Genomic DNA, 115,343 nt, shown 5'->3' on the forward strand with positions numbered 1-115,343 from the left:
CAGCGGTTGATCAGTTTCAGTCGGGAAAGATGGGCGAAGAAATGACTCTGACTCATAAGTTACCTTAAATCTGCACAGCGACAGGTTTCATTGTGAGGGGAGGGGCGGTGAGATGCAAATCGGGCTGCCTGTGGCAGCCCGATTATCGTTTACTGATGGTATCCGGAGAGGAAGCGTCCGAACCGGCTGATGGCCATCTCCAGCTCATCTTCACGCGGCAGCGTTACGATGCGAACATGGTCCGGCCACGGCCAGTTAAATGCCGTTCCCTGTACCAACAACACTTTTTCCTGCAGCAGGAAGTCGAGCACCATCTTCTGATCGTCAAAGATGTTGAAGCGTTTGATGTCGATTTTCGGGAACATATAGAGGGCGCCGTTTGGCTTCACGCAGGAGACGCCCGGAATATCGTTGATCAGCTCCCACGCGCGCTGCCGCTGCTCATACAGTCGCCCGCCCGGCACGATAAATTCGCTGATGCTCTGATAGCCACCCAGTGCGGTCTGGATCGCATGCTGGGCCGGAACGTTGGCGCACAAACGCATGGAAGCCAGCATCTCCAGCCCTTCAATGTAACCTTTCGCATGTTTTTTCGGGCCGTTCAGGACCATCCACCCCTGACGGAAGCCCGCAACACGATAGGTCTTTGACAGGCCGTTAAAGGTGACGGTCAACAGATCCGGCGCCAGCGCGGCAATAGAGTGGTGCTGCGCGGCGTCATACAGAATTTTGTCGTAGATCTCATCCGCGAAGATGATCAGATTATGCTGGCGGGCCAGCTCGACGATCTCCAGCAGCAGCTCTTTGGAATAGACGGCGCCGGTGGGGTTGTTCGGGTTGATGATGACGATCCCGCGGGTGCGCGGCGTAATTTTGGCGCGAATATCATCCAGGTCCGGGAACCAGTCAGCCGATTCGTCACACAGGTAGTGCACCGCTTTACCGCTTGAGAGGGACACGGCCGCGGTCCAGAGCGGGTAGTCCGGAGCGGGAACCAGCATTTCGTCTCCGCTGTTCAGCAGGGCCTGCATCGCCTGGACAATCAGCTCGGAAACACCGTTACCAATGTAGATATCTTCTACAGTCACATCGCGCATACCCTGCGCCTGATAGTGCTGCATGATCGCTTTTCGCGCAGAGTAGAGACCTTTGGAGTCGCTGTAGCCTTGCGCCGTCGGCAGGTTGCGAATCACATCAACCAGAATTTCATCCGGTGCATCAAAACCAAATGGCGCCGGGTTGCCGATATTGAGCTTAAGTACTTTATTACCTTCTTCTTCGAGACGCTTTGCCTCTTTAAGAACCGGGCCACGAATGTCATAACAAACGTTATCTAACTTGCTGGATTTTTCGATGGGTGACATGAATCTTTGACCTTTTCACTGTTATTGCGACGTCCTGCCGTGGAAGTCAGCACGAAACAATGTACTCCTCGAACGCCCGATTTTGAAGCGTTGGCAGAAGAAGATTTTGTGCATTGCTGCCGCTTTGCCCTGAATCTTTTAACTCTTTTTTAATGGGTTAATCACTTTAACGTATGTATTTTTGGTTTTTGTTGGTGTTTTGTCCTGTTATGGATGTTGTAATATGGATTTTACACTGTAAAAAAGGGGTGATTTGAGCGGCTTGCGCTGGTGGTGCTACAGTTTCCTGTAGTGATTTTTCGTAAAAGCTGAATGAAACTCACTGGTATTCGCTTTCCTGCCTTTTTATATTAACGTTGCTCATGTGAAATTAATGTTAAGTATTATTAATCATTAAGTCCGGTTTCAATTATTGTTTATTTCTAAATAAAGACGAAATCGCAACTTTCGTTAATATTAATAAAATTAGTTTAGCTAGTTACCATTCAGGTTAAATCAAAGGATTTGCAATAAGGCTTATAAAGAAAAAGGTTTTAGGGTAAGATGTATGCCGGGTTTAGCGATGAAAGATAACAGGTCACAGCAGGCCTTGATGCCTGGACCTTTAATAGTTTATTGTAATTGCTGGAATTATCTCTGCCTTGAGAAGTTAAGCGATACCATTGCCGCTCAACCTGTACTGCGATAAAGTTAACGTTGGATATGCATCTTCTTTAATCGAATTTACATCATCCGGCAAATACCTATATATCTCGAACGATTTTGAGAATAAAAATAACGTCAGATAAGTTGTTTCTGACCACTGATATAACCAGCACAATTACATTATGCAGGCCCCTGCCAGACCAGGACGTCAGCGGATTTCGTTCAGAAGGAACTGTATTACTTTTACGCACACAGCTTAAACCCGGGGCAGCTCCGTACGAGCAACCTGTAAGTGAAAAGATATGATTAATGCAAATCGTCCGATACTGAATCTCGACCTCGATCTGCTGAGAACCTTTGTGGCGGTCGCCGATCTGAACACCTTTGCTGCGGCGGCGGCGGCAGTTTGCCGTACCCAGTCTGCAGTAAGCCAACAAATGCAACGACTGGAACAACTGGTCGGTAAAGAGCTTTTTGCCCGTCATGGCCGCAATAAGCTGTTAACGGAGCATGGTATTCAGCTCCTGGGTTACGCCAGAAAAATCCTGCGCTTCAATGATGAAGCATGTTCATCATTAATGTTTAGCAACCTGCAGGGTGTCTTAACATTAGGCGCCTCTGACGAGTCGGCCGACACCATTCTGCCGTTCCTGCTCAATCGCATCAGTTCGGTTTACCCGAAACTTGCTCTTGATGTCAGAGTGAAACGCAACGCCTTTATGGTTGATATGTTGCAGGAGCAGGAGGTCGATCTGGTGGTGACCACCCATCGTACCAGCCAGTTCGAATGTCTGACGCTGCGCACCTCGCCGACACACTGGTACTGCGCCGCCGAGTTCACGCTGCAGCGCGGCGAGCCGGTGCCGTTAGTCCTGCTGGACGATCCCAGCCCGTTTCGCGACGTTGTGCTGGCTACGCTCAATGCCGCCAATGTCCCATGGCGAATGGCCTATGTCGCCTCCACGCTGCCTGCGATCCGCGCCGCGGTAAAAGCGGGGCTCGGCGTAACGGCACGCCCGGTGGAGATGATGAGCCCCGATTTGCGTGTGTTAGGTAAAGCGGACGGATTGCCCGCGCTGCCGGATACGGAATATCTGTTGTGCCATAATCCGGCCAGTAACAACGAGCTTGCGCAGACCATCTTTAGCGCCATGGATGATTACCATAACCCCTGGCAGTACAATACAGTGACTCAACAAGGAGGGGATGACTCGGTAATCATTGAAAGTGATTTCGAGTAAAAGGGGCCCTAATAATCTGATAACAATTCGTCCAGACGATAACGAACCACTGCTGCTGCCTCTGCGCACAGTGGTTCTTTTTTTGCATGGGATTCCAGAGATTTGATTTAAGTCATTGCTAATTTTGTGTTTTATCAATCTGATAGATATCCTGCCTTTCTCCAAAACCCCGCTATACTTGTTCTTTCTAATGTCAATGGGCATGTTAAAAAAGCAGCAAAGATGTTGCTGTTTTTTTGATTGAATTAACAAAAGCGTGTCACAGATCAAGAAAATACTCCTCTTTGGGGGGAGGAATCGACGGCAAATCCTGTCAAAATAGGCGGGTAATCTTTGTATTAGTTCATTACGGACACGATTCAACACCCCCACGCAGGTACGCGCCTCACACTTAATGAGGGTAAAGGGCATTAAATGTTAATGAAGTTCGATCAATGTAATTTAATGTGAAGAAACTTTTGTTAAAGTTGACAAAAGGTTATAGAAAGGAGTAAAAAACCACATCATTTTGCTGTCTATGTCTCATTTTCGACAGTTAGTGTACGGTTATTTGTTCCTCCCCATGAATCGATGTGATGCCCATCTGCCAGAAAGAGCAGTGTTTCAGGTATCACTTTTGATGAGTAAGCAATGAGTATGTCAACATCCACAGAAGTCATCGCTCATCACTGGGCATTCGCAATCTTTCTTATCGTTGCCATTGGCCTGTGCTGCCTGATGCTAGTCGGCGGCTGGTTCCTGGGCGGTCGCGCCCGCGCAAGGCACAAAAACACGCCATTCGAATCGGGTATCGATTCGGTAGGTACCGCGCGTTTACGCCTGTCTGCCAAGTTCTATCTGGTAGCCATGTTCTTCGTCATTTTCGACGTGGAAGCGCTTTACCTGTTCGCATGGTCGACCTCCATTCGTGAGAGTGGCTGGGTAGGCTTTGTCGAGGCCGCAATTTTCATTTTAGTGTTACTGGCCGGTCTGGTTTATCTGGTGCGTATTGGCGCGCTGGACTGGACACCTGCACGTTCACGCCGTGAACGTATCAACCCGGAAAACAGTATCCCTAATCGTCAGCAGTAACAGCGAGGCAATAAGATGGATTATACGCTCACCCGCATAGATCCTAACGGTGAGAATGACCGTTACCCCCTGCAAAAGCAGGAGATCGTAACCGACCCCCTGGAGCAAGAAGTCAACAAAAGCGTGTACATGGGCAAGCTCGAGCATGCCATGCACGATATGGTCAACTGGGGTCGTAAGAACTCCATCTGGCCATACAACTTTGGCCTTTCTTGCTGCTACGTTGAAATGGTGACGTCATTCACTGCGGTGCATGACGTTGCGCGTTTTGGTGCGGAAGTACTGCGTGCATCTCCGCGTCAGGCTGACCTGATGGTGGTAGCGGGCACCTGCTTTACCAAAATGGCACCGGTCATTCAGCGTCTGTACGACCAGATGCTCGAGCCAAAATGGGTTATCTCCATGGGCGCTTGTGCCAACTCTGGCGGCATGTACGACATCTATTCCGTCGTACAAGGTGTAGATAAGTTTATCCCGGTTGACGTTTATATCCCGGGCTGCCCACCGCGTCCGGAAGCCTACATGCAGGCGCTGATGCTGTTGCAGGAGTCGATTGGCAAAGAACGCCGCCCGCTCTCCTGGGTTGTGGGTGACCAGGGCGTGTACCGCGCTAACATGCAGTCTGAGCGCGAGCGTAAACGCGGTGAACGTATCGCAGTGACCAATCTGCGGACACCAGACGAAATTTAATTTGCGCCTGTGGGCATGGAGATAACCTTCGCATATCACTATTCAAATAGCGCGAAGCCACGCCCAACAGTCACCACGGACCTTTTGCAATGGTGAACACTATGACCGACTTAACCGCGCAAGACGCCGCCTGGCAAACACGGGATCATCTGGATGACCCGGTCATCGGCGAACTGCGCAACCGTTTTGGGCCGGATGCCTTTACTGTTCAGGCCACCCGCACCGGGGTACCCGTTGTTTGGGTGAAGCGTGAGCAGTTACTGGAAGTGGTTGATTTCCTCAAGAAACTGCCTAAACCTTACGTCATGCTGTTTGACTTACACGGCATGGACGAACGTCTGCGTACTCACCGCCAGGGTTTACCCGCGGCGGATTTTTCCGTTTTCTACCACCTGATCTCAATAGACCGCAACACGGATATCATGCTCAAGGTGGCATTGTCTGAAAACGACATGCATCTGCCGACGATCACCAAACTCTTCCCGAACGCTAACTGGTATGAGCGTGAAACCTGGGAAATGTTTGGCATGACCTTCGATGGCCACCCGCATCTGACGCGCATTATGATGCCGCAGACCTGGACCGGTCACCCGCTGCGTAAAGACTACCCGGCGCGCGCCACCGAATTCGACCCGTTTGAGCTGACCAAAGCCAAGCAGGATCTGGAGATGGAAGCGCTGACCTTCAAGCCGGAAGACTGGGGCATGAAGCGCAGCACCGACAACGAGGACTTCATGTTCCTCAACCTCGGTCCAAACCACCCCTCCGCGCACGGTGCGTTCCGTATTATTCTGCAGCTTGATGGTGAAGAGATCGTCGACTGCGTGCCAGACATCGGCTACCACCACCGTGGTGCCGAGAAGATGGGTGAGCGTCAATCCTGGCACAGCTACATTCCGTACACCGACCGTATCGAGTACCTCGGCGGCTGCGTAAACGAAATGCCGTACGTGCTGGCCGTTGAGAAACTGGCAGGCATCACCGTGCCGGATCGCGTTAACGTGATTCGCGTTATGCTCTCTGAACTGTTCCGTATCAACAGCCACCTGCTCTACATCTCCACCTTCATTCAGGACGTCGGCGCGATGACCCCGGTCTTCTTCGCCTTTACCGACCGTCAAAAGATTTACGATCTGGTGGAAGCGATCACCGGTTTCCGTATGCACCCGGCCTGGTTCCGTATTGGCGGCGTCGCGCATGACCTGCCGCGCGGCTGGGATCGTCTGCTGCGTGAATTCCTCGACTGGATGCCGAAACGTCTGGCCTCGTATGAGAAAGCCGCGCTGCGTAACTCCATCCTGAAGGGCCGTTCCCAGGGCGTTGCTGCCTATGGCGCGAAAGAGGCGCTGGAGTGGGGCACCACCGGTGCTGGCCTGCGCGCCACCGGTATCGATTTCGACGTGCGTAAAGCGCGTCCTTACTCTGGCTATGAAAACTTCGACTTTGAAGTGCCGCTGGGCGGCGGTGTTTCCGACTGCTACACCCGCGTGATGCTGAAAGTGGAAGAGCTGCGCCAGAGCCTGCGCATCCTTGAGCAGTGCCTCAACAACATGCCGGAAGGCCCGTTCAAGGCGGATCACCCGCTGACCACGCCGCCACCGAAAGAGCGCACGCTGCAGCATATCGAAACCCTGATCACGCACTTCCTGCAGGTTTCCTGGGGCCCGGTCATGCCGGCGCAAGAATCCTTCCAGATGATTGAAGCGACCAAGGGTATCAACAGTTACTACCTGACCAGCGACGGCAGCACCATGAGCTACCGTACCCGTGTACGTACGCCAAGCTTCCCGCACCTGCAGCAGATCCCGTCAGCCATTCGCGGCAGTCTGGTCTCTGACCTGATTGTGTATCTGGGTAGTATCGATTTTGTTATGTCAGATGTGGACCGCTAATTATGCACGAGAATCAACAACCACAAACCGAGGCTTTTGAGCTGAGTGAAGCAGAGCGTGCCGCCATTCAGCACGAGATGCACCACTACGAAGACCCGCGTGCGGCGTCCATTGAAGCGCTGAAAATCGTACAGAAACAGCGTGGTTGGGTGCCGGATGGCGCGATCTATGAGATTGCAAAAGTGCTGGGTATTCCGGCGAGCGACGTCGAAGGCGTGGCTACGTTCTACAGCCAGATCTTCCGTCAGCCGGTAGGCCGTCACGTGATCCGCTACTGCGACAGCGTGGTATGCCATATCACTGGTTATCAGGGCATTCAGGCTGCGATTGAGAAGAAGCTCAATATCAAGCCGGGCCAGACCACCTTTGACGGTCGTTTTACCCTGCTGCCAACCTGCTGCCTGGGTAACTGCGACAAGGGGCCGACCATGATGATTGATGAGGACACTCACAGTTATCTGACGCCGGAAGCCATTCCTGACCTGCTGGAGCAGTACAAATGAAAACTGTAATTCGTACTGCTGAGACGCATCCGCTGACCTGGCGTCTGCGTGATGACAAACAGCCGGTATGGCTCGAAGAGTACCAGAGCAAAAACGGCTATGCCGGGGCGCGTAAAGCCCTCTCCGGCATGGCGCCGGATGAGATCGTTAACGCGGTTAAAGACGCTGGCCTGAAAGGGCGCGGCGGCGCAGGCTTTTCCACCGGTCTGAAGTGGAGCCTGATGCCAAAAGACGAATCCATGAACATCCGTTACCTGCTGTGTAACGCCGATGAGATGGAGCCGGGCACCTATAAAGACCGCCTGCTTATGGAGCAGCTGCCGCACCTGCTGGTGGAAGGCATGCTGATCTCCGCCTTCGCCCTGAAAGCCTATCGCGGCTACATCTTCCTGCGCGGCGAGTACATCGAAGCGGCAGAGAACCTGCGTCGCGCGATTGCCGAGGCGACCGAAGCGGGCCTGCTGGGCAAAAACATTCTCGGCACCGGTTTCGACTTCGAGCTGTTCGTGCACACCGGGGCAGGGCGTTATATCTGCGGGGAAGAGACCGCGCTGATTAACTCTCTGGAAGGGCGTCGCGCCAACCCGCGCTCCAAGCCGCCATTCCCGGCGAGCTCAGGCGTATGGGGTAAACCGACTTGCGTGAATAACGTCGAAACCCTGTGTAACGTTCCGGCTATCCTCGCCAACGGCGTGGAGTGGTATCAGGGCATCTCCTCAAGTAAAGATGCCGGTACCAAGCTGATGGGCTTCTCCGGCCGCGTGAAAAACCCTGGCGTCTGGGAACTGCCGTTCGGCACCACCGCCCGTGAAATTCTTGAAGACTACGCCGGCGGTATGCGTGATGGCCTGAAATTCAAAGCCTGGCAGCCGGGTGGGGCAGGGACAGACTTCCTGACCGAAGCGCACCTTGACCTGCCGATGGAATTCGAAAGCATTGGTAAAGCAGGCAGCCGTCTGGGTACGGCGCTGGCGATGGCCGTCGACCACGAGATTGGCATGGTGTCGCTGGTGCGTAACCTGGAAGAGTTCTTTGCCCGCGAGTCCTGCGGCTGGTGTACGCCGTGCCGCGACGGTCTGCCGTGGAGCGTGAAGATCCTGCGTGCTATTGAGCGTGGCGAAGGCCAGCCTGGCGATATCGAGACACTTGAGCAACTGTGTCGATTCCTGGGCCCAGGTAAAACCTTCTGTGCGCATGCGCCAGGTGCGGTTGAGCCGCTGCAGAGCGCGATTAAGTATTTCCGCGACGAATTCGAAGCAGGCATCAAGCAGCCGTTCAGCAATACCCATTCAATCAATGGGATTCAGCCGAACCTGCTGAAAGCGCGCTGGTAAAAACAGAATTTTGATTAACGCTCGGTTTCGACCGAGACAACTGGAAGCATGCTAATGGCTACGATTCATGTAGACGGCAAAGAATATGAGGTCAACGGGGCGGACAACCTGCTGGAAGCTTGTCTGTCTCTCGGCCTTGATATTCCGTATTTTTGCTGGCATCCGGCGCTGGGGAGCGTCGGTGCTTGCCGCCAGTGTGCGGTGAAGCAATATCAAAACGCGGAAGACACGCGTGGTCGCCTGGTAATGTCCTGTATGACGCCAGCCGCCGAAGGTACCTTTATTTCTATCGACGATGCGGAAGCCAAAGAGTTCCGCGAAAGCGTGGTGGAGTGGTTGATGACCAACCACCCGCACGACTGTCCGGTCTGTGAAGAGGGCGGTAACTGCCACCTTCAGGATATGACCGTGATGACCGGGCACAGCTTCCGTCGTTACCGTTTCACCAAGCGTACCCACCGTAACCAGGATCTGGGGCCGTTCATCTCTCACGAAATGAACCGCTGCATCGCCTGCTACCGCTGCGTGCGTTACTACAAAGACTACGCGGATGGTCAGGATCTGGGCGTCTATGGCGCGCATGACAACGTCTACTTCGGTCGTCCGGAAGACGGTACGCTTGAGAGCGAATTCTCCGGTAACCTGGTAGAGATCTGCCCGACCGGCGTCTTCACCGATAAAACTCACTCCGAGCGTTACAACCGTAAGTGGGACATGCAGTTTGCGCCAAGCATCTGCCAGCAGTGTTCGCTGGGCTGTAACACCAGCCCGGGTGAACGTTACGGCGAACTGCGTCGTATCGAAAACCGTTACAACGGTACTGTTAACCACTACTTCCTCTGCGACCGCGGTCGTTTCGGCTATGGCTATGTGAACCTGAAAGACCGTCCGCGTCGTCCGGTTCAGCGCCGTGGCGATGACTTCATCACCCTGAACGCTGAACAGGCGATGCAGGGCGCGGCGGATATTCTGCGCCAGTCGAAGAAAGTGATCGGTATCGGCTCCCCGCGCGCCAGCATCGAAAGCAACTTCGCGCTGCGCGAGCTGGTAGGTGCGGATAACTTCTACACCGGTATCGCCCAGGGCGAGCAGGAACGTCTGCAGCTGGTGCTGAAAGTGCTGCGCGAAGGCGGTATCCATACCCCGGCGCTGCGCGAAATCGAATCCTATGATGCGGTACTGGTATTGGGCGAAGATTTGACCCAGACCGGCGCTCGCGCAGCCCTGGCGGTTCGTCAGGCGGTGAAAGGGAAAGCGCGTGAAATGGCAGCGGCACAGAAAGTGGCTGACTGGCAGATCGCGGCTATCCTCAACATCGGTCAGCGCGCGAAGCATCCGCTGTTCGTGACCAACGTTGATGACACCCGTCTCGACGACATCGCCGCCTGGACCTACCGCGCGCCGGTGGAAGATCAGGCCCGTCTCGGCTTTGCTATTGCTAACGGCCTGGACAGCAGTGCCCCGGCCGTTGAGCTGGATCGCGATCTGCAGAACAAAGTTGACGTTATCGTGCAGGCGCTGGCCGGTGCGAAGAAACCCCTGATTATCTCCGGTACCAACGCCGGCAGCAGCGAGATCATTGAAGCGGCAGCGAACGTGGCCAAAGCGCTGAAAGGCCGTGGCGCCGACGTTGGCGTAACCATGATTGCCCGTGCGGTAAACAGCATTGGTCTGGGTATGATCGGCGGCGGCTCTCTGGAAGAGGCGCTGAGTGAACTGGAATCTGGCTCTGCGGATGCCGTTGTCGTACTTGAAAACGATCTTCACCGCCATGCTTCTGCCGCACGCGTAGATGCTGCGCTCTCTAAGGCGCCGCTGGTGATGGTTATCGACCATCAGCGCACCGCCATTATGGACAAAGCGCACCTGGTGCTCTCTGCGGCAAGCTTCGCGGAAAGCGACGGGACGGTGATTAACAACGAAGGCCGCGCCCAGCGCTTCTTCCAGGTTTATGACCCGGCCTACTACGACAATACCACCCTGATGCTGGAAAGCTGGCGCTGGCTGCACTCCCTGCACAGCACCGTGCTGAGCCGTGAGGTGGACTGGACGCAGCTCGACCACGTGATCGACGCCGTTATTGAAAAGCTGCCGCAGCTGGCAGGCATCAAAGATGCGGCGCCGGAAGCGAGCTTCCGTATTCGCGGCCAGAAACTGGCGCGTGAACCGCATCGCTACAGTGGCCGTACTGCAATGCGCGCCAATATCAGCGTACACGAACCGCGTCAGCCGCAGGATAAAGACACCATGTTCGCCTTCTCGATGGAAGGGAACAACCAGCCGTCTGCGCCACGTTCGCAGATCCCATTCGCATGGGCGCCAGGCTGGAACTCCCCGCAGGCATGGAACAAGTTCCAGGCTGAAGTGGGTGGTTCTCTGCGCCACGGCGATCCGGGCGTACGCCTGATTGAAGCCAGCGAAACCGGTCTGGCGTTCTTCTCCACCGTTCCGGCACGCTTCCAGGCAGAAGAGGGTAACTGGCGTATTGCGCCGTACTACCATCTGTTTGGTAGCGACGAGCTGTCACAGCGTTCCCCGGTCTTCCAGACCCGCATGCCGCAGCCTTACATCAAGCTCAACCCGGCAGACGCCGCGAAGCTTGGCGTCAACGCGGGCGCGAACATCAGCTTTAGCTATGAAGGCCAGACAATCAGCCTGCCGCTGATTATCTCTGAAGGTCTGACAGCAGGGCAGGTGGGTCTGCCGATGGGTATGCCTGGCATCGCCCCGGTGCTGGCCGGCGCGCGTCTTGATAACCTGCAGGAGGCAAAAGCATGAGTTGGTTAACGCCGGATCTTATCGATATCCTGCTGAGCATCCTGAAAGCGGTTGTTATCCTGCTGGTGGTGGTCACCTGCGGTGCGTTCATGAGCTTTGGTGAACGTCGTCTGCTCGGTCTGTTCCAGAACCGTTACGGACCGAACCGCGTGGGCTGGGGTGGTTCACTCCAGCTGGTCGCGGACATGATCAAGATGTTCTTCAAAGAGGACTGGATCCCGCGCTTCTCGGATCGCGTGATCTTTACTCTGGCACCGATGATCGCCTTTACCTCGCTGCTGCTGGCGTTTGCTATCGTTCCGGTCAGCCCGACCTGGGTGGTCGCTGATTTGAACATCGGCATTCTGTTCTTCCTGATGATGGCAGGTCTCGCGGTTTACGCGGTACTGTTTGCAGGCTGGTCCAGTAACAACAAATACTCCCTGCTGGGTGCGATGCGTGCGTCTGCGCAGACGCTCAGCTACGAAGTGTTCCTGGGTCTCTCCCTGATGGGCGTGGTGGCGCAGGCCGGTTCATTCAACATGACCGACATCGTCAACAACCAGGCCGACATCTGGAACGTCATCCCGCAGTTCTTTGGTTTTGTTACCTTTGCTATCGCCGGTGTGGCAGTGTGTCACCGCCACCCGTTTGACCAGCCAGAAGCCGAGCAGGAACTGGCTGACGGTTACCACATTGAATATTCCGGTATGAAGTTCGGTCTGTTCTTCGTGGGCGAGTACATCGGTATCGTCACCATTTCCGCATTGATGGTCACGCTGTTCTTTGGTGGCTGGCATGGCCCGTTCTTACCGCCGTTCATCTGGTTCGCGCTGAAAACCGCGTTCTTCATGATGATGTTCATTTTGATTCGCGCTGCATTACCACGTCCGCGTTATGACCAGGTAATGTCCTTCGGCTGGAAAGTGTGCCTGCCGCTGACGCTCGTCAACTTGTTGGTAACGGCGGCTGTCATTCTTTGGCAGCAGCCATAAGGGGCTTTGAGATCATGACCTTAAAAGAATTATTGGTAGGTTTCGGCACCCAGGTACGCAGTATCTGGATGATCGGCCTGCACGCGTTTTCTAAACGCGAAACCCGGATGTATCCGGAAGAACCGGTATATCTGCCGCCGCGCTACCGTGGCCGTATCGTGCTGACGCGCGATCCGGACGGTTCGGAGCGCTGCGTTGCCTGTAACCTGTGTGCGGTAGCCTGTCCGGTAGGCTGTATCTCTCTGCAGAAAGCAGAGACGGTGGACGGTCGCTGGTACCCTGAGTTCTTCCGCATTAACTTCTCACGCTGCATCTTCTGCGGCCTGTGTGAAGAAGCGTGCCCGACCACGGCGATTCAGTTGACCCCCGATTTCGAACTGGGTGAATTCAAACGTCAGGATCTGGTGTACGAGAAAGAGGATCTGCTGATTTCCGGTCCGGGCAAATACCCGGAATATAACTTCTACCGGATGGCGGGTATGGCAATCGACGGCAAAGATAAGGGCGAAGCAGAGAACGAAGCCAAGCCTATCGACGTCAAGAGCCTGTTACCGTAAGGAGAGGGGCAATGGAATTCGCTTTTTATATCTGTGGCCTGATCGCCATCCTGGCTACGCTGCGAGTGATTACGCACACCAACCCGGTGCATGCGCTGCTCTATTTAATCATTTCGCTGCTGGCTATTTCCGGGGTGTTCTTTGCGCTGGGCGCACACTTTGCCGGTGCGCTTGAAATCATCGTTTACGCCGGGGCCATCATGGTGCTGTTCGTCTTCGTGGTGATGATGCTGAACCTGGGCGGCTCTGAGATCGAGCAGGAACGTCAGTGGCTGCAACCGCAGGTGTGGATTGGTCCGGCAATTCTGTCGGCCATCATGCTGGCGGTGATCGTTTACGCCATTCTGGGTGTGAACGACCAGGGTATCGACGGTACGCCAATCAGCGCCAAAGCGGTGGGTGTCACCCTGTTTGGGCCATACGTACTGGCGGTGGAACTGGCCTCGATGCTGCTGCTGGCAGGCCTGGTCGTTGCTTTCCACGTGGGTCGCGAAGAGCGCATGGGTGAAGTGCTGAGCAACCGTAAGGACGACAGCGCGAAAAGAAAAACGGAGGATCACGCATGATCCCTTTACAACACGGACTGATCCTCGCCGCGATTTTATTCGTGCTGGGCTTAACCGGTCTGGTTATCCGCCGCAATCTGCTGTTTATGCTGATTGGCCTGGAGATCATGATCAACGCTTCCGCGCTGGCCTTTGTGGTTGCCGGTAGCTACTGGGGCCAGACCGATGGTCAGGTGATGTACATTCTCGCTATCAGCCTCGCGGCTGCGGAAGCGAGTATTGGCCTGGCGCTGTTGCTGCAGCTCCATCGTCGCCGCCAGAACCTGAACATCGATTCAGTAAGTGAGTTGCGTGGATGAACATGCTTGCCTTAACCATTATTTTTCCGCTGATTGGCTTCCTGCTGCTGTCGTTCTCACGCGGCCGCTGGTCTGAGAATCTCTCTGCGACCATCGGCATGGGCTCTGTGGGCCTGGCCGCACTGGTCACAGCGTATGCGGGGATCGACTTCTTTAACAACGGACGTCAGGCTTTCAGCGTTCCACTCTGGACCTGGATGTCGGTGGGTGATTTCAACATCGGTTTTAATCTGGTGCTGGATGGTCTCTCTCTGACCATGCTCTCCGTGGTCACCGGTGTCGGCTTCCTGATCCATATGTTCGCCTCCTGGTATATGCGCGGTGAAGAGGGTTACTCCCGCTTCTTCGCCTACACCAACCTGTTTATCGCCAGCATGGTGGTACTGGTGCTGGCGGATAACCTGCTGCTGATGTACCTCGGCTGGGAAGGGGTGGGTCTCTGCTCTTACCTGCTGATCGGGTTCTACTACACCGATCCGAAGAATGGCGCAGCGGCCATGAAAGCGTTCGTTGTGACCCGTGTGGGTGACGTCTTCCTCGCCTTCGCGCTGTTCATTCTCTACAACGAGCTGGGCACGCTGAACTTCCGCGAGATGGTGGAACTGGCACCGGCGCACTTCGAAGCCGGCAACAATATGCTGTGGTGGGCAACCCTGATGCTGCTGGGTGGCGCTGTGGGTAAATCTGCACAGCTGCCGTTGCAGACCTGGCTTGCCGACGCGATGGCGGGTCCAACCCCTGTCTCCGCGCTGATCCACGCCGCCACCATGGTGACCGCCGGTGTTTACCTGATTGCGCGTACCCATGGCCTGTTCCTGATGACTCCGGAAATTCTGCATCTGGTGGGCATCGTCGGTGCGGTGACGCTGGTGCTGGCAGGCTTTGCCGCGCTGGTCCAGACCGACATCAAACGCGTTCTCGCTTACTCCACCATGAGCCAGATCGGTTACATGTTCCTGGCGCTGGGCGTACAGGCGTGGGACGCGGCTATTTTCCACCTGATGACGCACGCGTTCTTCAAAGCGCTGCTGTTCCTCTCGTCCGGTTCGGTGATCCTGGCCTGCCACCACGAGCAGAACATCTTCAAAATGGGCGGACTGCGTAAGTCCATCCCGTTGGTTTACGTCTGCTTCCTGGTGGGCGGCGCGGCGCTGGCGGCACTGCCGCTGATCACCGCGGGCTTCTTCAGTAAGGACGAAATCCTGGCGGGGGCCATGGCGAACGGGCATATCAATCTGATGGTTGCGGGTCTGGTCGGTGCGTTTATGACCTCCCTGTATACCTTCCGTATGATTTTCATCGTCTTCCACGGTAAAGAACAAATTCACGCTCACGCAGGGAAGGGGATTACCCACCACCTGCCGCTGATTGTGCTGCTGGTACTCTCCACCTTCGTTGGCGCGATGATTGTGCCACCGCTGCAGGGCGTACTGCCAGACACCACCGAGCTTGAGCACGGTCGCGTTCTGACGCTTGAAATCACCTCCGGTGTGGTCGCTATCACGGGTATCCTGATTGCGGCATGGCTGTGGCTGGGCAAACGTACCCTGGTCACCTCGGTTGCCAACAGTGCGCCGGGCCGTCTGCTGGGCACCTGGTGGTATAACGCGTGGGGCTTCGACTGGCTGTACGACATGATCTTCGTGAAACCGTTCCTCGGCATTGCGTGGCTTATCAAACGCGATCCGCTGAACGCGGTAATGAACATCCCGGCCATCCTTTCCCGCCTGGCAGGTAAAGGCCTGCTGTTCAGCGAGAACGGGTATCTGCGCTGGTATGTAGCGTCCATGAGCATCGGCGCGGTTGTGGTGCTGGCGCTGCTGATGGTATTGCGTTGATCGTTAAGTGAATTTTATTCGAATTCGTTGAAAATCAGGCCCCTTCTGGGGGCCTTAAAAAGGAATGCAAATCGCCATGTTACTACCCTGGCTAATATTAATTCCCTTTATCGGTGGGTTCCTGTGCTGGCAGACCGAACGCTTTGGCGTGAAGATGCCGCGCTGGATTGCGCTGATCACCATGGGATTGACGCTCGCGCTCGGTCTGCAACTCTGGTTGCAGGGCGGCTATTCACTGACCCAGTCTGCGGGCATTCCGCAGTGGCAGTCTGAATTTATTCTGCCGTGGATCCCGCGTTTCGGTATCACCATCCATCTGGCGATTGATGGTCTGTCGCTGCTGATGGTGGTGCTGACCGGTCTGCTCGGCGTTCTGGCGGTGCTTTGCTCCTGGCGAGAAATCGAAAAATACCAGGGCTTCTTCCACCTGAACCTGATGTGGATCCTGGGCGGCGTGATCGGCGTGTTCCTTGCCATCGACATGTTCCTCTTCTTCTTCTTCTGGGAGATGATGCTGGTGCCGATGTACTTCCTGATCGCGCTGTGGGGCCATAAGGCATCCGACGGTAAAACGCGTATCACGGCGGCCACCAAGTTCTTCATCTATACCCAGGCGAGTGGTCTGGTGATGTTGATTGCCATCCTGGCGCTGGTCTTCGTGCACTACAACGCGACCGGCGTCTGGACCTTCAACTATCAGGACCTGCTGAAGACCCCAATGTCCCACGGCGTAGAATACCTGCTGATGCTGGGCTTCTTCATTGCGTTTGCGGTGAAGATGCCGGTGGTGCCGCTGCACGGCTGGCTGCCAGATGCGCACTCCCAGGCACCAACGGCGGGTTCCGTTGACCTGGCGGGTATCCTGCTGAAAACCGCGGCCTACGGTCTGCTGCGTTTCGCGCTGCCGCTGTTCCCGAATGCCTCCGCAGAGTTTGCGCCGATTGCCATGTGGCTCGGTGTGATCGGTATCTTCTACGGTGCCTGGATGGCCTTCACGCAGTACGACATCAAGCGTCTGATTGCCTACACCTCCGTTTCCCACATGGGCTTCGTGCTGATTGCTATCTACACCGGCAGCCAGCTGGCCTACCAGGGCGCGGTGATCCAGATGATTGCCCACGGTCTCTCCGCAGCCGGTCTCTTCATCCTGTGTGGTCAGCTGTACGAACGTCTGCACACCCGTGACATGCGTCAGATGGGTGGTCTGTGGAGCAAAATTAAGTGGCTGCCAGCGATGTCGATGTTCTTCGCGGTTGCCACGCTGGGGATGCCGGGGACCGGTAACTTCGTTGGCGAATTTATGATCCTGTTCGGCAGCTTCAAGGTGGTACCGATGATTACCGTCATCTCCACCTTCGGTCTGGTGTTCGCCTCCGTTTACTCGCTGGCGATGCTGCACCGCGCTTACTTCGGTAAAGCGAAGAGTGAGATCGCTGCCAAAGAACTGCCGGGGATGTCGCTGCGCGAGCTGTTCATCATCCTGCTGCTGGTCGTACTGCTGGTGCTGCTGGGCTTCTTCCCGCAGCCGATTCTGGATACCTCGCACTCCGCGATGGGTAATATCCAGCAGTGGTTTGTTAATTCTGCTTCTACTACAAGGCCGTAAATCGCCATGACAATAACTCCACAACAACTGATTGCGCTGCTACCGCTGCTGATCGTCGGATTGACGGTGGTGGTTGTGATGCTCTCCATTGCGTGGCGACGCAATCACTTCCTGAATGCCACGCTGGCGGTTCTGGGTCTGAACGCTGCGTTAGTCTCCCTCTGGTTTGTTGGCCAGGCGGGGGCGATGGACGTCACGCCGCTGATGCGCGTTGATGGCTTCGCCATGCTCTACACCGGGCTGGTGCTGTTAGCCAGTCTGGCGACCTGCACCTTTGCCTACCCGTGGCTGGAAGGGTACAACGACAACAGAGAAGAGTTTTACCTGCTGGTTCTGATTGCGGCCCTGGGCGGCATTCTGCTGGCGAATGCCAACCATCTGGCGGCGCTGTTCCTCGGTATTGAGCTGATCTCGCTGCCGCTGTTCGGCCTGATTGGTTATGCCTTCCGCCAGAAGCGCTCTCTGGAAGCGAGTATCAAGTATACGATCCTGTCTGCTGCTGCTTCGTCCTTCCTGCTGTTTGGTATTGCGCTGCTCTACGCTCAGTCCGGTAACCTCTCATTTGAAGCGCTCGGCAAGAGCCTCGGCGACGGCATGCTGCATGAGCCGCTGCTGCTGGCGGGTCTGGGCATGATGATTGTTGGCCTCGGCTTTAAACTCTCTCTGGTGCCGTTCCACCTGTGGACGCCAGACGTCTACCAGGGTGCGCCAGCGCCGGTATCCACCTTCCTGGCGACGGCGAGCAAGATCGCTATCTTCGGGGTGGTGATGCGTCTGTTCCTCTACGCCCCGGTGGGTGACAGCGAAGCGGTTCGCGTAGTGCTGGGCGTGATCGCCTTTGTCTCCATCATCTTCGGTAACCTGATGGCGCTGAGCCAGACCAACATCAAGCGTCTGCTCGGTTACTCCTCCATCTCCCACCTCGGCTATCTGATGGTGGCGCTGATTGCCCTGCAGAGCGGTCAGATGTCCATGGAGACCGTGGGTGTCTACCTGGCCGGTTACCTGTTCAGCAGCCTCGGCGCCTTCGGCGTGGTGAGCCTGATGTCCAGCCCGTACCGTGGCCCGGATGCCGACTCGCTCTTCTCCTACCGTGGTCTGTTCTGGCACCGTCCGATCCTCTCCGCGGTGATGACCGTGATGATGCTCTCGCTGGCAGGTATCCCGATGACGCTCGGCTTTATCGGGAAGTTCTATGTGCTGGCAGTGGGTGTGCAGGCCGGTCTGTGGTGGCTGACGGCGGGTGTCGTTATCGGCTCCGCGATTGGTCTCTACTACTACCTGCGCGTTGCCGTGAGCCTCTACCTGAGTGCGCCTCAGCAGCTCAACCGCGATGCGCCAGGCAACTGGCAGTACAGCGCCGGCGGTATTGTGGTGCTCATCTCCGCGCTGCTGGTGCTGATCTTCGGTATCTATCCGCAGCCGCTGATCACCATCGTGCAGCATGCGATGCCGCTGATGTAAAAACGGCAGAAAAAAAAACCCGCTTCGGCGGGTTTTTTTATTGCCGGGTGGCGCTGCGCTTACCCGGCCTACAAAACCGTAGGCCCGTGCAAGCGAAGCGCCGCCGGGCTTAAGCCAGCTGCTTACGGCTAATCAGCGGCCCGTCGATTTTCTTGTTGGCGCGCTCCAGCACCTCTTCAATCACCGATGACAGCTCGTTCAGCTCGAACTTCGCCACGTATCCATCGGCTTTCACCTTGCGGATATGATCTTCGTTGGCGTTACCGGACAGGGAAGAGTGGATCACCACCGGAATATCCTTCAGGATGGCGTCGGTTTTGATTTTGCGCGTCAGGGTAAAGCCATCCATCTCCGGCATCTCAAGGTCGGTCAGCACCAGCGAGATCTTATCGGTAATGGGCACCCCTTCCGCCTGGGCCTGCGCGGCCAGCACGCCGATCTTCTCCCAGGCCTCTTTGCCGGTGATATGCAGCTGCGCCGGGATCTGCATCGCCTGCAGCCCTTTTTCCAGCATTGAGCGCGCCACTTTGGAGTCTTCTGCCACAATCGCCACCGCACCCGGCTTGATATTGAATTTGGTGATTTTCAGATCGGTAGCATGCAGGTCGTGGTTAGCCGGAGTGATGTCATAGAGGATCTGCTCAACGTCCAGCACCATCGCCAGATCGTTGGTATCCGTCTTCTCATCCAGACAGGCGATACTGGTGATATAGCGTCCGCTGACCGCGGTTTCCGCCGCATGCACCTGCTTCCAGTCCAGGCGCATGATATTTTCGACCGACTCCACGGCAAACGCCTGGACGCTACGGGCATACTCGGTGATCAGCAAAATGTTCAGCCCCGTCGTTGGCTTGCAGCCTGCCACCGCGGCCAGGTCGATAACCGGGATCACCTGATCGCGAATATTAACCATACCCATCAGGGGCGACTTCATCCCCGCCGGTTTGGTGAACGAGGGCATGGGCACAATCTCGCGAAGCTTAAAGACGTTGATGCCGAACAGCTCAGATTTGTTTTCATTCATTGAGCGGCCAAGACGAAACAGCAGCAGCTCAAATCGGTTCGACAGAGTAAGATTTGCCCTGTCATCAATGTCTTTCTGGAAGTTATCCATGTTTGCCCCTCAGTGAAAAATACCGGCCTGATAGGGTTATCGGCAGTTTCGGGGAAAACCAGAGCATTAAACGCGCACGGTAGCAAAATCTTCTGCCAGCTCGCTGGCAGCAAAGATGGCGCAACACTCCGCCAGCAGCATGGCGCAGCCTTCGGCGTCGTAACGGGAGCTGACGTGGGTGACGATCAGTTTTTTTACCTGCGCGTCGCGGGCAAGCCTGGCCGCCTGATGCGTGGAGCTGTGGCCGCGGCTATTGGCTTTCTCCTCCATCGCTACCTCCAGGGTGGCCTCATGCACCAGCAGATCGACGCCCTGAGCCAGCGCAAGGGCGTTGTCGCAGGGGGCGGTATCCCCGAAGAGGGCCAGCTTCTTACCCGGACGGGGCGGGGAGAGATACGCCGCACCGTTGATGGTTCGGCCATCTTCCAGGGTGACGCTTTCGCCGCGTTTTAGCTGCTGAAACAGCGGGCCGAAGGGCACTCCCGCGGCAATCAGCGCGGCACCGTCCAGCGCGCCGGGTTTATCCCGCTCTTCAATGCGAAAACCGTAACACTCCACGGGGTGATTGAGCGCCGCGGCGGTCACCGTGTAGGCATCATCTTTGAACACCACGCCCGGTTTGATCTCAATAATCTCGAGGGGATAATCCGTCCACGAGCCGCTGATCCGCAGGCTGGTTTCAACAAACTCCCGGATACCGGGCGGGCCGTAAATGGTCAGCGGCTGGATATTGCCTGCCATCGAGCGGCTGCAGAGCAGCCCCGGCAGGCCAAAAAGGTGGTCCCCGTGCAGGTGAGTAATGAAAATTTTATCCAGCTTGCCGGGATGCGCGGCGGTGCGCAGCAGCTGGTGCTGCGTGCCTTCGCCGCAGTCAAACATCCACAGCCCGCCGCGGGTGGGGTGCTGGAGATCCAGCAAAATTGAGGTGACGTTGCGCGTACGGGTCGGTACGCCAGCGGATGTTCCTAAAAAAAACAGCTCCATAATGCACTCAGCCTCTGCACCGGGGATGAAAAGTCATTAGTATAACGGCTCCCCTCACGATAAGGAGACCCCAATGATCCAGTGGCAAGATCTGCACCATAGCGAGCTGTCCGTTCCTGTGCTTTACGCCTTACTTCAACTGCGCTGTGAGGTGTTTGTCGTTGAGCAAACCTGCCCCTATCAGGACATTGACGGCGAAGACCTGGTGGGGGAGAACCGCCATATCCTCGGCTGGAAAGATAACCGGCTGGTGGCGTATGCGAGGATTCTGAAAAGTGACGACGATTTCTCCCCCGTTGTGATTGGCCGCGTGATTATCAGCCGTGAGGTGCGGGGCGAGAAGCTGGGCTATGCCCTGATGGAGCACGCGCTGCGTTCCTGCGAAAATAACTGGCCCGACAAGGCGTTATACCTCGGGGCGCAGGCGCATCTGCACACTTTTTATGCCCGTTTTGGCTTTGTGCAGGTGACGGATATCTACGACGAAGATAGCATTCCGCACGTGGGTATGGCGAAAGAGGTACAACAAGCGTAGCAGGCGGAATCGTCAAGCATTGTCTATAGTTACGGAACTGATGCAACCACATGGAGAACACTATGTCTTATCAATCATCGGATAACCATGTAGATGACGATCTGACCCTGCTGAGTGAAACCCTGGAGGAGGTCTTACGCTCTTCCGGCGATCCGGCCGATCAGAAATACATTGAGCTAAAAGCGCGTGCTGAGCAGGCTCTGCATGATGTGAAAACGCGCGTGGGTCATGCGTCCGATCAATACTATTACAAGGCCAAAAAAGCGGTCTATCGTGCGGATGATTATGTCCGTGAAAAGCCGTGGCAGGGGATTGGCGTAGGCGCCGCCGCCGGCCTGGTGTTGGGTATTTTACTCGCCCGCCGTTAACAACACAGCACGAACGCTTCTCCCTGCCAACTCGGGGTACTGCTTTTTCTGTTTAGTACCCCTTATAATGTGAGGTTTTTGAGCTGGGAGAAGTTCGCGTGCACTCGATTTCCACCGCGCTGAAAGGCCTTTGCCAACAATTAGCTGACGATTTTCCCGATACCCCAGGCCTGCATTATCTCGATGTCTCCTTTGCCCTCAACGACGCGTTTGATCCGCTCGGCTGGCTGAATGCCCAGCACATCTACCCGCAGTTCTACTGGCAGCAGCGCAATGGCGACGAAGAGTATGCTGCTCTCGGAGCGATAACGCATTTCTCCTCGTTATCCGTTGCCCGTCAGTTTTTAAACCGTTATCCACACGCACCCGACCTGAGAGTGGTGGGCGTTAATGCCTTCGATCCAAAGCAGGGCAGCCTGTTCCTGCCGCGCCTTTTGTGGCAGCGCTTCGGCGGGACCGCAACGTTGCGCCTGGTGCTCTGGAGCGACACCTCCCTGAAAGCGGAGGCCCAGCGCGCGCGGGAGTTTATGCAGACTTTGGCGGAGAGCCAGCCTGTCGCCCCGGTCACGCAGGCGGTGGTGAGCGAAACGCATCTCCCTGACCGGGCCGGCTGGCTTCAGCTGATTACCCGGGCGACAGAGGCTATCGGCCGGGGGGCATTCGATAAAGTGGTGCTGGCCCGGGCGACAGATTTGCAGTTTAACGAGGCGGTAAACCCCGCCGCGCTGATGGCGGCCAGCCGGCAGGTCAACTTCCAGTGCTATCACTTCTTTATGCGCCCTGATGCCAGCCGGGCGTTTCTCGGCTCATCGCCGGAACGGCTGTGGCGGCGGCGCGGTTTGCTGCTGCGCACCGAAGCGCTGGCCGGTACCGTTGCCAGCCATCCGGACGATGCCCATGCCGCACGGCTGGGTAACTGGCTGATGACCGACGATAAAAACCAGCGGGAAAATATGCTGGTGGTTGAGGACATCTGCCAGCGCCTGCAGCGGGAAAACGGGGTGCTTGATGTCCTCCCGCCGCAAATCGTGCGCTTGCGGAAGGTTCAGCATTTACGCCGCTGCATCTGGACCGCGCTGCAACAGCCGGACGATGAACAGTGCCTGCTGCGCCTGCAGCCTACCGCGGCCGTTGCCGGTCTGCCGCGCCAGGCGGCGTGGGATTTCATCGCCCACAATGAACCCTTCGACCGGGAGTGGTATGCCGGTTCCGCCGGGTATCTCTCGTTAGCACAAAGCGAGTTCTGCGTGGCGCTGCGTTCGGCAAGCGTTGAGGAGAGCTGTGTTCGCCTGTATGCCGGGGCGGGGATCGTCAGCGGTTCTGACCCCGATCAGGAGTGGCAGGAGATTGAAAATAAAGTAGCCGGGCTGCGCTCTCTGCTCCTAAAGGATTAATACTGAGTCATACATTCCCGATTCATATCAAAATTACATCTTTCTCTATTATTTATACTACGTCGCAATATTGATACCGGACAATTCCATGTCAGTGAGTTCCTTTAACCGGCGCTGGGCGGCGGTGATCCTTGAAGCCCTGACCCGCCATGGCGTCAGGCATGTTTGCATTGCGCCCGGCTCGCGCTCAACGCCGTTGACCCTGGCCGCCGCCGAAAACCGCGCCTTTATTCATCACACCCATTTTGATGAGCGCGGTCTCGGCCATCTGGCGCTGGGGCTGGCAAAAGCCAGCCATGAGCCGGTGGCGGTGATTGTGACCTCCGGCACGGCGGTGGCTAACCTCTATCCCGCATTGATCGAAGCCGGTCTGACCGGTGAAAAACTGGTGCTGCTGACGGCAGATCGTCCTCCGGAGCTGATCGACTGCGGCGCCAATCAGGCCATTCGCCAGTCGGGGATTTTTGCCACCCATCCGACAGAAACCCTGTCGCTGCCGCGTCCGACCCGCGATATTCCCGCCCGCTGGCTGGTTTCGACGGTGGATAACGCCCTGGGCGGGCTGCGTGCCGGGGCGCTGCACATCAACTGTCCGTTTGCCGAGCCGCTGTATGGCGAAATGGATGATACCGATCTTGAGTGGCAGCAGGCCCTGGGCGACTGGTGGCAGAGCGATAAACCTTGGCTGCGCGCTCCGGCGGCGCTTTCAAGCCCCCAACAGCGCGACTGGTTCTTCTGGCGGCAGAAACGCGGTGTGGTCATCGCGGGCAGGATGAGCGCCGAGGAAGGCAAGCAGGTAGCGCAGTGGGCGCAACGGCTTGGCTGGCCGCTGATTGGCGACGTGCTCTCCCAGACCGGCCAGCCGCTGCCGTGCGCGGATCTCTGGCTCGGCAACGCCAGAGCCGTGACCGAACTGGAGCAGGCGCAGATTGTGGTGCAGCTTGGCGGCAGCCTGACGGGTAAACGTCTTCTGCAGTGGCAGGCCACCTGCAGGCCGGAAGAGTACTGGCTGGTCGATTCCCGCGAAGGGCGGCTGGATCCTGCGCACCATCGTGGCCGTCGGCTGGTATCCAGCGTGGCCGAGTGGCTGGAGCTGCATCCGGCGGAAAAACGTGCCCCCTGGGCAACCGACATTCCTGAACTCTCTCGCCAGGCCTGGGAACTGACGGCGCAACACAGCGACGCATTCGGTGAAGCGCAGCTGGCCCACCGCATCCATCGCTATCTGCCCGAACAGGGGCAGTTGTTTGTGGGCAACAGCCTGGTGGTGCGTCTGATTGACGCCTTCTCCCGCCTGCCGGCGGGCTACCCGGTATTCAGTAACCGTGGCGCCAGCGGTATCGACGGTCTGATTTCAACCGCAGCAGGGGTTCAGCGCGCGAATGCCCGTTCGACGCTGGCGATCGTCGGCGATCTCTCGGCGCTGTACGATCTGAACGCGCTGGCGCTGCTTCGTCAGGCTTCGGCGCCCTTTGTGCTGCTGGTGATCAACAACAATGGCGGCCAGATTTTCTCCCTGTTGCCGACGCCGCAGAGCGAACGGGAACGCTTTTATCTGATGCCGCAGAACGTGCAGTTTGAACATGCGGCGGCGATGTTCAGCCTCAAGTATCAGCGCCCGGAAAACTGGGCGGAGCTGGAGAGCGCGCTCAGCACGGCGTGGAGCAAACCCGGCACCACGCTAATCGAGGTGGTGGTAAACGACAGCGACGGGGCGCAGATGCTGCAAAACCTGCTGGCGCAGGTAAGCCATCTATGATCCTCGCGGGAACCCAGCGTAAAGGTCAGCCGGATAAACCCTGGCTGGTTTTCCTGCACGGTTTTTCCGGCGATTGCCGCGAATGGCAGGTGTCAGGGGAGCGCCTGAGCGATTATTCCCGCCTCTATCTCGATCTCCCGGGACACGGAGAGTCGGCCTCCATTGTGGTGAGTGATTTCCATCATCTCAACGGCTTGCTCAATCGCACTCTGATTAGTTACAACATACTAAATTACTGGCTGGTGGGGTACTCCCTCGGCGGCCGCATTGCGATGTATCACGCCTGCCAGCGGCCCGGGGGGCTACAGGGGCTGATTGTGGAGGGGGCGCATCCGGGGTTGAGCGATGAACACGCGCGGACGAGCCGTCGCGCCTCCGATGCGCAGTGGGCGGCACGCTTGCGCCATGAACCTCTGGCGTCGGTATTTGACGACTGGTATCAGCAGCCGGTATTTGCCTCGCTAACCCCCGCGCAGCGCGAACAGCTTGTCGCCCTGCGTAGCCAGAATAATGGTCCAGCTCTGGCCGCCATGCTCCAGGCGACGTCGCTTGCCGAACAAGCCGATTTACGCCCTGAGCTCGCCTCGTGCGCACTTCCTTTTTTCTATCTCTATGGCGAACAGGACCCTAAGTTTCGGGATATTGCCCGGCAGCTTACCGCCACCCGCCATGAAATTCATCACGCCGGACATAACGCCCATCGGGAAAACCCCGCTGCGGTGGCTGAGCGTCTGGCCCAGATACTCCCTCTTTCAATTAAGGACACTCTATGATCTACCCTGATGAAAACATGCTCTATGCACCGGTGGAATGGCTGGACTGCTCCGAAGGCTATACCGACATTCGCTACCACAAGTCCACTGACGGCATCGCCAAAATCACCATTAACCGTCCAGAGGTGCGTAACGCGTTTCGCCCGTTAACCGTCAAAGAGATGATTCAGGCCCTGGCGGATGCGCGCTATGACGACAACATCGGCGTTATCGTCCTGACCGGGGAAGGTGAAAAAGCGTTCTGCTCCGGTGGCGATCAGAAAGTACGCGGTGACTACGGCGGATACCAGGACGATGCGGGTACCCATCACCTGAACGTGCTCGACTTCCAGCGTCAGATCCGCACCTGCCCGAAACCGGTTGTCGCAATGGTGGCGGGCTACTCCATCGGCGGTGGTCACGTGCTGCATATGATGTGCGATCTGACCATTGCCGCAGAGAACGCCATCTTCGGCCAGACCGGACCGAAAGTCGGCTCCTTCGACGGCGGCTGGGGTGCCTCTTACATGGCGCGCATTGTCGGTCAGAAAAAGGCGCGTGAAATCTGGTTCCTCTGCCGCCAGTACAATGCTCAGGAGGCGCTGGATATGGGCCTGGTGAACACCGTGGTGCCGATTGCCGACCTCGAAAAAGAGACCGTGCGTTGGTGTCGCGAAATGCTGCAGAACAGTCCGATGGCGCTGCGCTGCCTGAAAGCGGCCCTGAACGCCGACTGCGACGGCCAGGCCGGTCTGCAAGAGCTGGCGGGTAACGCCACCATGCTCTTCTACATGACTGAAGAGGGTCAGGAAGGACGCAACGCGTTTAACGAGAAGCGCCAGCCGGACTTCAGCAAATACAAACGGAACCCGTAATGCGCAGCGCGCAGGTTTACCGCTGGCAGATACCGATGGACGCGGGCGTGGTGCTGCGTGAACGGCGGTTAAAAACCCGTGATGGCTTCTTCGTGCAACTGCAGCAGGGCGAAGGGCAGGGCTGGGGCGAGATTTCGCCTCTGCCGGGCTTTAGCCTGGAGTCGCTGGAGGAGGCGCAGGCTGCGCTGATGGCATGGGTAGAGGAATGGCGTACAGGCGTGAATCCGCCGCTGCCCGACGTCCCTTCCGCCGCGTTCGGCATCAGTTGTGCGCTCGCGGAGCTCGACGGCAGCCTCCCTGATGAGGCCGATTACCGTGCCGCGCCGCTCTGTACCGGCGATCCGGATGAGCTGTTTGCACTGCTCAGCGCTATGCCCGGCGAGAAAGTGGCGAAAATCAAAGTCGGTCTTTACGAAGCGGTACGCGACGGCATGGTCGCTAACCTCTTGCTGGAGGCAATCCCCGATCTGCGCCTGCGTCTGGATGCCAACCGCGCCTGGACGCCGCTTAAGGCGCAGCAGTTCGCGAAGTACGTCAATCCGGCGTACCGCAGCCGCATCGCTTTTCTGGAAGAGCCGTGCAAAACCCGTGAGGATTCACGCGGCTTTGCCCGCGAAACCGGCATAGCCATCGCCTGGGACGAAAGCCTGCGCGAGGCGGACTTTGCCTTTACCGCCGAGCCGGGCGTCAGCGCCGTGGTCATAAAACCGACGCTAACGGGCAGTCTGGCGAAGGTGCGTGCCCAGGTGGCGGCAGCGCATAGCGCAGGGCTGACGGCGGTGATCAGCTCCTCCATCGAATCCAGCCTTGGGCTGACGCAGCTGGCGCGTATTGCCGCCTGGTTAACGCCCGACACCATCCCGGGGCTGGATACGTTAAACCTGATGCAAACCCAGCTTATTCGCCCGTGGCCGGGTAGCGCCCTGCCGTGCGCGGGCGTTGAGGCGCTGGAGCCGTTGCAATGAGTTTTAGTGACTGGCCGTGGCGGCACTGGCGCGAGCAGCGTGCTGATAAACCGGCTCTGCGTCTCAACGACGAGGTGCTGAGCTGGCAACAGCTCTGCACCCGCATCGACAATCTGGCTGCAGGGTTCCATCAGCAGGGCGTGGAGGCGGGGGACGGCGTGCTGCTGCTTGCCCATAATCATCCGCAGACTCTGCTCGCATGGCTGGCGCTGCTCCAGTGCGGCGCGCGTATTCTTCCCGTTAACCCTCAGCTCCCGCGCCCGCTGCTGGAGGTATTGCTTCTGCAAATGACGCTGCGTTTTGCGCTGGTGCTGGATGGTCACTATGACGGACTCGCCGCGCTTGGCATGCATGCACAGTCTGGCGAATACAGCGTGGCATGGCAGCCTGAGCGGCTGGCCTCAATGACGCTCACCTCCGGCTCTACCGGGCTGCCGAAAGCGGCCGTTCATACCTGCGGGGCGCATCTTGCCAGCGCTGAGGGTGTCCTCGCGCTGATGCCCTACGGCGAGGATGACGACTGGCTGCTTTCGCTGCCGCTGTTTCATGTCTCCGGGCAGGGGATCTTATGGCGCTGGCTGCAGGCCGGCGCGCGCTTAACTGTACGCGAGAAGCAGCCGCTGGAGCAGGCTTTACAGGGGTGTACGCATGCCTCGCTGGTGCCAACCCAGCTCTGGCGTCTGCTCAATACCCACCAGCGGATCGCGCTGAAAGCGGTACTGCTGGGCGGGGCCGCTATCCCCGTTGAACTGACGCAACAGGCGCGTGAGCAGGGGATCTGCACATTCTGCGGCTACGGCCTGACGGAGTTTGCCTCTACCGTCTGTGCGAAAGAGGCTGACGGTGAGCCGGACGTGGGCAGTGCGCTGCCGGGCAGGGAGGTGCAGGTCGTTAACGGTGAAGTGTGGATCAGGGCGCAAAGCATGGCTTCAGGCTACTGGCGCGACGGCGCGCTGCTGCCGCTCACAAATTCTGAGGGCTGGTTTGCCACCCGCGATCGCGGGGAGCTGCATGAGGGTCGCCTGACGATCCTCGGTCGGATGGATAACCTCTTTTTCAGCGGAGGCGAGGGCATTCAGCCGGAGAGCCTTGAGCGGATTATCGCGACCCATCCGCACATCAGCCAGGTCTTTATTGTCCCGCTGAATGACGCCGAATTTGGTCAGCGTCCGGTGGCGGTAGTGGAGTGTGAACCGGGAACGGATTTCACCCGCTTCCCGGAGTGGGTACAGGGCAAAATGGCGCGATTTGAGCAGCCCGTGCACTGGCTGGTGCTGCCAGCAGAACTAAAAAATGGCGGGATTAAGATCTCCCGCCAGGCGTTAACACAGTGGGTGAATGCCCAGCTGTCAGGGTAATTAGCCGATATCGGGCTGCGGCTTACGCTGACGGCGGCGAAACAGGCGCAGCACCGGCGGTACGACCACCACCACAATCGCCAGCGTCAGCAGGATCTTCGCCACGTTGCTGTCCCACAGAATGGAGACATTACCATTGCTGATGGACAGAGCGCGGCGCAGGTTCTGCTCCAGCATCTCACCCAGCACAAACCCTAAAATCAGCGGCGACATCGGGAAGTGCATTTTACGCAAGATGTAGCCGAACACCCCCAGCACCACCATCAGAATCAGGTCGCAGGTGGTGCTGTGTACTGCATACACCCCCACCGCCGAGACGGCCGCGATCGCGGGGACCAGGAACCACAGCGGAATGGTCAACATACGGGTGAACAGGCCAATCAGCGGGATGTTCATCACCAGCAGCATGACGTTAGCAATCAGCAGCGCCGCAATCAGACCCCAGACGATGTCCGGCTGTTCGGTAAACATCGCCGGTCCTGGGGTGATATTGTAGAGCGTCAGCGCCCCCATCATCACCGCCGTGGTACCGGAGCCGGGTACGCCGAGCGTCAGCATGGGAATAAACGAGCCGCAGGCCGAGGCATTGTTGGCCGCCTCAGGTGCGGCGACGCCGCGAATATCGCCTTTGCCAAAGCTGTCGCTGTTGCCGCTGAGCTTTTTCTCCGTCATGTAGGTGATGGCGCTGGCGATGGTTGCTCCGGCACCCGGCAGAATGCCGACAAAGAAACCAATCACCCCTGAACGCAGCGTAGTACCGATACACTGCGCGCCCTCTTTGGCGTTAAAGAGCATCCGGCCGGTTTTACGCACCAGCGTCTGCCCGCTGCTGGTATGTTCCAGCATCAGTAAGATCTCAGAGACAGAGAACAGACCAATCACGACCACGATAAACTGCACGCCGTCGGAGAGGTGAACGCTGTCGAAGGTAAAACGATAGACCCCGGTGTTGGCATCCACGCCGACGGTGGCTAACCCTAAGCCAATCAGCGCAGACAAAAACGATTTCAGTGGGTTTTGCGCCATCATGCTGCCGAGACAGGCAATGGCGAAGACCATCAGGGCAAAATACTCTGCCGGACCAAACGCCAGCGACCACTGGGCCAGCGCAGGCGCAAACAGAATGATGCCGCCAATGGCAATCAGCGAGCCAAAGAACGAACTGACGGCGGAAATAGACAGCGCCACGCCGCCGCGCCCCTGCCGCGCCATCGGGTAACCATCCAGCGCGGTCATAATGGCCGCCGCATCCCCGGGCACGTTGAGCAGTATTGACGAGATACGGCCGCCATATTCACAGCCGATGTAGACCGTCGCCAGCAGGATCAGCGCCGATTCCGCAGGCAGATGCAGGGCAAACGCCAGCGGGAGCAAAATAGCGACCCCGTTGATGGGCCCAAGTCCGGGCAGCAGACCGACGATCGTCCCGACGAAGCAGCCGATCAGGGCGATCACCAGGTTTTCCGGGGTCATCGCCACGGCGAACCCCTGTGAGAGGTAAATCCAGGTATCCATAGCGTGCTCCGTTAATTAAGCCAGGCGCCAAGCGGCAGCGTCACATCCAGCAGGCGGTCAAAGGCGTACCACAGGAAAATGCCCATCATCACACCCGAGATCCCCGCCGCAGGGAGGCTGGCGTTAAACAGCATGCCGATCACCATCGTCAGGATGGCGGTCGCCACCGGGAAGCCGAGCCATTCAAAGCCCCAGGCATACATCAGCAGCACAATGACCATCACCAACAGCCGCTGCAAAATGCGTCTGGGCGGCCACTCTACGGTATCCGGGTGGCGTAACAGCATGGCCACCGAGCAAAGCAGCATCAGGCCGACAATGCCCATTGGAAAGGGGCGGGGCCCCACGGGTTCATAGCTGTATTCGCTGTGGATCTGCCAGGCGACGAACATCCCGCCAATACAGAGCAACAACCAGATCCCGGCAAAAATGCGATCGCTCATAGCGCCTCCGGTTATTTGGCCAGGCCAAACGCTTTTGCCTTCTCGCGGTAGTCATTCACCTGTTTTTTGACATACTCGTCCAGCTGCTTACCGTTCAGGTTGAACTCAAACAGCCCGCGCAGATCGCGCTGCTTTTTAAATTCGTCTGTCTGCTGCAGTTTGTTAAAGTTGTCGACCCACCACTGGTATTCGGCATCGGTCACTTTTGGCCCGACAAAGAAGCCGCGGATAATCGGCCAGACGAGGTCATAACCCTGCTCTTTTGCAGTCGGCACATTTGCCAGCTGTCCCGGCAAACGGTTTTCGGAGAAGACCGCCAGCACGCGGATTTTATCGCCGCTCAGGTAAGGCACCATTTCACTGAGATCACCGGAAACTGCCTGCACGTGGTTGCCCATCAGCGCCGTCACCGGTTCACCGCCGCCCTCAAACGCCACGTAACGCATTTTGTGCGGATCCACTTTCGCCTGCTGCGCCAGCAGGGCGGCTTTCATCCAGTCCTGGCTGCCGATGGAGGCGCCTGCGCCAATCACCACGCTGTTGGGGTCTTTTTCCATGGCGGTGAGCAAATCCTTCAGGGATTTCCACGGGGAATCTGCGCGCACGGCGATCATGCCGTAGTCGGTACCGACGGTGGCCAGCCAGCGCACGTCATCCACGCCGTAGCGGCCAAACTTGCCCTGGGAAAGGTTCAGCAGCGAGCCGCCGGAGAAGGCGACCACCGTGCCGGCTTCCGCCGGACGTTGCGCGACAATCGCGTTATAGGCCACCGCGCCCACGCCGCCTGGCATGTAGGTCACGCGCATCGGTTTTTCAATGGCCTTCGTCTCCAGCAGGCTGACCTGAATCAGCTTGCAGGTGAGATCGAAACCGCCGCCCGGTTTGGCCGGAGCGATACATTCGGTGCGGGACGGAGCGTCCTGCGCCTGGACAACAGAGGCACTCAACATTAATACGCTTGCAGCAACCGTTGAAAGTAATTGTTTTTTCATCGTTTATCCTCACGCCGGCGATCCGGGGGTACGGGTACGGGTTTTTTCTGATTATGTGAACTATCTTGTAGCGGTTCCGTTGCGTGATTGTTAAAACAATAACCTTTCATTTCCCTTTCAACGCGACACCAACTTTACAGGATGTGATATGCGTCTCTTACTGGCGGAAGATAATCGTGAGCTGGCTCACTGGCTGGAGAAAGCGCTGGTGCAGGAAGGCTTTGCCGTAGACTGCGTTTCTGACGGGCGCGCTGCCGATCATCTGCTGCAGGGGGAAAACTACGCGGTGGCGATACTGGACATCGGTATGCCCGGTTTTGACGGCCTGGAGGTGGTGCACCGTTTACGAAAACGCGGCCAGACCTTGCCGGTGCTGTTTCTCACCGCACGCAGCAACGTGGCGGATCGGGTGAAAGGCCTGAACGCCGGGGCGGATGATTATCTGCCAAAACCGTTTGAGCTGGAGGAGCTGGACGCCAGGCTTCGCGCCCTGCTGCGCCGAAGCGAGGGGCGAACCCAGGAACGCCAGCGTCTTGGGGAGCTGGAGTATGACGACGACGGTTTTTTCCTGCTGCGCGATGAGCCGCTCTCGCTCACCCCGCGTGAACTGTCACTGCTGAAGGTGCTAATGCATCGCCGCACCCGGCCCGTCTCCCGCCAGCAGTTGTTCGATCAGGTGTTTAGCCTGAATGACGACGTCAGCCCCGAGAGTCTCGATCTCTACATTCATCGCCTGCGCAAAAAACTGACTGGCAGCGGGGTGCGGATCACCACCCTGCGCGGGCTGGGCTATGTGCTGGAGTGCGGCGATGAAGTGGGTTAAGCCTCAGTCGCTTTATCTGCAACTGCTGCTTTTTCTCGGCCTGCCGCTGCTGCTGTTGTGGGGATTATCGGCTTTTAACAGTTACGTCAGCGCCCTGCAGGCGGCGACCCAGGCGTACGACCGCACGCTGTTATCTTCGGCGCGTACCGTCTCTGAGCGGCTGGAGGTGCACAACGGCAAGCTGCTGGTCGATGTTCCCTGGGTGGTGCTCGACAGCTTCGAGCTGAACATGAACGATCGCCTCTATTACAAGGTGGTTGACCCGGAGGGGCGGGTGATCTCCGGCTATGACGATCTGCCGAATATGCCCCGCTCCACGTCGCGCACCACGCACTATCCCGCGCTGGCCTGGTTTTATCATACCGAGTATCGCGGCCAGGCGATCCGCGTGGCGAAGCTTCTCCAGCCGATTAACGAAGACAATGTTTCCGGTATGGCGGAAATCTACGTCGCCGAAACCTTGCAGTCGCGGCGCTATCTCGCCACTCAGCTTCTGTTTTCATCACTCGTTTCGCAGGGGCTACTGGTGCTGCTGACGCTGGTCTTAACCGCCTGGCTGCTGCGCCGCGTGCTGCGCCCGATGCGTCAGCTCTCCTCGCTGATGGTGCGCCGTGAGCCTGGGCTGCTGGCCCCGCTACCGGAGCTGCTGCCCTGGTCGGAAACGCGGCTGCTGATCGTGGCTTTTAACCGTTATATCGACAGATTACGCGGCGTGCTTTCCCGCCAGGAGCGTTTCAACGCCGATGCTTCTCATCAGCTCAAAACGCCGCTGGCGGTGCTCAAAACCCAGGTTTCCGTTGCCCTGACGCGAAACGATCCGGCCCTGTGGCAGGAGAGTTTACGCGCCATGAACGTGACGCTGGACAACACCATCGTCCTTACTGAACGGCTGTTGCAGTTCTCCACGGTGAAGCACAAAGAGCAGGGAGAGCGCCAGTTTGCCCCGGTGGATCTGGTTCAGGTGGTGCAGAACTGCTGCTTCTCCCGGCTGGCGCAGGCGCGCAGCAAGGGGATCGATTTAGGTTATGACGGCATTCAGCAATCCGTCATGATTGAAGGTGATGAGGTGCTGCTGGGCGAACTGTGTGCCAACCTGCTGGAGAATGCGATCAAATACACCCCGCAGCAGGGCATCGTCACCGTGTCTCTGCACACGGTTAACGACGCTGTTGAGCTGAGCGTGGAGGACAGCGGACCGGGAATTGCTGAAGATCAGATTTCCCAGGCCATGCTGCCGTTTCATCGGCTGGATAATGTAGGAGATGCCACCGGGTCCGGGATTGGGCTGGCGCTGGCCAACGATATCGCCCGCCTGCACCGCAGCCATCTTCAACTGATGGCCAGTGAAAATCTGGGCGGTCTGTGCGTCAAAATGCGCTTTTTATTGATGACGTAAATGTTGATATTATCAAATCGTTACAAACTAATTGTCCGACGCACACGGAGTCCATTGATCCCATAGCCAGTCAGGTTAAAATCTCGCGGTTTTGGATATCTGTGAACAAATTGTGCGGGATCACGACAATGAAAAAAGTGGCATTAATGGGCTTAGGCCTGATGTGTGTATCGGCAGCGGCCAACGCTATTTCCTTCAACGGCTCGGCGGGCGAGGACTATACCCACCTGGGCTTTGGTCTTGGCACGGATAGCGCAGGCCTGGCGATGACCGGCGGCTGGACGCATAACGACGACGATGGCGATGCGGCAAGCCTGGGCCTCGGTTTTAACGTTCCGCTTGGTCCATTCCTGGCGACCGTCGGCGGTAAAGGCATCTATACCAACCCGAACGACGGTGACGAAGGTTACGCGGCGGCAGTGGGCGGCGGTCTGCAGTGGAAAATTGGCGACAGCTTCGGCCTGTTCGGCGAGTATTACTACTCTCCGGACTCCCTCTCCAGCGGTATCGACAGCTATAAAGAAGCTAACGCGGGTGCGCGCTGGACCATCATGCGTCCGATTACCATCGAAGCGGGCTATCGTTATCTGAACCTGGCGGGCAAAGAGGGCAACCGCGACAACGCGCTGGCTGACGGCCCGTACGTGGGCGTCAGCGCAGGCTTCTAACCCCTCCGGCGCGGCGTCCGTCGCGCCAGTTTCTCTCCTCTCCGTGCCGGTGATTGCGCTATAGTGTTTTCACCATATAAGCGGGAGAACACAATGATTAACGTGGAGATGTTATCCACCGGCGACGAAGTGCTGCATGGACAGATTATTGATACCAATGCTGCCTGGCTTGCCGATCTTTTCTTTGAGCAAGGATTACCGTTAACGCGCCGCAATACCGTAGGCGACAGTCTTGAGTCGCTGGTGACTGTTCTGCGCGAGCGTAGCGAACACTGCGACGTGCTGATTGTGAACGGTGGGCTCGGCCCCACCGGCGACGATCTCAGCGCGCTGGCTGCCGCGACCGCCAAAGGCGAAGGGCTGGTGTTGCATGAGGCGTGGCTGGCCCAGATGGAGCGTTTCTTCTCCGAACGTGGCCGCGTGATGGCCCCCAGCAACCGCAAACAGGCTGAAATCCCGGCCAGCGCCGAACTGGTCGATAACCCGGTGGGTACCGCCTGCGGTTTCGCCGTTCAACTGAACCGCTGCCTGATGTTCTTCACGCCGGGTGTCCCGTCTGAATTTAAAGTGATGGTCGAACAGCAGATCCTGCCGCGCCTTCGTCAACGTTTTACCCTGCCTGAACCGCCAGTCTGCCTGCGCCTGACCACCTTTGGCCGCTCGGAAAGCGATCTGGCGCAGAGCCTCGATCACCTGCCGCTGCCACCGGGGGTATCCATGGGCTATCGCTCTTCCATGCCGATCATTGAACTCAAGCTGACCGGGCCTGCGACGCAGAAAGCGGCGATGCTGGCGCTCTGGCCGGAAGTGCAGCGCGTGGCGGGCGAAAGTCTTATTTTCGAGGGTACGGAAGGGCTACCAGCGCAGATTGCGAAGCATCTGCAGTCGCGCCAGCTGAGCGTTACCCTGAGCGAGCAGTTTACCGGTGGCCTGCTGGCGTTGCAGTTAAACCGGGCCAGTGCCCCACTGCTGGCCAGCGAAGTGGTGCCCTTCCAGCAGGAGACGCTGGCGCAGACGGCACGCTGGGCGTCAGAACGCCGGGTGAAACATTTTGCCGGTCTGGCGCTGTTTGTTGGGGGACTGGATGAAGAGTATCTCAATTTTGCGCTCGCCACGCCGGAAGGGACCCATGCCTTAAGAGTCAAAATGGGTATCAGCCGCCACAGCCTGGCGGTGCGTCAGGAGGTCTGCGCCATGATGGCGCTGAACATGCTGCGTCGCTGGCTGGCAGGTAAGGAGGTGGCCAGCGAGCACGGCTGGATCAACGTGGTGGAATCGCTGTTCGTTGAGTAACCGGTTTGCCGGGGCGGCGGCCCCGGCGATACCTAACCCAACGCCTTCGCCAGCAGCGTGATGGGATGTTCGCAGCGCTTGCTGGTGGACATCTCTATCTGCCACTTGCAGGTTTCGCAGTCGGTCACCACGATATCGGCGCCGCTCTCCTCAATCTGGCGGAACAGCGGCGCGCCAATTGCCTGTGATGTTTCGTAATTTTCACGCTTAAAGCCGTACGTCCCCGCAATGCCGCAGCAGCGCGAATCCAGCACCGTCAGCGCCAGCCCCGGAATTAACCGCAACAGTTCCAGCGTGTAGAGCGACCAGCCCATTTTTTCCATATGGCAGGGCGTATGGTAGACCACTTTCAGGGGTAAGTTTTTCAGCGGTAACGTCTGCCCGCTGTCCAGCTTGCGCCACAGGAAACGCGTCGCCAGCTCAATCTTTTCGCGCAGGCCGGTATTGTCCACCTCCAGCAGGTGCGGATACTCATCGCGCAGCGTGAAGGTGCAGGTCGAGGAGGTGGCCAGCACCGGAATGCCTTTATCGATGATGGCCTCGCGCAGCGACGAGACGTTGCTTCTGGCCTGTTTGCGCGCTTTATCGGTAAACCCGTTGGCGATCAGCGGCACACCGCAGCACTTCTCCTTGCTCAGCAACTGCACGCCTGTACCCATGGCGTTCAGCACTTTCAGCAGATCTTTGCCCAACTGCGGGTGGTTGTAATTCACGTAGCAGCCATGGAAGAACGCCACCTGGTCGGCATACCGCGCCTGGTCTGCCGCTACGGATTTGTACCAGCGGCGGAAGGTGCCGTGGGAATATTTAGGCAGGCTGCGGTGATGGTCGATCTTCAGCGTGGCATCCAGCAGCTGGCGCACCGGTTTCAGCGAGGTCGCGGCGTTCACCAGCGGGGCAAACGGCGTGGAGACGCTGCCCATCAGGTCGGTATGGCTGAGAATGGCATCGCGCAGCGACGGTTTTTGCGTGCTATAGCGTGCCCGGGCGCGCTGAATAATGTCGCCGATTTTCACATCCGACGGGCAGGCGACTTCACAGCGTTTGCAGTTGATGCAGTATTTCAGCGCGTCATCGTACAGCGCGCCGTCCTTCAGACGCAGGCGCTCGCCGTCCGGTCCGGCCTGTTTCGGCCCGGGATAGCGCGGGTTAACGCCGCTGACCGGGCAGACGGTGGTGCAGACCGTGCATTTGATGCAGCTTTCAAAGCGGGTGTCGTTCATTGTTCAGCCTCCGTGCGCTGGCAAATCTGCTCTGCTACATAGAGCGCCGTTATGGCGCAGACGCCGCCGCCGCAGCCCTGGGCGATAGGATCGTATCCGCCCAAAAGCGAACCGATGGCGTAGAGATTTGGAACTGGCTTTCCGGAAAGTTGCGGATGCAGCTGGTTATCCACAATCACGCCGAACTGCTGCCAGGGCTGCGGGGAAAAGAAATCGCTCTGATACCAGTCCGCGCGGGAGGCACTCTGGCGCACATCCAGCCCCATAATCGCCTCGCGAATGCCCTTCCGGCTGCTCAGCAGACCGTTGCTAAAGAAACTGCCGCTTGCCAGCACCGCGTAACGCGTGCGAAGCGGAATGTCGTCGTGGTTGCGGGTCCAGATTTCGCTCACCGTGCCGTCTGTCAGGGTGATTTTTTTCACCTCATCGCCCGCCATCCACACGCCACCCTGGGCCACAAACTGGCGCTGAAGCTGGGTATGCAGGCGAATGCCGGGCACGGAAGGGGGAAGCGTCGGCAGCAGGCCGAGCGAGCAGGGCAGGCGATCGGAGAGCCAGCACCACAGCCGGTTATCACCTAAGCCAAAGCAGGCTGGCATAAAGAGCGCATCGCATCCCTCTGCAAGCGGTTTGAGCGCCTCATACAGCAGCGGCCATTTCTCTTCGTTATCGAGCAAACGGGCAATATTCACCGCGCGGAACTCGCTGGGATTGTCGCGCAGGAGATCCAGCTCAGGAAGGTCAATCTCTGCCGTTTCAGCGTTGACCCCCTGGCGACTGAGCGAGGCCGCCGCCAGATGGGGCTGAAAATCCAGAAAACCGCTAATACCCACTACCCGCACGCGCGTGGCCTTGAACGGGGCAACGGGCACCTCCTCCGGGCTGAGCCAGGCGGAACGCAGGGTGCCAAGCGGCGTGACGCGCGCGTGATTTTGCCTGGCGCTCCCCTGCATACGTGCGCCACAATCAGCCAGCAGAGATTCGGCTTCCAGGGCAAAGCGGTCAATGTGCTGCGCGCCGATCAGGTGATAAGGATGCTCTGCCGGCAGTTTTTCGCGGTACGTTTCGTCCAGCAGATCCAGCGAGCCCGACGAGAAGTGCAGGGCGCTCTGGCCCCGGGTGATAATGGCGCAGCGCAGTCCCTGCTTCGTGAGTTTGATGCCACAGAGCAGACCCGCCAGCCCGCCGCCGACGATCGCCGTATCAAATTTCATCGCGTTGCTCCTTCTCCAGACCGCAAAGCCCCTGGTACACCCAGCGGGTAAATTCGCTTTCACGCAGGGCATCGCCCCAGGCGACAGGCTGAATGCCTTTCCAGCGCTCGTTTAAAAAATCGCTGAGCTGATCGAGCGACTGGGTGGCGGTGGTGGTATGAAAACGCTGCAACAGCCCGGCGGCACGGCAGGCACACAGCTCCCCCTGACAGGTGCCCATCCCGACGCGGGTGCGGCGACGGAGATCGAGCAGGCTATTCACCGTCAGATTCTCCACCGCGTATTGCACTTCCCCGGCGGTAACGGCCTCGCACTCGCATACCAGACTGCGGCTCAGCCGCCCTTCACCCAGCCAGACCGGTGTTCTGTCGCCATGGCGATAGACAGCCGAACCGCGCAGGGGGGCGGGCAGGGAGAGAATTTTTTGCACTGTTTTCTCGGTGGACTGGCGCGAGCCGGGCAGGGGCTGTTCCGCGGTCACGCACGGTTCGCTATTGCCCAGCTTGCGGCAGACGGCATCCGTCGCCCATTCGGCCATCAGACGGTAGGTCATCAATTTACCCCCGGTTATGGTGATGAAACCGTCCAGCCCGTCGCGCGCGGCGTGGTCAAGCAGCACAATGCCACGGCTGACGTTGCGTCCGCTCGGATCGTCATCGCTGGCGACAAGCGGGCGCACACCCGCGTAGGCGCGCAGGATACGGGTCTGGGCCATCACCGGCGCCAGTTTTTCTCCTTCGCGCAGCAGGATGTCGACCTCTTCTGCGGTGACCCGATTGAAATCAATCTCGCTGTAGTCAATGTGGGTGGAGGTGGTCCCGATGAGCGAGATGGTATCCCCCGGTACAAGGATATCTGCGTCAGACGGTTTGCGGCAGCGGTTGATGACATGGTTATTAATGCGGTGGTCGAGGATCAGCAGCGAGCCTTTGGCCGGAAACATGCGCACAGAGAGATCGGCGTATTCCGCGATGCGTTGCCCCCAGATCCCCGCCGCGTTGACCACCACGGCGGCATAGAGCTCGCTGTGTTCGTTGTACTGCGTATCCAGGACCCGCACGCCCACGATGCGATGCCCCTCACGGATAAGCCCGGTGACCTGATGGCCGGTCAGGATCCGCGCGCTATGCTCGCGGGCGTCCAGCATGTTGGCCGCCGTCAGGCGAAACGGATCCACGGTGCCGTCCGGAACTTTCACCGCCCCGGTCAATGCTGGATTAACCGAAGGCTCGATGCGGCGCGCGAGGGCAGGATCAATGGCTTGCGCCTGAATGCCTGCGGCCTGGCAGGCGGTAATGAAGGTTGACTGAAAGGCGAGATCGTCTTCGGGAAGCGTAATAAACAGACCGTCGGTGGGCTCAATGCAGTGACGGGCAATGCGCCGGAGGATCTGGTTTTCGGCGATACATTCGCGGGCCGATTCGCCGTCGGTGACGGCGTAGCGGGCGCCGCTGTGCAGCAGACCATGATTGCGTCCGGTTGCGCCTGTTGCAATATCATGGCGCTCCAGAAGCGTGACGCTCAGCCCCCTGAGCGCGCAGTCGCGGGCGATGCCTGCGCCGGTCGCGCCCCCGCCAATGATAATCACATCGCTATAGCGTGGATCGTGAATTGTCATTGCCATCCCTCAGTGTTCGTTTTGTCTCATTTAGCCACATAAAAACTGTGGTTTGTTTGATATCGAACATAAACGAGCGAATTTCGAAAGTGAAACGTGATTTAATGCGCTTTTTTGCGCATTCTGTCATATTTCTGTAACAATCTGTGCGTTGATTCACAGTAACAATCACCGTGATTTCTTAACATCCCCGCCTCTCTAGCCGGGCGCGTGATGTCCGGTCACTTTTTGAAAGGCCACGGAGGCTGTTATGCTCAGTATTTTTAAACCTGCGCCACATCGGGCGCGACTGCCAGAGGCAGAGATAGACCCTCTCTACCGCCGTCTGCGTTGGCAAATCTTCATGGGGATTTTCTTTGGCTATGCGGCGTACTATCTGGTACGTAAAAACTTCGCACTCGCCATGCCCTACCTGGTGGAACAGGGCTTCTCACGCGGCGATCTTGGTTTCGCGCTGTCGGGGATCTCTATCGCCTACGGTTTTTCGAAATTCATTATGGGGTCAGTGTCGGATCGCTCGAATCCGCGCGTGTTCCTGCCCGCTGGCCTGATCCTGGCGGCAGCGGTCATGCTGTTTATGGGCTTTGTGCCGTGGGCGACCTCCAGCATCGCCATTATGTTTGTGCTGCTGTTCCTCTGCGGCTGGTTCCAGGGGATGGGGTGGCCACCGTGCGGACGCACCATGGTGCACTGGTGGTCGCAGAAAGAGCGCGGCGGTATCGTGTCGGTCTGGAACTGCGCCCATAACGTCGGGGGCGGGCTTCCACCGCTGCTGTTCCTGCTGGGGATGGCCTGGTTCAACGACTGGCACGCGGCGCTCTATATGCCAGCCTTTGGGGCAATCCTGGTAGCGATTATCGCCTTTGCGCTGATGCGCGACACGCCGCAGTCCTGCGGTTTGCCGCCGATTGAAGAGTATAAAAACGACTATCCGGATGATTACAGCGAGAAGCACGAAGAAGAGCTGACGGCAAAGCAGATCTTCATGAAGTACGTCTTGCCGAACAAACTGCTGTGGTACATCGCGGTAGCGAACGTGTTTGTTTACCTGCTGCGTTACGGCATCCTCGACTGGTCGCCGACCTACCTGAAAGAGGTGAAGCATTTTGCGCTGGATAAATCCTCCTGGGCCTACTTCCTCTACGAGTACGCCGGGATCCCGGGGACGCTGATTTGCGGCTGGATGTCGGACAAAGTGTTTAAGGGCAACCGTGGCGCGACGGGCGTCTTCTTTATGACCCTCGTGACCATTGCCACCGTCGTCTACTGGCTCAACCCGCCGGGCAACCCGGGCGTGGATATGACCTGTATGATCGTCATCGGCTTCCTGATTTATGGCCCTGTTATGCTGATTGGTCTGCATGCCCTGGAACTGGCACCGAAAAAAGCGGCAGGCACGGCGGCAGGCTTTACCGGTCTGTTCGGCTACCTGGGCGGTTCGGTCGCGGCGAGCGCCATCGTAGGCTATACCGTTGACTTCTTCGGCTGGGACGGCGGCTTTATGGTGATGATCGGCGGAAGCGTGCTGGCGGTATTGCTGCTGATTGTTGTGATGATCGGTGAAAAACGTCACCACGCGGACGTGCTGGCGCGTCGTCAATAAGGAGCACTGCCATGAAATTCACGCAAATAGCGGCCGGTCTGTTGCTGGCGGGCCTGATGACCGGATCCGCCCTGGCGGCGGATAAAATCGTTATTGCCCATCGCGGCGCAAGCGGCTATCTGCCGGAGCATACGCTGCCGGCGAAAGCGATGGCCTATGCGCAGGGGGCCGATTATCTGGAGCAGGATCTGGTAATGACAAAGGACGACCAGCTGGTCGTCCTGCATGACCACTATCTTGACCGGGTGACCGATGTGGCGGAACGTTTCCCGGACCGCGCCCGTAAAGATGGCCGTTTTTATGCCATCGACTTCACCCTGGATGAAATCCGCTCTCTGAAGTTTACCGAGGGCTTCGAGATTGAAAACGGCAAAAAGGTGCAGGTTTATCCGGGACGTTTCCCGATGGGCAAATCTGAGTTCCGCATCCATACCTTCCAGGAAGAGATTGAGTTTGTTCAGGGGCTGAACCACTCGACGGGCAAAAATATCGGTATCTATCCGGAAATTAAAGCCCCGTGGTTCCATCACCAGGAAGGGAAGGATATCGCCGCGAAAACGCTGGAGGTGCTGAAGCAGTACGGCTACACCAGCAAGAAGGACAAAGTCTGGCTCCAGTGTTTTGACGCCGCGGAACTGAAGCGCATCAAAACCGAGCTGGAGCCAAAGATGGGGATGGATCTCAATCTGGTTCAGCTGATCGCCTATACCGACTGGAATGAAACCCAGGAGAAGCAGGCAGACGGCAAGTGGGTAAATTACAACTACGACTGGATGTTCAAACCGGGTGCGATGAAGCAGATCGCGCAGTACGCCGACGGGATCGGACCCGATTACCACATGCTGGTGGCGGAAGGTTCAACCCCGGGCCACGTGAAGCTAACGGCGATGGTGAAAGAGGCGCATGCCAGCAAGATGCAGGTGCATCCGTATACGGTGCGTGCTGACCAGTTGCCGCCGTACGCCACAGACGTGAATCAGCTTTACGAGGTGTTATATAAGCAGGCGGACGTGGACGGTTTGTTTACGGACTTCCCGGATAAAGCGGTGAGCTTTTTGAAGGATAAAGGCTGAAATTGCCGGGTGGTGGCTGCGCCTTACCCGGCCTATGGACTGCGGTTTTGTAGGCCGGGTAAGCGAAGCGCCACCCGGCACAATCACATCTCGATCTCTATATCCCCTTTCGCCCGGCAGCAGCAGGGCAAAATTTCACCGTCGTTGATGAAGGCCAGTGGTTCAGTTATCCAGTCAACCTGACCGGTCACCAGACGACAGCGGCAGGAGCCGCAATAGCCTTCGCGGCACTGGTATTCAACGGCAATCTGGTGGGATTCCAGCGCAATAAGCAGGGAGGGGTGCTCTTCCTGGCACAGAAGCTCTGTGCCAGAAAGACGAAGCGTTACGCGGCTCATCAGAGCTGGAAGTCGCTCAAATCGTCGGTGTTGACTTCGGAGTCAATCTGACCGACCAGGTAGGAGCTCACTTCCACCTCCTGCGGCGCCACCTGCACGTTGTCAGAGACCAGCCAGGTGTTGATCCACGGGATCGGGTTGGAGCGGGTCTGGAACGGCAGATCCAGGCCGACCGCCTGCATGCGGATGTTGGTGATGTACTCGACGTACTGGCAGAGAATATCTTTGTTCAGGCCGATCATGGAGCCGCCCTGGAACAGATACTCCGCCCACTCTTTCTCCTGCTGTGCCGCCTGGACAAACAGGTCATAGCTCTCCTGCTTGCACTCTTCCGCAATCTCGGCCATCTCCGGATCGTCCACGCCGCTGCGCAGCAGGTTCAGCATATGCTGGGTACCGGTCAAGTGCAGGGCTTCATCGCGGGCGATGAGGCGAATGATTTTGGCGTTGCCTTCCATCAGCTCGCGTTCCGCAAAGGCGAAGGAGCAGGCGAAGCTGACGTAGAAGCGGATCGCTTCCAGCGCGTTCACGCTCATCAGGCACAGGTAGAGCTTCTTCTTCAGCTCGCGCAGGCTCACGGTGACGGTTTTGCCGTTTACGGTGTGGGTGCCTTCACCCAGTAGGTGCCAGTAGCTGGTCATCTCGATCAGATCGTCGTAGAAGTGGGAGATGCCTTCCGCACGCTTCAGGATCTGTTCGTTGGTGACGATATCATCGAAGACAATCGCCGGATCGTTGACGATGTTACGGATGATGTGGGTATAGGAGCGGGAGTGGATCGTCTCGGAGAACGCCCACGTCTCGACCCAGGTCTCCAGCTCCGGGATGGAGATCAGCGGCAGCAATGCCACGTTCGGGCTGCGCCCCTGGATGGAGTCCAGCAGCGTCTGATACTTCAGGTTGCTGAGGAAAATGTGCTTTTCGTGTTCCGGCAGCGCCTGGAAATCGATGCGGTCGCGTGAAACGTCAACTTCTTCCGGACGCCAGAAGAAAGAGAGTTGCTTTTCAATCAGCTTTTCGAAGATGTCATATTTTTGCTGATCGTAGCGCGCCACGTTGACCGGCTGGCCGAAGAACATCGGCTCTTTGAGCTGGTCGTTTTTCGTCTGTGAAAAGGTGGTGTATGCCATGAGTGTGTCCTGTGAGAGATTTTGTAGATCGGGCAAACAAAATCGTAGGCCGGGTAAGCGTAGCGCCACCCAGCATTTACATTAAATCTTACATGCGCCGCTTTCGCAGCCATCATCCTGAATAGAGGGTGCCAGATCGTCCTGCGCATCTTCCGCACCGTCGCGGGTGTTTTGATAGTACAGGGTCTTCACGCCAAATTTGTAGGCGGTAAGCAGGTCTTTTAGCAGCTGCTGCATCGGCACTTTCCCGGACGGGAAGCGTGACGGATCGTAGTTGGTGTTGGCAGAGATCGACTGGTCGATAAATTTCTGCATAATCCCCACCAGTTGCAGGTAGCCGTCGTTATTTGGCATCTCCCACAGCAGCTCGTAGTTGTTTTTCAGCAGCTCATAATCCGGTACCACCTGGCGCAGGATCCCATCTTTCGACGCTTTGATGCTGACATGACCGCGCGGCGGCTCAATACCGTTGGTGGCGTTAGAGATCTGCGAGGAGGTCTCGGACGGCATCAGGGCAGAGAGCGTGGAGTTACGCAGGCCGTGGGTCTTGATGGATTCGCGCAGGCCTTCCCAGTCAAGATGCAGCGGCTCGTTGGCGATCGCATCCAGGTCTTTCTTATAGGTATCGATCGGCAGAATGCCTTTGGAATAGGTGGTTTCATTGAACCACGGGCAGGCGCCTTGCTCTTTCGCCAGCTCGTTCGAGGCTTTCAGCAGGTAGTACTGAATGGCTTCGAAGGTCTGGTGCGTCAGGTTATTAGCGCTGCCGTCGGAGTAGCGTTTGCCGTTTTTCGCCAGCCAGTAAGCATAGTTAATGACGCCAATACCCAGGGTACGACGACCCATCGCACCACGTTTTGCCGCCGGGATTGGGTAATCCTGGTAATCCAGCAGCGCATCCAGGGCGCGAACCGCCAGCACCGCCAGCTCTTCCAGTTCGTCCAGGCTATTGATGGCGCCCAGGTTGAACGCGGAGAGCGTGCACAGGGCGATTTCGCCGTTTTCGTCGTTCACATCTTCCAGCGGTTTGGTCGGCAGGGCGATCTCCAGACACAGGTTGGACTGGCGCACTGGCGCAACGATCGGATCGAACGGGCTGTGGGTGTTGCAGTGATCGACGTTCTGAATGTAGATACGGCCGGTAGAGGCACGTTCCTGCATCATCAGGGAGAACAGTTCAACCGCTTTCACACGCTGTTTACGGATGCTGTCGTCTTTTTCATATTTGCTGTACAGACGCTCGAACTCATCCTGATCGGCAAAGAAGGCGTCATACAGGCCCGGAACATCGGACGGGCTGAAGAGGGTAATATCTTCACCTTTCAGCAGACGGGTATACATCAGCTTGTTGATCTGTACGCCGTAGTCCATGTGACGCACGCGGTTGCCTTCCACGCCACGGTTGTTTTTCAGCACCAGCAGGCTTTCTACTTCCAGGTGCCACATTGGATAGAAGAGGGTAGCTGCACCGCCACGCACGCCGCCCTGAGAGCAGGATTTCACCGCGGTCTGGAAGTGTTTGTAGAACGGGATACAGCCGGTGTGGAACGCTTCACCGCCACGAATTGGGCTGCCCAGCGCACGAATGCGACCGGCGTTGATGCCGATACCGGCACGCTGGGAAACGTATTTCACAATGGCGCTGGAGGTCGCGTTGATGGAATCCAGGCTGTCGCCGCACTCGATCAGCACGCAGGAGCTGAACTGGCGGGTTGGGGTGCGAACGCCGGACATGATTGGCGTTGGCAGAGAAATCTTGAACGTGGAAACCGCATCGTAGAAACGCTTCACGTATTCCAGACGGGTTTCACGCGGGTAGTTCGAGAACAGGCAGGCCGCCACCAGAATGTAGAGGAACTGAGCGCTTTCGTAGATCTCGCCGGTCACGCGGTTCTGGACCAGGTATTTCCCTTCCAGCTGTTTCACCGCGGCGTAGGAGAAGTTCATATCACGCCAGTGATCGATGAACCCGTCCATCTGCTTGAACTCTTCTTCCGTGTAGTCTTCCAGCAGATGCGTGTCGTACTTGCCAAGCTCGACCATCTTCACGACATGATCGAACAGCGCTGGCGGCTCAAACTGACCGTAGGCTTTTTTACGCAGGTGGAAAATCGCCAGACGGGCAGCGAGGTACTGATAATCCGGCGCGTCGCGGGAGATGAGATCCGCCGCGGCTTTGATAATGGTTTCGTGGATATCAGACGTTTTGATGCCGTCATAGAACTGGATATGGGAGCGCAGTTCAACCTGGGAGATCGATACGTTATTCAGTCCTTCTGCTGCCCAGTCGAGAACTCGATGGATTTTGTCCAGATTGATACGCTCGGTGGTACCGTCGCGCTTTGTCACCAGCAGACTCTGATTCATGTGGGTTTTTACCTGTCCGTGAAAATGAAAATATCCCCCGCTTATCCACAGCCTTCTGTGGATAAATACTACATATAGGGGTTTTACAATAAGGATAACGCAAGATGGTGAGTATTCTAGTAAGGATTCTTTTGAGTACAAGAGTTGATTTTGAGGTTAAATTGAGGTTGTTAAAGCGTAAAAAAGCGTAAGTCCTCGTACCGTAAGGCCTGGAAGACATGTCAATATTCCAGAAAAAAAAATGAAAATTTGATCGACTGCTGATTTCTTCAACGGGCTGTCAAAAATGCGCAACAAACTGCTGCGCATTCGTCAGAAAAAGAGTAATTACTCTTGCTCTTTTTTGGCGGTGGTATGGAGCATGTAGTTAACGTCCACGCCTGGCGCCAGTTTGAATTTGTCGGTCAGGGGATTGTAGTGCAGGCCGGTCATATGCTGTTCTTTAAGCCAGGTGTTGTCGACCCAGCTCAGTAATTCTGCCGGCTTGATGAATTTTTTCACGTCGTGCGTGCCTTTTGGCACCATTCGCAGCACGTACTCTGCGCCAACCACCGCCATCAGCCAGGCCTTGCCGTTGCGGTTGATGGTGGAGAAGAACACCTGACCGCCCGGCTTCACCAGCGCGGCACAGGCTTTCACCACCGATTGCGGATCGGGAACATGCTCCAGCATCTCCATGCAGGTGACGATGTCGTACTGGTGGGCGTGCTCCGCCGCATGGGCTTCAACCGTTTCCTGCACGTACTCCACCTGGATACCGCTCTCCAGCGCGTGCAGACGTGCTACCTGCAGTGGCTCGAAGCCCATATCCAGCCCGGTCACCGTGGCGCCTTCGCGCGCCATGCTCTCGGCCAGGATGCCGCCGCCGCACCCCACATCAAGCACTTTTTTACCGAACAGGCCGCCGGAACGCTCCGCGATATAGCCCAGGCGCAGAGGGTTAATGCGGTGCAGCGGTTTGAACTCACCTTCAAGATCCCACCAGCGCGAGGCCACGGCTTCAAATTTGGCGATCTCTTCGTGGTCGACGTTGTCAGCCATCGGGGATTTTTCCGCATTCATGGACGCTTTTACTCCGTAATTTAAAGACGAGGAAGTATATCAGGATAACAAAGCAAATTAGTTTAAACCTAAGCGGGTGTGTTATAATTTCCGACCTTTGAATCCGGGATACAGTAGAGGGATAGCGGTTAGATGAGCGACCTTGCGAGAGAAATTACACCGGTTAACATCGAGGAAGAGCTGAAGAGCTCCTATCTGGATTATGCGATGTCGGTCATTGTTGGCCGTGCGCTGCCGGATGTCCGCGATGGACTTAAGCCGGTACACCGTCGCGTACTATACGCCATGAACGTATTGGGCAATGACTGGAATAAAGCCTACAAAAAATCTGCCCGTGTCGTTGGTGACGTAATCGGTAAATACCATCCTCATGGTGATTCCGCGGTGTACGACACTATCGTCCGTATGGCGCAGCCGTTCTCGCTGCGTTACATGCTGGTTGATGGTCAGGGTAACTTCGGTTCTATCGACGGCGACTCCGCTGCGGCAATGCGTTATACGGAAATCCGCCTGGCGAAGATTGCCCATGAGCTGATGGCCGATCTGGAAAAAGAGACGGTAGATTTTGTCGACAACTATGACGGCACGGAAAAAATTCCTGACGTTATGCCGACGAAGATCCCTAACCTGCTGGTAAACGGTTCGTCCGGTATCGCCGTAGGTATGGCGACCAACATTCCGCCGCACAACATCACCGAAGTGATTAACGGCTGCCTGGCCTATATCGAGGATGAAGAGATCAGCATTGAAGGGCTGATGGAACACATCCCGGGCCCGGACTTCCCGACCGCCGCCATCATTAATGGCCGTCGCGGTATCGAAGAGGCCTACCGTACCGGTCGCGGCAAGATCTATATTCGTGCCCGCGCCGAAGTCGAAGCGGATGCCAAATCTGGCCGTGAGACCATTATCGTCCACGAAATTCCGTATCAGGTGAACAAAGCGCGCCTGATCGAGAAGATTGCCGAGCTGGTTAAAGAGAAACGTATTGAAGGTATCAGCGCGCTGCGTGATGAGTCTGACAAAGACGGCATGCGTATCGTGATTGAAATCAAACGCGACGCGGTAGGGGAAGTGGTGCTTAACAACCTCTATTCCCTGACTCAGCTTCAGGTCTCCTTCGGTATTAACATGGTGGCACTGCACCATGGTCAGCCGAAGATCATGAACCTGAAAGACATTCTGAGCGCGTTCGTGCGTCACCGCCGTGAAGTGGTGACCCGTCGGACTATTTTCGAACTGCGTAAAGCCCGCGATCGTGCGCACATCCTTGAAGCGCTGGCGGTGGCCCTGGCAAACATCGATCCGATCATCGAGCTGATCCGTCGTGCGCCAACGCCTGCCGAAGCGAAAGCGGGCCTGATCGCCAAGCCGTGGGATCTGGGCAACGTCTCTGCGATGCTCGAACGTGCCGGCGACGATGCCGCGCGTCCTGAGTGGCTGGAGCCGCAGTACGGTATTCGCGAGGGCAAATACTGGCTGACCGAACAGCAGGCCCAGGCGATTCTGGATCTGCGTCTGCAGAAACTGACCGGCCTTGAGCATGAAAAACTGCTCGACGAGTACAAAGAGCTGCTGGAGCAGATCGCTGAGCTGCTGCATATCCTCGGCAGCGCCGATCGTCTGATGGAGGTGATCCGCGAGGAGCTGGAGCTGATCCGCGATCAGTTCGGCGACGAGCGTCGCACGGAAATCACGGCCAACTCCGCGGATATCAACATCGAAGACCTGATCAACCAGGAAGACGTTGTGGTTACCCTGTCTCACCAGGGCTACGTGAAGTACCAGCCGTTAACCGACTATGAAGCACAGCGTCGTGGCGGTAAGGGCAAATCAGCGGCACGTATTAAAGAAGAAGACTTTATCGACCGCCTGCTGGTGGCCAACACCCATGACACCATCCTCTGCTTCTCCAGCCGGGGCCGTCTGTACTGGATGAAGGTTTATCAGCTGCCGGAAGCGAGCCGTGGCGCCCGTGGACGTCCAATCGTCAACCTGCTGCCGCTGGAACAAAACGAACGTATTACGGCGATCCTGCCGGTTCGCGAGTACGCTGAAGGGGTGAACGTCTTTATGGCGACCGCCAGCGGTACGGTGAAGAAAACCGCCCTGACCGAGTTCAGCCGCCCACGTTCTGCCGGCATTATCGCCGTCAACCTGAACGAAGGCGATGAACTGATTGGCGTGGATCTGACCTCCGGCTCCGATGAAGTGATGCTCTTCTCTGCCGCCGGTAAAGTGGTGCGCTTCAAAGAGAACGCGGTGCGCGCCATGGGCCGTACGGCGACCGGTGTCCGCGGGATCAAACTGGCGGGCGAAGACAGCGTGGTCTCCCTGATTGTTCCACGTGGCGAAGGCGCAATCCTCACCGTCACCCAGAATGGTTACGGTAAGCGTACTGCCCAGGATGAATATCCAACCAAGTCCCGTGGCACGCAGGGCGTTATCTCGATTAAAGTCACCGAGCGCAACGGTTCCGTTGTGGGCGCGGTACAGGTCGATGATGCCGACCAGATCATGATGATTACCGATGCCGGTACGCTGGTGCGTACCCGTGTGTCGGAAATCAGCGTGGTCGGGCGTAACACCCAGGGTGTGATCCTCATCCGTACTGCGGAAGATGAAAACGTGGTGGGTCTGCAGCGTGTTGCTGAGCCAGTGGATGACGAAGAGCTCGATTCAATCGACGGTAGCGTGGCAGAAGGTGACGATGAAATCGCGCCGGAAGCGGAAATCGACGATGATGCGGCAGATGATGCCGAAGAGTAATCTCTTCTGACGACAAAGGGCCGGTTTCCGGCCCTTTTCTTTTGTCGCGGCGCTGAATTGCAGACAACCGAACGTTGCGACGGCGGCGATTTACCGCTACCTTAACCCATTCCTTGTCAACCTGACGGCGGAGCCTCGCCCCCTTGAAATACCTCGTCTCCTTTCGAACCACGCTGAAAGTTTCTCGCTATCTTTTTCGGGCGCTGGCGCTCCTGATTTGGGTGCTTATCGCGCTATTTTCGGTGTTTTACATCGTCAATGCGCTGCACCAGAAGGAGGCGGAGATCCGTCAGGAGTTTAACCTCAGCTTCGACCAGTCCCAGCGCTATATTCAGCGCACCGCGGACGTCATGAAGGAGCTCAAGTATATCGCCGAGAACCGTCTGACGGCGGAGAATGGCGTTCTGGCTATCCGCGGGCGCGACAGTAAGGCGGACGTTCCCAACTTTGAGCCGCTTTTCCCCGACTCTGACTGCTCGGCGATGGGCTCCGCATGGCGGGGATCGCTGGAGTCACTGGCCTGGTTTATGCGCTACTGGCGCGATAACTTCTCGGCAGCCTATGACCTGAACCGCGTCTTCCTGATTGGCAGCGAAAATCTCTGTATGGCCGATTTTGGCCTGCGCGATGTGCCGGTGGATCGTGACAGCGCGCTGAAAAGCCTGCACGAGCGGATCATCAAGTACCGTAACGCGCCGCAGGATGAACGCGGTAATAATCTGTTCTGGATAAGCCAGGGGCCGCGTTCAGGGGTAGGGTACTTCTATGCCCTGACGCCGGTCTATCTGGGCAACCGTCTGCAGGCGATGCTCGGTATCGAGCAGACTATCCGCATGGAGAACTTTTTCACCCCGGGTAATCTGCCGATGGGCGTCACCATTCTTGATGAAAATGGCCACTCTCTTATTTCGCTGGCCGGGCCGGAATCGCGGCTGAAGGTTGATCCTCGCTGGATGCAGGAGCGCTCATGGTTTGGTTACAGCGCCGGTTTTCGTGACCTGGTGTTGAAAAAAAGCCTGCCGCCTTCGTCGCTGAGCATTGTTTACTCCGTACCGGTGGATATGGTGCTGGAGCGTATTCGGATGCTGATCCTCAACTCGGTACTGCTGAACGTGCTGGTGGGGATTGCGCTATTTACCCTCGCGCGGATGTACGAGCGTAAAATCTTTATTCCGGCGGAGATCGATGCCCAGCGTCTTGAAGAGCATGAGCAGTTTAACCGTAAGATTGTTGCCTCTGCGCCGGTGGGGATCTGTATTTTACGCACCCTTGACGGGACCAACATCCTCAGTAACGAGCTGGCGCATAACTATCTCAATATGCTCACCCATGAGGACCGACAGCGGCTGACGCAGATTATCTGTGGGCAGCAGGTCAACTTCGTCGATGTCCTGACCAGTAACAACACCAACCTGCAGATAAGCTTTGTCCATTCGCGCTATCGCAATGAGAACGTGGCGATCTGCGTGCTGGTGGATGTCTCCGCGCGCGTCAAAATGGAAGAGTCATTGCAGGATATGGCCCAGTCCGCCGAACAGGCCAGCCAGTCGAAATCGATGTTCCTTGCTACCGTCAGTCACGAATTGCGTACTCCGCTCTACGGGATTATCGGTAACCTCGATCTGCTGCAGACCAAAGAGTTGCCGCGTGGCGTTGACCGTCTGGTGACGGCGATGAACAACTCTTCCAGCCTGCTGCTGAAAATCATCAGCGACATTCTCGACTTCTCTAAGATCGAGTCCGAGCAGCTAAAAATTGAACCGCGCGAATTTTCGCCGCGCGAGGTGATGAACCATATCAGCGCCAACTACCTGCCGCTGGTGGTGCGTAAGCAGCTGGGGCTGTACTGCTTTATTGAGCCAGACGTGCCGCTAACGTTGCAGGGCGATCCGATGCGCCTGCAGCAGGTGATCTCCAACCTGCTCAGCAACGCCATTAAGTTCACCGATATGGGCTGCATTGTGATGCATGTCGCCAAAGCAGGGGACTACCTGAGCATTCGCGTGCGCGACACCGGGGTGGGGATCCCGGCAAAAGAGGTGGTCAAACTCTTCGACCCGTTCTTCCAGGTGGGGACGGGGGTTCAGCGCAACTTCCAGGGCACCGGGCTGGGGCTGGCGATCTGTGAAAAACTGATCAGCATGATGGACGGCGATATCTCGGTGGATACCGAACCTGGCATGGGCAGTCAGTTTACTATCCGTATTCCACTTTATGCGGCGCAGTCTCCGGGCAACATGCTGATTGAGGGATTAAGCGATAAACGCTGCTGGCTGGCGGTGAATAATGCCTCGCTGTATGCCTACCTGGAGTCTCTGCTGGGCTCATACGGCATTCGGGTAGCGCGCTACGCCGGCCAAACCCCGGACGCGGAAGATATGCTTCTCACCGACGATGAGCTGACGAAGCCGTGGCAGGGTAAAGCGGCGGTGATCTTCTGCCGGCGCCATATCGGTATCGCCCTGGAGCGTGCGCACGGCGAATGGGTGAACAGCGTGGCCTCGCCACATGAGCTGATTACGCTGCTGGCGCGCATCTATCGTGTGGAAATGGACAGCGCGGACGGAACAGCCTCGCTGCCGTCGCCGGAATCTGAGCAGTCGTTGAATGAGGATATGATGATCCTGGTGGTGGACGACCATCCGATTAACCGCCGCCTGCTGGCCGATCAGCTCGGCTCGCTGGGCTATCAGTGTAAAACGGCGAATGACGGCGTGGATGCCCTCAATGTGCTGAGCAAAAACCATATCGACATTGTCCTGAGTGATGTGAACATGCCGAATATGGATGGCTATCGCCTGACCCAGCGTATCCGCCAGCTCGGTCTGACGCTGCCGGTGGTGGGTGTCACCGCTAACGCGCTGGCAGAGGAGAAGCAGCGCTGTCTGGAATCGGGGATGGATAGCTGTCTTTCCAAGCCGGTAACGCTGGATGTCCTGAAACAGACGCTGTCGGTATATGCGGAGCGGGTGAGAAGAGCGCGGGGATAAAAAAAGCCCAGAAATGGGCTTTTTTATTATTGCCGTGTGGCGCTGACGCTTACCCGGCCTACGCTACCTGTAGGCCCGTGCAAGCGAAGCGCCGCCGGGCATGTAGCTCATTACTCTTTATCCGCCGGACTCAGGGTCACGGAAGATAGATAGTTCAGCAGGGCGATATCGTTCTCCACACCCAGCTTCATCATCGCCGATTTTTTCTGGCTACTGATGGTCTTGATACTGCGGTTCAGCTTCTTGGCAATTTCGGTTACCAGGAAACCTTCGGCAAACAGACGCAGGACTTCACTCTCTTTTGGCGACAGGCGTTTGTCACCGTAACCGCCGGCGCTGATTTTTTCCAGCAGGCGGGAGACGCTTTCCGGCGTGAATTTTTTCCCTTTCTGCAGCGCGGCCAGCGCTTTCGGCAGATCGGTCGGCGCGCCCTGTTTCAGGACGATGCCTTCGATATCGAGATCCAGAACCGCACTTAAAATCGCCGGGTTATTGTTCATGGTCAGCACGATGATCGAAATGCTCGGGAAATGGCGCTTGATGTATTTGATCAGCGTAATCCCGTCACCGTACTTATCTCCAGGCATGGAAAGGTCGGTGATGAGCACGTGCGCATCAAGCTTAGGCAGGTTATTAATCAGTGCTGTGGAATCTTCAAATTCGCCAACTACATTCACCCACTCGATCTGTTCAAGTGATTTGCGAATACCGAACAGTACAATCGGATGGTCATCGGCAATAATTACGTTCATATTGTTCATGTATAGGGCTACCTTGCTACAGCAAGCTTTTGACGTAGGCGTCAATGTCGCTGATGTATTTTTCTATGCTGGCGGCATCTTTCTCACGAATAAGATGTTCCAGCGTTTCACATAATTGCTTGCCTGGAACCAGATTAAGCATGGCAAACACCCCTTTGAGCCGGTGTGCTGTCTGAGCCAGCGCCGCGAAGTCGTTCACGGCCGATTCAGTATACAACCTCTTAACATCATCTGGAACTGTGTCTACAAAGAGCGAATAATATCCGCTGGCATGAAGTTCAGCATTTTCATTGCCGCCCAGTGGGGATTCCGGGATCGTTTCCTGCGCCAGTTGCTCTTCTATTAGTTGTAGTACAGCTTCCTGCATAGCATTGCTCATATTAAAGTTGACGCGCACCTGGCCGGGGCCAATTTTCCGCACGCCTGGCTCATCATCGCTTAAAAGCAAGCCCGAGGCAGTAAGATTAGACGGATTATCTGTTAAAAAGAGATCATATTCTTGACTTGCCAGCCGTTCGTCCGGCGAGATACAGCTCGCACCCCAGTTTTCCAGCTGACGAACCACAATATTACGGATCTCATTTGAGGTCACATCCACCATTATTACCACATCATCCAGCAGGCGTTCATCCTCCTCCGCATCCTGCGGGCTGGCCGCCATTTTAACGTGAAGAGAGTAACGGGTGCCCAGCGACTCACGCGCTTTGATATTCAGATGGCCGCCAAGCTTACGCGCCAGCTGATCGCAGAGCCAGAAGGTGAGGGCATTGGCTTTGCCATAGTTGTCGCCCTGAGTCTCGTTGAGGAACGGGAAGTGCAGGTTATCAATTTCGCTGGCCGTCACCCCTTCGCCGGTATCCAGAATGCGGAAGGTGAGGCGGTCGTCAGCCGATTCATCGCTGCTCACTTCAAGGGTAATTTTGCCGATCTGGGTGGTAGTGACCGCGTACTGGATCAGCATCAGCAGAATGCGGCGCAGGGCGTCGCGGTCGCCATGACGCTCATCGTTCGCGCGCAGCGGATTGTTGATCAGCAGTTGAAGCCCTTTACGCTTGATGACAGGCAGTACCTCCGGCACCACTTCATCAATCAGATCCTGAATGGAAAACAGCGACGCCGTGCTCTTCCAGGTATCATTTTCCAGCATGTTGGCAAGCTGGATCTCATCCACCAGCCGTACCAGCGTATCGGCATGAGCGGACAGCTGCATGCTCTCCGGGGTGGATAAATGGGCGGCTTCGCTGGCAAGCGCCTTCAGCGGCAGCTTGAACGCTTCGCCGATATTTTGCATAAACGCTGCGCGGCCCTGCTGGTTTTTCTCATACAGCCTTTGCGCCTGCTTGAGCTTTTTATTCACCAGCACCTCGCGATCCTGATCGCGAATAATGAATATTTGCGTGCGCGACGCCACCTGGCTGCGGAACTGGCGGATCTCGTACAGCTCATTATTAATCGTGGCCTGAATCACCCCCTGGTGCTGATCCGCCATGCTGGTGATGTTTTGCAGATTCAGGTGGGGCAGCAGGTGGTCGGCGATTTTGTTGCTGATCACCGTGCGGTTAGCCTCCTGATCGTGCACCAACAGGCCGAGCGGCAGCACAGAGACAATCTCTTCATTCAGCGCGCGCAGGACGCGCAGCTCATTATGGGTACCGGCTGCCACGGGAACATCGCTCTGGCGACCCGGCTGCGAACGGAAGGTGCTGTAACCGAACAGCGCCAGCGCCAGCAGACCAATATTGAGCAGCAGCGGCAACAGGATATTTTGCAGCGTATCCAGCAGCAGCGTGCCGAAAGGCACCTGCCAGACCAGACGCATGCCGGTGGTGTTCAGGGCGGAAGCAATTTCGATTTTCGAACCATTAAAGGAGATGGAGACGCTGTCAGGGCTCTCTTTATCCGTTGGCGCGCGCATATTTTGCACGCTATTGTCCTGCTCCAGGCGGAAACTTTCCAGCGGCATATCCGGCGGGATCAGATCGTTGATGGGCAGATCAAAGGCCACCACCGTGGCCAGATGGCCTGGCTGATTGAACGTCGTACGCAGGGTGAAGTAGTGGCCATTTTGCCATGCCAGTCGGCGCAGGGAGGAGAAACTTTCGCGCTCATCCAAAGCGTTAGCCTGCTGGAGCATCTCCGCGCGACGGGAATCGACAATATTACCCACCGTAGACTCTTTAAACCCGGAAGAGAGATCTTTAAGTGGCAGGGTGGAGATCAGGATCATGCTGTTGTCCTGACCGTTGAGATAGTACATCGACCAGGGAACAGTCTCCGCGCCCCAAAGCGTATCCAGATAGGTCGACATGCGCTGGGTCATCTCCAGCGTGGCGCTGTCGTGGGAACCGAAAATCAGGGCTTCGGTTTTGCGTCGCGTCTTCTCAAGATAGTAGACGTCCTGTTTCAGGCGCGTCTCCTGCAAACCTTCAGCAGAGGAGGTGGTAGGGGTTGCCGCGATGTTGTCATAAATCTGCCAGGTGGCGTAGCGCCAGGTGTCGATGCGTTTATGCAGCGCGTGGCTGATATCGACAATCTGATAGCTGCGGTCTTTGAGCCAGGTGTTCACGGCGCTCTGCACCATTACGCCCATGGTCACTAACAGCACAACGATCAATAGAAGAAAGAAACGAGTAATGCTGCCCGGGAGCAGGGAAAACTTGTTCGCGGCTGTGGTTTCAGACTGACTCATTGATGTGTTTAACCCGTTATGGCTGCGCTTCAGGCGAATAGGGCAGTATAAAGCGTAATAATCGAATTTCCAGCCTCACGCCACTACCGGGGCTGACTTTTTCATGTCGCTGTGAGACGAAAATGGACTGTTTTAAATCTGTACGCTCAGATAAAAATTGTACAAATAAGTCCCAATATAGGAAAAAAAATAGCACGAATAAACAAGAAATTAAAATCACCATGAAATTTATGCGCCTAAAAATAGCAAGCGAAGATTTAATTAATAGTCGTTATAGTTTCAGGCAGGTAGCACAAATTATTCAAGTTTGCGTAAAGATGAGTAAAAAAAAACCGAATGCATTGCATTCGGTTCAATTCTGGATAAATAGACATTCAAATCTGAATGACGGTAATAAATAAAGTTAATGATGATAGCGGTAAATATTTTAGTCGCCGCTGCGGTTTTTGTTTTATCAATCAGTGCTATAATTTGTTTTTGGATAAATAACTGATTTTTATGATTTATTTTGTGTTTTTGATTATTGGTGCTCTATTTTTTAACTAAATGTGCGGCCAAAAAGTTCCCCGAAATTTACAAATTGAAACATCTATGTGGCAATATGAAACATCTTAAAAGTTTTCGTATCATATTCTTATTGGATTATTCTGTTTTTTTGCGGAGAATGAACTTGCCGACTGGTTAAGAGGGTTAATCAGTAAGCAGTGGTAATAAAAGACATATAACAGAGGGTTAAAATAATGAAAGTTAAAGTACTGTCCCTCCTGGTACCAGCACTGCTGGTAGCAGGCGCAGCGAATGCGGCTGAAATTTACAACAAAGACGGCAACAAATTAGATCTCTACGGTAAAGTAGACGGTCTGCACTATTTCTCTGATGACGATGGCGCTGATGGCGATCAGACTTACATGCGTCTCGGCTTCAAAGGCGAAACTCAGGTTAACGACCAGATCACTGGCTACGGTCAGTGGGAATACCAGATTCAGGGCAACACCAGCGAAAGCGAGAACCAGTCCTGGACGCGTGTGGCCTTCGCAGGTCTGAAGTTCGCTGAAGCAGGTTCTTTCGACTACGGTCGTAACTACGGCGTAATCTATGACGTCACCTCCTGGACTGACGTTCTGCCAGAATTCGGCGGCGACACTTACGGTGCCGATAACTTCCTGCAATCCCGTGGTAACGGCGTTGCTACCTACCGTAACCAGGACTTCTTCGGTCTGGTTGATGGCCTGAACTTTGCTCTGCAGTATCAGGGTAAAAACGGCAGCGTCAGCGGTGAAAACGTGGGCGGTCGTAGCCTGCTGAAACAGAACGGCGACGGCTTCGGCGGCTCCCTGACTTACGATCTGGGCGAAGGCTTCAGCGTAGGTGCGGCAGCAGCCTCTTCTAAACGTACCGCAGACCAGAACGGTCCACGCGTTTACGGCCGTGGCGACCGTGCTGAAGTGTACAGCGGCGGCCTGAAATATGACGCAAACAACCTGTACCTGGCAGCGCAGTACTCCCAGACCTACAATGCAACCCGTTTCGGTGACTCTCAGTCCGACCGCGCTAATGCTGTTTACGGCTTTGCCAACAAAGCACAGAACTTCGAAGTGGTTGCACAGTACCAGTTCGACTTCGGTCTGCGTCCATCCGTGGCTTACCTGCAGTCTAAAGGTAAGGACATCGAAGGCAACGGCGACCAGGATCTGCTGAAATATGTTGATGTGGGCGCGACTTACTACTTCAACAAAAACATGTCCACCTATGTTGATTACAAAATCAACCTGCTGGATGAAAACGCCTTCACCGACCGTGCAGGCATCAGCACCGATGACATCGTAGCACTGGGTCTGGTTTACCAGTTCTAAGTCTTACGTACTCTTGCGAAAGGGGCCAAATGGCCCCTTTTTTTGGTTTTACCGTCAGGCCCTTACAAAGCCTGCTTTTTGGTGTACTCTTGCCGGTCTCAGGCTTGAGGATAATAACGAATGGAAATTACTTTTTTACGTGTCGGCTTGCTGGCAACACTTTTTATGCTGACCGCGTGTGACGCACCTGCTCCCTCTGCAAAGAACGAAACCGCCGCCGCGACGGTGCTGGAAGGGAAAACGATGGGCACCTTCTGGCGCGTCAGCGCCATCGATCTCTCCGCTGCCCGGGCGGAAGAGCTGCGCGGGAAGATCCAGGCTCAGCTGGACGGCGATGACCAACTGATGTCCACCTATAAAAACGACTCCGCGCTGATGCGCTTTAATCAGTCGAAGAGTACGTCGCCCTGGCCGGTGAGCGAAGCGATGGCGGACATTGTCACCGAATCGCTGCGGGTGGGCTACAAAACTAACGGCGCAATGGATATTACCGTCGGTCCCCTGGTTAACCTTTGGGGCTTTGGCCCAAACAAGCAGCCGGTGAAAACCCCCGATCAGGCGCAGATTGACGATGCCCGGGCGCAAACGGGGCTGCAGCATCTGTCCGTGATTAATCAGTCCGGCCAGCAGTATCTGCAAAAAGATATTCCCGATCTGTTTGTCGATCTCTCCACGGTGGGCGAAGGCTACGCCGCCGATCACCTGGCCCGGCTAATGGCCGAAGAGGGGATCTCGCGCTATCTGGTGTCGGTAGGCGGGGCGCTGGTCAGCCGGGGCATGAACGCCAGCGATAAGCCCTGGCGCGTGGCGATCCAGAAGCCGACCGATGAGCAAAACGCCGTGCAGGCCATTCTCGATATCAACGGCCACGGGATCAGCACCTCCGGCAGCTACCGCAACTATTATGAGCTGGACGGAAAACGCATTTCGCACGTAATCGATCCGCAGACCGGCCGTCCGATTACCCACAACCTGGTGTCGGTGACGGTAATCTCCCCGACGGCCCTGGAGGCCGATGCCTGGGATACCGGCCTGATGGTGCTGGGGACGGAAAAAGCCAAAGAGGTCGTGCGTCAGCAAGGGCTGGCTGTCTATATGATCACCCGGGAAGGGGAGGGCTTCAAAACCTGGATGTCCCCGCAGTTCGCCAGTTTCCTCGTTAACGGGAAGAATTAAAAAGCAAGGTTGCGGGTTTTTGTCGGCTGGCGCTCAGGCAGGCTATGAGTATGCTTACAGTAGGAGCCGATCATGAAAAAGCCGAACCTGAATAATGATGATGAACGCTGGCTGGCGGTGCTGGCCCGCGATGAGAGTGCCGATGGTCAGTTTGTGTTTGCCGTGCAGACCACCGGCATCTTCTGCCGTCCCTCCTGCCGGGCTCGCCATGCTCTGCGTGAGAATGTCCGCTTTTATCCTGATGCCCACCGTGCGGAGCTGGCGGGTTTTCGCCCCTGCAAACGCTGTCGCCCGGATCAACAGGACCCGCAGGCGCAGCGCGCCGCCACCATCGAAAAAGCCTGCCGGTTGCTGGAGCAGGAGCAACCTTTGACCCTTGAGCAGCTGGCGCAGCAGGTGGCGATGAGCCCGTATCATCTTCATCGTCTGTTCAAATCCTCGACCGGAATGACCCCGAAAGCCTGGCAGCAGGCGGCCCGGGCGAAACGGCTACGCCATGCCCTTGCGCAGGGGGATAAAATTACCGACTCCGTGCTGGCAGCGGGTTTCCCCGACAGCAGCAGCTACTATCGCAACGCCGATGCCACGCTGGGGATGACCGCGAAGCAGTACCGCAACGGCGGGGAAGAGACCACCGTGCGCTACGCCCTGAGCGACTGTACGCTGGGGCGGTGCCTGGTGGCGGAGAGCGTGCGGGGGATCTGCGCCATTTTACCCGGCGATGACGACAGCACGCTGATTGCCGAGCTGGAGACCCTTTTTCCTCACGCCCGGCGGGAACAGGCAGATGCCGCCTTTGCCGCCCGCGTCGCCCGGGTGATCGCCAGCGTGGATAACCACGCCGTGGCGCTCCCCCTGCCGCTGGATATTCGCGGCACCGCTTTTCAGCGCCAGGTCTGGCAAGCTCTGCGAGCCATACGTAGCGGCGAGACGGCAAGCTATCAACAGGTGGCAAACGCCATTGGCCATCCTGGCGCGGTGCGGGCGGTGGCCCGGGCCTGTGCCGCCAACACGCTGGCGGTTATCATCCCTTGTCACCGGGTGGTGCGTAGTGATGGTGGGCTCTCGGGCTACCGCTGGGGCACGGCCCGCAAAGCGGCGCTGCTGCGTCGGGAAGCGAAAAAAGAGGAGGTGTGATGCTCGATCTCTTTGCAGATGAACAACCCTGGCAGGAGCCGCTGGCGCCCGGTGCGGTGATCCTGCGCCGCTTCGCCCGGGCTGGGGCGCCTGCATTAATGCAGGCAATCGAACAGGTGGCTACCGTCTCGCCGTTCCGCCAGATGGTCACCCCCGGGGGCTACACCATGTCGGTGGCAATGACCAACTGCGGCGGGCTGGGCTGGACCACCAATCAGCGGGGCTATCTCTACTCCCCAAAAGACCCGCTTACCGACGCCCTCTGGCCGCCGATGCCGGAGGCGTTCGCTACCCTGTGCCACGATGCTGCCTGCGCGGCGGGCTACCCTGAGTTCCAGCCGGACGCCTGTCTCATCAACCGCTACGCGATTGGGGCTAAGCTCTCATTGCATCAGGATAAAGATGAAGCGGACCTGCGGGCGCCGATTGTCTCAGTCTCCCTCGGCCTGCCGGCGGTATTCCAGTTTGGCGGATTACGGCGTAACGATCCCCTTAAACGTCTGCTGCTGGAGCATGGCGACGTGGTGGTCTGGGGTGGGGCATCACGACTGTTTTATCATGGTATTCAGCCGCTTAAGCCTGGTACGCATCCTCTTACCGGCGACTGTCGCTACAACCTGACCTTCCGCCAGGCGGCGGATAGCGAATAAAAATAAGAATTATTCTTGATGTAAACGGCGAGCAGTTTACACTGCTGGCTGTTTTTTCTTGTCTGGATTGCTCTGCATGGAACTCCTGTTACTGGTCTGGCGCCAATACCGCTGGCCGTTTATCGCGGTGATGGCATTGAGCTTGCTCAGCGCCGCGCTGGGTATTGGGCTTATCGCCTTTATCAACCTGCGTTTGATTGAAACTGTTGATACCACCCTGATGGTGCTGCCGGAATTTCTCGGCCTGCTGGTCCTGCTGATGGCCGTCACCCTCGGCTCGCAGCTGGCGCTCACGACGCTCGGTCACCACTTTGTCTACCGCCTGCGCAGCGAGTTCATCAAGCGGATTCTGGATACTCAGGTTGAACGCGTCGAGCAACTGGGCAGCGCCTCGCTGCTGGCCGGACTGACTAGCGACGTACGTTCGATCACCATCGCCTTTGTGCGTCTGCCGGAGCTGGTGCAGGGGATCATCCTGACCTTTGGATCGGCGGCCTATCTGGCCTGGCTCTCCACCAAAATGCTGGCCATCACTGCCCTGTGGATTGCGATCACCATCTGGGGCGGCTACCTGCTGGTGTCGCGCGTCTACAAACATATGGCGGTGCTGCGCGAAACCGAAGATAAGCTCTACAACGACTATCAGACGGTGCTGGAAGGGCGCAAAGAGCTGACCCTGAACCGCGAGCGCGCCGAGCACATCTTCAATAATCTCTATATTCCGGATGCCCGTGAGTATCGCCACCATATCGTGCGGGCCGATACCTTCCACCTGAGCGCGGTCAACTGGTCGAATATCATGATGCTGGGGGCGATTGGCCTGGTCTTCTGGATGGCAAATAGCCTCGGCTGGGCGGATACCAACGTCGCCGCGACCTATTCGCTGACGCTGCTGTTCCTGCGCACGCCCCTGCTCTCGGCTGTCGGTGCGCTGCCGACCCTGCTCAGCGCCCAGGTGGCCTTTAACAAACTGCGCAAGTTTGCCCTGGCGCCGTACAAACCTGAGTTCCCGCGCCCTGAGGCCTTCCCAAACTGGCAGACGCTGGAGCTGCGCAATGTCACCTTCCAGTACCAGGACAATGCATTTTCCGTCGGGCCGGTAAATTTAACCCTTAAGCGCGGTGAGCTGCTGTTCCTGATTGGCGGCAACGGCAGCGGCAAATCGACGCTGGCGATGCTGCTGACCGGCCTGTATCAGCCCCAGTCAGGCGAGATCCTGCTGGACGGTAAACCGCTCAGCGCTGAAAAACCGGAGGATTACCGCAAGCTCTTCTCGGCGGTGTTTACCGACGTCTGGCTGTTCGATCAGCTGCTGGGCCCGGAAGGCAAGCAGGCCGATCCGGCGCTGGTGGAGAAGTGGCTGGCGCATCTGCAGATGTCCCACAAGCTGGAGCTACAGGATGGTAAAATCCTCAACCTCAAGCTGTCAAAAGGGCAGAAGAAGCGCGTGGCGCTGCTGCTGGCGCTGGCGGAAGAGCGTGACATTATTCTGCTGGATGAGTGGGCTGCCGACCAGGACCCACATTTCCGTCGCGAGTTTTACCAGGTGCTGCTGCCGCTGATGCAGCAGATGGGCAAAACCATCTTCGCCATCAGCCATGACGACCACTACTTTATCCATGCTGACCGTCTGCTTGAGATGCGCAGCGGCCAGCTGACGGAACTGACCGGCGCTGAGCGTGATGCCGCGTCGCGTGATGCGGTAGCCCGTACCGCCTGAGCGTAACTGTGCCGGGTGGCGGCTTCGCCTCACCCGGCCTGCGATCTTGTTTTCCCCGCCTGCTGTTTTTTTAACCTCTCCTCTCATCCGTTTATTAAAATTTACACAACCCCACGCTATGCTTAATGCCAACTTATTTAATGGATTGATATTTAATGTCTGGATTAACCAAAAACAGCGCAAGGCTGCGCGATGAAGAGCGTGCGCGCCTGATCTGGCTGATGACCACCGACAAAGCGCTCACTTCCACCCTGCTGGGTAAACTGACCCTGGCTGAGCAATATGATGTCGGGACGTTAGCCGACGATATTGCTGAGGTAGGGGCGCTGGTAGCCCATTTGCCGCCGCCGGATCTCGCCGACACCCTCGAAGCGCTGCCCTCGGAAGAGCGCCACGCTTTGTGGCGGCTGGTAGAGGATCACGAGCGCGGTCAGGTACTGCTGGAAGCCTCTGAAAACGTCTGGGACGATCTGATCGACGAGATGAGCGACCAGGCCATTCTCGACGCGGTACGCACCCTGGATATCGACGACCAGCTCTACATGGTCCAGCACCTGCCGCGCAACCTGACCGGACAGTTGCTGGCGTCGCTGCCGCCTCAGGATCGTGCCCGGGTCCAACAGGTGATGCACTATGAGCAGGACCGCGTCGGCGCAATCCTGGAGTTCAGCGTCATTACGGTGCGCCCTGACGTCACGCTGGGCGCGGTCCAGCGCTACCTGCGACGTCTGGGCAAAATGCCAAAGAACACCGATAAGCTGTTTGTGACCTCACGGGATAAAACCCTGCTCGGCGAGCTTGAGCTACAGACCATCCTGCTTAACAGCACTCAGACCCTGGTCAGCGAGGTGATGGAAACGCAGCCGATGCTCTTTTCCCCGGAAGATGACGCCGAAAAAGCCGCCCGCACCTTTGAACGTGACAACCTTCTCAGCGCGGGCGTAGTAGACCCGGCGGGTAAGCTATTGGGGCGCCTGACCATCGATGAGATCGTCGACGTGGTCTACAAAGAGACCGATAACGATATGCGTGCCCTCGGCGGGTTAAGTGCCGAAGAGGATGTCTATGCCCCGGTGAGCAAGGCGGTGAAAACCCGCTGGGCGTGGCTGGCGATCAACCTCTGCACCGCCTTCATCGCTTCACGTGTCATTGACGGATTTGAACACACCATCTCCCAGCTGGTGGCGCTGGCCTCGCTGATGCCCATCGTGGCGGGCATTGGCGGCAATACCGGTAATCAGACCATCACCATGATCGTGCGCGCCCTGGCGCTTCAGCATATTCAGCCGGGCAACTTTACCTTTCTGATCCTGCGTGAGCTCGGCGTGGCGCTGATTAATGGCCTGGTGTGGGGCGGCATCATGGGGGGCGTGACCTGGTGGCTGTACGGCGATATGGCGCTGGGTGGGGTAATGACTCTGGCGATGGTGCTGAACCTGCTGGTGGCGGCGACGATGGGCGTTCTCATCCCGATGATCATGACCCGCCTCGGGCGCGACCCCGCAGTGGGGTCGAGCGTGATGATCACCGCCATTACCGATACTGGCGGCTTCTTTATTTTTCTTGGGCTGGCGACACTGTTTCTGCTGTAACGGCGTGTTTGCGTCGCAGGCGGGCAGGGAGGATCACCATCATGATAATCCCGCCTACCACGCCAATTGCCAGGTTGCCGGTTGAAACGGTGGCCCCGACGGTCACCAGCATCACCAGCGTTTCCGCAACCGGCGCGCCTTTCACCGTGGCAGGGCGAATGCTCTGCCAGTTGAAGGTCTTAATGGCGACAATCGCCATGATCCCCGCCAGCACCGCCATCGGAATTTTCGCCATCACTTCGCTCAGGGCGGTAACCAGCACCAGCAGTACCAGCCCGGCGGCAAAGGTGGAGACGCGGCTGCGGCCTTTGCCCATTTCGACGTTAACAATGGTCTGACCGATCATCGCGCAACCGGCGATCCCGCCAAAGAAGCCCGCCATGATATTGGCCACGCCCAGCCCCATGCTCTCGCGGCGCTTGCTGGACGGGGTTGCCGTCAGCTCATCCACCAGCTTCGCGGTCAGGAGCGACTCCATCAGGCCGACAAAGGCGATACTCAGGGCGCAGGGCCAGATAATGCTCAGGGTGTGCAGATTCAGCGGCACCAGCATCTGGGTGATCCCCGGCAGCCCGCCGCCAATTGACCCTTCATCCCCCACGGTCGGCAGCAGCTGGCCGCTGGTGACGGTATAGAGCGTCAGGACCACAATCGCGATCAGCGGGGAAGGGATACTTTTAATGTAGCGGGGCGCCCACAGCACAATCAGCAGGGTCAGGACGAACAGGCCGACAATCAGCGGGCTTCTGCTCCAGAAATGCGGCACCTGGGCAAAGAAAATCAGGATCCCGAGGGCGTTAACAAACCCGGTCATCACCGCCTGGGGAATAAAACGCATCAGACGCGCCATTCCCAGCGCGCCGAACAGGATCTGGATAAGCCCCGCCAGCAGCACTGCCGGCAGAATATACTGCGCGCCATGCTGATGCACCATCGGCCCAATCACCAGCGCCACGGAGCCCGCAGCGGCAGTCACCATTGCCGGGCGTCCGCCCATCACCGACAGCGCCAGGCACAGCACCACCGAGGCAAAAAGGCTCACTTTCGGATCGACGCCCGCTACCACGGAAAAGGAGATCACCTCCGGAATAAGCGCCAGAGCGGTGATCACACCGGCCAGCGTTTCACGCATCAACAGCGACGGAGAGCGCAGGACGGCAAGAGTATGGGGAGAAGCGTGTGTAGGAGACATAATTCTTCGCAGGTTAGTGGCAGAAGGCTGGATCTGTGCGGCCGATCACAAAGGGCAGCATAGTAACGGGAAATCGCGCGCGTTTCCAGCGCAGCAAATGCCATATCCCTACAAATACCGCGACATTAATTATCATAATTACAATAATTATTTAACCTTTAAACAATATTTAAATATTGCTACCGTGGCGCCGCACTCGACCTCATCTGCATAAATAGCGAACAAACGCGTATTACGAAGGCATTAATTATGAAAAAAATGACTGCCCTGCTGCTGGCTGCGGCGGCAAGCCTTAGTGCTGTCTCCACGGCGGCGAAGGCTCAGGCATCGCAAGAGCAGGAAACGGACGTTCTGTTAATTGGTGGCGGGATCATGAGCGCCACGCTGGGAACCTATTTGCAGGAGCTTCAACCGGACTGGTCCATGACCATGGTTGAACGCCTGGACGGCGTAGCGCAGGAGAGCTCTAACGGCTGGAACAACGCCGGGACCGGCCACTCCGCGTTAATGGAGCTGAACTACACCCCACAGAAGAAAGATGGCTCCATCAGCATTGAGAAAGCGGTGGAGATCAACGAAGCGTTTCAGATCTCTCGTCAGTTCTGGTCTCACCAGGTGAACAGCGGTGTGCTGCACGATCCACACAGTTTCATTAACACCGTCCCGCACATGAGCTTTGTCTGGGGAGACGACAATGTGAACTTCCTGCGCGGACGTTATGCTGCTCTGCAGCAAAGCTCGCTGTTCCGCGGCATGAAGTACTCCGAAGATCACGCCCAGATCAAAGAGTGGGCGCCGCTGGTGATGGAAGGGCGCGACCCGAACCAGAAGGTGGCGGCCACCCGTACCGAAATCGGTACCGACGTTAACTATGGCGAAATCACCCGTCAGCTGGTGGGCTCTCTGCAAAAAAAAGAGAACTTTACGCTGTCGCTGAATACCGAAGTGCGCGGCTTTAAGCGCAACGCGGACAACTCCTGGAGCGTGACCGTCGCCGATCTGAAGCACAATGAAGAAGAGCACGTCATTAAGGCGAAGTTTGTCTTTATCGGTGCGGGCGGCGCGGCGCTGAAGCTGCTGCAGGAGACCGGTATTCCGGAAGCGGAGAATTACGCGGGCTTCCCGGTTGGCGGCCAGTTCCTGGTGTCGGAAAACCCGGAGGTGGTGAATCGCCATCTGGCGAAGGTCTATGGCCAGGCGTCCGTGGGCGCACCGCCGATGTCGGTGCCGCATATCGATACACGTGTTCTCGACGGTAAGCGCGTGGTGCTGTTCGGGCCGTTCGCCACCTTCTCGACCAAATTCCTGAAGAACGGTTCGCTGTGGGATCTGCTCAGCTCCACCACCACTTCAAACGTGGGTCCGATGGTTGATGTTGGTCTGGATAACTTCGATCTGGTGAAATACCTGATTAGCCAGGTGATGCTCTCCGATGACGATCGCTTTGCGGCGCTGAAAGAGTACTATCCGGAAGCGAAGAAAGCGGACTGGCGGTTGTGGCAGGCGGGCCAGCGCGTGCAGATCATCAAGCGTGATGAGGAAAAAGGCGGCGTGCTGCGTCTGGGCACTGAAGTGGTCAGTGATAAAGAAGGCACTGTAGCCGCGCTGCTGGGAGCCTCCCCGGGCGCCTCCACCGCGGCACCGATTATGCTGCACCTGATGGAAAAAGTGTTTAAAGACAAAGTCGCCAGCCCGGAGTGGCAGGCGAAGCTGAAGACCATTATTCCTTCATACGGTACGGCGCTGAACGGCAACGTTGAGGCCACCGAGCAGGAGCTGGAGTACACCAGCCGCGTGCTGCAGCTGAAGTATGAAAAACCGCAGGCACCGGATGCGGCGCCTCAGCCTGAGGCACAGGCGACCTCCCAGCCGGAAAGCAAACCGGTTGCGGATATCGCACTCTGATATTAAAAAGCCGGGTGATTTACCCGGCTTTTTTTATTAGCGCGTGACGGCGCTTTCTACCTTCTCGTCAGCCTGCCAGATACGGTATCTCACCTCGATATTCGCAGGCGTATAAACCACAATCGGCAACTTACTGTTGTAGCGCAGCAGGCTATGCTCGCCGAGATTCGCGGTTATGAATTTTGTGGTCTTTTTCCCGTCCGGACAGGCCATCATGGTGGAAACCGGCGAAGTGACCTTATCAAAGATGTAATAGTCATATCCCCAGCCTTCCAGCGTCTTGCTGGTTAACTGACCGCCGAGGCGGTGCGCGTTGCAATCCACCTCCAGCGTCTGGCCGATCAGCAGTTCCACCTTGTAATTCGCTTCATCTTTCTGCTCAGGCAGGTCAATGACCTGGCGCTTCATCCCCTGTTCCGCCTGCGGGTAGGGGGCCGTTTTACTGAGCGGCTGGTCAGCAGGGGTGGCGTATGCGCTGGCGCAGGTCAGAGCCAGCAGAGTGATGAGACTTTTAGCGGCGTTTTTCACAGTGATTCCTTTTTATGTCAAACGGTGGCCATACACTACCATGAATGGTGTTTTTTACCTTAATTTTATTTTTAACTGGTTTATATAACTGGTAAGTGCCTTGTGATTTGGTTTTAAATTCTGTATTGGCCCCGGGGGAACGATCGTGGTAGGGTGAGCTGCAATCATTGTTATCTATCTGTGAAGGAAACACGCATGGTACGTAATAAACTCAACACCCCGGCGGGGAAAAAATTTCTGCTGGCACTGCTGACGGTTTTTCTGATCGCGGTGATGGGGGTAGGCCGTGTGACTATTATTGGCGTGGTTGAGCAGTACAATATCCCACTGACGGAGTGGACCACCAGCATGTACGTGCTGCAGTCGGCGATGGTGCTGGTCTACAGCACGGTCTTTACCGTGCTGCTGGCTATCCCGTTGGGCATATTTTTCCTCGGCGGGAGCGATAAACACTGAGTCGCCAACGCGATTAATGCCTGTTTCACTCCTGTGCCGTTTTCGGGTTAAATGATTTTTTCCCCGTTTACAGGAGTGGAGCATGGTTTCCCGGTTTTCCACGCTGAGCCGGATCCCAAAAGGGGTCTGGGTTGTTGGCGGCGTCAGTATGCTGATGGATATTTCATCGGAAATTATCCATAGCTTGCTGCCGCTCTTTATGGTGACCACCCTGGGCGCCAGCGTCATTTTCATTGGCCTGATTGAAGGGCTGGCGGAAGCCACCGCGCTTATCATTAAGGTTTTTTCCGGTGCCATCAGCGACTATCTGGGGAAACGCAAAGGGCTGGCGCTGCTGGGCTACGGTCTGGGTGCGGCCAGTAAGCCGCTGTTTGCGATCGCCTCGTCGTCGGGGATGATCCTCGGGGCGCGTCTGATTGATCGGGTAGGAAAGGGGATCCGCGGTGCCCCCCGCGACGCGCTGGTAGCTGACGTCACGCCGCCGGAACTGCGCGGGGCGGCATACGGGCTGCGTCAGTCGATGGATACCATTGGCGCGTTTCTCGGCCCACTGCTGGCGGTCGGCATGATGCTGCTGTGGAACGATGATTTCCGCACTATCTTCTGGATCGCCGTCATCCCCGGCGTGCTGGCCGTCTTACTGCTCTTTGTGGGCCTGCATGAGCCCGCCACGCCTGTTGCCCATAAACGGTCCAATCCCATCAAAAAAGAGAACCTGAAACGCCTCGGCGCCAGCTGCTGGTGGGTAATTGGCCTCGGCGCTGTCTTTACTCTCGCCCGTTTCAGTGAGGCATTTCTGGTGCTGCGTGCCCAGCAGGCGGACATTCCGCTGGCGCTGATCCCGCTGGTGATGGTCGCCATGAATCTGCTATACGCGTTTTCGGCCTATCCGTTTGGCAAACTCTCCGATGCCATGAGCCATACGCGCCTGCTCCAGTGGGGACTGGCGGTGTTGATCGCCGCCGATATTGTACTGGCGCTGAGCACCCACTGGATCGGGATTATTGCCGGCGTGGCGCTGTGGGGCATCCATATGGGGATGACCCAGGGGCTGCTGACCGCGATGATTGCGAAGACGGCACCCCCCGACCTGCGCGGTACGGCGTTTGGCCTGTTCAGTATGGTGAGCGGCGTGGCGCTGCTGGTTGCCAGCCTGGGGGCTGGCATCATCTGGGAAACGTGGGGCGCGGAATATACCTTTTATGCCGGGGCGACGATCTGCCTGCTGACGCTGGGATATCTGCGCAACCCCCCGCGGCGTTGTAAAGCGCGCAAGCGCAGAAAAATATTGCGCAAATCATTCGAAGCGTGAGTGCCGTTTTGTTACCAATGTGGTCCTTTCTATCAGGAGATACTTATGAAAAGGACCACACTTTATACCGCGATGGCGTCAGCCCTGCTGTTGCCGTCACTTTATGCCCATGCAGGCCCGCAGGCGCACGTGGTTTGTGCTTATAGCCATACTCTGGGCGATGACGCCATTATGATGTTTGGCAAAACCAACCAGGCGATGTGGCACGACTTTTTCGGCAACACCCGCACGGACGCCCATTCGACCTATCAATCACTGCGTAAGCAGTCAGAAACCACCTGCGATAACAAAGCCGACAGCTCAGCTTACTGGGCGCCGTCGCTGCGCCTGCCGGACGGGACGGTGGTTCAACCCGCCTACCAAAAAACCTATTACCAGGCGTCTAACGTGGAACAGTTCCCGCTCAGCCCATTTCCGGCAGGGCTGGCGCTGCTGGCGGGCGATCACCACGGTACCGGGCCTAACGCCCGCATAACCTTTTTATGCGCTAACGGCAGAGGCTACAGCAATAAAGTCGGTGAAGTGTGTGGGCTGAGAAAAGCCAAAGATGCGGTGCAGTTTAATATCGGGATCCAGTTCCCTAACTGCTGGGATGGTATCCACCTGCAGCCGCACCATGGCATGGCGAATGCGACCTACGATGTGAAAGGGCAGTGCCCGTCCGGCTATCCGGTGAAAATCCCGACGGTAAATATGAACGTGGCCTGGGTGCTGCACGGGATCACCTCCCTGGATACCGCGAAAGCCCAGCTGTCGCTCGATCCCACCATGAATGGCGATGTGCGCGAAGAGCACTGGGGCAGCCTCTATACCGCCCACGCCGACTTTATGAATGGCTGGACTGAAGAGGGTGCCCGCTTTATGACTGAGATGTGCATGAATCAGGGCATGGACTGCGGCACTAACGTCCCCTACGGCTATTCAAAGGCGCTGGCAAACGTCTGGGTGAGTAGCGAGACGCCAGATACCCCGGTACCTGGGGCGCAGACCTTGCTGGTGCAGGATAACTGGAAAAACGGCGGCCGCACCCGTAACAGCGAAACGATGAGTCTGGTTAAGTTTACGATCCCTGCGCTGCCTGAAGGCCAGGATCCTTCTCTGTTCAAATACCGGGTGCGGATCTATGGCGGAAAAGTCGAGGCTAACGGCGCGGATCAGATCTTCTTCTATCCGGCGAGCAACGACTGGGATCCCGCCACCGTCACCTGGAAAAATCGTCCGGCCTGTAACTACTCGTCCGATGCGCTGCTCTATCTCAACAACAAGCGCGAATACCGGATGGTGGATGTCGACAAGGCGGTGCGCAAAGCGCTGGCGGCGGGCAAGACTGAAATCTCCTGGTATATCGGTGGCGACCGTCAGGGTAATCACTATCAGTTCAGCCCTGCCTCTTCTAAAGAGAGCCTGATACTGATGTTGACCGGGTACAAGCATACCCCGGAAATCTAATCAGCAGCATGTTCGTGCAAAAGCCAGCCTGCCATCGGGCTGGCTTTTTAGCCATCTCTTGCAGGCATAAAAAAACCAACCGCGAAGGTTGGTTTTTTTTGGGGAAATTTTGGTCGGCACGAGAGGATTTGAACCTCCGACCCCTGACACCCCATGACAGTGCGCTACCAGGCTGCGCTACGTGCCGACACGTGAAATTTATACTACCTATTTCCGCGTTTAATGCAAGGGTGGTTCTGGCTAACTGATTAATATTAAATCAATTTGCAATGAACCGTTTCTCATCCGTCAGCACCTGTAGCAGCAGGCTTAACTGCGGCGTCTGGTCGTTGAGTTTCTCACCCTGCGGGTTATAGGTTTTGTAATTACCGTTGCTGTTCAGCACCAGCGTCAGGGTTGGCGTTGTAACGGCCAGCGTGTTGTTGCTGGCAGCCGTCACCCAGTTATGACGACGCGTTGCGCTGAACAGATCCTGACCCTGGGAATACTCATTGGCTGGCGTGCTGACGTGGAGCAGACGCTGCATGAGGGTAGTCATCACATCTTTATGATCGGTCAGCATGTTAATGCGCTGGGATGGCGTACCAGGCCAGTGGATCACCAGCGGAACATGCAGGCGAGGGCGCGCCCAGTCGACATCGTTGCGCTCGCTGCCCAGCGGCACACCGTGACCGGCGGTGATCACCACCACGGTATTCTCCAGCTTGCCCGATTCCCGCAGCGCGTCCAGCACCCGGGCAATCTGGGTATCAACATTGCCTGCGGCCTGCGCATAGCGGCGGTTAAAGGTTTTCTGGTTGCTGTCATCCAGCGTCGTGCCGTTCAGAGCAACCCAGGAGAACCAGCGGTTGTCGTCCTGCGCGTAACGGTGAAGCCAGCTGATCCACTGCCCGGCGGTCTGTTCGTCGGACTGGCTTTGTGCGGTCGGCAGAGAGAAGTCGGACAACAGCGCCTGGCGATAGAGCGGACTGCTGAAGCCATCCGAAGAGAACAGCCCCAGCTGGTAGCCCTGCTGGTTGAGCCCGGTGATGAGCGCGGCAGGGATACGCGATGACAGCACGCCGTCCATATAGCCAGGTGAAATGCCGTAGAACAGGCCAAAGATCCCGGCATCGGTTGAGTTACCGGAGCTCATGTGCTGAGTAAAGTTGATGTTCTTCTCGGCGAACTCCGCCAGGGCTGGCATCTGTTTCTCAAAGCGCGAGTAGTTCAGACCGTCGACGGTGATTAACAGGACGTTTTGCCCCTGACCCATGTCACGGTAGCGCAGATCGCTCAGCGGATATTGTACCGATACCGCTTCAGGATCCCCTTGTTCAATCAGGCGGCGCTGATACTCCTGGGCATCCAGCAGACCGTGTTTCTCCAGGAAACGACGAGCGGTCATCGGATAGGAGAGCGGCAGGTTCGCGCGCTGCATGGTGATGGGGCGGTAGAAGTTAGCGTCCGCCCAGATATACATAAAATGCGAGCCGATAAAGGCGACAAAAAAGAGGGCGGCCACCGGTTTGGCATAGCGACGGCGCCGCGTCAGGCTGCGCAGTTTTTGCCAGCTCCAGGTGGCAAACAGCATCTCAATCAGCAGGATAATCGGCACGCTGATAAACATCAGCTGCCAGTCGCGCGCCGTTTCGTTCTGGTCGGGATTGATCACCAGTTCCCAGACGACGGGATTAAGATGCAGGTGAAAACGGGTAAAGACTTCGCTGTCGATCAGCAGCAGCGTCATGCCTGCGGTGGCGAGGATAGCGGAGATAAACCGCATCAGCCGCTGTGACATGACGATAAACGTCAGCGGGAAGAGGATCAGTAAATAGGTGGAGAAGACCAGAAAGCTGAAATGGCCAATGACGCTTATCCAGGAGAAGACCCGTCCGGCAAGCGTCGTCGGCCAGTCGGCGACAAACAGATAACGACTGCCAAGCACCATCGCCAGCAGAATGTTAAACAGGGCAAACCAGTGCCCCCAGCTAACCATCTGGGAGACTTTTTCACGGTAGCGCTGACGATTCGTCACCATAAACTGTCGTTTGTTTCCCTTAGTGCGCCTGGTCGTCGTTAACCGAGGACTGTAAGGCCTGAGCGAAAGATTTCGCGATCGCCTGGCGCTGGGCCGGCGCAACGCTGGTATTGATAAGGTTAGTCACCATATTTCCCAGAACCATCAGGGAAAGGTCGGTCGGCGCCTTATGTTTTTCCAGTACGTTGAGCAGCTCACTGAGCATTTGTTCAACGTGTTCATCACTGTAGCGGGAGAGTTGTGGCATAAATCTAAATCTGTTTGTGGAGGAAAGGGCAACATATTAACGTAGCAACAGCTTTTTTTCCCCTTTTTTATCTTCGGTTGCATACATGACTGGGGGGTGGTTGAATACGGCCCGGTCTAAAAGGAGAGTTTAACATGAGTCTGGATATCAACCAGATTGCTCTGCACCAGCTTATCAAGCGTGATGAGCAAACCCTTGAGCTGGTGCTGCGCGATTCGTTACTGGAGCCGACGCCTACCGTTGTTGACATGATGGCGGAGCTGCATCGGGTTTACAGTGCCAAAAACAAAGCCTACGGCCTGTTCAGCGACGAGAGCGAACTGGCGCAGGCGCTGCGCCAGCAGCGTCAGGGTGAAGACGATTTTCTCGCGTTCAGCCGGGCCGCCACCGGTCGCCTGCGCGATGAGCTGGCAAAATACCCCTTTGCCGACGGCGGCATCGTCCTGTTCTGCCACTATCGTTACCTGGCGGTCGAGTACCTGCTGGTGGCGGTGCTGAACAACTTAAGCAGCATGCGCGTCAACGAGCAACTGGATATCAGCTCGACCCACTATCTGGACATCAACCACGCGGATATCGTGGCGCGCATCGATTTGACCGAATGGGAAACCAATCCTGAATCCACCCGCTATCTGACCTTCCTGAAAGGCCGGGTAGGGCGCAAGGTGGCCGACTTCTTTATGGATTTCCTCGGCGCCAGCGAAGGGCTGAATGCCAAAGCGCAGAATAAAGGTTTGCTGCAGGCGGTGGATGACTTCACCGCAGAAGCCGAGCTGGACAAAGCGGAACGCCAGAACGTGCGCCAGCAGGTTTATGCCTACTGCAACGAACAGCTACAGGCGGGCGAAGAGATTGAACTGGAATCGCTCTCCAAAGAGCTGGCGGGCGTCAGCGAGGTGAGCTTCCAGGACTTTACGGCGGAGAAAGGCTACGAGCTGGAAGAGAGCTTCCCGGCGGATCGCAGTACGCTGCGTCAGCTCACCAAATTTGCCGGTAGCGGCGGCGGATTAACCATCAACTTTGATGCCATGTTGCTCGGCGAGCGCATTTTCTGGGATCCGGCGACCGACACGCTGACCATTAAAGGCACGCCGCCAAATCTGCGGGATCAGCTGCAGCGTCGCACCTCTGGCGGCAAATAACGGCCATAAAAAAACCCCGCAATGCGGGGTTTTTTTTCGACAAGTTTGCGATTACGCGCGAACGAAGTCGATGTGAGTCAGTTTTGGCTTGAAAGCGTGACGCTGTACTGCCTGAGCTTTAACTTTCTCTTCTTTACCGTCAACAACCAGAGTCAGCACTTCGCTGTAGAATTCAGCGTTGTTCTGCATGTTCCACACTTTGTCGTGGTCCAGTTCGATTGCGACAGGAGCAGCTTCGCCGCCATAGATGATGGCCGGGAATTTGTTAGCTGCGCGCAGGCGGCGGCTCGCACCCTTACCCTGCTCTTTACGTACTTCTGCATTGATAGTGAACATTGATTTCTCTCTGTATAAAAAATCCTGCTACAGGCGACCCAGCAACAGGTGAGTGTTCTGCCTCACGGATGTGAAGCGGGCGGCATTTTATACTCAAATGGCTTTCACATCAATGAAAAGTCCCGCTATCCCCGCAATTCATTGGCACGGCGGAAGCGGCCCTCATAATCAAACACTTTTTCTCGCACCTGCCAGAACTGCCCTTTTTTCCGCGCCACCACAAAATCGGGGTGGCGCAGCAGCGGCTGTTGATGAACGATATCCGCCGCGGTGATCCAGCGCAGCGGCACGCCCGGCGTGCGGGTATGCGGGCGGATAAACAGCTGTTCAAAGGCGGTGCGTTGGGCGGGTGTGTGCAGACGGAAGCGCTCACTTACATCGGCGCCATCTTCATCGTAGTAGGTGATTTTGAGCCATTCGCCTTTGTCATCGGCACCGTGTGCCAGCGCCATCCCACTGCAGCGGAGCACCAGGGCGTCCTTCAGCTTCAGGGCCGCTTTCAGCATATCGTCGGGATCGACCAGCACCGCATCGCAGGTGCGGCAGCGGCGGGCGGCGATATCGTTCTCGGCGTTGCACTGGGGGCAGTTTTTAAAGCGGAAGCGATAGTCACACTGTTCGCGATGGCCCTCGTCATCTTCAAACCAGCCCTGGCAGCGACGGCCAAAGTGTTCGATTAGCGTGCCGTCGGCGGTGGTTTTACCCCAGAAGGTATTGGCAAAGCCGCAGGCGGGGCAAAACACCTGTACCGGCACGTTGTCACTTTTGCCTTTTGGCGTACCCACCTCCGGGGCATACAGGTCGTGCGGGTTCCCGGCATAATCCAGGATCAGGCAGTCGGTTTTCCCGGGGGCTAAGCGCAGGCCGCGGCCAACAATCTGCTGGTAAAGGCTGACGGATTCGGTCGGGCGCAGAATGGCAATCAGATCCACGTGCGGGGCATCAAAGCCGGTAGTAAGCACTGACACATTGACCAGATAGCGGAACTGCTGCGCCTTAAACGCCTCAATCAGCCGATCGCGCTCGCTGCCTGGCGTTTCGCCGGTGATAAGCCGGGCCTCGCTGGCGGGGAGCAGGCCGGTGATCTCCCGGGCGTGCTCCACGGTGGCGGCAAAAATCATCACCCCTTTACGCGTGGCGGCAAACTCCATGATCTGGCTGATGATATGCGGGGTAATACGATCCTGTTTTTTCAGCTCGCGGTTAAGATCCGCCTCGCTGAAGAGGCCGTTACTCTGCACCTGCAACCGGCTGAAATCATACTGCACCACCGGCATATCCAGCCGTTCCGGTGGCGTCAGGTAGCCATGTTTGATCATGTAGCGCAGCGGCAGCTCGTAAATGCAGTCGCGGAAGAGCGCCTTTTCATTGCCGCGCACCATGCCGTGGTAATGAAAGCGATAAATCCAGCCCTTACCGAGGCGGAACGGGGTGGCGGTAAGCCCCAGCAGGCGGATCTGCGGATTAACATTTTTCAAATGGGTCAGGATCTGCTGATACTGGCTATCGTCATCATCGCTGATACGGTGGCACTCATCGACAATCAGCAGGGAGAACTCGCTCTGGAATTTATCCAGATTGCGCGCCACCGACTGCACGCTGCCAAAGACCACTTTACCGTGGCTCTCTTTACGCTGTAGGCCGGCGGCAAAAATATCAGCCTCCAGACCCAGCGCCAGATATTTGGCATGGTTCTGCGCCACCAGCTCTTTGACGTGCGCCAGCACCAGCACGCGGCCCCGGGCCAGGCGCGCCAGCTCGGCGATCACCAGACTTTTGCCCGCGCCGGTGGGCAGGACAATGGCCGCCGGTTCTTTATGCTGACGAAAGTGGGCGAGGGTAGCGTCCACGGCTTCCTGCTGGTAGGGGCGAAGTGTAAAGGTCATGGGGTCTCGGTTTGGTTATCTCGCTCATATTATGCCACGAAACTTTTTCCCTTGAGTGGCGCACAGAGCCCGTTATACTGGACTGTTCCTGACTGCTTCTTTTCCGGACGCATTGTCCGGCTCCTGGCACCTGTAAGGTTTAAAATATTTCATGCGACTTGATAAGTTTATCGCTCAGCAACTCGGCGTAAGCCGCGCTATTGCCGGGCGTCTGATCCGCGGCAGCCACGTTACCGTGGATGGCGACATTGTGCGAGACAGCGCGTTTAAACTCCAGCCTGAGCATCAGGTGGAGTATGAAGGCAACTCGCTGACCCAGCAGAACGGCCCGCGCTACTTCATGCTCAATAAACCGCAAGGCTATGTCTGCTCCACCGAAGACCCCGACCATCCCACCGTGCTCTATTTTCTCGATGAGCCGGTCGCTCACAAACTGCATGCTGCCGGGCGTCTGGATATCGACACCACCGGCCTGGTGCTGATGACCGACGACGGTCAGTGGTCACACCGCATCACCTCACCGCGCCACCATTGCGAAAAGACCTACCGGGTGACGCTGGAAAATCCGGTGAGCGACAGTACGGCAGAGCAGTTCGCCCACGGCGTCCAGCTGCATAATGAAAAAGATCTGACCAAACCCGCCGTGCTGGAAGTTATTACCCCAACCGAAGTGCGTCTGACCATCAGTGAAGGGCGCTATCATCAGGTGAAGCGCATGTTTGCCGCCGTGGGAAATCACGTGGTCGGTCTGCATCGCGAACGGATCGGGGCTATCGCTCTCGACCCGGACCTTGAGCCAGGAGAATACCGCCCGTTGACGGGAGAAGAAATTGCCAGCGTTGGCCTCTCTTCACGCTAATTTCAGGAGTTAATTGTGACCACCAGGCCACACTCGTCGTTCAGCATTGTTTTTATTCTTGGCCTGCTGGCCATGCTGATGCCGCTGTCCATCGACATGTATCTGCCCGCACTGCCGGTGATCGCCGAGCAGTTTGGCGTGCCGGCAGGCAGCGTGCAGATGACCCTCAGCAGCTATATTCTCGGTTTTGCCCTCGGTCAGCTGCTTTACGGGCCAATGGCCGACAGCCTGGGGCGCAAACCGGTGGTGCTGGGCGGTACGCTGGTATTCGCCGGCGCGGCGATGGCCTGCGCGATGGCGCAATCTGTCGATTACCTTATTGTGATGCGTTTCTTCCACGGCCTGGCGGCTGCGGCGGCAAGCGTGGTCATCAATGCCCTGATGCGCGATATCTACCCGAAGGAGGAGTTCTCCCGCATGATGTCATTCGTCATGCTGGTGACCACCGTCGCGCCGCTGGTGGCGCCGATGGTCGGGGGAGCGGTGCTGGTCTGGTTTAGCTGGCACGCTATTTTCTGGATCCTGGCGCTGGCGGCCCTGCTGGCCTCGGCAATGATCTTCTTCTTTATTAAAGAGACCCTGCCTGCACAACACCGGCAGAAGTTTCATATTCGCACCACGCTTGGCAACTTTGCCTCGCTGTTTCGCCATAAGCGCGTGCTGAGCTACATGCTGGCCAGCGGTTTCAGCTTTGCCGGGATGTTCTCATTCCTCAGCGCCGGGCCGTTTGTCTACATTGAGCTTAACCATGTCTCACCGCAGCAATTTGGCTACTATTTCGCGCTGAACGTGGTATTCATCTTCGTGCTGACGATGATCAACAGCCGCTTCGTGCGCCGGGTAGGGGCGCTGAATATGTTCCGTATCGGGCTGTGGATCCAGTTTGTGATGGCGGTGTGGATGGTGGTAACCGCTTACTTTGATATCGGATTCTGGGCGCTGGTAATCGGTATTGCGGCCTTTGTTGGCTGTATATCGATGGTCTCGTCCAACGCTATGGCGGTCATCCTCGACGAGTTCCCGCATATGGCCGGTACCGCCTCTTCACTGGCGGGGACCTTCCGCTTTGGTATCGGCGCCATTGTCGGCGCGTTGCTTTCACTGGCGACGTTTAACAGCGCCTGGCCGATGCTCTGGTCAATCGCGCTGTGCGCCACCGGCTCGATTCTTTTCTGCCTTTATGCCAGCCGGCCAAAGAAATTGGTGAAATGATGCACAAAAAAGGGCCCTGTCGGGGCCCTTTTTTGATGCAGGTCAATTAAAAGGCGGTTCTTTGACCTCTTGTTTGTTTCTTTTATGTAAAATCTATTTGTGTAAATAGTCACATCTTTGTAGTTAAAAAGGTTGTGTTAGATCACAGAAACGGGTACATATAGCGCCGCTATAAACCTGAAACACCGTCAGAAAGCCCTGAAAAACAAGGCCCCTGCACCCATGAATAGTGGGTGTAAGCGTTTTCTTATTAAAAACAGAGCAGGCGGTTAATGTTGTGTTACTATAAATGTAAATAGATTGTGAAGTAAATTTGCTTCCGGGGAATAAACGTGAATACATTACAGCTCTCAATTGTGCATCGCTTGCCGCAGAGCTATCGCTGGTCGGCTGGTTTTGCAGGCTCGAAGGTTGAACCGATTCCGCAAAGTGGAACAACCCCTGATAATTGTCTGGTGGCGCTCAAACTGCTGAGCCCGGAAGAGGGCAACGCATGGCCGCTGATGGAAAAGCTGAGCCAGGCATTGACGGACATAGAGCTTTACAGCTCGGTGCTGGAGTGCGAAGGCGAGCCGTGCCTGTTCGTGAAAAGCCAGGATGAGTTTGCAGCAACCTGCCGCCTGAAAAACGTCGGTGTGGCTATCGCCGAGCCTTTTTCTGGCCAGAATCCTTTCTGAGCGTCAGCGTAACGCTAACAGCTGACGCGTATACTCCTGCGTCGGCGCGGCAAACACGCGCTGACAGTCTCCCTGCTCGACCACCTCTCCCTGACGTAACACAATCACCTGGTGACATAGCGCACGTACCACCTGCAAATCGTGGCTGATGAAAATATAGGCCAGACGGTGTTTTCGCTGTAAATCTTTTAGCAGCGCCAGGATTTGCGCCTGCACGGTTTTATCGAGGGATGAGGTCGGCTCATCCAGAATTATCAACTCCGGGCGCAAAATCAGCGCCCGGGCAATGGCGATCCGCTGGCGCTGGCCGCCGGAAAAGGCGGCGGGGTAACGATGCCGGGTCTGCGGGTCGAGCCCCACTTCGCCCATTACCCGAATGACCTCCTCTTCACGCGCCTGCAGGCTCAGGCCAGGCTGGTGTACCCGCAGCCCCTCCTCAATGATCTGCTGCACGTTGAGGCGCGGGTTAAGAGAAGAGTTAGGATCCTGAAAAACCACCTGCATCCGGTGGCGGACGGGCAACATCTGGCGGCGATCCCACTCATGCAGGGGTTTGTCGTCAAACAGGATCTCCCCCTTCGAGGCGATCAGGCGTAACAGCGCCAGCCCGGTGGTGCTCTTGCCGGAGCCAGACTCACCCACCAGCCCCAGGGTCTCACCCGGGCGCAGGGTAAAGCTGACGTTGTTCAGCACCTGCTTGTTATCCACCACCCGGCGCAGGATGCCTTTACGTAGCGGAAACGCCACCGAGAGATCCTTGACCCGCAGCAGCGGCTGAACATCTTGCGGCAGTGGGACGGGATCCCCTGCGGGCTCGCTGTTGAGCAGGCGTTGGGTATAGGGATGCTGCGGTGCGGCAAGCAGCGGCGCGGCGCGGTTCTGCTCCACGCAGCGACCGTTCTGCATCACCGCCACCTGGTCGGCCAGCTTTTTCACAATGCTGAGATTGTGGGTGATAAACAGCAGGCTCATGTTCAGCTCGTCGCGCAGCTCGCGTAATAGCTGCAGGATCTGCGCCTGCACCGTAACATCCAGCGCGGTGGTGGGCTCATCGGCGATCAGCAGTTCCGGACGGGTCAACAGCGCCATGGCAATCATCACCCGCTGGCGCTCACCGCCCGAAAGCTGGTGCGGGTAATCGGCAAGCCGTTTTGCGGCGTTGCGGATCCCGGTGCGTTCGAGACAATCCAGCATCTCTCCGCGAGCCGCCTCTTTACGCATACCGCGATGCAGGGAAAGCACCTCGTAGAGCTGTTTTTCAAGAGTATGGAGCGGATTCAGCGATACCATCGGCTCCTGAAAGATCATGGCGATCTTATTGCCGCGCACCCCGCGCAGCGTGCGCTCGTCAGCATGGAGCAGGGACTGGCCGTGAAACAGGATATCGCCCTGGGGATAGACCACCGGCGGGGCGGGGAGCAGACGCAGGATCGACAGGGCGGTGACGCTCTTTCCGGAACCCGACTCGCCGACCAGCGCCAGCGTCTCGCCGGCGTCAATTTTCAGGGAGATATCATTCACCACGGTGCGTAGCTCGCCCTGCTGGCGAAAAGCAACGGAGAGCGCGTCGATGTGAAGTAAAGGCTGCGTCATCTTAAACCGCCTTATTTGGATCAAAGGCGTCGCGTACCGCTTCGCCAATAAAAATCAGCAATGAGAGCAGCACAGCAACGGAGAGGAAGGCGGTGATCCCAAGCCACGGTGCCTGGAGGTTATTTTTGCCCTGCAACAGCAACTCCCCCAAAGAAGGCGAGCCCAGCGGCAGGCCGAAGCCGAGAAAATCGAGCGAGGTGAGGGTGGTAATAGAGCTGCACAGAATAAACGGCAGGAAGGTGAGGGTGGCGACCATCGCATTAGGCAACATGTGGCGGAAAATGATCCCGCGATCGCTTACCCCCAGCGCCTGGGCGGCGCGAATGTAGTCGAAGTTGCGGGTGCGCAGAAACTCCGCCCGCACCACCCCTACCAGCGCCATCCAGCCAAACAGCACCGTGATAGCCAGTAGCCACCAGAAGTTAGGCTGCACCACGCTTGAGAGCAGAATAATTAAAAACAGCGTTGGCATGCCGGACCACACTTCGATAAACCGCTGTCCCCAGAGATCAATCTTGCCGCCGTAATAGCCCTGGATCGCCCCGGCCAGCACTCCCATGACGCTGGAAAACAGGGTCAGCAGCAGGCCAAACAGTATAGAAATGCGGGTACCGTACAGAATACGCGCCAGCACATCGCCGCCGTTGGCATCGGTACCCAGCCAGTTTTGTGCCGAGGGTGGCGACGGGAACGGGGTGGTAGTGGCAAAGTTAATGCTGTTGGCGCCAAAGCGGACCGGCGTCCAGAGCACCCAGCCGTGCTCATTCAATTGCGCCTGTAGCCACGGGTCCTGATAATCCGCCTCGGTGGCAAAGGGGCCGCCAAAGTCGCTCTCGCTGTAATTCTTCAAAACCGGCACGTACCAGCGATCGTTAAAGTGCACCAGCAGCGGTTTGTCGTTGGCAATGATCTCCGAACAGAGGCTCAGCGCAAAAAAGAGGGCGAAAATCCACAGCGACCAGTAGCCGCGGCGGTTGTGACGAAAGCGAGCCCAGCGGGCCTGGTTGACGGGGCTTAAGCGCAGCATCAGCGACCCTCAAAATCAATACGCGGATCGACCAGCGTATAGCAGATATCACTGAGGATATTCAGCAGCAGGCCAATCAGGGTGAAAATATAGAGCGTGCCAAACATCACCGGGTAATCCCGCGAGACGGTGGCCTCGTAGCCCAGCAGACCCAGGCCGTTAAGGGAGAACATCACCTCAATTAACAGGGAGCCGGTAAAGAACATGCTGATAAAGGTGGCCGGGAAACCGGCGATGACCAGCAGCATGGCATTGCGAAAAATATGTTTCCACAGGATGCGTCGCTCGCTCACCCCCTTCGCGCGGGCGGTGACCACGTACTGCTTGCGGATCTCATCAAGAAAGGCGTTTTTGGTCAGCATGGTCAGGGCCGCAAAGCCGCCGATCACCGTCGCCAGCACCGGCAGGGTAATGTGCCACAGGTAGTCGGTTATCTTTTTGTACCACGGCAGGCTGCTGAAATCGGTCGAGACCAGCCCGCGCAGCGGGAAGAGATCGAAGTAGCTACCCCCGGCGAAAAAGACGATCAGCAGGACGGCAAACAGGAATGCCGGAATGGCATAGCCAATAATAATGAAGGTGCTGCTCCAGATGTCGAACCGGCTGCCATTATCCATCGCCTTACGAATACCTAACGGAATGGAGACCAGATAGATGATCAGCGTTCCCCATAGCCCCAGGGTAATGGAGACCGGCAGGCTCTCTTTGATCAGATGCAGCACCGACGCGCTGCGAAACAGGCTGTCGCCAAAATCGAAGCGCAGATAGTCGCCCAGCATTTTGAAGTAGCGCTCATGGATCGGTTTGTCGAAGCCGTACCGCTGGGTGATCTCGGCGATCACCTCCGGATCGAGCCCGCGCCCGCCGCGATAGTGGCTCTCATTGATATTGCCGACCCCGGTGCGGGCGTGGCTGGCGCGCATGCCCGCATCGCCTCCGCCGGGCATCGTCCCGCTGTTACCAAACTCGATGGCGGCAATCGCCTGATCCACCGGGCCGCCTGGAGCAATCTGCACGATAAAAAAGTTGATGGTGATGATCGCCCATAGGGTGGGGATCACCAGCAGTAAACGACGAAGTAAATATGCGCCCATTGCGTATCCTTAACGCCGTTCGGCGGGTAATTTCGCCGCTTTATTAACGTCATACCACCAGGTATCAAACCCGAGAGAATAAACCGGGCGCTGGGCGGGAAGGGCGAACTTATCCCAGCGAGCGACCCTGTCTTCCCCCATAAACCACATGGGCAGCATGTAATAGTTCCAGGTCAGAACCCGATCCAGCGCCCGGCCAAGCGGTACCAGTCTGGCTTTATCCCCCTGCGCGGCGACGATCTGCGCAATCAGCTTATCCACCGCCGGGTTTTGCACCCCCGGTGAATTGTAGGTGGAATCAATGTACTGAGAGGCCCAGGAGATCTGCAGATCGCTGCTCGGCCACGGCATGGCCCGCCACAGGCGCGGCATCATATCGTAATCGCGGTTGCGCATCCGGTTGGTGATCTGTGAATTATCCACCTGGCGGATATTCATGGTAATGCCCAGCCGCGCCAGGTTGTGCTGGAACGGCAGTACCCACTGATTGTTGCCCCCGGAAGCCAGCAGCAGTTCAAAACTGAGCGGTTTGCCGGTTTGCTTATTGACCCGCTGTTTATTTCGGATGACCCAGCCCGCCTCGTCCAGTAGCTGGCTGGCTTTCAGCAGATTGTTACGATCAAAACCGTCGCCTTTCGAGACGGGGGGCTGAAAGAGAGTCGTAAACACTTCCGGGGGAACTGCATCTTTTAATGGGTCGAGGAGCGTCAGCTCCGCGGCATCCGGGTAGCCCTGCGCGGCATACTCGGTATTCTGGAAATAGCTGTTGGCACGGCTGTAGGCGCCATAAAAGAGCGCTTTGTTCATCCACTCAAAATCGAAGGCGAGGGTGATGGCCTGGCGCACGCGGCGGTCGGTAAATACCGGGCGCTGAATATTAAACGCCAGCCAGCGCGTATCCTGGGCGGAATCATTTTTAAAGGACTCCTTTACGATATAGTGGCGGTCAAAATTCTTCCCGGTGTAGCGGGTGGCCCAGTTTTTGGCGCTGCTCTCTATCCGCATATCAAAGGCACCCGCTTTAAAGGCTTCAAAGGCCACGTTGTCATCCAGATAGTAGTCGTAGCGCAGGGTGTCGAAATTCCAGCGGCCCCGGTTTACCGGCAGGTTTGCCGCCCAGTAATCTTTTACCCGGGAATAAATCACATATTGCCCCATCCGCCAGCGAGTGATGCGATACGGGCCGCCTGCCAGCGGTGGGGTGGAGAGCGGATCGCTGAGCTTATGATCTTTCCAGAACTTTTCCGGCATTACCGGCAGGGTGAGCAGGCTCAGCATGTCCTCTTTATTGGGGCTGGCAAGGGTAATGCGCACCGTCAACGGCGCGATGGCCTTTACCGTCGCCCCTTTGTAGACCAGCCGGAACTGGGGAACGCCCTCGGTCATAAATTTGTGAAAGGTGAAGGCAACATCGCTGGCCTTGACCGGCGTACCGTCGTGAAACCGCGCCTGCGGGTTGATTGTCAGCTCCATCCAGGAGAAATCATCGGCATAGCGGGCGGTCTCGGCCACCAGCGGATAATAGCTGCCGGGCTCGTCGTCTGAGGTGGTAAAGAGGGTGTCGTAGAGGGCGTCGGTTCTTTCTGCCGCCACGCCGCGCAGCGCATAACGGTTGAAATTATCGAAGGTGCCAATTGCCGCCAGGGTCACAGCGCCCCCTTTAGGCGCGGCAGAATTGACGTAATCGTAGTGATCGAAATTGATGGCATATTTTGGCTCGCCAATAACCGCGAAGGCGTCGCTCTCTTTAATGGTTTGCGCCTGACTGAACCCGCTCATTAACGCCACCATCAGCACCACAATGCGCACTATCATTACGCTACGTTTTCCTTCTCTGTTCGGCCCGGGCAAGATACCTGAATAATAAGTGACGTAGCGGTGGTTGGGCAATTATTCGCGATCAAGGTGAATATCAGGTTGCCAGTTCAGGAATTGCTCCAGGGGCAGGGGTCGGCTTATCCAGTAGCCCTGCAGCAGATTGACGTCGTGATCGCGCAGCCATTTCGCCTGCTCGGGGGTTTCGACACCTTCGGCGACGGTCACCATATTCAGCCGCCGCGCCAGGGTCAGCACCGCATCCAGTACCGGCGAGGTGACAGTTTCCATCCCGATAGCATTCACGAAACCCCGGTCGATTTTGAGGTAGTCCATAGTAAAACGCTCAAGGTAGATCAGGGCGCTGTGTCCGGTGCCAAAATCATCCACGGCGATTTCAAAACCTTCCAGATGCAGCCACTCAAACAGCTTTGTCGCTTCCCGTTGATTGAGCATGTCGCGCTCGGTAATTTCGAGCACAATCTGGAAATGATCCGGCGGCAGCGAGGCGGCAAATTTGCGCATGTCATCTTTAAAGCTCTCGGCGTGCAGATGGCCTGGCGAAATGTTAATGCCCAGCTTGGAGCCTGGCGGCAGCCGTTTCGCTAACGCCGGTGCGTCGCGCAGGATCAGATCGAAAAGGTGCAGCGTCAGCGGCACAATCAGTTGCTGGGCCTCTGCAAAGTTAATAAAGGCATCCGGCGGGATCGCCCCCGCGCCGGGATGCTGCCAGCGCATCAACACCTCCACGCCCCGCATCTGCAAATCGCTGGCACCTACCACTGGCTGGTAGACCACATGAAACCGATTCTGCTTAATGCCGGTCAGGATCTCTTTACGCGGGTTGGCGCGCATCATTAGCCAGTAGAAGCAGAGTACCCCGATGCTGGAACCGCACAACAGACCAAACAGTAGTGCAAAGACCAGATCTTCCATCGTCCAGCTTTCGGCGTAGAGATTAACGGTGAGCGGCAGTCCTTCGATTTTGCTTGAGCGCGCAGGGCGCTCTTTTAGCTCCGAAACGTGGGTGATGCGGTTTGAATAGGTCGAAAAAACCGTATCGCCAATGATCAGAGAAATACCGGCAAACTCATCCTGGCGGGCGGTGTAGAGCAGATAAGGGGTCAGGTTGAGGTTAATGGAGGTAAATATCCCCCCATCTTTCATCAGCAGATTACGATGCCACAACACAATGGCCGGTTTTTTCGGCATCATTGGCGTACCCGGCAGCAGGGCCATATCTACCGCTTTAGTTGCGTCGATTTTCGGCACCAGTTCGCTGAGCGGGACATGCATCGGCCCGGTTGCTGATGAGCAGAAGGCCATTTTATCTTTCACCAGCAGAAAGGCGCGGACGTTCAGGCTGAATGACGCGCGGGAGGTGAGTTCAGATCGTACATCCTGGCACTCGCTGAGCGTCAGTGGCTGTAATTCATCAACAGAAACGCGCAGCTCTTTAAAATAACTTTCGATGTAGTCATGGAGGTCTTTAATCAGGTTATCGTATTTCACTGCACGTTTATGGTAACTGAAAAAAAACTGCATACCGCCGCAGAGCAGGGCGACGATAAGAGCTGAAAGTACGCTGAGCATCAGCACCTTTCGGCGGGAAGATAAATGGCGGGTAAACATAAACGTTATGGGATCCTGATTTGCCGCCCGCATTATCATGACGGCTAAACTCACGCAACGATAAAACTATAACCTGGAACGAGCCGTCCAGAATTATCGCGTCCTGCGATAAAAAAAAAGCACTGCCATAGCAGTGCTTTTTTCCATGCTGTCAGTCAAGGGAAACGGACAGCACAGGCGGTTAACTGCGAGTCAGTACACGACGCGCTTCATTATAGCGCTTTTTCCAGTATGGCTCGTTCATACTGGAGATCGTCACACCACTGCTGGTGGACGCGTGGACAAACTGGTCGTTACCAATATAGATGCCGACATGACGGCCGGTTGAACCCGCACGGAACAGAACTAAATCGCCGGTACGTAAGCTGTTACGTGAAATCGATTTGCCCATTTCCTGTTGTTCATAGGTTGAACGCGGAAGTTCTAAACCAAACTGTTCGCGGAAGGTACGCTGTACGAAACCGGAACAATCAATGCCTTTACGTGTTTCGCCGCCCAGGCGATAGCGCACGCCCTTCCAGCTGGCATACTGGTCCATTAATCGGGATTTGATATCCAGATTGCTGACCATTTTTTCAAATTCATCCTGAGAAGCTTGCAGTGAAGAGGCGTCTTCTGACCCCACAACACGCGTCTCAGGATGCATATTCTTTGCGGTGTTCGATGCGCTACAAGCTGAAAGCAGAACCGCGACTGCAATCGCCGGGATTACCCGTGAGAAGTATCTCAAGATCGGTTGAGATTTGACCATGTTGTTTATTTTCCCTTGAAGTCCTTAACGACAAATATCGTTATAAAAAATGCCAAGCGAGACGAGACTAAATACCTGCGCACTATCAGACAATTCTTTATGGTCAAATCTGTGGCGAATCGCACAAATTTATTTACAACGATAATAATTGTGGCGCTGAGGTAAAACGAGTCTGAGATTACCTGATTGAGGCGGGTAATGCGAGTAAAAATACGCACTTTTTTTATAAGTAATTGTGATAGTAAAAGTACGTTGACAGGAGAGTGGTCGGGCAGGGTAATTTAGGTTAAGTTCTGTACAACGCATTAATTTCTAACGTGATTAATGTGACAGGAAGATGACAAAGGCGCTGAAATCGAGGGGGAAATCTATCAGGGATCGGTAATGATCCCTGATGGTTATTGTTAATTTCTGTTAGTAACTTGTTTCGAATTTGTTTTATTGCCGGGCAGATAACGATTAAAGAAGGCGATTAAACGCTCACTCAATGGGGTCATCAGGCACCACGGAAGACCAATCAACGCCACCGAAAGCGACCCGACGGCAATATCAGTGAACCAGTGCGCACCGATCATTACCCGAGGGAATGCGAAAACCACAAAAATAATCAGGGCTAATGCGAAAGTCTTATGCCCGAAATAACGCCACATAAAAGCGCTGAAAATAAGCAGCATCATTCCGTGATCGCCTGGGAAACTGTCTTTAGAGGCATCTTTTGTGGAAATATGCAGCAATTCACTGACGCGATAAATATCCGGGAAAAATAGCGTCGGACTTGAGCGTTTCACCGGTATTAAGGCCTGCGCCAGCTGGTTCAGCACCACCGCGGTCAGTAGCATCACCAGGCCGATCATCAGAATACGGCGACGCCCGGCGGGACTCTCTTTTCGCCAGAACGTCAGCATCAGATAACCCATCGCCAGCAGCGAGCAGCCGTCAAAGGCACGGTTATTGGTGATCGCCACCAGCCACAGGAAGGCGCGGCTCTCTCCCAGCTGCCGGTTAAAGAAGTGGAATATGCCGCTATCCAGCGGGAACCAGAAACCGTGGTTGACCGGCAGATACCAGGATAAAAAGAGCGCCACACCGGCGACATTAAGCAATAAAATGGGGAAAAGTCGGGTTTTCATCATCACGCCGTAAGTAATTCAATCAGGGCAACGTTAGTTCCCCGAACTTAAACGAAGCTTCAACAAGCTCGACTGTAAGGCATTCCAGTCGGTGTTAACCGCACTAATTAACTCTATTCGGCTGTCCGGCGGCGCCACGCCCTGCGTTTCGATGAAGAAATCTTCCCCCTGACGATTAATCCGTACCAGCCCATCGGGGGTACGCATTACCCCTTTCACCCGTTCAACCGGGGCAAGCCGCGCCCACTCCAGTAAACCGATGGTATCGAAGCAGGTGTCGGCGTCGAAGACCCAGCCACAGGCCTGATGCCCCTGGCCGCTGTTCAGGCTGCGACGCCAGCGCTGGTGCGCAGGCAGACTCAGTGCCGCCAGACCCTGTTTTTCGCCGTGGCTGTGGGAATGGGCTGCGCTGGCGGGCAATTCAGCAAGATTACGCCGCGGCAGGTCGAGCAGGGCATTGTCCACACTTCCCTGGGTGGTGTGCGCAATCTGACGCTCGCCGCCAAAGTGCTGCCACCAGAGTTCCAGCGCAGCGCGGCTTTCCGGGGTGGCGCGGTCCTCTTTATTGGCAATGATGATGTCGGCGGCGGCCAGCTGATCGCGGAAATTCTCGTTCTGGACAAACTTTTCGTCCAGCAACTGACGGGGATCGAGCAGGCACAGGGTGGCGCGTAAATCGATCCACGGCTCATAGACCGGGGCGGTCAGCAGGTCGAGGATCTGCTTTGGGTGACCGAGCCCGGTAGGTTCAATCAAGAGCCGGTCGGGCTTGCCCTGTCGCAGCAGGGTATTCAGCCCCACCTGCATCGGCAGGCCGTTGACACAGCACATGCATCCCCCTGGGATCTCCTTTATCAGCGCCCCGTTATCGGCCATCAACGCGCCATCAATGCCGATCTCGCCAAATTCATTGACCAGCACGGCCCACTTTTCGTCAGGATCTTTATTGGCCAGCAGGTGGAGTATTGACGTGGTTTTCCCGCTGCCGAGAAAACCGGTAATGAGGTTGGTTTTAGTCACAGGTGCTCCAGGGTGATAAATGTAATGCTATAACAATTATCAATAATCCTGGCGGAAAAGAACAGCATTGGGAAGGGGAAGGGCGAACGGAAGACTTCCCGCTCGCCTTAAGCGCAATAAAGGTTAAAGCGACAGCGTGTCGATAATCGCCTGGCGCGCGCCCGACTGGCTGATACGCTGGTAAGCCTGGGTGATGGCCTCCACGAACCGGGGTTCCTGAGGCAGGTCGTGGCCAAAAATTTCATTCAGCGCCAGCAGGGCGGTCACGCGCTCCTCCTCGCTGCTGGTCTCGATGATGGCGCGAATTTTATCGCTTAGCGGATCGCGCACGTCAATGGCATTGCCCGCATCATCCACGCCGCTGACGTAGCGCATCCACCCGGCGACTCCCAGCGCCAGCAGTGGCCAGGCGGTGTCACGCTGAAGGTGGAGGCGGATACTCTCCAGCATTCGCTGCGGCAGTTTCTGGCTGCCATCCATCGCAATCTGCCAGGTGCGGTGTTGCAGTGCCGGGTTGGCGAAGCGATCAATCAGGCTGTCGGCGTAGGCGATCAGATCCACCCCGGTGATGCGCAGCGTCGTCGCCTGTTCGTTAAGCATCAGACGACGGGCGGCGTCACGCAGCGCGCTGTCGGCCATGCAGTCATTAATATGGGCGAAACCGGCCAGATAGCCGAGATAAGCGAGGAAAGAGTGGCTGCCGTTGAGCATGCGCAGCTTCATCTGCTCCCAGGGGAGGACGTCCTGCACCATCTGTACTCCGGCCACTTCCCACTCCGGGCGGCCGGCAACAAAGTTATCTTCGATCACCCACTGAATAAACGGCTCGCAGCTAATGGCGCACGGATCCTCGACGCCCACTTCGCGGGCGATTTCCGCAAGGGAGTCGTCGGTGGCGGCGGGTACGATCCTGTCCACCATCGTGCCCGGGAAGCTGACGTTGGCGGCGATCCACTCCGCCAGCTCTGGCGAGCGCTTGTGGGCCATCCCCAGCACCGCATTTTTCACCACGTGGCCGTTGTCCGGAATGTTATCGCAGGAAAGCACGCTGAACGGCGCCAGGCCGCGCTCGCGGCGGCGGTGCAGGGCTTCGACCAGGATACCCGGCGCCGAGTGCGGCGCATCCGGGTACTCCAGATCGTGAATAATACGCTCGTTGCGGGTATCCAGCTTGCCGGTGGCCGGATCGATGCAGTAACCCTTTTCCGTGATGGTCAGGGAGACGATCGCTACCTGCGGCTCGCAAAACTTCTCAATAATGGCCGCCAGCGAATCGAGTTTAGCGTTCAGGCATTCATGTACCGCCCCGACGATAATCGGTTGATTTCCGTCGGCGCCTTTTTCCAGCACCGTAAAGAGATGATCCTGCGCGCGCAGCTGGCTCATCAGCGTATCGCCGCTAAACAGGCTAATCTCACAGATCCCCCAGTTGCCGCCTTTGGCGTTGAGCACCCGGTCGGTCAGGAGGGCCTGATGGGCGCGATGAAAGGCGCCAAAGCCGAAATGGACGATACGGGAGCGTAACGCCTGGCGATCGTACTGCGGCTGCAACACGTGAGCGGGTAGCGCGGTGGTGGCAATTGTCTTCATGAAATAAACACCTGATTAACCATTAATTAACAAGGTGAGTGTAAAGTTATATGACAGCAAATTGAATTGGTAAGCCGTAAATATCCGGGAACTGTGAGATGGATCAATCAATATTGCGAGGCGAGTTGACCTGTTTCCGCATGCATGTATGGTAGTCGTCATCACATGACGAAATATTGGTATAACAACTTTAGAGGGTGAATCGATGGAACAAACCTGGCGTTGGTACGGACCCAATGATCCTGTTTCGCTTGATGACGTGCGTCAGGCTGGCGCAACGGGCGTTGTCACCGCGCTGCACCATATTCCTAACGGTCAGGTGTGGCCGGTAGAAGAGATCAAAGCGCGTCAGGCGCTGCTGGCCGAAAAAGGACTCACCTGGTCGGTAGTGGAGAGTATTCCGGTTCACGAAGAGATTAAAACCCACTCCGGCGACTATCAGACCTGGATCGCCAACTACCAGCAGAGCATTCGCAACCTCGCGGCCTGCGGCATTGATACCGTGTGCTACAACTTTATGCCCATCCTTGACTGGACGCGTACCGACCTCGAATATCAGCTGCCGGATGGTTCAAAGGCGCTGCGTTTTGACCAGATCGCCTTTGCCGCGTTCGAGCTGCACATCCTGAAGCGTGAAGGCGCAGCGGCTGACTACACTGCAGAAGAGCAGCAGCAGGCGCAGGCGTGGTTCGATGCGGCAAGCGAAGCGGATATCGAAAAGCTGACCCGCAATATCATCGCTGGTCTGCCGGGGGCGGAAGAGGGCTACACCCTCGACCAGTTCCGCGCGCGCCTGGCGGAGTATGGCAACATCGACAAAGCCCAGCTGCGGGAAAATATGGCCGTCTTCCTGCGCGCTATTGTGCCGGTAGCGGAAGAGGTGGGCGTGCGTCTGGCCGTTCACCCGGACGATCCACCGCGTCCTATCCTGGGCCTGCCGCGTATCGTCTCCACCATTGAGGATATGCAGTGGCTGAAAGAGACGGTCGACAGCATCAGCAACGGCTTCACCATGTGTACCGGCTCCTACGGCGTGCGGGCCGACAACGACCTGGTGCAGATGATTGAAACCTTTGGCGACCGCATTCACTTTACCCACCTGCGGGCAACCTGCCGGGAAGAGAATCCGAAGACCTTCCACGAAGCGGCGCACCTCGGCGGTGACGTGAATATGGTGGCAGTCGTGGATGCCATTCTCCGTGAAGAGAAGCGCCGTAAGCAGGCGGGAGATCTGCGTCCTATTCCATTCCGTCCGGATCACGGGCATCAGATGCTGGACGATCTGCGTAAGAAAACCAACCCGGGTTATTCGGCCATTGGCCGTCTGAAAGGGATGGCGGAAGTGCGCGGCGTGGAGCTGGCGCTGAAGATGACCAAATATCCTGAGCTTCTTTAACCGGTATTGCCGGGTGGCGGCTTCGCCTTACCCGGCCTACAAAAGCAGACACAAAAAAACCGGCTCAATGGCCGGTTTTTTGTAGGCCCGGTAAGCGTAGCGCCACCGGGCAAAACAGCCCGCACTTAGTCAGCACGACCCATATAGCGTTTTTCTTCGATATGGATACGAATTTTCTCGCCTGCGGAGAGGTATTCCGGCACCTGCACAACCAGACCGGTGGTCAGGGTCGCCGGTTTGTTACGTGCAGACGCGGATGCGCCTTTAATGCCCGGTGCGGTTTCCACGATCTCCAGATCGACGGTCTGCGGCAGCTCCAGCGCCAGCAGAACGCCATCCCAGGTCAGAACCTGCATGTCGGGCATGCCGCCTTCCGGAATAAACAGCAGCTCTTCTTCAATCTGATCTTTGGTGAAGATGTATGGCGTGTAGTCTTCTTTATCCATAAAGACGTATTCGTTGCCATCAACATACGAGAAATCGACATAGCGACGGGTCAGGGTAACGGTATCCACGATATCGTCGCCTTTGAAACGCTCTTCAACTTTCAGACCGGTACGTACATCGGCGAAACGCATTTTGTACAGCGTTGCTGCGCCACGGGCGCTGGGTGCCTGAATATCGATGTCTTTTACAATCAGCAATTTGCCGTTGTAATTCAGCACCATACCTTTCTTAATTTCGTTCGCTCTTGGCATTGCAGTAATCCTGTTAACGGGAAGGTCAAAAATATCGCGTCAAAGTACTCGCGCGCGGCATTTCAGGCAAGTGGATTTCGTGGCTTTTGCTATCAATACGTAAAAGGTGTTACTGTGCCCGTCACGCCCGCGGGAGCGGCTTTCTTTCAGGTAAAGTACGAATATGGATTGCCGTCCGGACTGCGGAGCATGTTGCACCGCCCCCTCCATCACCAGCCCCATTCCCGGGATGCCCAACGGCAAGCCTGCCAATACCCCCTGCGTGCAGCTGGACGCGCAACAGCGCTGCAAAATTTTCGGCTCGAGCTCGCGCCCGAAAGTGTGTGCTGGCCTGCAGCCGTCGCGGGAGATGTGCGGCGATACGCGCGGCCAGGCCATGACCTGGCTGCTCGAACTCGAGACGCTTACCGCGCCTTAAATATCCTTAATGCGCGTCAGGCAGAGCGTGGTGAGGATGCACATCCCCAGCGCAATCCAGAATACCGCGTGATAACTCCAGATTTCGGCCACGACGCCCGCCACGGAGCCTGCGATGATCCAGCCGACGCGGGTAGTGTTGGTATAAAGCGTGGTGGCCGCGCCAGCCTGACCCGGCATCAGATCCTGAAAATAGAGCATGCCGATCCCGGCGAGAATGCCAATATAGATGGCGTTCAGCAGCTGTAACCCAAGTAACACTACCGGCGTGTGCGCGGTGAGCATCCCGACGTAAAACAGCAAACCGGCAACGGCGGCAACGCGCATCAGGAAGCGCTTACCGAAGCGTTTTGCGTAGTAGCCCGCAATCAGCATCGTCGGGATCTCCAGCCCGGCAGCGGTTCCCATCATTACTCCCGCCAGCTTCTCGGAGAGATGCAGCTCATTAATGATAAACAGCGGCATGTTAATGATATAGAGGCTGTTGGTGCCCCACATTAACGTGCAGATGGTAAAGAGCAGCAGGGCGTCGCGACGGTTGCGGCGCGGCGACTCCAGCACCCCGGTTGCCAGCTTCGGCTCCTTGCGCATCGTCGGCAGGAAAAACCAGACCATCGCGCCGCAGACCACAAACGCCACGGCGGCGCTGATATACATCACCGGGAAGCCAAAGCCCATCGCCAGCGCATAGGCCACTGGCGGCCCCACGACCCAGGCCAGCGACACCTGGGCACGCAGGATCGAGCTGAACATCACCGCCTCGCGACCGGTATGGTCGGCATGTTCGCGGGCTAAGGCAAACAGCTGCGGGTTGGCGGTAGAGCCAAAGCTGCTAAGGAATACGCCGACAAACAGCAACACAAAGTAGTTACGGTTCCAGGCGAACAGCAGGCAGGCCAGGACACCCAGCAGACAGCAGAAAACGATCAAGGATTTGCGATCGCCCCGCTTATCTGAGCGACCGGCCAGGAACTGACTGACCAGGATGCCGATAATGGCGCTGCCGGTGAAGAAGAACCCCACCATGGCCGGGCGGGCATGCACCTCGTTGGTGAGGAACAGGCTCAGCGTCGGGGTCTGTAACGCGCCGGCAATGCCGGTAAGAAAAGCAACAATCAAAAACGCCGATGAGGTCAAATCAAATGGCTTGGGTGAGGCGGCTGCGGGAGTGGTGTGCATGTTTCTGTATCAGTGATATGAAGAGACGCGGAGTTTACGCCGCTTGTCATAAAATAGACAGATATCCTCGCCAGTTACCCCACAAAAAATCAAAACGTGTTTTCAGTCCGTCGCTGCGCTTGCTGAAGTTGCTGAAGCCGAACGGCTGTTCACCCCTGAAGGCAGCGGCCTGAAGCAAAAATGTGCTGTAACTCTAAATTCTGCAAGCTGAAATGCGGCTTTACTTGCAAGGATGCCTGGAAAGCGCAAGACTTCTTGAAACGTTTCAGCGCTAATTGGTTTACCTAACCCAAACGGATTGGCGCCTTTTTTCACATTTAAGCTGAAACGATTCAATTTCAGCAGGAGTGGAGAACCATGTTCCAGTTATCCGTGCAGGACATTCATCCCGGCGAACAGGCCGGCACTAAAGAAGAGGCTATCCGGCAGATCGCCGCCGCGCTGGTAGAGGCGGGCAATGTCGCTAGCGGCTACGTTGACGGCATGCTGGCGCGTGAGCAGCAGACCTCTACTTTCCTTGGCAATGGCATCGCCATTCCGCATGGCACCACCGATACCCGCGATCAGGTGCTGAAAACCGGCGTTCAGGTCTATCAGTTCCCGCAGGGCGTGCTCTGGGGTGAAGGCCAGGTAGCCTATGTTGCCATCGGCATTGCCGCCAGCAGCGACGAACACCTCGGTCTGCTGCGTCAGCTGACGCACGTCCTGAGCGACGACGCCGTGGCTGAACAGCTGAAATCCGCCACCACCGCCGAAGAGCTGCGCGCCCTGCTGATGGGTGAAAAGCAGAGCGAAGCCCTGAAGCTGGATAACGAGACGCTGACGCTCGACGTAGCCGCCTCCGATCTGGTGACCCTGCAGGCGCTGAACGCCGGTCGCCTGAAAGAGGCCGGTGCGGTGGATACCGCCTTCGTGGCCCACGCCATTAACGATAAACCGCTGAATCTCGGTCAGGGCGTCTGGCTGAACGACTGTGCTGAAGGCAACCTGCGCAGCGCTATCGCCGTCAGCCGTGCAACAACCGCATTCGATACCGCCGGCGAAACCACGGCGATGCTGGTGACCGTCGCCATGGCCGATGAACAGCCGGTTGAGGTGCTGAAGCGCCTTAGCGATCTGCTGCTGAACAAAAAAGCTGAACAACTGCTGAAAGCGGATGCTGCGACCCTGCTGGCGCTGCTGACCAGCGATGATGTGAACACCGATGAACTGCTGAGCGCCGAGTTTGTCGTGCGCAACGAACACGGCCTGCATGCCCGTCCTGGCACCATGCTGGTCAATACCATTAAGCAGTTCAACAGCGACGTGACCGTCACCAACCTCGACGGCAGCGGTAAACCGGCCAACGGCCGTAGCCTGATGAAAGTCGTCGCGCTGGGCGTGAAGAAAGGGCATCGCCTGCGCTTCACCGCGCAGGGTGCGGATGCTGAACAGGCGCTGAAAGCGATTGGCGAAGCCATCGCGGCGGGTCTGGGGGAGGGCGCATAATGAGCAGACGTGTTGCCACTATTACGCTGAACCCGGCTTACGACCTCGTGGGCTTTTGCCCGGAAATTGAACGCGGCGAAGTCAACCTCGTGCGTACCACTGGCCTGCACGCGGCAGGTAAAGGGATTAACGTTGCCAAAGTGCTGAAGGATCTGGGTATCGACGTCACCGTCGGCGGTTTCCTCGGCAAAGATAACCAGGATGGTTTCCAGCAGCTGTTCAGCGAGCTGGGGATCGCCAACCGTTTCCAGGTGGTGCAGGGGCGTACCCGCATCAACGTGAAGCTGACCGAGAAAGATGGCGAAGTCACCGATCTGAACTTCTCCGGTTTTGAAGTGACCCAGGCGGACTGGGAACGTTTTGTGAATGACTCCCTGAGCTGGCTGGGTCAGTTCGACATGGTCTGCGTCAGCGGCAGTCTGCCGTCCGGCGTCAGCCCGGAAGCCTTTACCGACTGGATGACGCGTCTGCGCAGCCAGTGCCCGTGCATCATCTTTGACAGCAGCCGCGATGCGCTGGTGGCCGGTCTGAAAGCCGCACCGTGGCTGGTGAAACCTAATCGTCGCGAACTTGAGATCTGGGCAGGCCGTAAGCTGCCAGAATTAAAGGATGTGATTGAAGCCGCCCATGCGCTGCGTGAGCAGGGTATCGCTCATGTGGTCATCTCCCTGGGGGCGGAGGGCGCGCTGTGGGTTAACGCCTCCGGCGAATGGATCGCGAAACCGCCGTCGATGGAAGTGGTCAGCACCGTCGGTGCCGGCGACTCGATGGTTGGCGGGCTGATTTATGGCCTGCTGATGCGCGAATCCAGTGAACATACTTTACGTCTTGCCACCGCCGTTGCAGCCCTGGCCGTCAGCCAGAGCAATGTCGGTATTACCGATCGTACCCAGTTGGCCGCGATGATGGCGCGCGTTGACTTAAAACCCTTTAACTGACAGCAGGAGAGGCATAATGAAAACGCTGCTGATTATTGACTCTGCACTCGGACAGGCGCGCGCCTATATGGCGAAAACCCTGCTCGGTTCGGCGGGACATAGAGCACACCTTGATTTCATCGACAACCCGGGCGATGCCGAACTGGTTATCGTTCTCGGCGACAAAATCCCCGCCGACAGTTCGCTGAACGGCAAAAAAGTGTGGCTGGGCGATATCAACCGCGCCGTTGCACACCCGGAACTGTTCCTGAGCGAAGCGAAAGGCCATGCGGCACTCTATACCGCACCTGTCGCAGCGGCGGAGACGGCTGTTGCTGCGGGTCCGAAACGCGTGGTGGCGGTTACCGCCTGCCCAACCGGCGTAGCGCACACCTTTATGGCGGCTGAAGCTATTGAAACTGAAGCCAAAAAACGCGGCTGGTGGGTAAAAGTTGAAACCCGCGGCTCCGTAGGCGCAGGTAATGCGATCACCCCGGAAGAGGTGGCGGCTGCGGATCTGGTGATTGTGGCGGCAGATATCGAAGTGGATCTGGCGAAGTTTGCCGGTAAGCCGATGTACCGCACCTCCACCGGTCTGGCGCTGAAGAAAACCGCGCAAGAGCTGGATAAAGCCCAGGCCGAAGCGAAACCGTTCCAGCCTGCGGGCAACACTGCGTCTACGGCTTCTGAACGCAAAAAAGAGTCCGCTGGCGCGTATCGTCACCTGCTGACGGGCGTCTCCTATATGCTGCCGATGGTGGTGGCGGGCGGTCTCTGTATCGCGCTCTCCTTCGCCTTTGGTATCGAAGCCTTTAAAGAGCCGGGTACCCTGGCAGCGGCGCTGATGCAGATTGGCGGCGGCTCGGCGTTCGCGCTGATGGTGCCGGTCCTGGCGGGTTACATTGCGTTCTCTATTGCTGACCGTCCGGGTCTGACTCCAGGTCTGATCGGCGGTATGCTGGCCGTAAGCACCGGCTCTGGCTTTATCGGCGGGATCATCGCGGGCTTCCTCGCAGGCTACATGGCGAAGCTGATTAGCTCGAAGCTGAAACTGCCGCAGAGCATGGAAGCCCTGAAACCGATCCTGATCATTCCGCTGATCTCCAGCCTGGTGGTTGGCCTGGCGATGATCTACCTGATCGGTAAACCGGTTGCGGGTATCCTCGAAGGCCTGACCCACTGGCTGCAAACCATGGGCACCGCCAATGCGGTCCTGCTGGGTGCAATCCTCGGTGCGATGATGTGTACCGATATGGGTGGTCCGGTGAACAAAGCATCTTACGCCTTCGGTGTCGGCCTGCTGAGTACCCAGACCTATGCGCCAATGGCTGCCATTATGGCGGCGGGTATGGTGCCGCCGCTGGCGCTGGGCCTGGCGACTATCGTTGCCCGTCGTAAGTTCGACAAGGCGCAGCAGGAAGGCGGTAAAGCGGCGCTGGTACTGGGCCTGTGCTTTATCACCGAAGGGGCGATTCCGTTCGCTGCCCGTGACCCAATGCGCGTTCTGCCATGCTGTATCGTCGGTGGCGCGGTGACCGGCGCCATCTCCATGGCGATTGGCGCAAAACTGATGGCGCCGCACGGCGGTCTGTTTGTTCTGCTGATCCCGGGCGCCATTACGCCAGTGCTGGGTTACCTGTTTGCGATTATCGCCGGTACCCTGGTAGCGGGCCTCTCTTACGCGGTGCTGAAACGCCCGGAAGCTGAAGCGGTTGCCGCAAAAGCAGCATAATCTTTCTTCATCCGAAAAGGGCAGAGGCGACTCTGCCCTTTTTTTGCTTTTTATCGTGCTACTGTTCGCAGTTTTTTGTAGACAGCAAAACTCTCTCTACAAAAAATTGTGATTCTGTTCATAACCATTTCACATCCTTTTTGCCACCGCTTTACTTTACCCTTCCTGCGCATACTATAAACACGTGTTCATATATAAACACGTGCTCTAATAGAATTAAAAGTCACTCACTCGCTTAATTATCATTGCGATGGCCGGCGTGCCAGAGGATGTTCTATGCGTGAAAAGGATTATATTGCTGTTATTGGTTCTGCGAATATGGATGTTGCGGGGTATTCACACGCCTCGCTTAATTATGCGGACTCTAACCCAGGGAAAATTAAATTTACCCCCGGCGGCGTTGGGCGGAATATTGCGCAAAACCTTGCGCTGCTGGGAAAAAATGTCTGGCTACTTTCGGCGGTCGGCGATGACTTTTACGGTCAGTCGCTGCTATCACAAACCCAGGCCGCTGGCGTACAGGTGGAAAAATGTCAGGTGATCGCAGGCGAAGGCACCTCCAGTTATTTATCCTTGCTGGATAATACCGGCGAAATGCTGGTAGCCATTAATGATATGGCTATTTCTGACTACATCAATCCGGACTATCTGGCCCACCACCTGGCCTTTTTGCGTGCGGCAAACGCGGTGGTGGTGGACTGCAATCTCAGTGAATCTGCGCTGGGCTGGATATTTGAAAATGCAGGCCAGGCACCGGTATTCGTTGACCCCGTCTCGGCCTGGAAATGCAACAAAGTGCGCGACTGGCTGGGCCATATCCACACGCTGAAGCCCAACCGGATTGAAGCCGAAACCCTGAGCGGCATCCCGCTCTCCTGCGCGGCGGATGCCCCGAAAGTCGCGGCCTGGTTTCACCAGCACGGCCTGTTCCGGCTGGTATTAAGCATGGGCGGCGACGGCGTTTATTACAGCGAGAAAGGGGGCGAAAGCGGCTGGTCAGCCCCGTTTAAAACCCGGCTTGTCAATGTCACCGGCGCGGGGGACGCGATGATGGCGGGGCTCGCCTTCTGCTGGCTGGAAGGGGCCACATTTGCCCATTCCGTTCGTTTTGCCCAGGGCTGCTCGTCGCTGGCGCTTGCTTCCGTATATACCAATAGCCCCGACTTATCGGCTGAAAATGTTAACGCATTAATGGAGAGAGAACATGTCTGAATTAAAATTATCTGCTGAGTTCCTGCAAATTTCTCCTGAGGTTCAGGACGCTTTAAATAATAACAAGCCGGTTGTGGCCCTTGAATCCACCATTATTTCTCACGGCATGCCTTTCCCGCAAAATGCCCAGACGGCGCTGGAAGTTGAAGATGCGATCCGCCAGCAGGGGGTTATTCCCGCCACTATCGCCATTATTCGTGGCGTAATGAAAGTGGGGCTCAGCAAAGAAGAAATTGAACTGTTAGGCAGTGAAGGCCATGCGGTGACCAAAGTCAGCCGCCGGGATTTACCTTTTGTGGTTGCCGCAGGAATTAATGGCGCGACCACGGTTGCCTCCACCATGATTATTGCGGCAATGGCCGGGATTAAGGTCTTTGCTACCGGCGGAATTGGCGGTGTACACCGCGGTGCGGAACACACATTTGATATTTCTGCGGATTTACAGGAGCTGGCGAAAACCAATGTCGCCGTGGTTTGCGCCGGGGCGAAATCTATTCTCGACCTCGGGTTAACCACCGAATATCTGGAAACCAACGGTGTACCGTTAATTGGCTATCAGACCCAGTCCCTGCCTGCCTTTTTCTGTCGCACCAGCCCGTTTGAGGTCAGCATCCGTCTCGACAGCGCTGAAGCCATCGCGCGCGCAATGGCGGTGAAATGGCAGACCGGCCTTAACGGCGGCCTGGTGGTGGCGAATCCTATCCCGGAACAGTTTGCGATGCCTGAAGAGACCATCAACGCCGCGATCGATCAGGCGGTGAAAGAAGCGGAAGAGCAGGGTGTGACCGGCAAAGCCAGCACGCCGTTCCTGCTGGCCCGCGTGGCGGAATTAACCGGTGGCGACAGCCTGAAATCCAATATCCAGCTGGTCTTTAACAACGCCCGTCTGGCCTGCGACATCGCGAAAGCGTACCAGCGCATCGCGTAATCTTTTCACAGGCAGTTTGCCGTCGCCTGTCTTCACAGTGGAATCACGGATACCCGGCCAGTCGCCGGGTTTTCAGGTAAGGAAATCATTATGGATGTAATGAGAAGTCTGCTGGGTATGGCGGTGCTGTTAGCAATAGCCTTCCTCCTGTCGGTCAATAAACGCCGTATCAGTCTGCGTACCGTTGGCGCCGCTTTCATTTTGCAGGTGGCAATTGGCGGCATCATGCTCTATTTCCCGCCAGGAAAATGGCTGGTTGAACAGGCCGCGATAGGGGTGAGCAAGGTAATGTCCTACAGCGATGCCGGTAGTGCTTTTATCTTTGGCGCGCTGGTTGGCCCCAAAATGGATACGCTGTTTGACGGTGCCGGGTTCGTCTTTGCCTTCCGGGTGCTGCCCGCCATTATCTTTGTCACCGCGCTGATAAGCCTGCTCTACTACATCGGGGTGATGGGGCTGCTGATCCGTATTCTGGGCTCCATTTTCCAGAAAGCGTTGCGTATCAGTAAAATTGAATCCTTCGTGGCGGTGACCACCATCTTCCTCGGCCAGAACGAGATCCCGGCGATCGTGAAACCCTTCGTCGATAAGCTGAACCGCAATGAGCTGTTTACCGCTATTTGTAGCGGGATGGCGTCCATTGCCGGTTCGATGCTGATTGGCTACGCCGGAATGGGAGTGCCGATTGATTACCTGCTCGCCGCCTCGTTAATGGCCATTCCTGGCGGGATTTTGTTTGCCCGTCTGCTGAGCCCGTCCACGGAGGCGTCACAGGTCACCTTCGATAACCTGTCGTTCAGCGACACGCCGCCAAAAAGCATTATCGAAGCCGCGGCGACCGGGGCGATGACCGGGTTAAAAATCGCCGCCGGGGTTGCGACGGTGGTAATGGCCTTTGTGGCGATCATCGCCCTGCTGAACGGTATGCTGGGCGGCATTGGCGGCTGGTTGGGTATTGAAAGCCTGAGCCTTGAGGGGCTGTTTGGCTATGCCCTGGCACCGCTGGCGTGGCTCATGGGGGTCGAATGGCAGGATGCCACGCTCGCAGGCAGCCTGATTGGACAGAAGCTGGCGATTAACGAATTTGTCGCCTATCTCAACTTCTCGCCATATCTGCAAACCGCCGGTCAGCTGGATGTGAAGACCATCGCCATCATCTCTTTTGCTCTGTGCGGCTTTGCCAACTTCGGCTCGATTGGCGTGGTGGTGGGCGCCTTTTCTGCGGTATCGCCCCAGCGCGCCCCGGAGATTGCCCAGCTGGGCGTGCGGGCCCTGGTGGCGGCCACGCTCTCTAACCTGATGAGCGCCACCATTGCGGGCTTCTTTATTGGTCTGGCAGGCTAGTGACGCAGGCCGGGTAGGGCAACTACCCGGCCTGTTTACGGCTGGCTCTCCAGCAGCGACAGGACGTTATCTACCGACAGCGTCGGGTTATTGATGCTTTCACTGGCGCGGGAGAGCGCCGCGCAGCCACCCGCGAACCGGGCACTTTCCGTAAAATCGCTCCCGTCGAGGAAGCCATAAATCAACCCCGCCATAAAGGCGTCATCGGCACCAAAGCGGTCAACCACCGGGTGGGTGAACGGCGGCAGCAGAAGCGGCTCCGCGCCTTGTTCGCTGCAGAGCACCGAATCATCTTCCAGACAGACCACAATCCGCTGCACCCCTTTCTCATGCAGGGCGGCGAGGGCGCGCTTGCGATCCTCGCACTCCGCCAGGATCTGCAGCTCCTTCAGCGTCGGCTTCAGGGTATGGATGCGCGACAGCCAGGGTTTGATCCTGTCGGCTTTAAATTCTGAAACCGTGTCGACAAACACCGGCACATCCCCGGCGAGGGTAAAGACCCACTCCAGCGCTTCCGTAGTGAGGTTACAGTCGGCCAGCACGACGCCCGCATGGGCCAGCAGTTCCCGGGAGTGATTCAGCAGCTGCGGCGTCAGCCCCTGCAGGATATGGGTATCATTGATCGCCAGCACAGTGTCGTCCTGCGGACTGGCAATCGACAGATAGGTTGCGGTGCTTTGTCCGTGCAGGCGGATGGTGCTCTGCACGTTAACGCCCGCCTGGCGGGTCTGCTCCAGCAGGGTTTCGCCATAAAAATCGCTGCCCACGGCAGAGATCAGGTGCACCTCGCGCCCCAGCAGCGCGAGGTTATGGGCGATGTTACGCGCCACGCCGCCCGCCGCGCACTGAATGGCTCCCGGCTGGGAGGAGGGTTCAGGAAAACGAATATCGGCCACCCCGCGAATATCCATATTGATGGCGCCGAGCGCCACGCAATAATCCTGTTCGGTGAGGATATAGCCTTTGCCCTTGATCGCCCCTTTGCGCATCAGGTCCATAATGTGCGCAGCGACGCGGGAGCGGCTGATATCGAGGATCTGGGCGATCTCATGCTGCTGAATAAGGGGGTTACGCCGCAGGATCTTCAGGATCTGCTTTTCCCTTTCGTTCATCATTCTGCGGTGGCCTCGGCATGCTGTTGCGCTTTCAGCCAGGCGATCTCCTCGGCCCAGATATCCGGGTTGATGGTTTCCAGCACCAGCGGAATGTTGTCGAAACGCGGATCCTGCATGATAAAGCGGAACGCATCATGGCCGATGTTGCCTTCACCCAGGCTGTGGTGACGGTCAACGCGGCTGCCAAAGGTGCTTTTCGCGTCGTTGAGGTGCATACCGCGCAGGTACTCAAAGCCCACGACGCGCTCGAACTCGGCGAAGGTTTTTGCACACGCTTCCGCGCTGCGCAGGTCGTAACCGGCGGCAAAGGCGTGGCAGGTATCGATGCAGACGCCGATGCGGGATTTATCCTCCACGGCATCGATGATGGCGGCCAGATGCTCAAAGCGGAAACCGAGGTTGCTGCCCTGTCCGGCGGTATTTTCAATCACCGCCGTCACCCCCTGGGTCTGTGCCAGCACGATGTTGATCGACTCGGCGATCCGCGCCAGACAAGCATCTTCGTCGATCTGCGACAGATGGCTGCCGGGATGGAAGTTCAACAGCGTCAGGCCGAGCTGCTCGCAGCGCTGTACCTCATCGAGGAAGGCCGCGCGGGATTTATCCAGCGCCTCCTGTACCGGGTGACCGAGGTTAATCAGGAAACTGTCGTGGGGCAGGATCTGGCCGGGGGAGAAATGGTATTTTTCGCAGGCCGCTTTGAACTCATCAATCACCTGAGTCGTTAACGGCGCGGCGCGCCACTGGCGCTGATTTTTGGTGAACAGGGCGAAGGCGGTCGCCTCGATTTCGGCGGCGCGAATAGCGGCATTTGCCAGACCGCCGGCAGCGCTGACGTGCGCTCCAACATATTTCATAAAGGGACTCCTGTTAACCCGCAAACGCATATGATAGCGGGTTAACAGGATAAGGCTACAGCGGTTTATGCCATCAGGCTATGCACCGCCAGGTTGATGGCGCCCCCGCCGACAATCAGCCAGACAAAGAGCAGCAGCGCCATCAGCAGCGGTTTCGCTCCGGCTTTTTTCAGGGCGCTGACGTGGGTGGTTAAGCCCAGCGCCGCCATCGCCATTGCCAGCAGGATGGTATCCAGCGTCACCAGCATATCCACGACCGGTTTGGGCAGCAGATGGAACGAGTTAAACACCGCGACCACAATAAACAGAATGGCGAACCAGGGGATGGTGATTTTGCTCTTCTCACCGTTGCCCGCTGGCGCAAGCTGTTTCACTCTTGCGGCCAGGATCAGCAGGAACGGGGCCAGCATCATCACCCGCAGCATTTTGGCGATCACCGCGGCATTTTCTGCGTCCGGGCTGATGGCGTGACCCGCCGCGACCACCTGGGCGACCTCATGCATCGTCGAGCCGATATAGATGCCGTAGTTTTCCGGGCTAAACCAGTGGGCTACCAGCGGATACATGGCCGGATAGAGGAAGATCGCCAGGGTACCGAAGATCACCACCGTCGCCACCGCCACGGTCACCTTGCTGGACTCGGCCTTTACTACCGGCTCGGTGGCCAGCACCGCCGCGGCGCCGCAGATGCTGCTGCCTGCACCAATCAGCCAGCTGGTCTGTTTGTCGAGCCCGAACACCTTCTGGCCGATAAAGCAGGCCAGTAAAAAGGTGCTCGAGAGGGTTAAGATATCAATCGCAATACCGCTTACTCCGACGTCGGCAATCTGCGCGAAGGTAAGACGAAAGCCATACAGGATGATCCCGAGTCGCAGCAGGTGCTGCTTGGCGAAGATGACGCCGCTGTCGCACGGCTTGTAAATCTTCGGATAAACCGTATTACCGACCACCATCCCCAGCAGGATAGCCAGGGTCAGGGCGCTGAATCCGGCGCCTGCAACCGCCGGGATGCTGCCGCCCCATAATGCGACACCGGTGACCAGCGCGCTGAGCGCCAGGCCCGGGATGTAGTGCCACACGGTACGATGATGCTGTAGGGTGAGTGTTGTCATAACCGTCTCCTTTTCTCTGGCTAAAAGGTTACGGCGCGCTGGCTTAAAAATAAAATTGATTATATATTTATAATCAATCTTTATAAGTGGTAAGCAGGGTGCTTACCCTACCGGATAGCGACTATGCACATTACCTTACGCCAGCTTGAAGTCTTCGCCGAAGTGCTGAAAAGCGGATCGACTACGCAGGCCTCTCAGATGCTGGCACTCTCTCAGTCCGCCGTCAGCGCCGCGTTAACCGATCTTGAAGGTCAGCTGGGGGTTCAGCTCTTTGACCGGGTAGGGAAGCGGCTGGTGGTGAACGAGCATGGACGTTTGCTCTACCCGCGCGCGCTGGCTCTGCTGGAGCAAACGGTCGAAATCGAACAGCTCTTTCGCGAGGATAACGGCGCCATTCGTGTCTACGCCAGCAGCACCATTGGCAACTATATCCTGCCTGAAGTGATTGCCCGCTATCGCCGGGATTTCCCGACCCTGCCGCTGGAGATGAGCGTTGGCAACAGCCAGGATGTGATCACCGCGGTGATCGATTTTCGGGTGGATATTGGCCTTATCGAAGGGCCATGCCACAACGCCGACATTATTGCTGAGCCCTGGCTGGAGGATGAGCTGGTGGTCTTCGCCTCGCCGGCCTCTTCTTTATTACAGCAGGAGGTGACCCTGGAGCGGCTGGCTCAGGCGCCGTGGATTTTACGCGAGCAGGGCTCAGGCACGCGTGAGATCGTCGATTATCTGCTGCTCTCCCATCTGCCGCAGTTCCATATGGGCATGGAGCTCGGCAATTCAGAGGCCATCAAACATGCGGTGCGCCACGGTCTTGGCATCAGCTGCCTGTCGCGGCGGGTGATTGCCGAACAGCTGGAGAGCGGAACGCTGGTGGAGATCCCCGTGCCGTTGCCTAATAAGCTGGTGCGCACCCTGTGGCGCATCCATCACCGCCAGAAGCACCTCTCTAATTCCCTCCAGCGTTTTCTGCGTTACTGCGAAATGTAATCCTGCCCGGCGGCGTTTTGTCCGCCGGTAGTCATTACTCGCATCAATCCTATTCTCTGCTTTACTTATAATCCTGGACCGGTCATGAAGCTCTCTTATAACAGGGCATTTGTGCCGGAAGAGCCGGCGATCGTCTGCTACAATCGCGCCTCATTTTTTGAATGGACAGCATTTTCACATGGTTTCCGAAACTAAAACCACAGAAGCGCCCGCGCTACGTCGCGAACTCAAGGCGCGTCACCTGACGATGATCGCCATTGGCGGCTCTATCGGTACAGGCCTTTTTGTCGCCTCTGGCGCGACGATTTCAGCAGCGGGTCCTGGCGGCGCGCTCTTTTCCTATATCCTGATCGGTCTGATGGTCTACTTCCTGATGACCAGCCTGGGTGAACTGGCGGCGTACATGCCGGTATCCGGTTCTTTTTCTACCTACGGCCAGAAATACGTTGAAGAAGGCTTTGGCTTCGCGCTGGGCTGGAACTACTGGTACAACTGGGCGGTGACCATCGCCGTGGACCTGGTGGCGGCACAGCTGGTCATGACATGGTGGTTCCCGGACACGCCGGGCTGGATCTGGAGCGCGCTCTTCCTGGCGGTGATCTTCCTGCTCAATTACATCTCCGTGCGCGGCTTTGGTGAGGCCGAATACTGGTTCTCCCTGATCAAAGTGGCGACCGTGATCATCTTTATTATCGTCGGCCTGGCGATGATCGTCGGTATCTTCCAGGGCAGCGAGCCTGCGGGCTGGAGCAACTGGACGGTTGGCGATGCACCCTTTGCGGGGGGATTATCGGCGATGATTGGCGTGGCGATGATTGTCGGCTTCTCCTTCCAGGGGACGGAGCTTATCGGCATTGCCGCCGGTGAATCCGAAAACCCGGAGAAGAACATCCCGCGCGCGGTGCGTCAGGTCTTCTGGCGTATCCTGCTGTTCTATGTGTTCGCCATCCTGATTATCAGCCTGATCATTCCATATACCGATCCGAGCCTGCTGCGTAACGATGTGAAAGATATCAGCGTCAGCCCGTTCACCCTGGTGTTCCAGCATGCCGGTCTGCTCTCTGCGGCAGCGGTTATGAACGCGGTGATCCTGACGGCGGTGCTGTCGGCGGGTAATTCCGGGATGTATGCCTCTACCCGTATGCTCTACTCTCTGGCCTGCGATGGCAAAGCGCCGCGTATTTTCGCGAAGCTCTCCCGGGGCGGTGTGCCGCGCAACGCGCTCTATGCCACCACCGTGATTGCCTGCCTGTGCTTCCTGACCTCGATGTTCGGCAACCAGACCGTCTACCTGTGGCTGCTGAATACCTCCGGGATGACGGGCTTCATCGCCTGGCTGGGCATCGCCATCAGCCATTACCGTTTCCGTCGCGGCTACGTGAAGCAGGGTTACGATATTAACAACCTGCCATACCGCTCCGGCTTCTTCCCGCTGGGTCCGATCTTCGCCTTTGTGCTCTGTCTGATCATCACCCTCGGCCAGAACTACGAAGCCTTCCTGGCCGACACCATCGACTGGGGCGGCGTTGCGGCCACCTATATCGGTATCCCGCTGTTCCTGATCATCTGGTTTGGCTACAAGCTGGCGAAGGGAACGAAGTTTGTGCGCTACAGCGAAATGGAATTCCCGAATAGCTTTAAAAAATAAGCGTACCGCCTCTCTCTAACCCGCTCAGCCGAGCGGGTTTTTTATTTCTCCACAGTATGCTCTCTTGACATAACTTTTAACAATTGAATTGATAATAGTTATCGTTTGCTTTATCATTAGCAAAGTAATCAAAAGGATGAAGGAGTCAACTTTCTAGCCCTGGTCAGGGGAGGGGTTGCGGCCACACCTGCAAATAATTACCAGACCGACCCGCCCAAAGAAGCGGGCGGTATGCAATGCAATGTGAGCAGTACATATTTGATTTTGCTGTGTTTACCTCATGGAGAAATGGAATGTTTAGGTTGAATCCCTTCGTTCGGGGAGGGCTGTGCGCGTCTGCTCTTTCCCTGGCGCTGCCGGTTGCGGCGGTGGAATCTGGCGACACGATGGTCGTTACCGCCTCGGCCAACGAGCAAAACCTGAAGGATGCCCCCGCCAGTATCAGCGTCATCACCCAGCAGGATCTGCAGCGTAAGCCGGTGCAGAACCTGAAAGATGTGTTACAGGACGTGCCGGGCGTACAGTTAACCAACGAAGGGGACAACCGCAAGGGGGTCAGTATCCGCGGGCTGGACAGCAGCTATACGCTGATCCTGATCGACGGCAAACGCGTCAACTCGCGCAATGCCGTGTTCCGCCATAACGACTTTGATCTCAACTGGGTTCCGGTGGATGCCATCGAGCGCATCGAAGTGGTGCGCGGGCCGATGTCCTCCCTCTACGGCTCCGATGCCCTGGGCGGCGTGGTCAATATCATCACCAAAAAGATCGGCCAGAAATGGACCGGCACCCTCACTGCCGACACCACTATTCAGGAACATCGCGATCGCGGCGACACCTACGGCGGGCAGTTCTATACCAGCGGCCCGCTGGTGGATGGCCTCCTCGGCCTGAAAGCCTTCGGCAGCGTCTCCCAGCGTGATAAAGACGATCCGCAGTCCTCTTCCACCAGCGCCACGGGCGAAACCCCGCGTATCGAAGGCTTCACCAGCCGTGATGCCAACGTGGAATTTGCCTGGACCCCGAACGAAAACCACGATTTCACCGCCGGGTATGGTTTCGACCGTCAGGATCGGGATTCCGACTCGCTGGATAAAAACCGCCTGGAGCGCCAGAACTACTCCCTGAGCCACAATGGCCGCTGGGGGCTGGGCAACAGCGAGCTAAAATTCTACGGCGAGAAGGTGGATAACAAAAACCCGGGCAATGCCAACCCGATTACGTCCGAAAGCAACTCCATTGACGGCAAATATGTTCTGCCGCTGGGGGAGATTAACCAGCTGCTGACCTTTGGCGGAGAGTGGCGTCACGACAAGCTGAAAGATCCGGTCAACCTTACCGGCGGCAGCAGCAGCAATACCTCGGCCAGCCAGTATGCGCTGTTCCTGGAAGATGAATGGCGGATCTTCGAGCCGCTGGCCCTGACCACCGGCGTGCGCATGGATGACCATGAAACCTACGGCGATCACTGGAGCCCGCGTGCTTACCTGGTTTATAACGCCACCGATACCGTAACGGTAAAAGGCGGCTGGGCAACGGCATTCAAAGCGCCGTCGCTGTTGCAGCTGAGTCCGGACTGGACCACCGGCTCCTGCCGCGGTGCCTGTGAAATTGTCGGTAGCCCGGATCTGAAACCAGAGACCAGCGAAAGTTTCGAGCTGGGGCTGTACTACAGCGGGGAAGAGGGTTGGTTAGAGGGCGTTCAGGGGAGCATCACCGCTTTCCAGAACGACGTTGATGACCGGATCAGCATCAGCCGTACCGCCAGCGTTAGCCAGGCGCAGAGCTACCCTAACTATGTCGGGCTGAACGGTGACGGTGAGCCGGTATTCCGCTATTACAACGTCAATAAGGCGCGTATCCGCGGCCTGGAGACGGAGCTGAAATTCCCCATTGCCGAAGACTGGCGAATGACGCTGAATTACACCTATAACGACGGGCGTGATATCAGCAACGGCGGCAACAAGCCGCTCTCCGAGCTGCCGTTCCATACCGCAAATGGCACGCTGGACTGGCAGGCGACCCAGGCGTGGTCCTTCTACGTGCAGGGGAATTACACGGGTGAGAAACGCGCGATTACCGAGGGCGCGGCAACGCCGGGTGGCTATGTGGTGTGGAACACGGGTGGTGCATGGCAGGCAACCAAAAACGTTAAGCTGCGTGCGGGCGTCATGAACCTGCTGGATAAAGATCTCAGCCGCGACGACTACACCTATACCGAAGAGGGACGCCGTTACTTTATGGCGGTGGATTACCAGTTCTGATGGTTGAAACGCCGGGCGGCGCTGCGCTTGCCCGGCCTAAGGGCTGGTGTGGGTTTTGTAGGCCCGGTAAGCGAAGCGCCACCGGGCATGAGGCTGGCACTTACTTCAACAGCTGCTGCGCATGGAAGCGCAGATGATCTTCAATAAACGACGCAATGAAATAATAGCTGTGATCGTACCCCGGCTGGATACGTAACGTCAGCGGCCAGGCTTTTTGCCGTGCCGCTTCCGCCAGTACGGCTGGCTGGAGCTGGGTCGCCAGGAACTGATCGGCATCGCCCTGATCGATAAGCGTCGGAATCGCCTGTTCCGGCTGGCTGTTCAGCATCAGAGCGCAGCTGTCCCACGCCTGCCAGTTTGCAGCATCCTCACCCAGATAGTGGCTAAAGGCTTTCTGCCCCCACGGCACTTGCGTCGGGTTGACGATTGGCGCAAACGCCGAGACGCTGACATATTTACCCGGGTTTTTCAGCGCCATCACCAACGCACCGTGACCGCCCATCGAATGGCCGCTGATGGCACAGCGATCGGCTACCGCAAACTCCGCCTGGATCAGCGCCGGCAGCTCGTCGCGCAGATAATCATACATCCGGTAATGACGCGCCCACGGCTGCTGGGTGGCGTTCAGGTAGAACCCGGCGCCTTTGCCCAGGTCATACCCGGCATCGTCCGCCACGTCGTCACCGCGCGGGCTGGTATCCGGCATCACCAGGGCGATCCCCAGTTCGGCCGCCACGCGCTGGGCGCCCGCTTTGGTGGTGAAGTTCTCATCATTGCAGGTCAGGCCGGAGAGCCAGTAAAGCACCGGCGGTTTCGCCCCGTCGGTCGCCGGAGGAAGAAAAATGCTGAACGTCATCGCGCAGTTCAGCACCGTGGAGTCGTGACGCCAGCGCTGCTGTCGACCTTCAAAACAGTGGTGCTCTTCGAGCAGTTCCATGCAGGGCTCCTTCAGGAAGGTGAGATCGGGATTGAAAGCCATAATACAGATTATTCAGTAACGTGTGAGCAACTTTCACTTCCGCATTCGCCTCATATCCTGCATCATGAATTTACGAAACTTTAACAATCGGGGTGGTCATGGCGCTGCGTATCGCGCTCAGCGGATTTGTGGTTCTGGTGGTGGCGATGGGAATAGGGCGCTTTGCCTTTACGCCCCAGGTGCCGCTGATGATTACGGCAGGGGAGCTCACCCTGACCAGCGCCGGGCTGGTGGCGGCGATGAACTACCTCGGCTATCTGGCGGGTGCATGGGATGCCATGCGCGCGCACCGCTTCGTTGAAGGACGTTTATGGCTGGGGATCGGGGGCGCAGTGGCGCTGACGCTGCTCTCCGCCGTGGCGGATAATGCGGTGGTCCACGGGCTGCTGCGCTTTGTGATTGGCTGCATGAGCGGCTGGTCGATGGTGCTGGTCGCCGCCTGGACCAACGAGCGGCTGGCCCATTATGGCAAGCCGGGCCTGAGTGCCGCGGTGTTTGCCGGGCCGGGGGCGGGGATCGCCTTAAGCGGTCTGCTGGCGGTCTGGATCCAGGCGCAGGCGCTCTCCGCCAGCGCCGCCTGGCAAATCTACGGCCTGCTGGCGCTGGTGCTCGTCGCGCTGGTGGGCCGCTACCTGCCGCGAGCCGGACAGCTGCATCGTCCGGGCACCACGCCGGAGCCGCTGACGCTAACCCGCGATCTGCGTCGTCTGGTCTGGAGCTACAGTCTCGCCGGGTTTGGCTACATCCTCCCGGCGACCTTTCTGTCGCAGATGGCGGCGCTGCGCTTTCCCGGTAGCGCCTTTGCCCAGTTTGTCTGGCCGGTTTTTGGTGTCGCTTCGATGGTGGGGATTGCCCTCAGCATCGCCCTGCGCCACGTCGCGTCGACCCATCGTCGGCTGGCGATCGTGCTCTGGTTGCAGGCGGTAGGGGTGATTGCCGCCTGGCTGATGCCGGGGATGGCTGGGCTTGTGACCGGTGCGCTGCTGGTCGGCGGCGGATTTTTATGTGCGGTGCAGCTCTCGTTGCTCTATGGGCGTGAACTGGCACCGAATCATACGCGTTACATGGCCGGATTACTGACGACCGGCTATGCCATCGGGCAGCTAATTGGCCCGATGACATCGGCACTGTCGAGCTGGCTTACCCATCAGCTTGAGCCTGCGCTGGGCCTTGCGGGTATCGCATTGTTTGTTGCGGGTGGACTGGTCTGGCAGCGTCAGGTTGAAAGGTAACGACAATTGGAATAATTATCGCGGTGAATACTGGATTATGCTCGCCGCCTCGCGCACAATGAGTGCACATTTTGCCCCACGGAGGGCAGAAGAGCGCCACACCTGCAGGAGAAAAGAATGTCATCAATGAGTAAAGAAGCTGCCCTCGTCCATGAAGCGCTGGTAGCACACGGCCTTGAAACGCCGCTGCGCCCACCGGTTCAGGAGATGGACAACGAAACACGTAAAAGTCTTATTTCCGGGCACATGACCGAAATCATGCAGCTGCTCAATCTCGATCTGAGTGATGACAGTCTGATGGAGACGCCGCGTCGCATCGCCAAAATGTATGTCGATGAGATTTTCTCCGGGCTTGATTACGCCAATTTCCCGAAAATTACCGTCATTGAAAACAAAATGAAGGTCGATGAGATGGTGACGGTGCGCGATATCACCCTGACCAGCACCTGCGAGCATCACTTTGTGACCATCGACGGTAAAGCGACCGTGGCCTATATCCCGAAAGACGCGGTGATTGGCCTGTCCAAAATCAACCGTATCGTACAGTTCTTTGCCCAGCGTCCGCAGGTGCAGGAGCGTTTAACCCAGCAGATCCTCATCGCGCTGCAAACGCTGCTGGGCACCAACAACGTGGCGGTATCGATTGATGCGGTACACTACTGCGTGAAAGCGCGTGGCATTCGTGATGCGACCAGCGCCACCACTACCACCTCGCTGGGCGGCCTGTTCAAATCGAGCCAGAATACCCGCCAGGAGTTCCTGCGCGCCGTCCGTCACGTTAGCTAATCGTCAGGGCAGGGTACATGGAAAGAAATGTCACGCTGGATTTCGTTCGTGGCGTCGCGATTCTGGGTATTCTGCTTCTGAATATAAGCGCCTTCGGTTTGCCGAAGGCCGCTTACCTCAATCCCGCCTGGTATGGCGATATCACTCTCCGCGACGCCTGGACATGGGCGATACTGGATCTCTTTGCTCAGGTCAAATTCCTCACCCTGTTTGCGCTGCTGTTCGGGGCAGGTCTTCAGCTGTTACTGAAACGTGGTAAACGCTGGATCCAGGCCCGGCTCTCTCTGCTGGTGCTGTTCGGGTTTATTCATGGGCTGCTGTTCTGGGATGGCGACATTCTGCTGGCCTATGGGCTGGTAGGGCTGATCTGCTGGCGCATCATCCGCGACGCACACGACGTCAAAAATCTCTTCAATACCGGCGTGGTGCTGTTTCTTATCGGCGTGGCTATATTGCTACTGCTGGGGGTTATCTCCGGCGGCTCGACCAACCGCTCCTGGGTGCCGGATGCGGCGAACCTGCAATATGAGCAGTACTGGAAGCTGGGCGGTGGACTGGAAGCCATCAGCAACCGGGCGGATATGATCGGCAACAGTTTACTGGCGCTCGGCGCACAGTATGGCTGGCAGCTGGCGGGGATGATGCTGATCGGCGCCGCGCTGATGCGTACCGGCTGGCTGAAGGGCGAGTTCAGCCCGCGCCACTATCGCCGTACCGGGATGTGGCTGGTGCTGGTGGGGCTGGCGATCAACCTTCCGGCGGTGATCGCCCAGTGGTATCTGCACTGGGATTATCGCTGGTGCGCATTCCTGTTGCAGGCGCCGCGTGAGCTGAGCGCGCCGTTTCAGACGATTGGTTATGCCGCGCTCATCTACGGTTACTGGCCGCAGCTCTGCCGTTTCAGGCTGGTGACGGCGGTGGCCTGCGTGGGGCGCATGGCGCTCAGCAACTATATTTTACAGACGCTGATCTGTACCACCCTGTTCTATCAGCTTGGCTTATTTATGAAGTTCGACCGGCTACAGCTGCTGGGGATTGTCCTGCCGGTGTGGCTGGTTAATATTCTATTCTCCGTCCTCTGGCTGCGCCATTTCCGTCAGGGGCCGCTGGAATGGGTATGGCGACAATTGACCATACGTGCGTCAGGCGTTT

94 protein-coding genes, 1 tRNA gene and 1 pseudogene (2 of these 96 running past the window's edge) are annotated in these 115,343 nt (G+C 57.1%); 58 read left to right on the forward strand and 38 right to left on the reverse strand.

What is annotated here, in order from left to right:
- A protein-coding gene (gene yfbR, locus B3X29_RS00280; protein ID WP_103180476.1) for a 5'-deoxynucleotidase crosses the window boundary here: on the reverse strand, positions 1-56 show its beginning. 544 nt of this gene lie to the left of the window's left edge; the window shows 56 of its 600 coding nt (coding positions 1-56); the start codon lies at positions 54-56; the stop codon falls past the left edge of the window.
- A 93-nt stretch (positions 57-149) separates the two neighbouring features.
- On the reverse strand, positions 150-1,364 hold the full coding sequence (gene alaA, locus B3X29_RS00285; RefSeq protein ID WP_159339625.1) for an alanine transaminase AlaA: 1,215 nt from the start codon (positions 1,362-1,364) through the stop codon (positions 150-152).
- Between the two features lie 947 nt (positions 1,365-2,311).
- Between alaA and lrhA the strand changes: the two genes are divergently transcribed.
- The 14 genes from lrhA (at position 2,312) to nuoN (ending at position 18,822) form a co-directional block, all read left to right on the forward strand.
- The gene (lrhA, locus tag B3X29_RS00290) at positions 2,312-3,250 is read left to right on the forward strand and encodes a transcriptional regulator LrhA (protein WP_159339624.1); all 939 of its coding nucleotides are present in this window, start codon (positions 2,312-2,314) and stop codon (positions 3,248-3,250) included.
- A 630-nt stretch (positions 3,251-3,880) separates the two neighbouring features.
- Complete coding sequence (gene nuoA / locus B3X29_RS00295) at positions 3,881-4,321, forward strand: NADH-quinone oxidoreductase subunit NuoA (protein WP_103825145.1); 441 nt, start codon at positions 3,881-3,883, stop codon at positions 4,319-4,321.
- A 15-nt stretch (positions 4,322-4,336) separates the two neighbouring features.
- Positions 4,337-5,011, forward strand: a complete 675-nt coding sequence (gene nuoB / locus B3X29_RS00300; protein ID WP_003861482.1) for an NADH-quinone oxidoreductase subunit NuoB — start codon at positions 4,337-4,339, stop codon at positions 5,009-5,011.
- Positions 5,012-5,100: 89 nt separating this feature from the next.
- Positions 5,101-6,903 (forward strand): NADH-quinone oxidoreductase subunit C/D, encoded by a 1,803-nt coding sequence (nuoC, locus tag B3X29_RS00305; protein ID WP_103180472.1) that lies wholly within the window; start codon positions 5,101-5,103, stop codon positions 6,901-6,903.
- Between the two features lie 2 nt (positions 6,904-6,905).
- The gene (gene nuoE, locus B3X29_RS00310; RefSeq protein ID WP_159339623.1) at positions 6,906-7,406 is read left to right on the forward strand and encodes an NADH-quinone oxidoreductase subunit NuoE; all 501 of its coding nucleotides are present in this window, start codon (positions 6,906-6,908) and stop codon (positions 7,404-7,406) included.
- On the forward strand, positions 7,403-8,740 hold the full coding sequence (nuoF, locus tag B3X29_RS00315; RefSeq protein ID WP_103180470.1) for an NADH-quinone oxidoreductase subunit NuoF: 1,338 nt from the start codon (positions 7,403-7,405) through the stop codon (positions 8,738-8,740). Before nuoE ends, nuoF begins: the two co-directional genes overlap by 4 nt.
- 54 nt (positions 8,741-8,794) lie before the next feature.
- Positions 8,795-11,518, forward strand: a complete 2,724-nt coding sequence (nuoG, locus tag B3X29_RS00320; protein ID WP_139156354.1) for an NADH-quinone oxidoreductase subunit NuoG — start codon at positions 8,795-8,797, stop codon at positions 11,516-11,518.
- Positions 11,515-12,492, forward strand: a complete 978-nt coding sequence (nuoH, locus tag B3X29_RS00325) for an NADH-quinone oxidoreductase subunit NuoH (RefSeq protein WP_039030977.1) — start codon at positions 11,515-11,517, stop codon at positions 12,490-12,492. The genes nuoG and nuoH overlap by 4 nt, the downstream gene beginning before the upstream one ends.
- A gap of 14 nt (positions 12,493-12,506) precedes the next feature.
- Positions 12,507-13,049 carry an NADH-quinone oxidoreductase subunit NuoI gene (gene nuoI, locus B3X29_RS00330; protein WP_103180465.1) on the forward strand — a complete coding sequence of 181 codons (543 nt, stop codon included), beginning with the start codon at positions 12,507-12,509 and terminating at the stop codon, positions 13,047-13,049.
- Positions 13,050-13,060: 11 nt separating this feature from the next.
- Positions 13,061-13,615 (forward strand): NADH-quinone oxidoreductase subunit J, encoded by a 555-nt coding sequence (nuoJ, locus tag B3X29_RS00335; protein ID WP_103180463.1) that lies wholly within the window; start codon positions 13,061-13,063, stop codon positions 13,613-13,615.
- A complete protein-coding gene (nuoK, locus tag B3X29_RS00340) occupies positions 13,612-13,914 on the forward strand; it encodes an NADH-quinone oxidoreductase subunit NuoK (RefSeq protein ID WP_049841347.1) in 303 nt (100 codons plus the stop codon). Before nuoJ ends, nuoK begins: the two co-directional genes overlap by 4 nt.
- Positions 13,911-15,752, forward strand: a complete 1,842-nt coding sequence (gene nuoL, locus B3X29_RS00345) for an NADH-quinone oxidoreductase subunit L (protein WP_159339622.1) — start codon at positions 13,911-13,913, stop codon at positions 15,750-15,752. The genes nuoK and nuoL overlap by 4 nt, the downstream gene beginning before the upstream one ends.
- 76 nt (positions 15,753-15,828) lie before the next feature.
- Positions 15,829-17,358, forward strand: coding sequence for an NADH-quinone oxidoreductase subunit M (gene nuoM, locus B3X29_RS00350; protein WP_156654950.1), 1,530 nt, complete (start codon positions 15,829-15,831; stop codon positions 17,356-17,358).
- A 6-nt stretch (positions 17,359-17,364) separates the two neighbouring features.
- Positions 17,365-18,822, forward strand: a complete 1,458-nt coding sequence (nuoN, locus tag B3X29_RS00355) for an NADH-quinone oxidoreductase subunit NuoN (RefSeq protein ID WP_103180457.1) — start codon at positions 17,365-17,367, stop codon at positions 18,820-18,822.
- A 109-nt stretch (positions 18,823-18,931) separates the two neighbouring features.
- Here nuoN and B3X29_RS00360 read toward each other — a convergent pair whose 3' ends face one another.
- Both B3X29_RS00360 and rnz read right to left on the reverse strand, forming a co-directional pair.
- Positions 18,932-19,936, reverse strand: a complete 1,005-nt coding sequence (locus B3X29_RS00360; RefSeq protein ID WP_103180456.1) for a chemotaxis protein — start codon at positions 19,934-19,936, stop codon at positions 18,932-18,934.
- 66 nt (positions 19,937-20,002) lie between these two features.
- Positions 20,003-20,920 carry a ribonuclease Z gene (gene rnz / locus B3X29_RS00365; protein ID WP_103180454.1) on the reverse strand — a complete coding sequence of 306 codons (918 nt, stop codon included), beginning with the start codon at positions 20,918-20,920 and terminating at the stop codon, positions 20,003-20,005.
- Between the two features lie 73 nt (positions 20,921-20,993).
- On the opposite strand from rnz, the gene B3X29_RS00370 reads away from it, so the two are divergent.
- The 8 genes from B3X29_RS00370 (at position 20,994) to menE (ending at position 28,926) form a co-directional block, all read left to right on the forward strand.
- Complete coding sequence (locus B3X29_RS00370) at positions 20,994-21,455, forward strand: GNAT family N-acetyltransferase (protein WP_159339621.1); 462 nt, start codon at positions 20,994-20,996, stop codon at positions 21,453-21,455.
- 62 nt (positions 21,456-21,517) lie between these two features.
- Complete coding sequence (elaB, locus tag B3X29_RS00375) at positions 21,518-21,823, forward strand: stress response protein ElaB (protein WP_103180450.1); 306 nt, start codon at positions 21,518-21,520, stop codon at positions 21,821-21,823.
- Positions 21,824-21,921: 98 nt separating this feature from the next.
- Positions 21,922-23,217, forward strand: coding sequence for an isochorismate synthase MenF (gene menF / locus B3X29_RS00380; RefSeq protein ID WP_159339620.1), 1,296 nt, complete (start codon positions 21,922-21,924; stop codon positions 23,215-23,217).
- An 88-nt stretch (positions 23,218-23,305) separates the two neighbouring features.
- Positions 23,306-24,976 carry a 2-succinyl-5-enolpyruvyl-6-hydroxy-3-cyclohexene-1-carboxylic-acid synthase gene (menD, locus tag B3X29_RS00385; protein ID WP_103180447.1) on the forward strand — a complete coding sequence of 557 codons (1,671 nt, stop codon included), beginning with the start codon at positions 23,306-23,308 and terminating at the stop codon, positions 24,974-24,976.
- On the forward strand, positions 24,973-25,749 hold the full coding sequence (menH, locus tag B3X29_RS00390) for a 2-succinyl-6-hydroxy-2,4-cyclohexadiene-1-carboxylate synthase (RefSeq protein ID WP_159339619.1): 777 nt from the start codon (positions 24,973-24,975) through the stop codon (positions 25,747-25,749). Before menD ends, menH begins: the two co-directional genes overlap by 4 nt.
- Complete coding sequence (menB, locus tag B3X29_RS00395; protein WP_103180443.1) at positions 25,746-26,603, forward strand: 1,4-dihydroxy-2-naphthoyl-CoA synthase; 858 nt, start codon at positions 25,746-25,748, stop codon at positions 26,601-26,603. The genes menH and menB overlap by 4 nt, the downstream gene beginning before the upstream one ends.
- A complete protein-coding gene (menC, locus tag B3X29_RS00400; RefSeq protein WP_159339618.1) occupies positions 26,603-27,568 on the forward strand; it encodes an o-succinylbenzoate synthase in 966 nt (321 codons plus the stop codon). Before menB ends, menC begins: the two co-directional genes overlap by 1 nt.
- The gene (gene menE, locus B3X29_RS00405; RefSeq protein ID WP_159339617.1) at positions 27,565-28,926 is read left to right on the forward strand and encodes an o-succinylbenzoate--CoA ligase; all 1,362 of its coding nucleotides are present in this window, start codon (positions 27,565-27,567) and stop codon (positions 28,924-28,926) included. The genes menC and menE overlap by 4 nt, the downstream gene beginning before the upstream one ends.
- Here menE and B3X29_RS00410 read toward each other — a convergent pair whose 3' ends face one another.
- Genes B3X29_RS00410 through B3X29_RS00420 form a run of 3 tightly spaced genes read right to left on the reverse strand, consistent with a single transcriptional unit; the run spans position 28,927 to position 31,876 of the window.
- Entirely contained in the window at positions 28,927-30,441 is a 1,515-nt protein-coding gene (locus B3X29_RS00410) for a tripartite tricarboxylate transporter permease (RefSeq protein WP_290503192.1), read from the reverse strand.
- Positions 30,442-30,452: 11 nt separating this feature from the next.
- Positions 30,453-30,884 (reverse strand): tripartite tricarboxylate transporter TctB family protein, encoded by a 432-nt coding sequence (locus B3X29_RS00415; RefSeq protein WP_159339616.1) that lies wholly within the window; start codon positions 30,882-30,884, stop codon positions 30,453-30,455.
- A gap of 11 nt (positions 30,885-30,895) precedes the next feature.
- The gene (locus B3X29_RS00420) at positions 30,896-31,876 is read right to left on the reverse strand and encodes a Bug family tripartite tricarboxylate transporter substrate binding protein (RefSeq protein ID WP_159339615.1); all 981 of its coding nucleotides are present in this window, start codon (positions 31,874-31,876) and stop codon (positions 30,896-30,898) included.
- Between the two features lie 148 nt (positions 31,877-32,024).
- Between B3X29_RS00420 and tctD the strand changes: the two genes are divergently transcribed.
- The 4 genes from tctD (at position 32,025) to B3X29_RS00440 (ending at position 36,056) form a co-directional block, all read left to right on the forward strand.
- Positions 32,025-32,699 (forward strand): transcriptional regulator TctD, encoded by a 675-nt coding sequence (gene tctD, locus B3X29_RS00425; protein WP_103180432.1) that lies wholly within the window; start codon positions 32,025-32,027, stop codon positions 32,697-32,699.
- On the forward strand, positions 32,686-34,095 hold the full coding sequence (locus tag B3X29_RS00430; protein WP_103180430.1) for a sensor histidine kinase: 1,410 nt from the start codon (positions 32,686-32,688) through the stop codon (positions 34,093-34,095). The genes tctD and B3X29_RS00430 overlap by 14 nt, the downstream gene beginning before the upstream one ends.
- Positions 34,096-34,223: 128 nt before the next feature.
- Positions 34,224-34,763: a YfaZ family outer membrane protein gene (locus tag B3X29_RS00435; protein WP_103180429.1), complete on the forward strand. Its 540-nt coding sequence runs from the start codon at positions 34,224-34,226 to the stop codon at positions 34,761-34,763.
- Positions 34,764-34,856: 93 nt separating this feature from the next.
- Positions 34,857-36,056, forward strand: a complete 1,200-nt coding sequence (locus B3X29_RS00440) for a nicotinamide mononucleotide deamidase-related protein YfaY (RefSeq protein WP_103180427.1) — start codon at positions 34,857-34,859, stop codon at positions 36,054-36,056.
- Positions 36,057-36,088: 32 nt separating this feature from the next.
- Here B3X29_RS00440 and glpC read toward each other — a convergent pair whose 3' ends face one another.
- Genes glpC through glpA form a run of 3 tightly spaced genes read right to left on the reverse strand, consistent with a single transcriptional unit; the run spans position 36,089 to position 40,111 of the window.
- Positions 36,089-37,279 (reverse strand): anaerobic glycerol-3-phosphate dehydrogenase subunit GlpC, encoded by a 1,191-nt coding sequence (glpC, locus tag B3X29_RS00445; RefSeq protein WP_103180425.1) that lies wholly within the window; start codon positions 37,277-37,279, stop codon positions 36,089-36,091.
- Positions 37,276-38,493 carry a glycerol-3-phosphate dehydrogenase subunit GlpB gene (gene glpB, locus B3X29_RS00450; protein ID WP_159339614.1) on the reverse strand — a complete coding sequence of 406 codons (1,218 nt, stop codon included), beginning with the start codon at positions 38,491-38,493 and terminating at the stop codon, positions 37,276-37,278. The genes glpC and glpB overlap by 4 nt, the downstream gene beginning before the upstream one ends.
- Entirely contained in the window at positions 38,483-40,111 is a 1,629-nt protein-coding gene (gene glpA, locus B3X29_RS00455; protein ID WP_159339613.1) for an anaerobic glycerol-3-phosphate dehydrogenase subunit A, read from the reverse strand. The genes glpB and glpA overlap by 11 nt, the downstream gene beginning before the upstream one ends.
- A 250-nt stretch (positions 40,112-40,361) precedes the next feature.
- On the opposite strand from glpA, the gene glpT reads away from it, so the two are divergent.
- Entirely contained in the window at positions 40,362-41,714 is a 1,353-nt protein-coding gene (glpT, locus tag B3X29_RS00460) for a glycerol-3-phosphate transporter (protein WP_159339612.1), read from the forward strand.
- A gap of 11 nt (positions 41,715-41,725) precedes the next feature.
- Entirely contained in the window at positions 41,726-42,787 is a 1,062-nt protein-coding gene (gene glpQ / locus B3X29_RS00465) for a glycerophosphodiester phosphodiesterase (RefSeq protein ID WP_103180418.1), read from the forward strand.
- Between the two features lie 83 nt (positions 42,788-42,870).
- Here glpQ and yfaE read toward each other — a convergent pair whose 3' ends face one another.
- From yfaE to ubiG, 4 genes are all read right to left on the reverse strand, one after another.
- Positions 42,871-43,125: a class I ribonucleotide reductase maintenance protein YfaE gene (gene yfaE / locus B3X29_RS00470; RefSeq protein ID WP_103180417.1), complete on the reverse strand. Its 255-nt coding sequence runs from the start codon at positions 43,123-43,125 to the stop codon at positions 42,871-42,873.
- Positions 43,125-44,255 carry a class Ia ribonucleoside-diphosphate reductase subunit beta gene (gene nrdB, locus B3X29_RS00475; protein WP_103180415.1) on the reverse strand — a complete coding sequence of 377 codons (1,131 nt, stop codon included), beginning with the start codon at positions 44,253-44,255 and terminating at the stop codon, positions 43,125-43,127. The genes yfaE and nrdB overlap by 1 nt, the downstream gene beginning before the upstream one ends.
- 81 nt (positions 44,256-44,336) lie before the next feature.
- On the reverse strand, positions 44,337-46,622 hold the full coding sequence (nrdA, locus tag B3X29_RS00480) for a class 1a ribonucleoside-diphosphate reductase subunit alpha (protein ID WP_159339611.1): 2,286 nt from the start codon (positions 46,620-46,622) through the stop codon (positions 44,337-44,339).
- A gap of 327 nt (positions 46,623-46,949) precedes the next feature.
- Complete coding sequence (gene ubiG / locus B3X29_RS00485; RefSeq protein ID WP_156654935.1) at positions 46,950-47,684, reverse strand: bifunctional 2-polyprenyl-6-hydroxyphenol methylase/3-demethylubiquinol 3-O-methyltransferase UbiG; 735 nt, start codon at positions 47,682-47,684, stop codon at positions 46,950-46,952.
- A 132-nt stretch (positions 47,685-47,816) separates the two neighbouring features.
- Between ubiG and gyrA the strand changes: the two genes are divergently transcribed.
- Both gyrA and rcsC read left to right on the forward strand, forming a co-directional pair.
- Positions 47,817-50,453, forward strand: coding sequence for a DNA topoisomerase (ATP-hydrolyzing) subunit A (gene gyrA, locus B3X29_RS00490; protein WP_159339610.1), 2,637 nt, complete (start codon positions 47,817-47,819; stop codon positions 50,451-50,453).
- Between the two features lie 143 nt (positions 50,454-50,596).
- On the forward strand, positions 50,597-53,443 hold the full coding sequence (gene rcsC, locus B3X29_RS00495; RefSeq protein ID WP_159339609.1) for a two-component system sensor histidine kinase RcsC: 2,847 nt from the start codon (positions 50,597-50,599) through the stop codon (positions 53,441-53,443).
- Positions 53,444-53,553: 110 nt separating this feature from the next.
- Here rcsC and rcsB read toward each other — a convergent pair whose 3' ends face one another.
- A complete protein-coding gene (gene rcsB, locus B3X29_RS00500) occupies positions 53,554-54,204 on the reverse strand; it encodes a response regulator transcription factor RcsB (RefSeq protein ID WP_032612710.1) in 651 nt (216 codons plus the stop codon).
- Positions 54,205-54,220: 16 nt separating this feature from the next.
- Positions 54,221-56,893 carry a phosphotransferase RcsD gene (rcsD, locus tag B3X29_RS00505; protein ID WP_103180405.1) on the reverse strand — a complete coding sequence of 891 codons (2,673 nt, stop codon included), beginning with the start codon at positions 56,891-56,893 and terminating at the stop codon, positions 54,221-54,223.
- Between the two features lie 740 nt (positions 56,894-57,633).
- On the opposite strand from rcsD, the gene B3X29_RS00510 reads away from it, so the two are divergent.
- From B3X29_RS00510 to mgtE, 6 genes are all read left to right on the forward strand, one after another.
- Positions 57,634-58,746 (forward strand): porin OmpC, encoded by a 1,113-nt coding sequence (locus tag B3X29_RS00510; RefSeq protein ID WP_103180403.1) that lies wholly within the window; start codon positions 57,634-57,636, stop codon positions 58,744-58,746.
- 120 nt (positions 58,747-58,866) lie between these two features.
- Entirely contained in the window at positions 58,867-59,922 is a 1,056-nt protein-coding gene (gene apbE / locus B3X29_RS00515; protein ID WP_103180401.1) for an FAD:protein FMN transferase ApbE, read from the forward strand.
- A 72-nt stretch (positions 59,923-59,994) separates the two neighbouring features.
- Positions 59,995-61,059: a bifunctional DNA-binding transcriptional regulator/O6-methylguanine-DNA methyltransferase Ada gene (ada, locus tag B3X29_RS00520; RefSeq protein ID WP_103180399.1), complete on the forward strand. Its 1,065-nt coding sequence runs from the start codon at positions 59,995-59,997 to the stop codon at positions 61,057-61,059.
- Entirely contained in the window at positions 61,059-61,709 is a 651-nt protein-coding gene (gene alkB, locus B3X29_RS00525; RefSeq protein ID WP_103180398.1) for a DNA oxidative demethylase AlkB, read from the forward strand. The genes ada and alkB overlap by 1 nt, the downstream gene beginning before the upstream one ends.
- A 76-nt stretch (positions 61,710-61,785) precedes the next feature.
- Entirely contained in the window at positions 61,786-63,429 is a 1,644-nt protein-coding gene (locus B3X29_RS00530; protein WP_159339607.1) for a multidrug ABC transporter permease/ATP-binding protein, read from the forward strand.
- 155 nt (positions 63,430-63,584) lie between these two features.
- A complete protein-coding gene (mgtE, locus tag B3X29_RS00535) occupies positions 63,585-65,021 on the forward strand; it encodes a magnesium transporter (RefSeq protein WP_103180395.1) in 1,437 nt (478 codons plus the stop codon).
- Here mgtE and B3X29_RS00540 read toward each other — a convergent pair.
- Positions 64,984-66,274: pseudogene (locus B3X29_RS00540) on the reverse strand (SulP family inorganic anion transporter). The gene mgtE and the pseudogene B3X29_RS00540 overlap by 38 nt on opposite strands.
- 188 nt (positions 66,275-66,462) lie before the next feature.
- Between B3X29_RS00540 and mqo the strand changes: the two are divergent.
- Positions 66,463-68,118, forward strand: coding sequence for a malate dehydrogenase (quinone) (gene mqo / locus B3X29_RS00545; RefSeq protein ID WP_156654927.1), 1,656 nt, complete (start codon positions 66,463-66,465; stop codon positions 68,116-68,118).
- A 36-nt stretch (positions 68,119-68,154) separates the two neighbouring features.
- On the opposite strand, the gene eco is transcribed toward mqo, so the two are convergent.
- Positions 68,155-68,646 (reverse strand): serine protease inhibitor ecotin, encoded by a 492-nt coding sequence (gene eco, locus B3X29_RS00550; protein WP_159339605.1) that lies wholly within the window; start codon positions 68,644-68,646, stop codon positions 68,155-68,157.
- A 195-nt stretch (positions 68,647-68,841) separates the two neighbouring features.
- Between eco and B3X29_RS00555 the strand changes: the two genes are divergently transcribed.
- From B3X29_RS00555 to B3X29_RS00565, 3 genes are all read left to right on the forward strand, one after another.
- Positions 68,842-69,102 (forward strand): DUF2534 family protein, encoded by a 261-nt coding sequence (locus B3X29_RS00555; RefSeq protein WP_039031021.1) that lies wholly within the window; start codon positions 68,842-68,844, stop codon positions 69,100-69,102.
- A gap of 82 nt (positions 69,103-69,184) precedes the next feature.
- Positions 69,185-70,414: an MFS transporter gene (locus B3X29_RS00560; RefSeq protein WP_159339604.1), complete on the forward strand. Its 1,230-nt coding sequence runs from the start codon at positions 69,185-69,187 to the stop codon at positions 70,412-70,414.
- Positions 70,415-70,459: 45 nt separating this feature from the next.
- Complete coding sequence (locus B3X29_RS00565) at positions 70,460-71,863, forward strand: DUF7594 domain-containing protein (RefSeq protein WP_103180387.1); 1,404 nt, start codon at positions 70,460-70,462, stop codon at positions 71,861-71,863.
- 110 nt (positions 71,864-71,973) lie between these two features.
- Here B3X29_RS00565 and B3X29_RS00570 read toward each other — a convergent pair.
- From B3X29_RS00570 to B3X29_RS00580, 3 genes are all read right to left on the reverse strand, one after another.
- Positions 71,974-72,050 (reverse strand) — tRNA-Pro (locus B3X29_RS00570).
- Positions 72,051-72,122: 72 nt separating this feature from the next.
- Entirely contained in the window at positions 72,123-73,883 is a 1,761-nt protein-coding gene (yejM, locus tag B3X29_RS00575; RefSeq protein WP_103180385.1) for an LPS biosynthesis-modulating metalloenzyme YejM, read from the reverse strand.
- A 19-nt stretch (positions 73,884-73,902) separates the two neighbouring features.
- Complete coding sequence (locus tag B3X29_RS00580; protein ID WP_032612681.1) at positions 73,903-74,130, reverse strand: YejL family protein; 228 nt, start codon at positions 74,128-74,130, stop codon at positions 73,903-73,905.
- A gap of 134 nt (positions 74,131-74,264) precedes the next feature.
- Here B3X29_RS00580 and yejK point away from each other — a divergent pair, with 134 nt between their 5' ends.
- A complete protein-coding gene (gene yejK / locus B3X29_RS00585; protein ID WP_159339603.1) occupies positions 74,265-75,272 on the forward strand; it encodes a nucleoid-associated protein YejK in 1,008 nt (335 codons plus the stop codon).
- A gap of 51 nt (positions 75,273-75,323) precedes the next feature.
- On the opposite strand, the gene rplY is transcribed toward yejK, so the two are convergent.
- Both rplY and B3X29_RS00595 read right to left on the reverse strand, forming a co-directional pair.
- Entirely contained in the window at positions 75,324-75,608 is a 285-nt protein-coding gene (gene rplY / locus B3X29_RS00590; protein ID WP_103180382.1) for a 50S ribosomal protein L25, read from the reverse strand.
- A gap of 125 nt (positions 75,609-75,733) precedes the next feature.
- Positions 75,734-77,494: a DEAD/DEAH box helicase gene (locus tag B3X29_RS00595; protein WP_103180380.1), complete on the reverse strand. Its 1,761-nt coding sequence runs from the start codon at positions 77,492-77,494 to the stop codon at positions 75,734-75,736.
- A gap of 151 nt (positions 77,495-77,645) precedes the next feature.
- Between B3X29_RS00595 and rsuA the strand changes: the two genes are divergently transcribed.
- The 3 genes from rsuA to B3X29_RS00610 all read left to right on the forward strand — a co-directional run bounded on the left by rsuA (position 77,646) and on the right by B3X29_RS00610 (position 80,242).
- Complete coding sequence (rsuA, locus tag B3X29_RS00600; RefSeq protein ID WP_159339602.1) at positions 77,646-78,353, forward strand: 16S rRNA pseudouridine(516) synthase RsuA; 708 nt, start codon at positions 77,646-77,648, stop codon at positions 78,351-78,353.
- Positions 78,354-78,368: 15 nt separating this feature from the next.
- Entirely contained in the window at positions 78,369-79,565 is a 1,197-nt protein-coding gene (locus tag B3X29_RS00605; protein WP_156654921.1) for a Bcr/CflA family multidrug efflux MFS transporter, read from the forward strand.
- A 332-nt stretch (positions 79,566-79,897) separates the two neighbouring features.
- Positions 79,898-80,242 (forward strand): YejG family protein, encoded by a 345-nt coding sequence (locus B3X29_RS00610; RefSeq protein WP_103180374.1) that lies wholly within the window; start codon positions 79,898-79,900, stop codon positions 80,240-80,242.
- Between the two features lie 3 nt (positions 80,243-80,245).
- On the opposite strand, the gene yejF is transcribed toward B3X29_RS00610, so the two are convergent.
- The 9 genes from yejF to B3X29_RS00655 all read right to left on the reverse strand — a co-directional run bounded on the left by yejF (position 80,246) and on the right by B3X29_RS00655 (position 91,894).
- Positions 80,246-81,835 carry a microcin C ABC transporter ATP-binding protein YejF gene (yejF, locus tag B3X29_RS00615; RefSeq protein ID WP_159339601.1) on the reverse strand — a complete coding sequence of 530 codons (1,590 nt, stop codon included), beginning with the start codon at positions 81,833-81,835 and terminating at the stop codon, positions 80,246-80,248.
- A gap of 1 nt (position 81,836) precedes the next feature.
- Positions 81,837-82,862 carry an ABC transporter permease gene (locus B3X29_RS00620; RefSeq protein WP_159339600.1) on the reverse strand — a complete coding sequence of 342 codons (1,026 nt, stop codon included), beginning with the start codon at positions 82,860-82,862 and terminating at the stop codon, positions 81,837-81,839.
- A complete protein-coding gene (locus tag B3X29_RS00625; protein WP_114314418.1) occupies positions 82,862-83,956 on the reverse strand; it encodes a microcin C ABC transporter permease YejB in 1,095 nt (364 codons plus the stop codon). The genes B3X29_RS00620 and B3X29_RS00625 overlap by 1 nt, the downstream gene beginning before the upstream one ends.
- A gap of 9 nt (positions 83,957-83,965) precedes the next feature.
- The gene (locus B3X29_RS00630; RefSeq protein WP_159339599.1) at positions 83,966-85,771 is read right to left on the reverse strand and encodes an extracellular solute-binding protein; all 1,806 of its coding nucleotides are present in this window, start codon (positions 85,769-85,771) and stop codon (positions 83,966-83,968) included.
- 75 nt (positions 85,772-85,846) lie between these two features.
- Complete coding sequence (locus tag B3X29_RS00635; protein WP_290503196.1) at positions 85,847-87,403, reverse strand: cyclic di-GMP phosphodiesterase; 1,557 nt, start codon at positions 87,401-87,403, stop codon at positions 85,847-85,849.
- 181 nt (positions 87,404-87,584) lie between these two features.
- Entirely contained in the window at positions 87,585-88,154 is a 570-nt protein-coding gene (gene mepS, locus B3X29_RS00640; RefSeq protein ID WP_103180364.1) for a bifunctional murein DD-endopeptidase/murein LD-carboxypeptidase, read from the reverse strand.
- A gap of 404 nt (positions 88,155-88,558) precedes the next feature.
- Entirely contained in the window at positions 88,559-89,290 is a 732-nt protein-coding gene (locus B3X29_RS00645) for a phosphatase PAP2 family protein (protein ID WP_103180362.1), read from the reverse strand.
- Positions 89,291-89,317: 27 nt separating this feature from the next.
- Positions 89,318-90,304, reverse strand: coding sequence for a CobW family GTP-binding protein (locus tag B3X29_RS00650; protein WP_156654916.1), 987 nt, complete (start codon positions 90,302-90,304; stop codon positions 89,318-89,320).
- 123 nt (positions 90,305-90,427) lie between these two features.
- Positions 90,428-91,894, reverse strand: a complete 1,467-nt coding sequence (locus B3X29_RS00655) for a mannitol dehydrogenase family protein (protein ID WP_156654914.1) — start codon at positions 91,892-91,894, stop codon at positions 90,428-90,430.
- Between the two features lie 205 nt (positions 91,895-92,099).
- Between B3X29_RS00655 and uxuA the strand changes: the two genes are divergently transcribed.
- Positions 92,100-93,290, forward strand: coding sequence for a mannonate dehydratase (gene uxuA, locus B3X29_RS00660; RefSeq protein ID WP_103180357.1), 1,191 nt, complete (start codon positions 92,100-92,102; stop codon positions 93,288-93,290).
- Between the two features lie 125 nt (positions 93,291-93,415).
- On the opposite strand, the gene yeiP is transcribed toward uxuA, so the two are convergent.
- Entirely contained in the window at positions 93,416-93,988 is a 573-nt protein-coding gene (yeiP, locus tag B3X29_RS00665; protein ID WP_014884579.1) for an elongation factor P-like protein YeiP, read from the reverse strand.
- A gap of 163 nt (positions 93,989-94,151) precedes the next feature.
- On the opposite strand from yeiP, the gene B3X29_RS00670 reads away from it, so the two are divergent.
- Positions 94,152-94,406: a YkgJ family cysteine cluster protein gene (locus B3X29_RS00670; RefSeq protein ID WP_103180356.1), complete on the forward strand. Its 255-nt coding sequence runs from the start codon at positions 94,152-94,154 to the stop codon at positions 94,404-94,406.
- On the opposite strand, the gene setB is transcribed toward B3X29_RS00670, so the two are convergent.
- Positions 94,403-95,584, reverse strand: a complete 1,182-nt coding sequence (setB, locus tag B3X29_RS00675) for a sugar efflux transporter SetB (protein WP_103180355.1) — start codon at positions 95,582-95,584, stop codon at positions 94,403-94,405. The two genes, B3X29_RS00670 and setB, sit on opposite strands and share 4 nt — an antisense overlap.
- Positions 95,585-95,941: 357 nt before the next feature.
- Here setB and fruB point away from each other — a divergent pair, with 357 nt between their 5' ends.
- From fruB to B3X29_RS00705, 6 genes are all read left to right on the forward strand, one after another.
- Positions 95,942-97,072, forward strand: coding sequence for a fused PTS fructose transporter subunit IIA/HPr protein (gene fruB, locus B3X29_RS00680; RefSeq protein WP_159339597.1), 1,131 nt, complete (start codon positions 95,942-95,944; stop codon positions 97,070-97,072).
- Complete coding sequence (gene fruK, locus B3X29_RS00685; RefSeq protein ID WP_103180352.1) at positions 97,072-98,010, forward strand: 1-phosphofructokinase; 939 nt, start codon at positions 97,072-97,074, stop codon at positions 98,008-98,010. Before fruB ends, fruK begins: the two co-directional genes overlap by 1 nt.
- A gap of 16 nt (positions 98,011-98,026) precedes the next feature.
- Complete coding sequence (gene fruA / locus B3X29_RS00690; RefSeq protein ID WP_159339596.1) at positions 98,027-99,721, forward strand: PTS fructose transporter subunit IIBC; 1,695 nt, start codon at positions 98,027-98,029, stop codon at positions 99,719-99,721.
- Positions 99,722-99,997: 276 nt separating this feature from the next.
- On the forward strand, positions 99,998-100,933 hold the full coding sequence (locus tag B3X29_RS00695; protein WP_159339595.1) for a pseudouridine kinase: 936 nt from the start codon (positions 99,998-100,000) through the stop codon (positions 100,931-100,933).
- Entirely contained in the window at positions 100,926-101,861 is a 936-nt protein-coding gene (locus B3X29_RS00700) for a pseudouridine-5'-phosphate glycosidase (RefSeq protein WP_159339594.1), read from the forward strand. The genes B3X29_RS00695 and B3X29_RS00700 overlap by 8 nt, the downstream gene beginning before the upstream one ends.
- 90 nt (positions 101,862-101,951) lie before the next feature.
- Entirely contained in the window at positions 101,952-103,205 is a 1,254-nt protein-coding gene (locus B3X29_RS00705; RefSeq protein WP_103180345.1) for a NupC/NupG family nucleoside CNT transporter, read from the forward strand.
- A 35-nt stretch (positions 103,206-103,240) separates the two neighbouring features.
- On the opposite strand, the gene B3X29_RS00710 is transcribed toward B3X29_RS00705, so the two are convergent.
- From B3X29_RS00710 to B3X29_RS00720, 3 genes are all read right to left on the reverse strand, one after another.
- Positions 103,241-104,317: a sugar kinase gene (locus tag B3X29_RS00710; protein ID WP_159339665.1), complete on the reverse strand. Its 1,077-nt coding sequence runs from the start codon at positions 104,315-104,317 to the stop codon at positions 103,241-103,243.
- On the reverse strand, positions 104,317-105,177 hold the full coding sequence (gene nfo / locus B3X29_RS00715) for a deoxyribonuclease IV (RefSeq protein ID WP_156654905.1): 861 nt from the start codon (positions 105,175-105,177) through the stop codon (positions 104,317-104,319). Before nfo ends, B3X29_RS00710 begins: the two co-directional genes overlap by 1 nt.
- A 65-nt stretch (positions 105,178-105,242) precedes the next feature.
- Positions 105,243-106,289: a YeiH family protein gene (locus tag B3X29_RS00720; protein WP_103180341.1), complete on the reverse strand. Its 1,047-nt coding sequence runs from the start codon at positions 106,287-106,289 to the stop codon at positions 105,243-105,245.
- 123 nt (positions 106,290-106,412) lie between these two features.
- On the opposite strand from B3X29_RS00720, the gene yieE reads away from it, so the two are divergent.
- From yieE to cirA, 3 genes are all read left to right on the forward strand, one after another.
- Positions 106,413-107,282, forward strand: coding sequence for a DNA-binding transcriptional regulator YeiE (yieE, locus tag B3X29_RS00725; RefSeq protein WP_103180339.1), 870 nt, complete (start codon positions 106,413-106,415; stop codon positions 107,280-107,282).
- 178 nt (positions 107,283-107,460) lie between these two features.
- Positions 107,461-108,930 (forward strand): amino acid permease, encoded by a 1,470-nt coding sequence (locus B3X29_RS00730; RefSeq protein ID WP_103180338.1) that lies wholly within the window; start codon positions 107,461-107,463, stop codon positions 108,928-108,930.
- 293 nt (positions 108,931-109,223) lie between these two features.
- Positions 109,224-111,194 (forward strand): catecholate siderophore receptor CirA, encoded by a 1,971-nt coding sequence (gene cirA, locus B3X29_RS00735; RefSeq protein ID WP_159339593.1) that lies wholly within the window; start codon positions 109,224-109,226, stop codon positions 111,192-111,194.
- A 100-nt stretch (positions 111,195-111,294) separates the two neighbouring features.
- On the opposite strand, the gene fghA is transcribed toward cirA, so the two are convergent.
- Entirely contained in the window at positions 111,295-112,131 is an 837-nt protein-coding gene (fghA, locus tag B3X29_RS00740; protein WP_156654899.1) for an S-formylglutathione hydrolase, read from the reverse strand.
- A 140-nt stretch (positions 112,132-112,271) separates the two neighbouring features.
- Between fghA and B3X29_RS00745 the strand changes: the two genes are divergently transcribed.
- The 3 genes from B3X29_RS00745 to yeiB all read left to right on the forward strand — a co-directional run.
- Complete coding sequence (locus B3X29_RS00745) at positions 112,272-113,405, forward strand: YbfB/YjiJ family MFS transporter (protein ID WP_159339592.1); 1,134 nt, start codon at positions 112,272-112,274, stop codon at positions 113,403-113,405.
- Positions 113,406-113,522: 117 nt separating this feature from the next.
- The gene (folE, locus tag B3X29_RS00750) at positions 113,523-114,191 is read left to right on the forward strand and encodes a GTP cyclohydrolase I FolE (protein WP_103180331.1); all 669 of its coding nucleotides are present in this window, start codon (positions 113,523-113,525) and stop codon (positions 114,189-114,191) included.
- A 17-nt stretch (positions 114,192-114,208) separates the two neighbouring features.
- A protein-coding gene (gene yeiB / locus B3X29_RS00755; RefSeq protein ID WP_103180329.1) for a DUF418 domain-containing protein YeiB crosses the window boundary here: on the forward strand, positions 114,209-115,343 show its 5' portion. 23 nt of this gene lie beyond the right edge of the window; only the first 1,135 of its 1,158 coding nucleotides appear in the window; the start codon lies at positions 114,209-114,211; its stop codon lies off the right edge, out of view.

This window comes from Leclercia sp. UBA5076, assembly GCF_002416465.1.
GTDB lineage: Bacteria > Pseudomonadota > Gammaproteobacteria > Enterobacterales > Enterobacteriaceae > Enterobacter.

Coding starts and splice junctions, on each gene's coding strand:
- alaA (WP_159339625.1), bottom strand. CDS start 1,364: ATGTCACCCATCGAAAAATCCAGCAAGTTAGATAACGTTTGTTATGAC.
- lrhA (WP_159339624.1), top strand. CDS start 2,312: ATGATTAATGCAAATCGTCCGATACTGAATCTCGACCTCGATCTGCTG.
- nuoA (WP_103825145.1), top strand. CDS start 3,881: ATGAGTATGTCAACATCCACAGAAGTCATCGCTCATCACTGGGCATTC.
- nuoB (WP_003861482.1), top strand. CDS start 4,337: ATGGATTATACGCTCACCCGCATAGATCCTAACGGTGAGAATGACCGT.
- nuoC (WP_103180472.1), top strand. CDS start 5,101: ATGGTGAACACTATGACCGACTTAACCGCGCAAGACGCCGCCTGGCAA.
- nuoE (WP_159339623.1), top strand. CDS start 6,906: ATGCACGAGAATCAACAACCACAAACCGAGGCTTTTGAGCTGAGTGAA.
- nuoF (WP_103180470.1), top strand. CDS start 7,403: ATGAAAACTGTAATTCGTACTGCTGAGACGCATCCGCTGACCTGGCGT.
- nuoG (WP_139156354.1), top strand. CDS start 8,795: ATGGCTACGATTCATGTAGACGGCAAAGAATATGAGGTCAACGGGGCG.
- nuoH (WP_039030977.1), top strand. CDS start 11,515: ATGAGTTGGTTAACGCCGGATCTTATCGATATCCTGCTGAGCATCCTG.
- nuoI (WP_103180465.1), top strand. CDS start 12,507: ATGACCTTAAAAGAATTATTGGTAGGTTTCGGCACCCAGGTACGCAGT.
- nuoJ (WP_103180463.1), top strand. CDS start 13,061: ATGGAATTCGCTTTTTATATCTGTGGCCTGATCGCCATCCTGGCTACG.
- nuoK (WP_049841347.1), top strand. CDS start 13,612: ATGATCCCTTTACAACACGGACTGATCCTCGCCGCGATTTTATTCGTG.
- nuoL (WP_159339622.1), top strand. CDS start 13,911: ATGAACATGCTTGCCTTAACCATTATTTTTCCGCTGATTGGCTTCCTG.
- nuoM (WP_156654950.1), top strand. CDS start 15,829: ATGTTACTACCCTGGCTAATATTAATTCCCTTTATCGGTGGGTTCCTG.
- nuoN (WP_103180457.1), top strand. CDS start 17,365: ATGACAATAACTCCACAACAACTGATTGCGCTGCTACCGCTGCTGATC.
- B3X29_RS00360 (WP_103180456.1), bottom strand. CDS start 19,936: ATGGATAACTTCCAGAAAGACATTGATGACAGGGCAAATCTTACTCTG.
- rnz (WP_103180454.1), bottom strand. CDS start 20,920: ATGGAGCTGTTTTTTTTAGGAACATCCGCTGGCGTACCGACCCGTACG.
- B3X29_RS00370 (WP_159339621.1), top strand. CDS start 20,994: ATGATCCAGTGGCAAGATCTGCACCATAGCGAGCTGTCCGTTCCTGTG.
- elaB (WP_103180450.1), top strand. CDS start 21,518: ATGTCTTATCAATCATCGGATAACCATGTAGATGACGATCTGACCCTG.
- menD (WP_103180447.1), top strand. CDS start 23,306: ATGTCAGTGAGTTCCTTTAACCGGCGCTGGGCGGCGGTGATCCTTGAA.
- menH (WP_159339619.1), top strand. CDS start 24,973: ATGATCCTCGCGGGAACCCAGCGTAAAGGTCAGCCGGATAAACCCTGG.
- menB (WP_103180443.1), top strand. CDS start 25,746: ATGATCTACCCTGATGAAAACATGCTCTATGCACCGGTGGAATGGCTG.
- menC (WP_159339618.1), top strand. CDS start 26,603: ATGCGCAGCGCGCAGGTTTACCGCTGGCAGATACCGATGGACGCGGGC.
- menE (WP_159339617.1), top strand. CDS start 27,565: ATGAGTTTTAGTGACTGGCCGTGGCGGCACTGGCGCGAGCAGCGTGCT.
- B3X29_RS00410 (WP_290503192.1), bottom strand. CDS start 30,441: ATGGATACCTGGATTTACCTCTCACAGGGGTTCGCCGTGGCGATGACC.
- B3X29_RS00415 (WP_159339616.1), bottom strand. CDS start 30,884: ATGAGCGATCGCATTTTTGCCGGGATCTGGTTGTTGCTCTGTATTGGC.
- B3X29_RS00420 (WP_159339615.1), bottom strand. CDS start 31,876: ATGAAAAAACAATTACTTTCAACGGTTGCTGCAAGCGTATTAATGTTG.
- tctD (WP_103180432.1), top strand. CDS start 32,025: ATGCGTCTCTTACTGGCGGAAGATAATCGTGAGCTGGCTCACTGGCTG.
- B3X29_RS00430 (WP_103180430.1), top strand. CDS start 32,686: ATGAAGTGGGTTAAGCCTCAGTCGCTTTATCTGCAACTGCTGCTTTTT.
- B3X29_RS00435 (WP_103180429.1), top strand. CDS start 34,224: ATGAAAAAAGTGGCATTAATGGGCTTAGGCCTGATGTGTGTATCGGCA.
- B3X29_RS00440 (WP_103180427.1), top strand. CDS start 34,857: ATGATTAACGTGGAGATGTTATCCACCGGCGACGAAGTGCTGCATGGA.
- glpC (WP_103180425.1), bottom strand. CDS start 37,279: ATGAACGACACCCGCTTTGAAAGCTGCATCAAATGCACGGTCTGCACC.
- glpB (WP_159339614.1), bottom strand. CDS start 38,493: ATGAAATTTGATACGGCGATCGTCGGCGGCGGGCTGGCGGGTCTGCTC.
- glpA (WP_159339613.1), bottom strand. CDS start 40,111: ATGACAATTCACGATCCACGCTATAGCGATGTGATTATCATTGGCGGG.
- glpT (WP_159339612.1), top strand. CDS start 40,362: ATGCTCAGTATTTTTAAACCTGCGCCACATCGGGCGCGACTGCCAGAG.
- glpQ (WP_103180418.1), top strand. CDS start 41,726: ATGAAATTCACGCAAATAGCGGCCGGTCTGTTGCTGGCGGGCCTGATG.
- yfaE (WP_103180417.1), bottom strand. CDS start 43,125: ATGAGCCGCGTAACGCTTCGTCTTTCTGGCACAGAGCTTCTGTGCCAG.
- nrdB (WP_103180415.1), bottom strand. CDS start 44,255: ATGGCATACACCACCTTTTCACAGACGAAAAACGACCAGCTCAAAGAG.
- nrdA (WP_159339611.1), bottom strand. CDS start 46,622: ATGAATCAGAGTCTGCTGGTGACAAAGCGCGACGGTACCACCGAGCGT.
- ubiG (WP_156654935.1), bottom strand. CDS start 47,684: ATGAATGCGGAAAAATCCCCGATGGCTGACAACGTCGACCACGAAGAG.
- gyrA (WP_159339610.1), top strand. CDS start 47,817: ATGAGCGACCTTGCGAGAGAAATTACACCGGTTAACATCGAGGAAGAG.
- rcsB (WP_032612710.1), bottom strand. CDS start 54,204: ATGAACAATATGAACGTAATTATTGCCGATGACCATCCGATTGTACTG.
- rcsD (WP_103180405.1), bottom strand. CDS start 56,893: ATGAGTCAGTCTGAAACCACAGCCGCGAACAAGTTTTCCCTGCTCCCG.
- B3X29_RS00510 (WP_103180403.1), top strand. CDS start 57,634: ATGAAAGTTAAAGTACTGTCCCTCCTGGTACCAGCACTGCTGGTAGCA.
- apbE (WP_103180401.1), top strand. CDS start 58,867: ATGGAAATTACTTTTTTACGTGTCGGCTTGCTGGCAACACTTTTTATG.
- ada (WP_103180399.1), top strand. CDS start 59,995: ATGAAAAAGCCGAACCTGAATAATGATGATGAACGCTGGCTGGCGGTG.
- alkB (WP_103180398.1), top strand. CDS start 61,059: ATGCTCGATCTCTTTGCAGATGAACAACCCTGGCAGGAGCCGCTGGCG.
- B3X29_RS00530 (WP_159339607.1), top strand. CDS start 61,786: ATGGAACTCCTGTTACTGGTCTGGCGCCAATACCGCTGGCCGTTTATC.
- mgtE (WP_103180395.1), top strand. CDS start 63,585: ATGTCTGGATTAACCAAAAACAGCGCAAGGCTGCGCGATGAAGAGCGT.
- mqo (WP_156654927.1), top strand. CDS start 66,463: ATGAAAAAAATGACTGCCCTGCTGCTGGCTGCGGCGGCAAGCCTTAGT.
- B3X29_RS00555 (WP_039031021.1), top strand. CDS start 68,842: ATGGTACGTAATAAACTCAACACCCCGGCGGGGAAAAAATTTCTGCTG.
- B3X29_RS00560 (WP_159339604.1), top strand. CDS start 69,185: ATGGTTTCCCGGTTTTCCACGCTGAGCCGGATCCCAAAAGGGGTCTGG.
- B3X29_RS00565 (WP_103180387.1), top strand. CDS start 70,460: ATGAAAAGGACCACACTTTATACCGCGATGGCGTCAGCCCTGCTGTTG.
- yejM (WP_103180385.1), bottom strand. CDS start 73,883: ATGGTGACGAATCGTCAGCGCTACCGTGAAAAAGTCTCCCAGATGGTT.
- B3X29_RS00580 (WP_032612681.1), bottom strand. CDS start 74,130: ATGCCACAACTCTCCCGCTACAGTGATGAACACGTTGAACAAATGCTC.
- yejK (WP_159339603.1), top strand. CDS start 74,265: ATGAGTCTGGATATCAACCAGATTGCTCTGCACCAGCTTATCAAGCGT.
- rplY (WP_103180382.1), bottom strand. CDS start 75,608: ATGTTCACTATCAATGCAGAAGTACGTAAAGAGCAGGGTAAGGGTGCG.
- B3X29_RS00595 (WP_103180380.1), bottom strand. CDS start 77,494: ATGACCTTTACACTTCGCCCCTACCAGCAGGAAGCCGTGGACGCTACC.
- rsuA (WP_159339602.1), top strand. CDS start 77,646: ATGCGACTTGATAAGTTTATCGCTCAGCAACTCGGCGTAAGCCGCGCT.
- yejF (WP_159339601.1), bottom strand. CDS start 81,835: ATGACGCAGCCTTTACTTCACATCGACGCGCTCTCCGTTGCTTTTCGC.
- B3X29_RS00620 (WP_159339600.1), bottom strand. CDS start 82,862: ATGCTGCGCTTAAGCCCCGTCAACCAGGCCCGCTGGGCTCGCTTTCGT.
- B3X29_RS00625 (WP_114314418.1), bottom strand. CDS start 83,956: ATGGGCGCATATTTACTTCGTCGTTTACTGCTGGTGATCCCCACCCTA.
- B3X29_RS00630 (WP_159339599.1), bottom strand. CDS start 85,771: ATGATAGTGCGCATTGTGGTGCTGATGGTGGCGTTAATGAGCGGGTTC.
- B3X29_RS00635 (WP_290503196.1), bottom strand. CDS start 87,403: ATGTTTACCCGCCATTTATCTTCCCGCCGAAAGGTGCTGATGCTCAGC.
- mepS (WP_103180364.1), bottom strand. CDS start 88,154: ATGGTCAAATCTCAACCGATCTTGAGATACTTCTCACGGGTAATCCCG.
- B3X29_RS00655 (WP_156654914.1), bottom strand. CDS start 91,894: ATGAAGACAATTGCCACCACCGCGCTACCCGCTCACGTGTTGCAGCCG.
- uxuA (WP_103180357.1), top strand. CDS start 92,100: ATGGAACAAACCTGGCGTTGGTACGGACCCAATGATCCTGTTTCGCTT.
- yeiP (WP_014884579.1), bottom strand. CDS start 93,988: ATGCCAAGAGCGAACGAAATTAAGAAAGGTATGGTGCTGAATTACAAC.
- B3X29_RS00670 (WP_103180356.1), top strand. CDS start 94,152: ATGGATTGCCGTCCGGACTGCGGAGCATGTTGCACCGCCCCCTCCATC.
- setB (WP_103180355.1), bottom strand. CDS start 95,584: ATGCACACCACTCCCGCAGCCGCCTCACCCAAGCCATTTGATTTGACC.
- fruB (WP_159339597.1), top strand. CDS start 95,942: ATGTTCCAGTTATCCGTGCAGGACATTCATCCCGGCGAACAGGCCGGC.
- fruK (WP_103180352.1), top strand. CDS start 97,072: ATGAGCAGACGTGTTGCCACTATTACGCTGAACCCGGCTTACGACCTC.
- fruA (WP_159339596.1), top strand. CDS start 98,027: ATGAAAACGCTGCTGATTATTGACTCTGCACTCGGACAGGCGCGCGCC.
- B3X29_RS00695 (WP_159339595.1), top strand. CDS start 99,998: ATGCGTGAAAAGGATTATATTGCTGTTATTGGTTCTGCGAATATGGAT.
- B3X29_RS00700 (WP_159339594.1), top strand. CDS start 100,926: ATGTCTGAATTAAAATTATCTGCTGAGTTCCTGCAAATTTCTCCTGAG.
- B3X29_RS00705 (WP_103180345.1), top strand. CDS start 101,952: ATGGATGTAATGAGAAGTCTGCTGGGTATGGCGGTGCTGTTAGCAATA.
- B3X29_RS00710 (WP_159339665.1), bottom strand. CDS start 104,317: ATGAACGAAAGGGAAAAGCAGATCCTGAAGATCCTGCGGCGTAACCCC.
- nfo (WP_156654905.1), bottom strand. CDS start 105,177: ATGAAATATGTTGGAGCGCACGTCAGCGCTGCCGGCGGTCTGGCAAAT.
- B3X29_RS00720 (WP_103180341.1), bottom strand. CDS start 106,289: ATGACAACACTCACCCTACAGCATCATCGTACCGTGTGGCACTACATC.
- yieE (WP_103180339.1), top strand. CDS start 106,413: ATGCACATTACCTTACGCCAGCTTGAAGTCTTCGCCGAAGTGCTGAAA.
- B3X29_RS00730 (WP_103180338.1), top strand. CDS start 107,461: ATGGTTTCCGAAACTAAAACCACAGAAGCGCCCGCGCTACGTCGCGAA.
- cirA (WP_159339593.1), top strand. CDS start 109,224: ATGTTTAGGTTGAATCCCTTCGTTCGGGGAGGGCTGTGCGCGTCTGCT.
- fghA (WP_156654899.1), bottom strand. CDS start 112,131: ATGGAACTGCTCGAAGAGCACCACTGTTTTGAAGGTCGACAGCAGCGC.
- B3X29_RS00745 (WP_159339592.1), top strand. CDS start 112,272: ATGGCGCTGCGTATCGCGCTCAGCGGATTTGTGGTTCTGGTGGTGGCG.
- folE (WP_103180331.1), top strand. CDS start 113,523: ATGTCATCAATGAGTAAAGAAGCTGCCCTCGTCCATGAAGCGCTGGTA.